General features: G+C 63.9%; 109 protein-coding genes, 2 tRNA genes and 1 pseudogene (1 of these 112 cut by a window edge). 35 read left to right on the top strand and 77 right to left on the bottom strand.

The features are described from left to right. The 6 genes in view from ABD928_RS12370 to ABD928_RS12345 are tightly spaced (at most 55 nt apart) and all read left to right on the top strand, a layout consistent with a single transcriptional unit that may run on beyond the window. Positions 1-813 carry the 3' portion of an RNA degradosome polyphosphate kinase gene (locus ABD928_RS12370; RefSeq protein WP_345169209.1) on the top strand. It extends 1,356 nt beyond the left edge of the window, so 813 of the gene's 2,169 nt are visible here — the last part of the coding sequence; its start codon lies off the left edge, out of view; the stop codon is at positions 811-813. 9 nt (positions 814-822) lie between these two features. Beyond that, the gene (locus ABD928_RS12365) at positions 823-2,268 is read left to right on the top strand and encodes a Ppx/GppA phosphatase family protein (RefSeq protein ID WP_345169206.1); all 1,446 of its coding nucleotides are present in this window, start codon (positions 823-825) and stop codon (positions 2,266-2,268) included. A gap of 43 nt (positions 2,269-2,311) precedes the next feature. After that, positions 2,312-3,334 (top strand): potassium channel family protein, encoded by a 1,023-nt coding sequence (locus ABD928_RS12360; RefSeq protein WP_187714989.1) that lies wholly within the window; start codon positions 2,312-2,314, stop codon positions 3,332-3,334. Between the two features lie 55 nt (positions 3,335-3,389). Continuing rightward, positions 3,390-4,595: a hydrolase gene (locus tag ABD928_RS12355; RefSeq protein WP_187714990.1), complete on the top strand. Its 1,206-nt coding sequence runs from the start codon at positions 3,390-3,392 to the stop codon at positions 4,593-4,595. Continuing rightward, positions 4,592-5,608, top strand: a complete 1,017-nt coding sequence (locus tag ABD928_RS12350; protein WP_187714991.1) for an arginine N-succinyltransferase — start codon at positions 4,592-4,594, stop codon at positions 5,606-5,608. The genes ABD928_RS12355 and ABD928_RS12350 overlap by 4 nt, the downstream gene beginning before the upstream one ends. Beyond that, positions 5,608-6,861, top strand: a complete 1,254-nt coding sequence (locus ABD928_RS12345) for an N-succinylarginine dihydrolase (protein ID WP_345169200.1) — start codon at positions 5,608-5,610, stop codon at positions 6,859-6,861. The genes ABD928_RS12350 and ABD928_RS12345 overlap by 1 nt, the downstream gene beginning before the upstream one ends. A 371-nt stretch (positions 6,862-7,232) precedes the next feature. On the opposite strand, the gene ABD928_RS12340 is transcribed toward ABD928_RS12345, so the two are convergent. Together ABD928_RS12340 and ABD928_RS12335 are read right to left on the bottom strand one after the other, a co-directional pair. Further along, the gene (locus tag ABD928_RS12340) at positions 7,233-7,577 is read right to left on the bottom strand and encodes a hypothetical protein (RefSeq protein WP_345169197.1); all 345 of its coding nucleotides are present in this window, start codon (positions 7,575-7,577) and stop codon (positions 7,233-7,235) included. A gap of 44 nt (positions 7,578-7,621) precedes the next feature. After that, the gene (locus tag ABD928_RS12335; RefSeq protein ID WP_187714993.1) at positions 7,622-7,876 is read right to left on the bottom strand and encodes a hypothetical protein; all 255 of its coding nucleotides are present in this window, start codon (positions 7,874-7,876) and stop codon (positions 7,622-7,624) included. A gap of 220 nt (positions 7,877-8,096) precedes the next feature. On the opposite strand from ABD928_RS12335, the gene ABD928_RS12330 reads away from it, so the two are divergent. Next, complete coding sequence (locus ABD928_RS12330) at positions 8,097-8,249, top strand: hypothetical protein (protein ID WP_187714994.1); 153 nt, start codon at positions 8,097-8,099, stop codon at positions 8,247-8,249. Between the two features lie 21 nt (positions 8,250-8,270). Here the strand turns inward: ABD928_RS12330 and ABD928_RS12325 are convergent, their stop codons facing one another. Together ABD928_RS12325 and ABD928_RS12320 are read right to left on the bottom strand one after the other, a co-directional pair. After that, entirely contained in the window at positions 8,271-9,635 is a 1,365-nt protein-coding gene (locus tag ABD928_RS12325) for a PQQ-dependent sugar dehydrogenase (protein WP_187714995.1), read from the bottom strand. Beyond that, positions 9,632-10,075 carry a DUF2231 domain-containing protein gene (locus ABD928_RS12320; RefSeq protein ID WP_187714996.1) on the bottom strand — a complete coding sequence of 148 codons (444 nt, stop codon included), beginning with the start codon at positions 10,073-10,075 and terminating at the stop codon, positions 9,632-9,634. Before ABD928_RS12320 ends, ABD928_RS12325 begins: the two co-directional genes overlap by 4 nt. 125 nt (positions 10,076-10,200) lie before the next feature. On the opposite strand from ABD928_RS12320, the gene ABD928_RS12315 reads away from it, so the two are divergent. Beyond that, the gene (locus tag ABD928_RS12315) at positions 10,201-11,403 is read left to right on the top strand and encodes an alpha/beta fold hydrolase (protein WP_345169193.1); all 1,203 of its coding nucleotides are present in this window, start codon (positions 10,201-10,203) and stop codon (positions 11,401-11,403) included. 6 nt (positions 11,404-11,409) lie between these two features. Here ABD928_RS12315 and ABD928_RS12310 read toward each other — a convergent pair. Next, positions 11,410-11,486, bottom strand: a tRNA-Arg gene (locus tag ABD928_RS12310). Positions 11,487-11,584: 98 nt separating this feature from the next. Between ABD928_RS12310 and ABD928_RS12305 the strand changes: the two genes are divergently transcribed. Next, the gene (locus tag ABD928_RS12305) at positions 11,585-12,091 is read left to right on the top strand and encodes a hypothetical protein (protein ID WP_187714999.1); all 507 of its coding nucleotides are present in this window, start codon (positions 11,585-11,587) and stop codon (positions 12,089-12,091) included. Here ABD928_RS12305 and ABD928_RS12300 read toward each other — a convergent pair. From ABD928_RS12300 to hemB, 3 genes are read right to left on the bottom strand one after another with little or no spacing between them, the layout of a single operon-like run. Next, positions 12,088-12,660: a GNAT family N-acetyltransferase gene (locus ABD928_RS12300; RefSeq protein WP_187715000.1), complete on the bottom strand. Its 573-nt coding sequence runs from the start codon at positions 12,658-12,660 to the stop codon at positions 12,088-12,090. The genes ABD928_RS12305 and ABD928_RS12300 overlap by 4 nt on opposite strands. Beyond that, positions 12,653-14,092 (bottom strand): pyridoxal phosphate-dependent decarboxylase family protein, encoded by a 1,440-nt coding sequence (locus tag ABD928_RS12295; RefSeq protein ID WP_187715001.1) that lies wholly within the window; start codon positions 14,090-14,092, stop codon positions 12,653-12,655. Before ABD928_RS12295 ends, ABD928_RS12300 begins: the two co-directional genes overlap by 8 nt. Continuing rightward, positions 14,092-15,081 (bottom strand): porphobilinogen synthase, encoded by a 990-nt coding sequence (gene hemB / locus ABD928_RS12290; RefSeq protein ID WP_187715002.1) that lies wholly within the window; start codon positions 15,079-15,081, stop codon positions 14,092-14,094. The genes ABD928_RS12295 and hemB overlap by 1 nt, the downstream gene beginning before the upstream one ends. A 62-nt stretch (positions 15,082-15,143) precedes the next feature. Here hemB and ABD928_RS12285 point away from each other — a divergent pair, with 62 nt between their 5' ends. Beyond that, a complete protein-coding gene (locus tag ABD928_RS12285; RefSeq protein ID WP_345169187.1) occupies positions 15,144-16,031 on the top strand; it encodes a diacylglycerol/lipid kinase family protein in 888 nt (295 codons plus the stop codon). Here ABD928_RS12285 and ABD928_RS12280 read toward each other — a convergent pair. The 10 genes from ABD928_RS12280 to ABD928_RS12235 form a co-directional block, all read right to left on the bottom strand. Further along, positions 16,028-17,482 carry an MATE family efflux transporter gene (locus ABD928_RS12280; protein WP_187715003.1) on the bottom strand — a complete coding sequence of 485 codons (1,455 nt, stop codon included), beginning with the start codon at positions 17,480-17,482 and terminating at the stop codon, positions 16,028-16,030. The two genes, ABD928_RS12285 and ABD928_RS12280, sit on opposite strands and share 4 nt — an antisense overlap. Before the next feature lie 25 nt (positions 17,483-17,507). Then, complete coding sequence (locus ABD928_RS12275) at positions 17,508-20,351, bottom strand: valine--tRNA ligase (protein WP_345169182.1); 2,844 nt, start codon at positions 20,349-20,351, stop codon at positions 17,508-17,510. A 36-nt stretch (positions 20,352-20,387) separates the two neighbouring features. Then, on the bottom strand, positions 20,388-22,442 hold the full coding sequence (locus ABD928_RS12270; RefSeq protein ID WP_187715004.1) for a S9 family peptidase: 2,055 nt from the start codon (positions 22,440-22,442) through the stop codon (positions 20,388-20,390). 93 nt (positions 22,443-22,535) lie between these two features. Further along, on the bottom strand, positions 22,536-22,922 hold the full coding sequence (locus ABD928_RS12265; protein WP_187715753.1) for a DUF2497 domain-containing protein: 387 nt from the start codon (positions 22,920-22,922) through the stop codon (positions 22,536-22,538). Positions 22,923-22,964: 42 nt separating this feature from the next. Beyond that, a complete protein-coding gene (locus ABD928_RS12260) occupies positions 22,965-24,482 on the bottom strand; it encodes a TolC family outer membrane protein (RefSeq protein ID WP_223276431.1) in 1,518 nt (505 codons plus the stop codon). Positions 24,483-24,502: 20 nt separating this feature from the next. After that, a complete protein-coding gene (locus tag ABD928_RS12255) occupies positions 24,503-25,153 on the bottom strand; it encodes a protein-L-isoaspartate O-methyltransferase family protein (protein ID WP_187715005.1) in 651 nt (216 codons plus the stop codon). 130 nt (positions 25,154-25,283) lie between these two features. Continuing rightward, complete coding sequence (locus ABD928_RS12250) at positions 25,284-26,771, bottom strand: tryptophan halogenase family protein (RefSeq protein WP_187715006.1); 1,488 nt, start codon at positions 26,769-26,771, stop codon at positions 25,284-25,286. 1 nt (position 26,772) lies between these two features. Then, positions 26,773-27,792 carry a cupin-like domain-containing protein gene (locus tag ABD928_RS12245; protein ID WP_345169175.1) on the bottom strand — a complete coding sequence of 340 codons (1,020 nt, stop codon included), beginning with the start codon at positions 27,790-27,792 and terminating at the stop codon, positions 26,773-26,775. Beyond that, positions 27,789-28,523, bottom strand: a complete 735-nt coding sequence (locus tag ABD928_RS12240) for a SapC family protein (RefSeq protein WP_345169172.1) — start codon at positions 28,521-28,523, stop codon at positions 27,789-27,791. Before ABD928_RS12240 ends, ABD928_RS12245 begins: the two co-directional genes overlap by 4 nt. Before the next feature lie 93 nt (positions 28,524-28,616). Further along, positions 28,617-32,021 (bottom strand): TonB-dependent receptor, encoded by a 3,405-nt coding sequence (locus tag ABD928_RS12235; protein WP_345169169.1) that lies wholly within the window; start codon positions 32,019-32,021, stop codon positions 28,617-28,619. Between the two features lie 411 nt (positions 32,022-32,432). Between ABD928_RS12235 and ABD928_RS12230 the strand changes: the two genes are divergently transcribed. Further along, positions 32,433-32,506 (top strand) — tRNA-Cys (locus ABD928_RS12230). 266 nt (positions 32,507-32,772) lie between these two features. On the opposite strand, the gene ABD928_RS12225 is transcribed toward ABD928_RS12230, so the two are convergent. Then, entirely contained in the window at positions 32,773-35,436 is a 2,664-nt protein-coding gene (locus ABD928_RS12225; protein ID WP_345169167.1) for a TonB-dependent receptor, read from the bottom strand. Between the two features lie 169 nt (positions 35,437-35,605). Next, the gene (locus tag ABD928_RS12220; RefSeq protein ID WP_345169164.1) at positions 35,606-36,277 is read right to left on the bottom strand and encodes a queuosine precursor transporter; all 672 of its coding nucleotides are present in this window, start codon (positions 36,275-36,277) and stop codon (positions 35,606-35,608) included. Positions 36,278-36,359: 82 nt separating this feature from the next. Between ABD928_RS12220 and ABD928_RS12215 the strand changes: the two genes are divergently transcribed. The 5 genes from ABD928_RS12215 (at position 36,360) to ABD928_RS12195 (ending at position 40,818) form a co-directional block, all read left to right on the top strand. Beyond that, positions 36,360-37,346: an adenosine kinase gene (locus ABD928_RS12215; protein WP_345169161.1), complete on the top strand. Its 987-nt coding sequence runs from the start codon at positions 36,360-36,362 to the stop codon at positions 37,344-37,346. After that, a complete protein-coding gene (locus tag ABD928_RS12210) occupies positions 37,343-37,921 on the top strand; it encodes an LOG family protein (RefSeq protein WP_345169158.1) in 579 nt (192 codons plus the stop codon). Before ABD928_RS12215 ends, ABD928_RS12210 begins: the two co-directional genes overlap by 4 nt. 37 nt (positions 37,922-37,958) lie before the next feature. Next, positions 37,959-39,185 (top strand): NupC/NupG family nucleoside CNT transporter, encoded by a 1,227-nt coding sequence (locus tag ABD928_RS12205; RefSeq protein ID WP_345169156.1) that lies wholly within the window; start codon positions 37,959-37,961, stop codon positions 39,183-39,185. A gap of 86 nt (positions 39,186-39,271) precedes the next feature. After that, positions 39,272-40,219: an isopenicillin N synthase family dioxygenase gene (locus ABD928_RS12200; protein WP_187715007.1), complete on the top strand. Its 948-nt coding sequence runs from the start codon at positions 39,272-39,274 to the stop codon at positions 40,217-40,219. Between the two features lie 113 nt (positions 40,220-40,332). Then, positions 40,333-40,818, top strand: a complete 486-nt coding sequence (locus ABD928_RS12195; protein ID WP_345169153.1) for a D-Ala-D-Ala carboxypeptidase family metallohydrolase — start codon at positions 40,333-40,335, stop codon at positions 40,816-40,818. Here ABD928_RS12195 and ABD928_RS12190 read toward each other — a convergent pair. The 3 genes from ABD928_RS12190 to ABD928_RS12180 form a co-directional block, all read right to left on the bottom strand. Next, positions 40,815-42,881, bottom strand: coding sequence for an alkaline phosphatase D family protein (locus ABD928_RS12190; protein WP_187715008.1), 2,067 nt, complete (start codon positions 42,879-42,881; stop codon positions 40,815-40,817). The genes ABD928_RS12195 and ABD928_RS12190 overlap by 4 nt on opposite strands. Before the next feature lie 85 nt (positions 42,882-42,966). Then, complete coding sequence (locus ABD928_RS12185; protein WP_187715009.1) at positions 42,967-43,473, bottom strand: hypothetical protein; 507 nt, start codon at positions 43,471-43,473, stop codon at positions 42,967-42,969. Between the two features lie 48 nt (positions 43,474-43,521). Continuing rightward, positions 43,522-43,965 (bottom strand): cytidine deaminase, encoded by a 444-nt coding sequence (locus ABD928_RS12180; RefSeq protein WP_187715010.1) that lies wholly within the window; start codon positions 43,963-43,965, stop codon positions 43,522-43,524. Between the two features lie 64 nt (positions 43,966-44,029). Between ABD928_RS12180 and ABD928_RS12175 the strand changes: the two genes are divergently transcribed. Continuing rightward, on the top strand, positions 44,030-44,866 hold the full coding sequence (locus ABD928_RS12175) for a S1/P1 nuclease (protein ID WP_345169147.1): 837 nt from the start codon (positions 44,030-44,032) through the stop codon (positions 44,864-44,866). Beyond that, complete coding sequence (locus ABD928_RS12170; RefSeq protein WP_345169145.1) at positions 44,866-46,548, top strand: bifunctional metallophosphatase/5'-nucleotidase; 1,683 nt, start codon at positions 44,866-44,868, stop codon at positions 46,546-46,548. The genes ABD928_RS12175 and ABD928_RS12170 overlap by 1 nt, the downstream gene beginning before the upstream one ends. Here ABD928_RS12170 and ABD928_RS12165 read toward each other — a convergent pair. The 5 genes from ABD928_RS12165 to cyoA all read right to left on the bottom strand — a co-directional run bounded on the left by ABD928_RS12165 (position 46,545) and on the right by cyoA (position 51,924). Continuing rightward, positions 46,545-47,993: an AMP nucleosidase gene (locus ABD928_RS12165; RefSeq protein WP_345169142.1), complete on the bottom strand. Its 1,449-nt coding sequence runs from the start codon at positions 47,991-47,993 to the stop codon at positions 46,545-46,547. The genes ABD928_RS12170 and ABD928_RS12165 overlap by 4 nt on opposite strands. Positions 47,994-48,057: 64 nt before the next feature. Further along, the gene (cyoD, locus tag ABD928_RS12160) at positions 48,058-48,444 is read right to left on the bottom strand and encodes a cytochrome o ubiquinol oxidase subunit IV (protein WP_187715011.1); all 387 of its coding nucleotides are present in this window, start codon (positions 48,442-48,444) and stop codon (positions 48,058-48,060) included. Further along, the gene (gene cyoC / locus ABD928_RS12155; RefSeq protein ID WP_345169138.1) at positions 48,441-49,079 is read right to left on the bottom strand and encodes a cytochrome o ubiquinol oxidase subunit III; all 639 of its coding nucleotides are present in this window, start codon (positions 49,077-49,079) and stop codon (positions 48,441-48,443) included. The genes cyoD and cyoC overlap by 4 nt, the downstream gene beginning before the upstream one ends. After that, positions 49,076-51,091 (bottom strand): cytochrome o ubiquinol oxidase subunit I, encoded by a 2,016-nt coding sequence (gene cyoB / locus ABD928_RS12150; protein ID WP_345169135.1) that lies wholly within the window; start codon positions 51,089-51,091, stop codon positions 49,076-49,078. The genes cyoC and cyoB overlap by 4 nt, the downstream gene beginning before the upstream one ends. After that, entirely contained in the window at positions 51,088-51,924 is an 837-nt protein-coding gene (cyoA, locus tag ABD928_RS12145; RefSeq protein WP_345169132.1) for a ubiquinol oxidase subunit II, read from the bottom strand. Before cyoA ends, cyoB begins: the two co-directional genes overlap by 4 nt. A gap of 255 nt (positions 51,925-52,179) precedes the next feature. Here cyoA and ABD928_RS12140 point away from each other — a divergent pair, with 255 nt between their 5' ends. Further along, complete coding sequence (locus tag ABD928_RS12140; protein WP_345169129.1) at positions 52,180-54,612, top strand: glycoside hydrolase family 31 protein; 2,433 nt, start codon at positions 52,180-52,182, stop codon at positions 54,610-54,612. Further along, positions 54,612-55,940, top strand: a complete 1,329-nt coding sequence (locus ABD928_RS12135) for an MFS transporter (protein ID WP_345169126.1) — start codon at positions 54,612-54,614, stop codon at positions 55,938-55,940. The genes ABD928_RS12140 and ABD928_RS12135 overlap by 1 nt, the downstream gene beginning before the upstream one ends. Here the strand turns inward: ABD928_RS12135 and ABD928_RS12130 are convergent. Beyond that, positions 55,937-58,222, bottom strand: a complete 2,286-nt coding sequence (locus ABD928_RS12130; protein ID WP_345169123.1) for a glycoside hydrolase family 3 N-terminal domain-containing protein — start codon at positions 58,220-58,222, stop codon at positions 55,937-55,939. The genes ABD928_RS12135 and ABD928_RS12130 overlap by 4 nt on opposite strands. Before the next feature lie 155 nt (positions 58,223-58,377). On the opposite strand from ABD928_RS12130, the gene ABD928_RS12125 reads away from it, so the two are divergent. Together ABD928_RS12125 and ABD928_RS12120 are read left to right on the top strand one after the other, a co-directional pair. Next, positions 58,378-59,376, top strand: a complete 999-nt coding sequence (locus tag ABD928_RS12125) for a LacI family DNA-binding transcriptional regulator (RefSeq protein ID WP_187715013.1) — start codon at positions 58,378-58,380, stop codon at positions 59,374-59,376. Then, entirely contained in the window at positions 59,376-60,803 is a 1,428-nt protein-coding gene (locus tag ABD928_RS12120) for a glucoamylase family protein (RefSeq protein WP_345169117.1), read from the top strand. The genes ABD928_RS12125 and ABD928_RS12120 overlap by 1 nt, the downstream gene beginning before the upstream one ends. 80 nt (positions 60,804-60,883) lie before the next feature. Here ABD928_RS12120 and ABD928_RS12115 read toward each other — a convergent pair whose 3' ends face one another. The 4 genes from ABD928_RS12115 to ABD928_RS12100 all read right to left on the bottom strand — a co-directional run bounded on the left by ABD928_RS12115 (position 60,884) and on the right by ABD928_RS12100 (position 68,265). Then, positions 60,884-62,713, bottom strand: coding sequence for a family 43 glycosylhydrolase (locus ABD928_RS12115; RefSeq protein ID WP_345169114.1), 1,830 nt, complete (start codon positions 62,711-62,713; stop codon positions 60,884-60,886). Between the two features lie 11 nt (positions 62,714-62,724). After that, entirely contained in the window at positions 62,725-63,414 is a 690-nt protein-coding gene (locus ABD928_RS12110) for a DUF6445 family protein (protein ID WP_187715014.1), read from the bottom strand. Between the two features lie 66 nt (positions 63,415-63,480). After that, positions 63,481-66,519, bottom strand: coding sequence for a TonB-dependent receptor (locus ABD928_RS12105; RefSeq protein ID WP_345169111.1), 3,039 nt, complete (start codon positions 66,517-66,519; stop codon positions 63,481-63,483). A 168-nt stretch (positions 66,520-66,687) separates the two neighbouring features. Beyond that, the gene (locus ABD928_RS12100) at positions 66,688-68,265 is read right to left on the bottom strand and encodes a tryptophan halogenase family protein (RefSeq protein ID WP_345169108.1); all 1,578 of its coding nucleotides are present in this window, start codon (positions 68,263-68,265) and stop codon (positions 66,688-66,690) included. A gap of 79 nt (positions 68,266-68,344) precedes the next feature. On the opposite strand from ABD928_RS12100, the gene ABD928_RS12095 reads away from it, so the two are divergent. From ABD928_RS12095 to ABD928_RS12085, 3 genes are read left to right on the top strand one after another with little or no spacing between them, the layout of a single operon-like run. Continuing rightward, the gene (locus ABD928_RS12095) at positions 68,345-68,722 is read left to right on the top strand and encodes a hypothetical protein (RefSeq protein WP_187715017.1); all 378 of its coding nucleotides are present in this window, start codon (positions 68,345-68,347) and stop codon (positions 68,720-68,722) included. Positions 68,723-68,758: 36 nt separating this feature from the next. Continuing rightward, entirely contained in the window at positions 68,759-69,193 is a 435-nt protein-coding gene (locus ABD928_RS12090) for a copper chaperone PCu(A)C (protein WP_187715018.1), read from the top strand. Then, positions 69,190-69,783: an SCO family protein gene (locus tag ABD928_RS12085; protein WP_345169104.1), complete on the top strand. Its 594-nt coding sequence runs from the start codon at positions 69,190-69,192 to the stop codon at positions 69,781-69,783. Before ABD928_RS12090 ends, ABD928_RS12085 begins: the two co-directional genes overlap by 4 nt. Here ABD928_RS12085 and ABD928_RS12080 read toward each other — a convergent pair. Then, the gene (locus ABD928_RS12080; protein ID WP_345169101.1) at positions 69,773-70,654 is read right to left on the bottom strand and encodes an alpha/beta fold hydrolase; all 882 of its coding nucleotides are present in this window, start codon (positions 70,652-70,654) and stop codon (positions 69,773-69,775) included. The two genes, ABD928_RS12085 and ABD928_RS12080, sit on opposite strands and share 11 nt — an antisense overlap. Positions 70,655-70,674: 20 nt before the next feature. On the opposite strand from ABD928_RS12080, the gene ABD928_RS12075 reads away from it, so the two are divergent. Together ABD928_RS12075 and astD are read left to right on the top strand one after the other, a co-directional pair. Continuing rightward, the gene (locus ABD928_RS12075) at positions 70,675-72,051 is read left to right on the top strand and encodes a protein adenylyltransferase SelO family protein (RefSeq protein WP_187715020.1); all 1,377 of its coding nucleotides are present in this window, start codon (positions 70,675-70,677) and stop codon (positions 72,049-72,051) included. A gap of 46 nt (positions 72,052-72,097) precedes the next feature. Further along, positions 72,098-73,525 carry a succinylglutamate-semialdehyde dehydrogenase gene (gene astD, locus ABD928_RS12070; protein WP_187715021.1) on the top strand — a complete coding sequence of 476 codons (1,428 nt, stop codon included), beginning with the start codon at positions 72,098-72,100 and terminating at the stop codon, positions 73,523-73,525. Here astD and ABD928_RS12065 read toward each other — a convergent pair whose 3' ends face one another. Next, the gene (locus tag ABD928_RS12065; protein ID WP_187715022.1) at positions 73,526-75,016 is read right to left on the bottom strand and encodes a replicative DNA helicase; all 1,491 of its coding nucleotides are present in this window, start codon (positions 75,014-75,016) and stop codon (positions 73,526-73,528) included. 195 nt (positions 75,017-75,211) lie between these two features. On the opposite strand from ABD928_RS12065, the gene dcd reads away from it, so the two are divergent. Next, complete coding sequence (gene dcd / locus ABD928_RS12060) at positions 75,212-75,766, top strand: dCTP deaminase (RefSeq protein ID WP_345169096.1); 555 nt, start codon at positions 75,212-75,214, stop codon at positions 75,764-75,766. Positions 75,767-75,772: 6 nt separating this feature from the next. Here the strand turns inward: dcd and ABD928_RS12055 are convergent, their stop codons facing one another. Beyond that, positions 75,773-75,949 carry a YegP family protein gene (locus tag ABD928_RS12055; RefSeq protein WP_187715023.1) on the bottom strand — a complete coding sequence of 59 codons (177 nt, stop codon included), beginning with the start codon at positions 75,947-75,949 and terminating at the stop codon, positions 75,773-75,775. An 86-nt stretch (positions 75,950-76,035) separates the two neighbouring features. Between ABD928_RS12055 and kynU the strand changes: the two genes are divergently transcribed. Both kynU and ABD928_RS12045 read left to right on the top strand, forming a co-directional pair. After that, positions 76,036-77,262 carry a kynureninase gene (kynU, locus tag ABD928_RS12050; RefSeq protein ID WP_345169091.1) on the top strand — a complete coding sequence of 409 codons (1,227 nt, stop codon included), beginning with the start codon at positions 76,036-76,038 and terminating at the stop codon, positions 77,260-77,262. Positions 77,263-77,417: 155 nt separating this feature from the next. Then, positions 77,418-78,068 carry a PEPxxWA-CTERM sorting domain-containing protein gene (locus tag ABD928_RS12045; protein ID WP_345169088.1) on the top strand — a complete coding sequence of 217 codons (651 nt, stop codon included), beginning with the start codon at positions 77,418-77,420 and terminating at the stop codon, positions 78,066-78,068. A gap of 64 nt (positions 78,069-78,132) precedes the next feature. Here the strand turns inward: ABD928_RS12045 and ABD928_RS12040 are convergent, their stop codons facing one another. From ABD928_RS12040 to ABD928_RS12020, 5 genes are all read right to left on the bottom strand, one after another. After that, positions 78,133-78,762 (bottom strand): NADPH-dependent FMN reductase, encoded by a 630-nt coding sequence (locus ABD928_RS12040; RefSeq protein ID WP_187715025.1) that lies wholly within the window; start codon positions 78,760-78,762, stop codon positions 78,133-78,135. 61 nt (positions 78,763-78,823) lie between these two features. Next, positions 78,824-79,681 (bottom strand): cytochrome c, encoded by an 858-nt coding sequence (locus ABD928_RS12035; RefSeq protein ID WP_345169085.1) that lies wholly within the window; start codon positions 79,679-79,681, stop codon positions 78,824-78,826. 38 nt (positions 79,682-79,719) lie between these two features. Next, positions 79,720-82,002: a ribonuclease R gene (gene rnr, locus ABD928_RS12030; RefSeq protein WP_345169082.1), complete on the bottom strand. Its 2,283-nt coding sequence runs from the start codon at positions 82,000-82,002 to the stop codon at positions 79,720-79,722. A 95-nt stretch (positions 82,003-82,097) separates the two neighbouring features. Beyond that, positions 82,098-82,361 carry a DksA/TraR family C4-type zinc finger protein gene (locus ABD928_RS12025; protein ID WP_345169079.1) on the bottom strand — a complete coding sequence of 88 codons (264 nt, stop codon included), beginning with the start codon at positions 82,359-82,361 and terminating at the stop codon, positions 82,098-82,100. A 40-nt stretch (positions 82,362-82,401) separates the two neighbouring features. Continuing rightward, positions 82,402-83,823 (bottom strand): M28 family peptidase, encoded by a 1,422-nt coding sequence (locus tag ABD928_RS12020; RefSeq protein ID WP_345169076.1) that lies wholly within the window; start codon positions 83,821-83,823, stop codon positions 82,402-82,404. 99 nt (positions 83,824-83,922) lie between these two features. Here ABD928_RS12020 and ABD928_RS12015 point away from each other — a divergent pair, with 99 nt between their 5' ends. Continuing rightward, a complete protein-coding gene (locus tag ABD928_RS12015) occupies positions 83,923-85,419 on the top strand; it encodes a CoA-acylating methylmalonate-semialdehyde dehydrogenase (RefSeq protein WP_187715756.1) in 1,497 nt (498 codons plus the stop codon). Between the two features lie 58 nt (positions 85,420-85,477). Beyond that, the gene (locus ABD928_RS12010; protein ID WP_223276446.1) at positions 85,478-85,993 is read left to right on the top strand and encodes a hypothetical protein; all 516 of its coding nucleotides are present in this window, start codon (positions 85,478-85,480) and stop codon (positions 85,991-85,993) included. 3 nt (positions 85,994-85,996) lie between these two features. Here ABD928_RS12010 and ABD928_RS12005 read toward each other — a convergent pair whose 3' ends face one another. Beyond that, the gene (locus ABD928_RS12005) at positions 85,997-87,388 is read right to left on the bottom strand and encodes an FAD-binding oxidoreductase (RefSeq protein WP_345169071.1); all 1,392 of its coding nucleotides are present in this window, start codon (positions 87,386-87,388) and stop codon (positions 85,997-85,999) included. 44 nt (positions 87,389-87,432) lie between these two features. Between ABD928_RS12005 and ABD928_RS12000 the strand changes: the two genes are divergently transcribed. Continuing rightward, positions 87,433-87,927: a dihydrofolate reductase gene (locus tag ABD928_RS12000; protein ID WP_187715028.1), complete on the top strand. Its 495-nt coding sequence runs from the start codon at positions 87,433-87,435 to the stop codon at positions 87,925-87,927. On the opposite strand, the gene ABD928_RS11995 is transcribed toward ABD928_RS12000, so the two are convergent. The 30 genes and pseudogenes from ABD928_RS11995 to ABD928_RS11850 form a co-directional block, all read right to left on the bottom strand. Beyond that, complete coding sequence (locus tag ABD928_RS11995) at positions 87,924-88,472, bottom strand: SRPBCC family protein (RefSeq protein ID WP_187715029.1); 549 nt, start codon at positions 88,470-88,472, stop codon at positions 87,924-87,926. The genes ABD928_RS12000 and ABD928_RS11995 overlap by 4 nt on opposite strands. A 74-nt stretch (positions 88,473-88,546) precedes the next feature. Continuing rightward, positions 88,547-89,191: an adenylate kinase gene (locus ABD928_RS11990; protein ID WP_345170205.1), complete on the bottom strand. Its 645-nt coding sequence runs from the start codon at positions 89,189-89,191 to the stop codon at positions 88,547-88,549. A gap of 30 nt (positions 89,192-89,221) precedes the next feature. Beyond that, positions 89,222-90,583 carry a preprotein translocase subunit SecY gene (gene secY / locus ABD928_RS11985; protein ID WP_187715030.1) on the bottom strand — a complete coding sequence of 454 codons (1,362 nt, stop codon included), beginning with the start codon at positions 90,581-90,583 and terminating at the stop codon, positions 89,222-89,224. Between the two features lie 103 nt (positions 90,584-90,686). Next, positions 90,687-91,214: a 50S ribosomal protein L15 gene (gene rplO / locus ABD928_RS11980; protein ID WP_187715031.1), complete on the bottom strand. Its 528-nt coding sequence runs from the start codon at positions 91,212-91,214 to the stop codon at positions 90,687-90,689. Between the two features lie 63 nt (positions 91,215-91,277). Then, positions 91,278-91,457, bottom strand: coding sequence for a 50S ribosomal protein L30 (gene rpmD / locus ABD928_RS11975; RefSeq protein WP_345169061.1), 180 nt, complete (start codon positions 91,455-91,457; stop codon positions 91,278-91,280). A 5-nt stretch (positions 91,458-91,462) separates the two neighbouring features. Next, positions 91,463-92,230 (bottom strand): 30S ribosomal protein S5, encoded by a 768-nt coding sequence (gene rpsE / locus ABD928_RS11970; protein ID WP_187715032.1) that lies wholly within the window; start codon positions 92,228-92,230, stop codon positions 91,463-91,465. Continuing rightward, positions 92,230-92,583, bottom strand: coding sequence for a 50S ribosomal protein L18 (gene rplR / locus ABD928_RS11965; protein WP_187715033.1), 354 nt, complete (start codon positions 92,581-92,583; stop codon positions 92,230-92,232). Before rplR ends, rpsE begins: the two co-directional genes overlap by 1 nt. 3 nt (positions 92,584-92,586) lie before the next feature. Further along, a complete protein-coding gene (rplF, locus tag ABD928_RS11960) occupies positions 92,587-93,123 on the bottom strand; it encodes a 50S ribosomal protein L6 (protein ID WP_187715034.1) in 537 nt (178 codons plus the stop codon). Between the two features lies 1 nt (position 93,124). Further along, a complete protein-coding gene (gene rpsH, locus ABD928_RS11955) occupies positions 93,125-93,520 on the bottom strand; it encodes a 30S ribosomal protein S8 (RefSeq protein WP_187715035.1) in 396 nt (131 codons plus the stop codon). A 10-nt stretch (positions 93,521-93,530) separates the two neighbouring features. Further along, complete coding sequence (gene rpsN, locus ABD928_RS11950) at positions 93,531-93,836, bottom strand: 30S ribosomal protein S14 (protein WP_187715036.1); 306 nt, start codon at positions 93,834-93,836, stop codon at positions 93,531-93,533. 39 nt (positions 93,837-93,875) lie between these two features. Beyond that, positions 93,876-94,550: a 50S ribosomal protein L5 gene (gene rplE, locus ABD928_RS11945; RefSeq protein WP_187715037.1), complete on the bottom strand. Its 675-nt coding sequence runs from the start codon at positions 94,548-94,550 to the stop codon at positions 93,876-93,878. Next, entirely contained in the window at positions 94,543-94,863 is a 321-nt protein-coding gene (rplX, locus tag ABD928_RS11940) for a 50S ribosomal protein L24 (protein ID WP_187715038.1), read from the bottom strand. The genes rplE and rplX overlap by 8 nt, the downstream gene beginning before the upstream one ends. Positions 94,864-94,865: 2 nt before the next feature. Continuing rightward, positions 94,866-95,234, bottom strand: coding sequence for a 50S ribosomal protein L14 (rplN, locus tag ABD928_RS11935; protein ID WP_119531594.1), 369 nt, complete (start codon positions 95,232-95,234; stop codon positions 94,866-94,868). Positions 95,235-95,390: 156 nt separating this feature from the next. Next, a pseudogene (rpsQ, locus tag ABD928_RS11930) lies at positions 95,391-95,639 on the bottom strand (30S ribosomal protein S17); the annotation flags it as partial. A gap of 12 nt (positions 95,640-95,651) precedes the next feature. Then, a complete protein-coding gene (gene rpmC / locus ABD928_RS11925; RefSeq protein WP_187715040.1) occupies positions 95,652-95,879 on the bottom strand; it encodes a 50S ribosomal protein L29 in 228 nt (75 codons plus the stop codon). 1 nt (position 95,880) lies between these two features. Beyond that, entirely contained in the window at positions 95,881-96,315 is a 435-nt protein-coding gene (rplP, locus tag ABD928_RS11920) for a 50S ribosomal protein L16 (protein WP_187715041.1), read from the bottom strand. Positions 96,316-96,336: 21 nt separating this feature from the next. Continuing rightward, positions 96,337-97,050, bottom strand: coding sequence for a 30S ribosomal protein S3 (gene rpsC / locus ABD928_RS11915; RefSeq protein ID WP_187715042.1), 714 nt, complete (start codon positions 97,048-97,050; stop codon positions 96,337-96,339). A 3-nt stretch (positions 97,051-97,053) separates the two neighbouring features. Continuing rightward, complete coding sequence (gene rplV / locus ABD928_RS11910; protein WP_187707965.1) at positions 97,054-97,431, bottom strand: 50S ribosomal protein L22; 378 nt, start codon at positions 97,429-97,431, stop codon at positions 97,054-97,056. After that, the gene (gene rpsS, locus ABD928_RS11905; RefSeq protein WP_187707966.1) at positions 97,431-97,706 is read right to left on the bottom strand and encodes a 30S ribosomal protein S19; all 276 of its coding nucleotides are present in this window, start codon (positions 97,704-97,706) and stop codon (positions 97,431-97,433) included. Before rpsS ends, rplV begins: the two co-directional genes overlap by 1 nt. A gap of 3 nt (positions 97,707-97,709) precedes the next feature. Next, positions 97,710-98,546 carry a 50S ribosomal protein L2 gene (rplB, locus tag ABD928_RS11900; RefSeq protein ID WP_345169044.1) on the bottom strand — a complete coding sequence of 279 codons (837 nt, stop codon included), beginning with the start codon at positions 98,544-98,546 and terminating at the stop codon, positions 97,710-97,712. Beyond that, positions 98,546-98,869 (bottom strand): 50S ribosomal protein L23, encoded by a 324-nt coding sequence (locus ABD928_RS11895; RefSeq protein ID WP_187715043.1) that lies wholly within the window; start codon positions 98,867-98,869, stop codon positions 98,546-98,548. The genes rplB and ABD928_RS11895 overlap by 1 nt, the downstream gene beginning before the upstream one ends. Further along, positions 98,862-99,488, bottom strand: coding sequence for a 50S ribosomal protein L4 (gene rplD / locus ABD928_RS11890; RefSeq protein WP_345169040.1), 627 nt, complete (start codon positions 99,486-99,488; stop codon positions 98,862-98,864). Before rplD ends, ABD928_RS11895 begins: the two co-directional genes overlap by 8 nt. A gap of 3 nt (positions 99,489-99,491) precedes the next feature. Next, positions 99,492-100,415 carry a 50S ribosomal protein L3 gene (rplC, locus tag ABD928_RS11885; RefSeq protein WP_187715044.1) on the bottom strand — a complete coding sequence of 308 codons (924 nt, stop codon included), beginning with the start codon at positions 100,413-100,415 and terminating at the stop codon, positions 99,492-99,494. A 208-nt stretch (positions 100,416-100,623) separates the two neighbouring features. Continuing rightward, positions 100,624-100,935 carry a 30S ribosomal protein S10 gene (rpsJ, locus tag ABD928_RS11880; protein ID WP_028969184.1) on the bottom strand — a complete coding sequence of 104 codons (312 nt, stop codon included), beginning with the start codon at positions 100,933-100,935 and terminating at the stop codon, positions 100,624-100,626. Positions 100,936-101,173: 238 nt separating this feature from the next. After that, positions 101,174-101,833 carry a PEPxxWA-CTERM sorting domain-containing protein gene (locus tag ABD928_RS11875; protein ID WP_223276448.1) on the bottom strand — a complete coding sequence of 220 codons (660 nt, stop codon included), beginning with the start codon at positions 101,831-101,833 and terminating at the stop codon, positions 101,174-101,176. Between the two features lie 326 nt (positions 101,834-102,159). Then, positions 102,160-103,350, bottom strand: coding sequence for an elongation factor Tu (gene tuf / locus ABD928_RS11870; RefSeq protein WP_187715046.1), 1,191 nt, complete (start codon positions 103,348-103,350; stop codon positions 102,160-102,162). A 74-nt stretch (positions 103,351-103,424) separates the two neighbouring features. After that, positions 103,425-105,518: an elongation factor G gene (gene fusA / locus ABD928_RS11865; protein ID WP_345169034.1), complete on the bottom strand. Its 2,094-nt coding sequence runs from the start codon at positions 105,516-105,518 to the stop codon at positions 103,425-103,427. Between the two features lie 105 nt (positions 105,519-105,623). After that, positions 105,624-106,094 carry a 30S ribosomal protein S7 gene (rpsG, locus tag ABD928_RS11860; RefSeq protein ID WP_187715047.1) on the bottom strand — a complete coding sequence of 157 codons (471 nt, stop codon included), beginning with the start codon at positions 106,092-106,094 and terminating at the stop codon, positions 105,624-105,626. A 59-nt stretch (positions 106,095-106,153) separates the two neighbouring features. After that, the gene (rpsL, locus tag ABD928_RS11855) at positions 106,154-106,525 is read right to left on the bottom strand and encodes a 30S ribosomal protein S12 (RefSeq protein WP_147044308.1); all 372 of its coding nucleotides are present in this window, start codon (positions 106,523-106,525) and stop codon (positions 106,154-106,156) included. 216 nt (positions 106,526-106,741) lie between these two features. Beyond that, positions 106,742-107,428, bottom strand: a complete 687-nt coding sequence (locus tag ABD928_RS11850; protein WP_187715048.1) for a hypothetical protein — start codon at positions 107,426-107,428, stop codon at positions 106,742-106,744. A gap of 160 nt (positions 107,429-107,588) precedes the next feature. Here ABD928_RS11850 and ABD928_RS11845 point away from each other — a divergent pair, with 160 nt between their 5' ends. Then, complete coding sequence (locus tag ABD928_RS11845) at positions 107,589-107,837, top strand: hypothetical protein (protein WP_187715049.1); 249 nt, start codon at positions 107,589-107,591, stop codon at positions 107,835-107,837. Positions 107,838-107,840: 3 nt separating this feature from the next. Here ABD928_RS11845 and ABD928_RS11840 read toward each other — a convergent pair whose 3' ends face one another. Then, positions 107,841-108,569, bottom strand: coding sequence for a sulfotransferase (locus ABD928_RS11840; protein ID WP_223276449.1), 729 nt, complete (start codon positions 108,567-108,569; stop codon positions 107,841-107,843). After that, the gene (locus ABD928_RS11835) at positions 108,566-109,483 is read right to left on the bottom strand and encodes an aminotransferase class IV (protein ID WP_345169012.1); all 918 of its coding nucleotides are present in this window, start codon (positions 109,481-109,483) and stop codon (positions 108,566-108,568) included. The genes ABD928_RS11840 and ABD928_RS11835 overlap by 4 nt, the downstream gene beginning before the upstream one ends. A gap of 170 nt (positions 109,484-109,653) precedes the next feature. On the opposite strand from ABD928_RS11835, the gene ABD928_RS11830 reads away from it, so the two are divergent. Then, on the top strand, positions 109,654-109,884 hold the full coding sequence (locus tag ABD928_RS11830) for a hypothetical protein (protein ID WP_187715050.1): 231 nt from the start codon (positions 109,654-109,656) through the stop codon (positions 109,882-109,884). A gap of 43 nt (positions 109,885-109,927) precedes the next feature. On the opposite strand, the gene ABD928_RS11825 is transcribed toward ABD928_RS11830, so the two are convergent. From ABD928_RS11825 to ABD928_RS11815, 3 genes are all read right to left on the bottom strand, one after another. Beyond that, on the bottom strand, positions 109,928-111,220 hold the full coding sequence (locus ABD928_RS11825) for an amidohydrolase family protein (RefSeq protein WP_187715051.1): 1,293 nt from the start codon (positions 111,218-111,220) through the stop codon (positions 109,928-109,930). 44 nt (positions 111,221-111,264) lie between these two features. Further along, on the bottom strand, positions 111,265-111,669 hold the full coding sequence (locus tag ABD928_RS11820) for a cupin domain-containing protein (RefSeq protein WP_187715052.1): 405 nt from the start codon (positions 111,667-111,669) through the stop codon (positions 111,265-111,267). A gap of 74 nt (positions 111,670-111,743) precedes the next feature. Next, complete coding sequence (locus ABD928_RS11815; RefSeq protein ID WP_187715053.1) at positions 111,744-112,088, bottom strand: DUF3140 domain-containing protein; 345 nt, start codon at positions 112,086-112,088, stop codon at positions 111,744-111,746. Between the last annotated feature and the right edge of the window lie 46 nt (positions 112,089-112,134).

Below are 112,134 nucleotides of genomic sequence, written 5' to 3'. Positions count from 1 at the left end.
ATTCGCCGCGAGGCCAAGGGCTATCGCACCTACTGCCACTTCGGCACCGGCAATTACCACCCGGTCACGGCGCGCATCTACACCGACGTCAGCTACTTCACCGCGGACCCGCGCATCGGCCGCGACGTCGCCAAGCTGTTCAATTACATCACCGGTTATCTGGAGCCGAAGAACCTTCGCCAGCTGGTCATCTCGCCGGCCGGGATGCGCGCCGAGCTTCTCCGGCTGATGGACGCGGAGATTGCGGCGGCGAAGGCGGGCAAGCCGTCGGGCCTGTGGGCGAAGCTCAATTCGCTGGTCGACCCGATGATCATCGACAAGCTCTACGAGGCGAGCCAGGCGGGCGTGCCGATCGACCTTGTCGTGCGCGGCATCTGCTGCCTTCGGCCGGGCATCCCCGGCATGTCGGAGAACATCTCGGTCAAGTCGATCGTCGGGCGGTTCCTGGAACATGCGCGCATGTGGTGCTTTGCCAACGGGCATGCGCTGCCGCATCCACAGGCCAAGGTGTACATCAGCTCGGCCGACTGGATGCCGCGCAACCTGGACCGACGGATCGAATATATGCTGCCCATCGAAAACCCGACGGTCCACGCCCAGCTTCTCGACCAGGTGATGGTCGCCAACCTGATCGACAATGAGCAGAGCTGGCGGCTGCTGCCCGACGGCACCTACGAGCGGCTGACGCCAAAGCCGAACGACGCCTTCAATCTGCACGAATATTTCATGAGCAACCCGTCGCTGTCCGGCCGCGGGCAGTCGCTCAAGAAGGGCCGCAGGGTGCCGAAGCTGCGCTTCCAGCGCGGGCGTTAGGAGACGGCGTTGGCGCGAAAGCCCGTTGCGGTCGTCGATATCGGGTCCAACTCCGTCCGGCTCGTGGTCTATTCCGGCCGCCAGCGCGCGCCCTCGCCGATCTTCAACGAAAAGGTGATGGCGGGGCTTGGCGCCGGGCTTCGCGGCAACGGGCAAATGTCGCCGGAGAGCGAGCAGAAGGCTCTGTCGGCGCTGTGCCGGTACAAGCTGCTGCTTCGCCACATGGGCGTGCGCGAGGCGAAGGTGGTCGCAACGGCGGCTGTCCGCGACGCTGCCAATGCGGACGACTTCATCGCCTCGGTAAAGGCCATCGGCCTGCCCTGCGAAGTGGTGAGCGCCGAGGATGAAGCGCGCTTCTCGGGGCTTGGTGTTCTATCCGCGTTTCCCGGAGCCTCCGGCATCGTAGGCGATCTCGGCGGCGGCAGCCTGGAACTGATCGAGATCGGCAATGACGGCCCCCGCCCGGGCCTTTCGCTTCCGCTTGGAGTGCTGCGCGTCGAACGCAGCAAAGCGGGCGAGAAGCTGGTCCGAGACATCCTCAAGAAAGAGGTAAAGAAGACCGGCCTCGACAAGTCCGGCCGCGGCCAGCCGTTCTACATGGTGGGCGGGTCTTGGCGTGCGCTCGCCAAGATCGACATGATCGCAACCGACTTCCCGCTCCCCGCAACGCACCATTACCGGATCAAGCCGGAGCGCGTCGCCGAACTGCGCAAGATCGCGGAGAATCCTGCCACGTTCGAGGGCCTGCTCTCGTCTGCCCGCCTCGCCAGCGCCCCTGTCGCCGCAATGGTCCTCGAACGGGTCGTCGACGAACTTCAGCCGAGCGAGCTGATCGTCTCGGCCTTCGGGCTTCGCGAGGGCCTGCTTTACGCCGACCTGGACGCGCGTGCGCGAAAGCTCGACCCATTGATCGAGGCGGCCCGCGACGCCGGCGGCGCGGAGCATCGCTTCGGACAGCACGGCGACCTGCTCCACGACTGGATTGCGCCGCTTTTCGAGGACGGACCGAAGATGGAGCGGCTGCGGCGCGCATCCTGCCTGCTCGCGGACGTCGCCTGGCAGGCAGCTCCCCCGTTCCGGGCCGATCGCGGCGTCGAGATGGCGCTGCACGGAGACTGGACCGCCGTCGATGCCGCCGGCCGCGTGATCATGGCCCAGGCGCTCACGTCCAATTTCGGGCGCGACACGCTTCCCGACTGGCGCCTGACGCAATTGGTGAAGCCGGAGCTGCTGCTCCGCGCCCATTGCTGGGGCCTCGCGATGCGCCTCGGCCAGCGACTCAGCGGCGGCGTTGCCTCGGTGCTGGAACGGACTCACCTCAATCTCAGCCGCACGTCGGTAACGCTTTGCGTTCCGCATCGGAACGAGGCGCTGGCCGGCGACGCGGTCCGCCGCCGGCTGCAGCGGCTCGCCGAAGCGTTCGGCCGCAAGGCGGAAGTCGCAACCTTCGTCTAGCCTGGCGTGTACTTGCCCACGGAAGTCGGTCTAGGCACGAACAATGGCGGCAAGCGACACCAACGATCTGCTCGTCCTCCGGCGCAAGCCGCGCATCTCCGGCTGGCTGAGCCTTGGCTGGCGACTGGCGATCATGGCCGGGCTGCTCGGTGCCCTGATCCTCATCCACTGGATCGAGCGTGACGGCCTGAAAGACAGCAAGGACGGCGTCGTCAGCTTCCTCGACGTCATTTATTTCACCATGATTAGCGCGACGACGACGGGATACGGCGACATCGTTCCCGTTACCGACCGGACCCGGATGTTCGATGCGCTGGTCGTCACGCCGATCCGCATCCTCTTCATCCTGATCCTCGCGGGCTCCGCTTATTCGTTCGTGGCCCGGCGTTCCTGGGAAAGATTCGTCATGAAACGCATCCAGCAATCGCTGAAGAACCACATCATCGTCGCCGGATACGGCACGAAGAACCGCCGGGCGGTGCAGGAGCTGATCGACCTCGGCGCAGCGCCGGGCTCGATCGTCGTGATCGACACCAACGAGGCCCGGCTCGCACTCGCCAAGGAGCTTGGCTGCATCGTGTTCAACGCCGATGCGGCACGCGACGAGACCCTGCGCGCCGTGCACGTCGAGCGCGCGAAGCTGGTCATCATTTCGGCGGGCCGCGACGACACATCGATCCTGATCTGCCTCACCGCACGCCACCTCGCGCCGGACGTGCGCATCAGCATTGCCGTCAACGAGGAAGACAATGAGCAGCCGGCAAGGCGCGCCGGCGCGGATGTCGTGGTCAATCCGCTCGACTTCGCCGGGCTGTTGCTGGCGACGACCCACGCGGGCCACCACATCGCCGACTATCTCGCCGACCTCGCATCGATGAAGGGCAAGGTCCGCATCGTCGAGCGCGATGTCCGGCCGGAGGAGATCGGCAAGGCGTTGAAAGATATCACCAACGGCCTTGGCCTCCGGATCATTCGCGACGAAACACCCTATGGCTTCTGGCGGCCGCAGGTTCAGAGCCTGGAAGCCGGAGACGTGATCATGGAGATTTGCCCGACCGGGAAATAGGTGCCGACAGCCGTGGTGTGGCCTTCGCGCCTGCCTCCGGCTAGGAGCCTGCCGCATGGGGGCCCTGTCTTCACAAGAACAGATCGTCGTAGAACGCGCCGCAGCCGAGCCGATGCTAGACCAGGTCCTCGCCTGGGCTGCGGTCAATAGTGGGTCGCGCAATCTCGACGGGCTGGCGCGAATGGCCGGGCTGCTCGGCGACGCCTTCTCCAAGCTTCCGGGCAGTGTCGTCCTGGTCGACGCGGCGCCAGTCGACGCAGTCGATGCTGCGGGCAAGACGATCGGAATTGCGCACGGGCAGAATCTGCACCTGAAAGTCCGGCCGGAAGCGCCGGTGCAGCTGCTCTTCACCGGCCATATGGATACGGTCTTCGCGATCGACCACCCGTTCCAGGAAACGCGCTGGCTGGATGACGAGGTGATCAACGGGCCCGGCACCGCCGACATGAAGGGCGGCATCGCGGTCATGCTTGCGGCACTGAAGGCCGTCGAGGCGAGCGGCGTTACGAACCTCGGCTACGAAGTGATCATCAACAGCGATGAGGAAGTCGGTTCGCTCGGCTCCGCTCCGCTGATTGCGGAAACCGCGCGGGGCAAGAAGGCCGCTCTGACTTATGAACCCTCGGCACTCCCGGATGGAACGCTTGCGGGTGCACGGCCCGGCAGCGGCAACTTCGCGATCACCATTCGCGGGCGCTCGGCGCATGCCGGCCGAAATCCGGATGATGGCCGCAACGCCGTCCTTGCCGCGTCCGATCTTGCCCTTCGGTTCGAGAAAATGCGCAGGGCCGGACTGACGGTGAATCCCGCCAAGATCGACGGCGGATCGCCGACCAATGTCGTTCCCGACCTCGCCATCCTGCGCGTGAACCTGCGACCGGCAACGCCCGAGCTCGAAGCCGAAGCCAACGACATGATCGCCGCCGCCATTGCTGCCGTCGCTGCCGAGCGCGACGTGCACATCGACATTCACGGCGGCTTTGCCCGCCCGCCGAAGCCTATGACCCCTGCCGCAGAAGCCTTGTTCGGACTGGTGAAGCAGGCCGGTGCAGATCTCGGCCAGTCGATCGGCTGGCAACCGAGCGGCGGCGTCTGCGATGGCAACAACATCGCCGCCTGCGGCGTGCCCGTCGTCGACACGATGGGCGTGCGCGGCGGCAAGATCCACAGCACGGAGGAATTTCTGATCGTCGAAAGCTTGAAAGAGCGCGCGGCCTTGTCGGCGCTCACCATCCTTCGCCTGGCCGGTGGTGCGGCATGACATTCCGTGTCCGTCCCGCGACTCCTGACGATTTTGCGGCCATCTACGAAATGGCCAAGCTGACCGGCGGCGGCTTCACCAACCTCCCGCCCGACCGCGCGACGCTGGTGCAGAAGCTGGCACGTTCCGAGGACAGCTTTTCGCGGACGGAGGACAGCCAGTCCGACGACCTCTACGTCTTTGTCCTCGAGGACCCGAAGGCCGGGATCATCCGCGGCACCTGCCAGGTGTTCGGCCAGGTCGGCGTCCGCCAGGCGTTCTACTCCTATCACGTCAGCACGCTGACCCAGACCAGCCCCGAGCTCGGAAAGACGTTCCGTAACCAGATGCTGACGCTGACGACGGACCTCGAAGGTTCGTCGGAAGTCGGCGGCCTGTTCCTGCATCCGCAGGCGCGCGCCGGCGGATGGGGCTCGCTGATCGCGCGCAGCCGCTATCTCTTCATCAAGCAGCATCGCGCCCGCTTCGGCGACCGCGTCCTCGCCGAGCTGCGCGGAGTGATGGACGAAGCCGGCAACTCGCCCTTCTGGGACGGTCTCGCCGGCCGTTTCTTCGACATGACTTTCCCGGAGGCCGACGAGTTCAACGCGGTTCACGGAACGCAATTCATCGCCGACCTGATGCCGAAGACACCGATCTACGTCTCGCTGCTGAGCGAGCAGGCGCGCGCCGTCATGGGCCTGCCCCATCCGACCGGCCGAGCGGCGCTGCGAATGCTGGAGGAAGAGAATTTCGTCTTCGACCGCTACATCGACATCTTCGACGGCGGCCCGACGGTCACCGCGCACACCGACGATATCCGGACAATCGACGAATCCGACGAGGAACTGATCGAGGAGATAGCGCCCGGCGGAAAGACCAGGATGCTGCTGGCATGCGGCCGCCTGAAGGATTTCAAGGCCTGCCTCGCATCGACGCGGCGCGCCGGCCGCAAGGGCCTGTGCATCGACCCGGAAGCGGCAGAATTGCTCGGCGTGAAAAAGGGCGACACCGTTCTCGCCGTGAAGCGCTGATGGCTCTTCGTGAAATCAACTTCGACGGGATCATCGGGCCGTCGCACAATTACGCGGGGCTGAGCTTCGGCAATCTCGCCTCTACGCGGAACGCGGGGCAGGTCTCGCAGCCCCGCGCGGCCGCCCTCCAGGGCCTCGACAAGATGCGCGCGAACTTGGCGCTCGGCCTCGTGCAGGGGGTTTTCGTGCCCTTGTCCCGTCCGAACCGGGACTGGCTTGCGTCGCTTGGGACGACGTATGAGGAATGCGAGCAACCGCTCGCCGCGGCGGCCATGTCGGCCTCGGCCATGTGGGCGGCCAATGCCGCAACGGTTTCGCCCGCTCCCGACACGCGGGACGGCCGCACGCATCTAACCGTCGCCAATCTCCGCACCATGCCGCATCGCAGCCACGAATGGCCCGGCACGCTGGCACAGCTACGGGTCGCGTTCGGCAACGATCGTCATTTCGCCGTCCACGATCCGGTCCCGCCGGCGTTCGGCGACGAAGGTGCCGCCAACCACATGCGGATCGCCTCGAAGCATGACGAGCCGGGCCTCGAGCTGTTCGTCTACGGGGTAGCGGGCGGCGCCTTCCCCGCACGCCAGCACCTGCAGGCGTCGAAGGCCATCGCAAGGCTTCACGGACTCGATCCCGAGCGCGCATTGTTCGTCGAGCAATCGGAAGCGGCCATCGCCGCTGGCGCGTTCCATAACGACGTCGTCGCGGTCGCCAACGAGAACGTCCTGTTCGCGCACGAACTGGCCTTCGCGGATCGCAGCAAGGTCGTCGCGTTCTGCGAAGAGCGACTGTCCAGCTTCGAACTGGTCGAAGTCCCGGCGGCGGAGGTGCCGATCGGCGACGCGATCGCCTCCTATCTGTTCAACGCGCAGCTGGTTACGCCGCCCGACGGCGAAATGACCCTGGTCGCCCCCAGCGAAGCGCGCGAGACGCCGACCGTCTGGTCGTGGATCGAACGCCACATCGCAGGCAACGGACCGATCCGTCGCGTCGAGGTCGTCGACGTGCGCCAGTCGATGGCCAATGGCGGCGGCCCGGCCTGCCTTCGCCTTCGGGTGGTCGCCGACCCCGAGACCGTCGATCCCCGCTTCATCGTCGACGACGCCAAGCTCGATCGGCTGAGTGAAGTCGTCCGGCAGGACTGGCCGGTCGAAATCGACAATGCCGACCTCCAGAGACCGGCGCTGGTCAGCGACGTCGAGCGGGCCCGGAGCGCGCTGCTGGAAGAGCTCGATCTGACCGACCTCAGCTGAATCCCGAAAAGAGACAAATTCGCCCCTTAACCGTATCGTAACCCTGTTCTTTAGCGCGGGAACGGCTCAAAACCGTGACTGACTCGTTCAGGTGTTAATGATTGCGATGCTGAAAAAAGTCGGTCGACTCTTTACCATCAAAACCCGGACGGAAGCCTGGCTGGTGACCTACGCGATCGCGGTCGGTGCCGTCGAACGAGCCCGCCACTACCTTGAACTTTATCCCGGCAATTCCGGCGTCCTGCTGGCCATCGCCTGCACCGGCGTCGTGTTCATTGCGGGCGCCAAGTTGTTGGACTCGGTGCGGCCTGTTCCAGCGGTTGCCAGGGTCGCACGCATTACGCCGCCGCTGCGACGCCAGCGCTATGAAGCTATTCGTAATCGACCCAGATTGCGCCCGACGCGTTCCGGTTCAGGATTACGGTCTTCACTTCACACAGATTGACGCCGTTCCAGACGACTGTGCCGACGCCCTCCAGCGTGGCCTGGATGTCAAATGCGCAGTCGGGATCCGAAAACTGAACGCTTCCGCGTCCGCCCGGTGAGGGCGCATTCCCCAGCGCCTTCCAGCCTTGCGTGCCGAAACGGCGGATCGTGAGGTTGGTCATGTTGAGCCCGGTCTGGTTGACGACCGAGAAGCCCGATGCACCCTGTGCCGCCGCGGGCGAAGGCACCGCAACGGCCACAAGGGCAATCAGGAAAGCAAACTTGATCATGCGGGCAATATAAACGCGCTCGCGTTAACGCGAAATACCGGACGTCAGGCCGCCTGCAGCTCCTGGTAGCTGTTGCGCGAGCTCCAGCCGACGACGCTTGGCGAATTGCCGCGCATGTAGGCTTCCTGGAGCGGGAGCGCCGTCCCGCAGAATGCGCACTCGGCCAGCATGCGGCCGATGTGCCAGTGGGTTCGCCCGCAACCCGGGCAGTGGTTTACTTCATTGTCCCGGTAAACCGCATGGTATCCGCGGTTCGCCGGATTGAACGGATCGCGGCGGGACTCGATCGAATTCAGCATCGTCTTTCCTTCCTGCCTCTCCCCAAACCAACGACGGTGAGTCGTTATGTTTCCGCGATAATCCGCGATTGCGGCGAAATTGTCGCGTGCCTGCAACAACTTGTGTCAGTGCGGGACAGATTCGAAGGTGAGTGAACGGCCCTGTGGATATTAACTAAACTTTAGGGATCGACACGCATCGTGCGCTTGTGGGGAGGGAGCCTGCGGGGAGGCGTGGACGATGGAGTCGAACGAGCGTTATTACCGGCGTCGGGCCGTTGAAGAGCGAATGGCCGCGCAAAGGGCGATCACCGAACAGGCCCGCGAATGGCACGCCAAGCTGGCGGCCGATTTCGCCGAACGAGCGCAAGGCGTGATTGCCGCGAGCGCCTAGACGCTCCGGAAGATCCGACAACTATCGAGATGCCTCGCCGCTCGGTGAGGCATTTTTTTCGCCCGCAGCACCAGGCCGCCAGCCGGCGGGCGTCACCCGCCAGACCGCATTGCCGACGTCGTCGGCAATCAGCAGCGCTCCGAACCGTTCGACGGCAACTCCGACCGGGCGGCCCAGCGTCTTCTTGTTCTTCGCATCGAGGAAGCCGGTGACGACGTCGACGGCCTTGCCTGACGGCTTGCCGCCCGCGAACGGCACGTAGACGACCTTGTATCCGTAGAACTTGCGGCGGTCCCAGCTGCCATGCTCACCGATGAAAGCCCCTCCCTTGAACTGCGGCAGGAGGTCACCAGTATAAAATGTCAGCCCCAGCGGCGCGACGTGCGAGCCCAGAGCATAATCCGGCACGATGGCGCTCGCGACCTTGGCCGGGTTTTGCGGACGCACGCGCGGGTCGAGGTGGCGGCCGTAATAGGAATAGGGCCAACCGTAGAAGCCGCCGTCGCGAACCGACGTCAGATAATCGGGCACCAAATGAGCACCAAGCTCGTCGCGTTCATTGACGACGACGTAAAAGGTGTTCGTCCCTGGGTAGAAGGACGGGCTGTTGGGATTGCGGAGCCCAGTCGCGAACTCTCGCGCGAGGCCGGTCTTGCGATCGATCTCCCACACCGCGGCCCGGCCAAGCTCGGCGTCGAAACCATTCTCCACGATATTGCTGTTCGAGCCGACCGTTGCGTAGAGCTTCGAACCGTCCGGGCTCGCCACCAGGCTTTTCGTCCAGTGATGATTGATCACGCCGGCCGGGAGCGGCGTCAGCATCCGACCCGGACCCGAGACCTTCGTCTGCCCGGGCGCAAAGGGATAGGCCACCACGCCGTCCGTGTTCGCGACATACAGCGTCCCGTCGACCCAAGTGACGCCGAACGGCGCATTGAGGTTGTCGAGCAATGTCGTCTGCAGCTCCGGCTTTCCGTCGCCATTCGCGTCGCGGATGAGGCTGATCTCGCTCTTCGGCGAGGGACCGCCGAGATTGTCGGCCTTGCCGATGACGAAGCCGAAGATCAGGTCCTTGGGCCGCTTCACGGGTTCACCCGGCGGCGCCGACTGGACGGCCAGGATATCGCCGTTCGGAAGGACGTAGACGAAGCGCGGATGGTGCAAACCGGTAGCCAGCGGCTGAATCTTTAGACCGTTGGCGACAGTCGGCTTTTGCCCCGCCGACCAGCCGGTTCCCGCAGCGACGTTCATCGGCGGGATCAGGAACTGGGTCGGCTTCGGCAGCACCGGATTCGGCCCGATCTGCGTATTGTCGTCGAAATCGGGGTCGCTGCAGCCGGCGAGAGAGGCCGCAAGGAGGCCAGCGATCAAGAGCCGGTTGGTCATGCGGTCCTCCGCGACGCAGCGCCGAAGAAGACGGCGACGATCATCAGCACAGTGGTGACGCCGGACAGGATGATCCCCTCCGGAACGACCGACGTCCAGCCGTCGCGGCTGTGAACGAAGGCGTTGATCAGGCCGAGCACCAGCGCGACGATGGTAACGATCCCGTGCCAGCGGACGCTGCGCCTCGCGCGATCGCGGCGATGCGCGAACCATTCAATCAGACCCAGCAGCACCGCAAAACCGCCCGCCACAAGACCGGCGGTGATCAGCCAGACCGAGAAGAACGGCCACAGAAAGTAGGTCGAGCGGACGTATGCAATGTCGAACAGGAAGGCGAGAAGGAAGTAGGCGACAGGCATCGAGCCTAACAGCGCATGGAGGGTTTCCATTGCGCCCGGGCGCGCTCGAGCAGTGCTTTCCTCGGGGATACGATCGGCCATAGGTTCGCCTTCGCAACTGACGCGCGCACTACGACCGGACGGCAGAACAAGTTCCATCAACAACATTTGTTGAGACGCAGTCGAACCCTGTTAGCATCGGCCATCACGGGTGTCGGAGAATCGCCATGCGAACGTTTCCCTTCTGCCTCTTGGCCTTTGTCGTCCTGTCGCTCAGCGCTTGCGCCCCCGTTGGGCCGCCCCCCGCATTCTACGATTATTCGGGCCCGCCGCCCGCCGGCCGCCACGGCGATCTCATCCGTTACAAGGCGCTTCCGAACGCTCCTGTCGGCAGCCGCGCCTATCGCGTTTTGTACAAGACGACGGCGGAAGACGGGACGGTGATCCCGGTGTCCGGGATGGTCGTCATTCCCAACACGGCGGCACCCGCAGGCGGGCGGCCGGTCGTCGCCTGGGCCCATCCGACCACCGGGGTCATCCCCCAGTGCGCGCCGTCGATATCGACTCTCCGCTACCTGATGATTCCGGGCCTCGATGCGATGCTGAAGGCCGGATACGCCGTTGCTGCGACGGATTATCCGGGTCTCGGCGCCGGAAGCGTCCATCCGTTTCTCGACGGAGTGAGCGAGGCGCGCGCAGTCCTCGACTCCGTGCGCGCAATCGGCGCAATCCCCGGCGCCGCAACCAACGACCGCTTTGCTCTGTGGGGCCATTCGCAGGGCGGCCAGGCGGTGATGTTCGCGGCGCAATTGGCGTCCAGCTACACGCCGGAGCTCAAGCTGGCAGGCGCCGCCGCCGCGGCCCCGGCCACGGACCTGGCCCAGCTGTTTCGAGACGATCTTGGGACGACCGGCGGCAATAATCTGGCGGCGCTGACCTTGTGGTCGTGGAGCCGCGTCTACGGCGCCTCCTTCTCGAACGTCGTCGTTCCGTCCGCCGTCCCAGCGATCGACACCATCGCCGCCCGTTGCCTGGACACCGTCTTTTCGAGCTCGGCCAAGAAGAAGGCGGACGTGTCTCTGTCGCAGGCTTACTTCACGGTCCCCGACATCACGCGCGTAGAGCCGTGGAAGTCGATCATTCTTCGTAACACGCCGGGCGTGCTGCCAAGGTCGGTCCCGCTATTCCTGTCGCAAAGCACGACGGACGAGGTCGTCCGGCCATCGGTGACCTTCGCCTTTGCTCGGAAGCAGTGTGAGGCGGGACGCACGGTAGACCTCGACGTGATCACCGGCGTCACTCATGAGTGGACGGCGATCAAAACGGCGGATGCTGCCTTTCGATGGCTCCAGGACCGGATGAATGGAGTGCCGCCGCTGAGCGATTGCGGGCGTTTGCCCTCGATCGAAGCCGACCCGGCAAAGGCATAGGGAAAATGGCGCGCCCGGAACGATTCGAACGTCCGACCCTCAGATTCGTAGTCTGATGCTCTATCCAGCTGAGCTACGGGCGCGCGGCCGAGTGAACGGCAGGGGCGCGACATAGGGGGCTGTTGGCGGAGTGGCAACCCCACGATTGCTAGTCCGCGGCAGCGTCCCTAGAGCTTCGCCGATGCGGACCCGCATTCTCCTTGCGCTCGGCCTTCTCGGCGCAGCCAGCGCCTGTTCGACTCCGGATGCGACCTATCCCTCGCTGGCCCCGCGTCCGCAGGAAGCGATCGATCCGCGCGTGCCCATTCCCAACGTGGTTCGAGTCGATCCAGCCGACCCGAGCCTGTCGGCGCACCTAGCGGGGCTGATCGACCAGGCGCAGTCCGGCGACCAGGCGTTCCAGGCCGCCGCCGCCAATGCCGAGCGGCTGGCAAGCAGCGCCGGGCCGCAGCCAAGCGAGAGCTGGGTCGCCGCACAGCAGGCTCTCTCGGCAGCCCAGGAGGCGCGCGGCCCGACAGTCCAGGCGCTCGGCGATATCGACGGCATCGCCGCCGCCGCGCTTCAGAAGCAGGGCGGGATTCCGGCCGGCAACCTCGCAGCCATCCAGGCGGCTGCCGACAAGGTCGCGGCAATCGACGATGCCGAAGCGAGCCGCATCGACGCGATCGAGAAGCGCCTAGGGCTTTAGGCGAGCGCGGCAGCCCTCGCGGCTGGCCATTCCGAAGCGCCGATCGCATAGACGATTACCGGATTGAGCTCGGGCGGGACATCGGCGCTCTGGAAATCCATGTCCTTTCGCCTCGTCATCCGCAGCCGCTTCATCAGGCCCTGGCTGGCTTCGTTCTGCTCGACAGTCAGCGCGACGACATGCGGAGCGCCAAACGTGTCGAAGGCGAGGTCGAGGCTCGCGATGGCCGCTTCCTTGGCGTAGCCCTGCCCCCACGCGTCCTCGCGCAAACGCCAGCCGACCTCGAAGTCGCCCGGATTAGGCGCGCCTTCGCTGTTGACGCGCTTCAGGCCGCAAAAGCCAAGCAGCGCCCCGTCCGCCTTGCGTTCGACGATCCAGAAGGTGTGGCCGAACTCGCGCTGGTACCGCTCGATGCGGCCGAAGGCGGCCTCGTGCCAATCGCGCGTGCGAACCCCGCCAAGCCAACGCATCACCGGTTCGGTGTTGGTGTGCAGCATGAACGCGTCGAGATCCTGCAGGTCCCAGGTCCTCAGGCGGAGGCGCTCGGTTTCAATCGCGGTTTCAGTCATTTAGCGCCCTCACGCCGTCGACGATTGCCTCGATCGCTTCGTCGACATGCTCGACGTGGGTACGGAAGCAAAGAATTGCACAGCGGATCAGGAAGGTGCCGTCGATCCGCGTCCCGCTCATCATCACGCGCCCTTCCTGTTGGAGATGCTTGAGCAAGCGCTCGGTGAATTCGTTCGCATCGCCGGTTTTCGGCAGATAGCGGAAGGCGACGACGGAGAGGTCGGGCGGTGGTCCGGGGTCGAAGCCTTCGATCTCGGACAGGCGCCGGTGGAAGTAGCGGGCGAGCGCCAGCTTTTCCGACTGGGCCGCGCGGAATGCTGCCACGCCTGCGATCTGCAACGGCAACCACAGGCGCATCGCCCGGAAGTGGCGGGTCAGCTCCGGCGACAAATCGGCAGGCGACGGCCCAACCTCGGACTCGCCGAGTGGGCGGATATATTCTCCCGACGCACTGAAGGCGTCGGTCAGGTGGCGTCCATCGCGGACCAGCGCCGCGCCGGTGCCGTAGGGCAGGAACAAGGTCTTGTGCGGATCGAGCGCCACGCTGTCCGCCTGCTCGATCCCGCGCAGCAATTCGCGGCCCTCGTCACAGAGCGCAAACAGGCCGCCATAGGCCCCGTCGACGTGCATCCAGGCGCCATACTTCCGGCAGAGTTCGGCAATCTGGGGAAGCGGATCGACCGCGCCGGTGTCGACGGTGCCGCCTGATGCGACGACCAGCCAGGGCCGGATGCCATCGCGGACGTCTTTCGCCAGCGCTTCCTCCAGCGCCGCCGCCGACATGCGAAGCGCTGCGTCCGTCGCAACCTGCCGGCGCGGGGAGCGACCCCTGCCCGCAATGTGCAGCGCCTTGTCGACGCAATAATGCGCGAACCGGGTGGTGTAGACCGCCCCGCCGCCATCCGGATCGCGCGCTTCGCGGGCGGCGACGATGGCCGTCAGGTTGGCGATGCTCCCGCCCGACGTCAGGGTCCCGGCGGCGGTGTCGGGAAAGCCAACGACGCTCGTCAGCCATTGCGTGCAGGCATTCTCGATGCGGACCGCCCCGGGGCTGGCCGACGCGAAACCGGCATATTTGTTCGAGGCCGCCGCGATCATGTCGCCGAGGGCGGAATGGAACAGCCCGCCGCCGGGAATGTAGGCCATGAATCGCGGCGATGTGGTCGCGAAGCCGGGACGGTCAACACATTCGGCGATGTAGTCGAGCACCCGCGCCGGATCGCGGCCCTGCTCGGTGAATTCCGGGTCCAGCCTCTGCGCAAAGACCTCGGACCAGGGCCTATTGGTCGAGGCCGTCCCAATCTGATCGTGATAGGCGAGGATGTGCTCCAACGCCTGGGTTCCGAGCTGGCCGCGCGCGTCGGCGTCCGGCTCCAGCGGTGCTGCCGCCGTCCGCAGTCGTTCGAGCTCGACGCGGAGCTCGTCCGGCATCAGCCCTGAATCAGCCGCGCAACGTCGAGCGCGTGGTAGGTGAGGACGCCGCTGGCCCCTGCCCGCTTGAAGGCCATCAAGGTCTCGAGGATCAGCGCATCGCGGTCGCCCCCACCCGCCGCCGCCGTGTTCTCGATCATCGCATACTCGCCGCTCACCTGGTAAGCGAAGGTCGGCACGCCGAACGTGTCCTTCACTCGGGCGACGACGTCGAGATAGGGCAGTCCTGGCTTCACCATCACGAAGTCAGCACCCTCGGCCAGGTCGAGCTCGACCTCCCGCAGTGCTTCCTCGATGTTCGCGGGGTTCATCTGGTAGCCGCGCTTGTCGCCTTTCAGTCGGCCGAGCGAGCCGACCGCCTCGCGGAACGGACCGTAGAAGGCGGACGCATATTTCGCGGCATAGGCCATGATCGCGACGTTCTGGTGCCCGCCGTCCTCCAGCGCGGCGCGGATCGCGGCGACGCGGCCGTCCATCATGTCCGACGGGGCGATGATGTCCGCGCCCGCTTCAGCCTGAACGACCGCCTGGTCGACGAGGATTGAGACGGTATCGTCGTTGATGACCCAGCCTGACGCGTCGATCATGCCGTCGTGGCCGTGCGAGGTGTACGGATCGAGCGCGACGTCGGTCAGCACCCCGATCTCCGGCACCGCATCCTTGATCGCCTTGGTCGCGCGGCAAATGAGGTTGTCTTGGTTCAGCGCCTCGCGGGCATCATCGGTGCGCAGCTCGTTCGGCGTATTCGGAAAGAGCGCGATGCACGGAATGCCGAGGCTCGCCGCTTCCTTCGCCTTGGCGGTGATGCGATCGATGCTCCAGCGGCTGACGCCCGGCAGCGACCCGATCGGCTCCTCGCAGCCACTGCCCTCGCAGATGAAGAGCGGCAGGATGAAGTCGCTCGGATGCAGCCGGTTCTCGGCGAGCATGTCGCGCATCCACGGGCTCGACCGGCCCCGGCGCATGCGAAGTGCTGGGAAGGAAGACATGGCGCGCAGATAGACTGGGAGCGCGGGGGAAAGAAAGGGCGCGCCGAACATTGAGCCTCGCAATGACCAAAACGCTTCCGAAACAAGCCATTCTGATCGTCAATGCCGGCAGCCGCCGCGGTGCTGACCTGTTCGAGGAGGCGCGCGACAAGCTGACGGCGGTGGGGATCGAGCTGCTCGACGCCAAGAAGTGCAAGACCGCCGCGACGATGGACAAGGCGGTGAAGGCCGCGCTGAAGAAAGCGCCGATGGTCATCGTCGGCGGCGGCGACGGTTCGCTGTCGTCCTTCGTCGACCATTTCATCGGCACGAACGTCGTCTTCGCATTGCTGCCGCTGGGGACCGCCAACAGCTTCGCGCGAACACTTGGCATCCCCCTCGACCTGGACGGCGCGATTGGCGTGATCGCCAAGGGCGAAGCGCGGAAGATCGACGTCGGCTGCATCAACGGCGACTATTTCCTCAACGCCGCAGCGATGGGCCTCGCCCCGAAGGTCGCGGAAAGCGTCCCGCACGGGTTGAAGCGCAAGCTCGGACGCCTGGGCTATCTCGTTTGGGCGGGCTGGTCGGCGGCCAACTTTCGTGCCTTCCGCGTCAAGCTGGAGGACGGGAAGCGAGCTTTTCGCATGTGGGCGACCGAGGTCCGCATCGCCAACGGCCGCTACCACGGCGGGATCGAGCTGATCGAGAACGCCGACCTCAAGAGCGGCGAGATCGTGGTGCAGGTCGTAACTGGGCGAAGCGTTGCCAAGCTCGGCTGGAGCTATCTCGCCTCGGCAACCAAGATGAAGGCACGGCACCAGACGGTGCGGGAGTTCGTGGCCGAGAGCTTCACACTCAGTACCAGGCCGCGGATGAAGGTCTCCATCGACGGAGAAATCGGCGAGGAAACTCCGTTGGAGATCAGCGCCTTGCCAGATGGCGTGATCATCGCGGCGCCACGCGACTAGCCGGCGGGCGTGAGCGCCCCGCCCGGCTCGCGAACTGCATGCGCATGTTCGACGCCCTCTTCCGCATCCGGCTGGACGTCCATCCGCGCCTTTCGCCAGCCCCCCTTGAAGTAATATGCAACCGCCAGGAGCATGTTAACCGTCGATGCCACCGGGAAACTGGTCCACAGGGCATCGGCGCCAAGCCAGCCGTAGGTGGCGAAGATCCAGCCGAAGCGGACGCCGACCAAACCCACGGCAAGGATGATCAGAGGCGCCCACACCGCGCCGTTGGCTCGAACGGTGCCGAACAGCACCATCGTCACCCCGAACAGAACGAAGTTCCATGTCGCGAGCATGTGAATGTGCCGTGCAATCGGCAGCGCCGGGCTGTCGGTGCCCATGAACAGCGCGAGCACCACGCGATCCGCCAGCGTCAGCGCGACGATAAGCCCGGCGGTGATTAGCACGGTGTAGATGATCCCGGAGCGGGTGATGGCGTTGACCCGGTCCCATCGGCCGGCACCGATATTCTGCGCGGTCATAGCGCTGACCGCCGCGCCAAGCGCCATCGCCGGCATCTGGACATATGTCCAAAGCTGCATCGCCACGCCGAACGCGGCGGTGGTGTCCACGCCCTCGCGGTTGACGAGGCTGACCAGGGCGAGTGCGGACATCGAGATGACGACCATCTGGATGCCCATCGGCAGGCCTTTAGTGACGATCGTCCGCAGGATCGTGAAATTGGGCCAGAGGTAGCAAAGCTCCCGCCCGCGCAGGCGCAGCGGCAAGTCTTTGACGTACATGTAGGCCAGCAGGCCGATCAGCGCTGCATAGTTGGCGATCAGTGTCGCGGTCGCGGCGCCGGAAATGCCCATCTCGGGCGCGGGACCGAGCCCGAGAATGAAGACGGGGTTCAGCCCGCTGTCGAGGATGACCGCGACGATCATGAACCACAGCGGCGTGAGACTGTCCCCCGCCCCGCGCAAGGCCATCATCAGCAGGGTCAGTAGCAGCAGCGCCGGCATGGCGAGGAAGATCACGCGCAGATATTCGAGCGCGAGCTGCTCCGCATCACCCGGCGTTCCGAGTGCGTGAAGGATGGCCGGAGCAAGCAGCCAGCCGGCAATCGCGATCACGATGGTAATCATCCCGAACGCGCCGGCGGCAGTTCCGAAGATCCGCCGCGCCTCGTCGACGTCCTTTCGGCCCCAGTACTGACCGATGAGGATGGTCGAGGCCATGCCGAAGCCGAACACGAAGGCCGTCAGCAGGAACATGACCATGTTGGCGTTGGACGTCGCCGCAAGCGCGTGCTCGCCGAGGAAGCGGCCGACCCAGATCGCGTTGATTGTGCCGTTGAGCGACTGAAGGATCGAGGACGCCAGGGTCGGAAGAGCGAACTTGAGCAGGGTCGGCCCGATGCTCCCCTGCGTCAGGTCGCCGCGCTCTGCCGATGCTGCGTCCGCCATCAACCCTCCACGCGTCCCTGCGAAGCTAACCCAGTCTCTCCAACGCAGCGCGGTAGCGTTCCGCTTCCGCCGACTTCTCCGCATGATCCGCGCGCGCCTTTTCCACCGCTTCAGGCTTGGCGCGTTCGGCGAATTGCGGATTGGAAAGACGGGCAGCCAGGCTGTCGCGCTCCTTCTCGGCAGCCGCGACGGCCTTGGTAAGACGACCGCGCTCCGACTCGAAGTCGACGACGCCTTCAAGTGGGAGTGCAATTGTCCACCCTCGGACTACAATTTGGACTGAGTTAGGCGGTGCAGACTCGGCCAGCGATGGCTCGGCGATTTTCGCCAATCGAGCGACTGACTTGTCCTCCTCCAGCAGCTCAAGGAGCGTGGTATCGTAGTGCTCGGACATGACCACGACCGGCTTCAACGTGACCGACCACGGAATTGACAGTTCAGACCGTGCAGCCCTGATTTCACGGATGACATCGATGGTCGTTTCGACGAACCATTTATTCAGTTCGTCCAAGTTTCGATGAACTTCTCGCCCGGTTTGCTCGGACATGTGCTGCATCGCCACATCGAGCTCGGCTTGCTGCGGATGCAGCCCGACTTGAGGGTTCGGCCATTTGGCGACGATCAAATCGTACGAGCGCTCATTCGCGTTCCACAGCTCTTCGGTGACGAAGGGCATGAACGGGTGGAGCATGACGAGAATCTGGTCGAACGCCCAGGCGGCGACGGCCTTCGTCTCCTGGTCGAACGCGCCCTTCACTAGTTCCACGTACCAGTCGCAGAACGTGCCCCAGACGAAGTGGTAGATGGCGTCGGCCATTTCGTCGAAGCGCAGCTCGTCGAAGGCAGTGTCGAGCTTCGCGAGCGTCTCGACGACCTCGCCGATGATCCAGCGGTTGACGGGTAGCTCGGCGGCAGGCGCGGCGATGCTTTGCGATGCGCCGACGCCGTTCATTTGCAGGAAGCGCGCGGCGTTCCACAGCTTGGTCGCGAAGTTGCGGTATCCCTCGACGCGCTTCTCATCGAGCTTGATGTCGCGGCCCTGACTTTCCATCGCCGCCAGCGTGAAGCGCAAGGCATCCGCGCCATATTTGTCGATCAGGCCGAGCGGGTCGACCGTATTGCCCTTCGACTTGGACATCTTCTGGCCCTTGGCGTCGCGGACCAGGCCGTGGAGGTAGAGCGTCTTCCACGGGCGCTCGCCCATGAACTCGAAGCCCTGCATCGCCATGCGGGCGTCCCAGAAGAAGATGATGTCGAAGCCGGAGATGAGCACGTCGTTCGGGTAGTGCCGCTTGAGGTCGTGCGTCTCCTCAGGCCAGCCGAGCGTGGCGAACGGCCACAGGGCAGACGAGAACCAGGTGTCGAGCACATCCTCGTCCTGGCGCAGCTCCACGCCTCCGCCAGCCTGCTGTTGTGCTTCTTCAAAAGTTTCCGCGACGAAAACGTTGCCCGATGGATCGAACCACGCCGGGATGCGGTGGCCCCACCACAGCTGGCGGGAAACGCACCAGGGTTGGATGTTTTCGAGCCAGTTGAACCAGGTCTTCTTCCAGGTCTCCGGAACGACCGCGATGTCGCCGGAGCGCACGGCCTCGATCGCCGGCTTGGCGAGCGTTTCCGCGTCGACGTACCACTGGTCGGTCAGCATCGGCTCGATCACCAGCCCCGAGCGGTCGCCGAAGGGCTGCATGATCAGCTTGTCCTCGACCTTGACCATCAGGCCCTCGGCGTCGATGTCGGCGACGACAGCTTTGCGGGCGTCGTAGCGGTCGAGGCCGCGATATTCCTCCGGAACGAGATTGAGCGCGTCTACCTCTTCCGCGCTCGCCATCGCGCCCCTAGCGATTTCGACGGCGCGTTTCGCAGACTCCTCGTACGACGGCCCGTCGGCGCGCATGTGCGCGGTGCCGTCCATCAGGCGGTACATCGGGATGCCGTTGCGCTGGGCGACGCCATAGTCGTTGAGGTCGTGCGCGCCGGTGATCTTCACCGCGCCGGAGCCGAAGTTCGGGTCCGGATAATCGTCGGTGATGATCGGGATCAGGCGGCGATGCTCCTTCGGCCCGACCGGGATCTCGCAGAGCTTGCCAACGATGGGCCGGTAGCGCTCGTCGCCCGGGTGCACCGCGACGGCGCCGTCTCCGAGCATCGTCTCCGGCCGGGTGGTCGCGATCGAGATATAGTCGCGTTCTTCCTGGAGAGTGACGTTCCCGTCCTCGTCCTTCTCGACGTAGGTGTAGGTCTCACCGCCCGCGAGCGGATATTTGAAGTGCCACATGTGGCCCTGCACTTCGCGGTTCTCGACTTCGAGATCGCTGATCGCGGTCTGGAACTTGGGGTCCCAATTCACGAGACGCTTGGCGCGATAGATGAGCTTGCGGTTGTAGAGCTCGACGAAGACCTTGATGACGGCCTTCGAAAAGCCCTCGTCCATGGTGAAGCGTTCGTTCGACCAGTCGCACGACGCGCCGAGGCGCCGAAGCTGGCGGGTGATCGCGCCGCCCGACTGCGCCTTCCACTCCCACACGTGCTCAAGAAACGCCTCGCGGCCGATCTCGGCGCGCTTGACGCGCTGGCTTTCGAGATTGCGCTCGACGACCATCTGCGTGGCGATGCCGGCGTGGTCGGTGCCGACCACCCACAGAGCGTCCTTGCCGCGCATGCGCTCGCGGCGGGTCAGGACGTCCTGCAACGTATTGTCGAGCGCATGGCCGATGTGCAGCGAGCCCGTGACGTTGGGCGGCGGCATGACGATTGTCCACGGTTCCTCATCTGGCCGTTCGGGCCGGAAGAGCCCCTCGGACTCCCAATGCTCGTACCAGCGCTGCTCGATCGCGGACGGATCGAAGGTCTTCGGCAATTCGCTCATGCGCGGCGGTTAGCGATGCCGCGCTGCAGCATCAACCTACTGAGGGCCGTTGAGATACTTCCCCAGCCAGCTGAACACCTCATCGTACCACTGAACCGAGTTCTTCGGCTTCAAAACCCAGTGGTTCTCGTCAGGGAAGATCAGCAGGCGCGAAGGAATGTCGCGCCGCTGGAGTGCCGTGAACGCCGCGATTCCCTGCGTGTAGGGAATGCGAAAGTCGTTCTCGCTGGTGATGACCAGTTGCGGCGTCTTCCACGCGGTCACGTAATTCGCCGGATTCCACTGCTCGAACGCCTGCGGGTCCTCGTAATAGGGCTTTCCGCCATGCTCCCACTCGTCGAACCACAGCTCTTCGGTTTCGTAAGCCATGGCACGGGCATCGAAGACGCCATCGTGCTGGACCAGGCACTTGAACCGATCGGGCCAGCGGCCTTCGATCCAGTTCATCATGTAGCCGCCGTAAGAGCCGCCAGCCGCGCAGGCCTTGTCGACGTCGAGCTGGGCATCGTTCGCGGTCGCGAACGCCAGGCCCTTTTGCAGATCCTCTAGCGGCCAGCCGCCCCAATTCTTGTTGATCGCGTCGGTGAAGGCCTGTCCGTATCCCGTGGAGCCGTGGAAATCGACGGACACCGCCGCATAGCCGGGACCAGTGAAAACGCGCGGATTCCAGCGGAACGACCAACTGTTCGCGAACGTGCCCTGCGGGCCGCCGTGGACAAGCAGCAGGACGGGGAGCTTGGCGGCCGCGGCGTATTGCGGGCCACCGGGCTTCAGCGTCCATCCCCAGACGACGTCGTTGTTGGCGCCCTTGAAGCTGAACTTCTTGAGGGTGACCGGGTCGAGCTTAGCGAGAAGCTCGCGGTTTGCGTACGTGAGTTGCCTGGTCTTCCCGCTACGGTTGAGGAGGTAAATGTCGTCCGGCGCCATGATGCTGTTCATGGTCGCGACCGCGCCTCCGTTCGGGAGAGCGCGGACATTGCCATAGTGACCGTCCTTGGTGAGGCGCGTGACCTTGCCGGTAAGCGCGTCGACGCGGAACACCGGCTGCTCCAGCGTATCTTCGGCGGTGACGAGCAAGCTCTTGCCGTCGCGGGCCCATTCGATCGAGCCGACGCTACGATCCCAGCCCTGCGTCAAGGCGCGGGTTTGGCCCGTCGCGAGGTCGCGAAGCTGGAGGACCTGGCGGTCGGCCTCATACCCAGCGCGCGCCATCGCGAAGTAAGCGAGCGTCCGGCCGTCGGGCGACACCGCCGGCAGGTTGTCGGTGCCGTCGTTGGCGTCGGTCAGGTTGACCGGCGGAGTGCTGCCGTCCGCGGGGCTCGCAAAGATGTCGAGGTTGGTCGAGAGCGGCTCGATCCGCCCCGCCTCACGAAGCGCGAAGAAGACGGTCTTGCCGTCCGGCGCGAAAGCGATCTCCTCGCCGCCGCCCATTGGTTTCGATGGCGTGTCGCCCTCCAACTGGCCGGTAAGGCGAACGCCACCGCCGGTCAGCTTCCCGCCTTCGATCGGGAAGGCATAGATGCGCGAACGCGTGCCCGGCTCAGCCCAGCTGTCCCAGTGACGAACGAATAGCTTGTCGTAGGTCCGGCCACTGCCCGCCGGCTTCGCTGGAAACGTCGTCGCGGCGCAGGCAAGGTCCGGGCAGTCCTTCTGATCGGCCCAGACGACGACGCGATCGCCGGCCGGCGAAAGCTTGAAGCCGGAAACGTCCGCGCCGAAATCGCTGATCTGTTGCGAAGCCCCGCCGACCGGCATGCGGAAGAGCTGGTCGCGGTCGCCTGACTTCATCAGGAAGTAGAGCGCGCCGTCACTGCCGAACACCGCGTCATGGCCCTTCTCCGCTCCGGCCACGCGCTGCGGAGTCGCACCAGGTCGGGTCAGGTCGAGGAGGTAGAGCGTATTGTTTCGCTTGTTCGCGTCGAAGTCGGTGTCGGAGATGGTGAACACCGCCCACTTGCCGTCCGGCGAGATTTCCGGCGCACCGACGCGATGCATCGACTGCATGTCGGTCGCGGTCATCGGGCGAGCAACGACTGGGGAAGCGGAAACGAACGCGGCAACCAACGCAGCCGCACGCAACGATTTTACCATGCAGGCGACCTAGCGGGGCGCGCGCCGCCGTTCAATATCCCGATGCTGACCTAAAATGCCGGGCCCTGGATCAATTTCAGGGTGACGTCAGTGCTAGACCGGCCGTCCCGTAATCCGCGAGATTTCGCGCTTCACATGCTCATCGACGAGGCGCGGAAGATTGTCGTCGAGCCATTGCTTCAGCATCGGCCGAAGCATTTCGCGGATCATGTCCTCCAGCGGATTGCCCTGCGGAGGAGGCGGGGCGCTTGCGGCGACGGTGCTGAGCTGGTCGAGCGCGCTTCGCGTGGCGCCGGCTGTCGCGGCGTCGATGAGGGGCGGGCCGGCGTCAGCCTTCAGCGCGACTTCTTCCTCCAGTTCGAGGACATCGTCGTCGGCGCTGTCCTGATAATCCTGCTGGACCTCATTGCTGGGCTGCGCGGTCCGTGCATCCTTGTCCTCCGCGATCACTTTCTTGATCGAGGCAAGGATGTCTTCCATCGAAGGTTCGCGGCCGGAAGCAATCATTTACGGCGATATCGCTTATTGCGGCGGCTGAGTCACGCCTGTCGTAGCGGGGGCGGTCACCGGTATTCCGGTCGTCGGCGGGGCGAACGGAGCCGGGACGACATCCGGAGTGACGATCGGGCTCGCCGGCATCTCGCTGGAGTCGACGGTCCGGGTTGCGACCGGCACATATTTCGGATCACGCGCCCAGTCGCTCCAATTGCCGGCGACACGGCGGTAATTGCCGAGCGGATCGTAGAGCGGTCCGCCATCGAGGCCGAGGTCCTGCGCTTCCGCCTGTCCCATCGCGTTCAGCAGCTGGAAGCCGGCGACGTACGCGTCGCGGCGCGCCGTCACGAGCAGCACCTGCGAATTCAGAAGCTCCTGTTCGGCATCGAGGACGTCGAGAACAGTTCGGGTACCGACGCTTTGCTCCGCGCGAACGCCTTCGAGGGCAAGTTCGTTGGCCTTCACGGCCACCGTTTGAGATTCGATCGCCTTTTGAGCCGCATGGTAGTTGGCGAAGGCGGCGCGGGTCGTCGAAACCACCGCGCGCTCAGTGCCGACCACCTGCTCCTGAAGCTGGCCACGGAGCGCCTCCGACTGGCGGATGCGCGCTGCGGGAAGACCGCCCTGGAACAGGGGCAGGCTGACGTTGACGCCAGCGGTCGTCTGAGTGCCGGTGTTCGGCGCAGGCCCGTTGTTGCCGTTGAGGTTGTTGAGATACGTGCCGCTGATACCTGCCGAGACACTCGGCAGGCGCGTGCCCTCTGCGACGCGGATGTCATAGCCGGCAGCCACCGTCTGACGCTGGACGGAGAGCAGATCGGGATTGTCCGCAAGCGCTATCTGAACGGCCTCGGCTTCGGTATTCGGCAGTGGCGGAAGCGGTGGCGGCGGCGCCAGCGTCCCCGGCGGATGCCCCATCACTTCGCGATAGCGCGCTTCGCTCGCGGTCTGCTGCCCGATCGCGAGCGCCAGGCGCGAGCGACCCAGCTGGAGCCGCGCCTCGGACTGAGCCACGTCGGTGCGGGTGAGATCGCCGATCTCGAAGCGGTCGTTGGTGGCCTGGAGGTTGGTCTCCAGCACCTTCACGTTGTTGGCGTTGAGCTCGACGGTGGCGCGGTCGCGAATGACGTCCATGTAGGACGCAACAGCCTGGGTGAAGACGTCACCTTCAACCGCGCGCAACGTTGCACGGCCAGCTTCAACGCGCTTCTCCGCAGCCTTGACCGAGTTTTTGACCCGACCGCCGCTGAACAACGGATAGCTGAGATCGGCGCCGACCGAGAGGGTCGGACCGCTGCCGCCAGTGTCGAGGATGCCGCTGCGCGACAGATCCTTATTGATGCCGGCGGTCGCGCTCAGCGTGGGGCGTCCGGCAGCCTTGGCGATTGCCACGTTGGCGTCGGTCGCCCGCAAGGACTCGCGCTGTCCCGTCAGTGTCGGGTTCGTCTGGTAAGCAGACACGAGCGCCTCGCGCAGCGTGTCGGCCGAAGCCGTTCCAGCCAGCAGCACTGCGGCGATGGTGGCAATGGCGGTGTTGCGGATCACGACCTACGAACTCCGGATAATCAGAAAGTGAACACTCGCGGACGCTCGAAGCCGGGCAGTGCCGGCGTCGCCATGTCCGCGATCGAGATTTGCCCGAAACCGCCTCCAACCTTGCGGCCGACGAACAGGCGCGTGATCCCCTTGTCGACGATCGCCCCGCCGAGCCGTCCGCCGTCCACAAGCTGGTCGATAAGCGCGTCGGGAACATACTCGACCGCGCCGTCGATCAGGATCAGGTCATAAGGCGCCTTGGCCGGATAGCCCTCCTGGAGCGGCCCTTCGATGGGCTTGGCGCGGTTCTTGCGGGCGATCGCAGCCAATTCCGTAGAGGACTCAAGAGCAACCACCTCAAGGCCCAGCTCGGCCATCACGGCGGCCGAATAGCCGGTTGCGGCGCCAACAATCAGCGCACGTTCGCCGCGCAAGGGCGTGAGCGCGGTCAACAGCAGGCCAAGGACGGCGGATGAGGTCAGCGCCCTGCCCTCACCGAGCGGGATCGATCGGTCGATATAGGCGAGCGGCTTCAGCTCATCGGGCACGAACTTCTCGCGCGGGACGACCGACATCGCCTCGATCACCGAGGGGTCGTTCACGCCTTGCGGGCGAAGCTGGGAATCGACCATCGCCTGGCGCGCGGCCGCATAGTCCGGAACGGGTGCGTGTGCGGTCATGACTGTTATATGCTGCTAATACACCTAGGATGCAAGGGCGGTCTTATCCGCCGACGCCGCATCCGCCAAGGGCAAGCAGTGCCCGTTGGTCGAAACTGATGGCCCGTCGGCCCGAAACCCACTCGTGCCCCTAGCCCGCCGGACTGGCGAAGGAGCGGAGCGCATCTTCGTGCGCAGGCAGCGACGCCACAGCCCTCGCGATGTTCCCCTGAAGGTTCGCGAGAGCCTCCTTCATTTGCGTTTCCGGCATCAGGCGAGCGGCAGGATGGTAACTCAACGGCTGGAGCCGCTGCCCGAGCATGACCTGGACCCAGCTGTCGATCCGGAACAGGTCGTGCGTGTCCTGGTAGACGTGCGCGGCGTCGCGGAAGAGCGCAATGCGCTGCTTCAGCGTATCGGGAATGTCGAGGTCGCGGCAGTCGCGCCAGAAGTCCGACCCTTCGCGTTCGTTCAAATGATAGTGGAGAACGATGAAGTCGCGGATGGCTTCGATCTCGCGATTGGCCTGTTCGTTGAAGCGCTCCGAGATCGCCGGGCTGACACCGCGCGATGGGAAAACCTGGAGAAGCCGCGTCACCGCAATCATGATCAGGTGGATGCTGGTCGATTCCAGCGGCTCGATAAAGCCGCTCGATAGGCCGAGCGCGATGCAGTTCTTCACCCAGACCTGGGGGCGCTGGCCCGCCTTGAAGCGGATCAGCCGCGGCTCGATCAACACATCGCCTTCGAGCTTTTCATTCAGCAATTCGCGCGCTCGTTCGTCGCTCATGTGAGCGCTCGAATAGACCAGCCCATTGCCGACGCGGTGCTGGAGCGGGATCTTCCAGCGCCAGCCCGCCTCATGCGCCATCGCCCGCGTGTACGGCCGCGGCGATTCGACCTGCCTCGTCTGCACCGCGAGCGCGCTGTCGGTCGGAAGCCACTTCGACCAGTCCTCGAACTTGCAGCCGAGCGCCTTGTCGATCAGCAGTGCGCGGAAGCCCGTGCAGTCGATGAACAGGTCGCCCTCGACGACTTGCCCGTCCTCCAGCACGAGCGCTTCGATGTCGCCGGTTTCGCCATTCTGGCGAACCTCGCCAATCTTTCCCTCGACCCGGCGAACGCCGGCAGCCTCGGCGAGCCCGCGCAGGTAGCGGCCATAGAGGCCGGCATCGAGGTGATAGGCGTAGTTGAGCGGCACGTTGCCGGACGCCGCGAAACGCCCCTGAGCAGCTGCTTCATGCTCCAGGCAATAGGGCCCAATGTCCTGCGCGATCCCGAGTTCGTGCGCGCGGAGCCAAAAGTGGTGGAAATCGACCATCCAGGTCGACCGGCCGATCGCACCGAACGAATGAATGTAGCGGTCGCCTTCCCGCGCCCAGTCCTCGAACGAAATGCCGAGCTTGAAGGTCGAGCCGGTCGCGCGCACGAAGTCCGCTTCGTCGATGCCCATATATTCGTGGAACGTCCGCGCCGTCGGGATGGTCGATTCGCCGACTCCGACCGTCCCGATCTCGTCGGATTCGACGAGGGTGATGTCGAGCAGGCCGCCGAGCTGATTCACCAACGCATAGGCTGCGATCCAGCCGGCAGTCCCGCCGCCCGCGATCACGATGCGCTTGATCTTCTGTCCATCCATCTTAGCGATTGAGCCTTTGCAGGAGGTCGGCGCGCAAGCGGCGCGCCATCGTATCGTCGAGCGGCGAGAGGACGCCGCGCGCATGCTCCGGAAGATGCGCGCCCGCTCGCGCACCGTCTCCGAACACGTAATAGTCGAACAGGGTCTTCCAGGCCGCCTTCTCCGCTTCGGGGCGGTCGCGGAGGCTGAGGATCGCGTGCAGCAAGGTCGTCATCGGGCTGTCGACGAAGCGCGGCGTCGCGTTCCACCAGTAGTTGATCATCACGTTGAAGGGGTCGAGCGCCTCGACATTGTGCCACCACATTGCAGGGTAGATCAGCAAGTCCCCCGGTTCGAGTTCCGCCACCTGGGCCGCTTCCAGAGCTTCGCGAAACGACGGGAAGCGCTCGAAGTCCGGATCGCGCAGGTCGACCATGCTGACGACCTGGCCGCCAGGTGTCGGCTCCAGCGGTCCCGGGTGCAGGTTCGCGATCTGGTCCGGCGGGAAGAGCGTGAAGCGACGATGCCCGACGAGGTTGCACGCGATGTTGTTCGAGAAATCGTAATGCGTGCTGGCAATCGTCCGGTTGCCGATCCAGATGCTGGCGATCGGCGGATGCGTGTCGAAGGGCGCGAGGGTCGCAGGTAGCCGGTTCTCGCTTGCCAGCTCGGGCAGGAAGAACTCGAGGTCGGTCGAGCCAATGTAAAACGATGGCGCGTCAGGATCGTCGAGGTGATCGGCGATACGCTGGAGAAAATCCTTTAGCGGCACGCGCCTGGCGTCGAAGTTCAGGCCGCTGACGTCCTCATTGTAGAAGAACCGGCCGCCAATCTCGGGCGCGCCGGTGTAGCCGACAACGGGCCGGCCGGCGTCGAAGCCTGAAAGATAGTCGATGGCCGCTCGCGGGCCTTGCAGCCCCCGCTGCACCAACGGCCAGTCCTTCACGACGCCTTTCAGGATTGCGGGCTCGCCGTGGTCAATCAGGGCTTGGATGGGCAGCGCATCGGCCCGCAACCCTTCGATGATGCGGGCGCTCTTCATCCCGCCAGGACCGGCGCGCCTTCAATCTTGCGCCGCTTGCGTTCGACGAGCCGGTTCATATTCGGAAGCGAAGAGCGAATGAAGATCGCCGGGGCGAGAAAGCCCTCGCGATGGAGCCGCTCGAGCTGGTCGCTTGCCAGCGCCTGAAATTGCTCCATGCCGATCGTGAACATCTCGCCGAGGCGATAGTGCGTCCCGTCTCCGAGCTGAACGTCGATGTCGAGCGGCTGGATAAGACCCAGTTCCTCGAACAACGCGAACATCAGGGGTGACGCCACAAGGCCTTCATGGATCAGGCCCAGCCTGCTGGTCACCATGTCGAGATAGGCGCTGTTGCCTCCGTGCTCCCTGAATAACGGCTCGCCGCTCTCCGACCCCACGCGTGGGTCGTCCATATCGATATGCACGGCCAGTGCTGGTTCGGCCCCGTCGATGCCTTCGCGAATACCGAGGAAGAAGGGGCCGCGAGCAATCGTGGCTGGGATGTAGCGGGCGTCCCATCGGTCGCCGTCGAGGAAAAGATTCTCACCCTTGTCGAGGCCGAGCAGCGCAACGGCGACGTACCGGCCATCCTGGTCCTTGCGAATGAAGATCGGATATTCCCGCTGAACCTCCTCGAACTCGCCGGGGACGACGAGCGCCTGGTTCACAAGGTCGCGGTCTGCGCTGGCGATGGTCGCGACACGCAGCGACTGGTGCTCGACATTGTCCAGCGGAACCCGGTTCGACAAAACCCACCCCTACAAACGGAATGATGCCGCTGCCCTGGGGCAGCGGCATCACACTTACTGCTTACTAACAGACCTTATCCAGTGCGAAGCTTCCTAGCCACGCTCCGGTGCCGGCGGCGGCGGCGGAGGCGGAGGCGGCGGAACCGGGCACGCGTCGGTCGCCAGGATCACCGATCCGTCGGAGCAGGTCTGCGTCGCCGGAGGTGGCGGCGGAGGCGGAGGCGGCGGCGGGGGCGGAGGCGGCGGCGGTGCAACCGTATCTCCACCGAACCGGTACCGGGCGCCGAGGTAGTAGCGAGCATGCCCTTCCTGAGCGAAGAACAGCTGCTTCTTGCTGCGGCCGTAGACCCGGAGATCCTCACCAAGGACGTTCACGCCTTCGAATGACACCGAGAAGTGATTGTTGAGCTCATATCCCAGTGAGAAATCGAGGGTTCCGTAAGGCTCGAAGTACCGCGGATTGCGGCTGCCGCCGTTGTTCACGGAAGCCAGGAACGTCCCGCGCCAATTGTATGCAACGCGGGCCGAGAAACCCCACTTTTCGAAGATACCGGTGATGTTTGCGCTGTCGCTAAGACCGGTCAGCGCGAACACGTTGGTCCCCGGCGGAGAGCCGCGGTCGAAGTCCACGTCGCCGAACACCTTGGTCAGAGAGCCGGCGATACCGAAGCCGCTGTCCCCGAAGAAGTGCTGACCCTGGAGCTCGAAGCCGTAGATCTTGCCAGTCCGGTTGTTGATCGGCCGGGTGACCGCGAACGTGAAGAACGGATCGTTGGCATCCGGAACGACGTTCACCGCCGCGAGGACCTGGTCCACGAAGGCCTGGTTCAGTTGCTGCGTGGCCACGTTGTAGTTGGCCATGAACTGAGCGTCGGCCGCTGCAGTGCTGCCGCCGTTCTGGATCAGCAACGCAGTGTACGTGAACATGCTCACGTCGCTGACCGGCACGCCGAGCGAGCCGAGCTGACTGACGGCCAGTCCGGACCGGCTTCCCGCTGCGCCGGAGCTCGGGTCCCTAAGTCCGAACAGCTGTTCGTCGAAGGTGCCCTGCCCAACAAAGTTCTTCACGCTCTTGGCGAAGAAGCCTGCCGAGACATAGCTGGAGGGCGCGTAGTACCACTCGAGGCTGATATCGAGGTTGCTCGAAACCAGCGGCTTCAGGTCGGGATCACCGCCGTTGCCGGTTGCAACACCGCCAAGGAACGTCGGACGGTTCGGAGCATTGGCTGAAACCGACGCGAACAGGTTCCCGTAGTCAGGCCGTGCGAGCGTCTTGCTGAGCGAGACACGCGCGACGACCTTGTCCATCGGTTCGATCCGGAAATCGATCGACGGCAGGAAGTTCGTGTACTGTCCCTTCGACGTCAAACCGCTGACGCTGGAGCTGACGACGCGGCTGAAGTCGTTGTCGCTGTCCCACTGGATGTACGCCGGGATGGCCTGGAGCGTGAAGGAATTGACCTTCGTGGTTTCCCACCTGACGCCGCCGACGACGCTTGCCGGCCGACCGACAAAATCACCCTTCCAGCTAAGCTGGGCGTAGAGTGACGTGACCTTCTCCGTGACGCGATCGTAGTCATTGGCAGTGATGCCCACCGCGTTACCGGGTTGCGTCCCCGGGGTCAGCGGCTGGCCGTCCGCTGCATATGCTGGCGACAGGATCTCGTACATTTCGACGGCATTGCCGCGGAACGCGACGTCTGCGCTCGTCGGGTTGAAGTGATCGAACTGGCAAGCGAGACAGAACTGGTGAACCAGGTTGCCGGTCAGCTGCTGGATGTCGCCGACTTGTCCGATACCCCAGTCACCGAGCTGCTGCTGGGTCTGGATACGAGTGCTCGTCATCCTCGAATTGATGCGAGCTCCGCCGACATCGAAGCGAGCGCCGCCTCCGAAGTCCCACCCGAGATCGGCGCGGAACTGGTTGACGCGGTGGGTCTGGCTCGTCGTCGCGGTACGCGCGATCTGCGTGCCCAAGTCGCCGATATCCAGGATACCATTGTTATTGCCGCGGTCGTCCGGCGTACCGGCGATGCCGTCGACACCAAGGCCGCTATCGTTCAGCGTCCAATCCTGAAGCGGGATGTCGCCGCTGTAGTCGACCGAGTGAGCGTCGACGACCGGGGCGCCCATGCCAACCAAAGTCGAGCTGGTCCCATTGGGAGCGTCCGGCGTTGTGCGGGACTTGGACGTATTGCCGTCCAGGTTAAGCGTCAGCCCATCGACGATTTCCCAGTTGGCATTCACGCCATAGCTGGTGAGCTTGGTCTTTAGCGCACGATAAACCTGTTCGAAGCCAATGTCCTTCGTCCCGTAGCCGACGCCTTCGTCGAGATAGATCGCGGTCGCTACCACCGGGTCGTTGTCGAAGGTCACATTGTCGAACGGCCGGTTGAACCAGTTCGTCTGCTCGGCCCGTTCCTCACGCACTTTGTTCTGAGCGAACAGTGCATCTCCAGTGATGGTCAGAGTCTCGATCGGCTTGAACTGGACAACGCCGCTGACATTGATGCGCTCGCGGTTGAACTTCGAATAATCGTACCGGCTGTCGTTCGGGATGGCGACGAGCTGGTTCGGATCCGACGGCGCATTCTGGATCACCGTGCTCGGTCCGCGGCCCGGCATCGAGCTGAACGGAGCGATATTCCAGTCGTTGGAGATGGCGCCCGCCGCCTCATTCTTGCGCTTCTGATAGGCGCCGAAAATGCTGAAGCCGACCGTATCGGCATCGTTGGACCAGCCGATCACACCAGACGCTTCAGGCGTGACCTTAAAGCTCGAGAGACTGGTGTCCCACAGCGCCTTGCCGCCGACATTGCCCCACAGGCCCGTCCTTCCATCTTCGAGCGGACGTTGCGTGACGATGTCGATCGTGGCGCCGATGCCGCCCGACGGAATCGCCGCACGTCCGGTCTTGAAGACCTCGAGGCGAGACACGCCTTCGGAGGCGAGGTTCGAGAAGTCGAAGGAGCGGCTGGTCGCGCGACCGAAGTCACCGCCGTCCGTTCCGACCAGGTCGACCTGCGAGGTCGCCAGCTGGCGGCCGTTGACCGTCACCAGGTTGAACTGGGGACCGAAGCCGCGAACGGTGACAGTGGAGCCTTCGCCACCGCGACGCTCAATGGAGACGCCCGGAATGCGCTGGAGCGATTCGGCGAGGTTTGTATCCGGGAACTTGCCGATTTCTTCGGCAGAAACGGCATCGACGACGCCGGTCGCGTTGCGCTTGATGTCGCGGGCGCGCTCGTACGAGGCGCGGACACCGGTAACGACGATCTCGTTCGTTGCCGCATCGTCATCACCCGGCGGCGTGCCGGCTTCGGCCGGGTTGGCGGCACTATCAGCCGGAGGCGCTTCAGGGGTGGAAGGTTGTGTCTGGGCGTAGGCCGGAAATGCTACGGTGCACGTTGCGATGATCGATGCGCCAATCAGCAAGGAGCGGCGAACCGCCGAAACGCCCTGCTCGTCGGACGGAATCCGACCCCCAGTAACTGCCATGTGTCTCTCCCCTGTATAGTCCGTTTCGCACCGCTAAGCCCCATTTGTTAGCGGTAACATCTCTCCACCTTATGTCGGCGCCTCAGAATCACGTTAGCGCTAACAGAAGAGCCGGAGTTGTTTCACTTAAGTTAGAGTATTTCAAGAGGGGGCTTCGAGCCGTGACAACTTCTCACCGGAAGTGAACAAGTCGGGGCGTTGCGGTCCTGGCGACAATCCGTTGCTTTGGAGCGACAGGATGCTGTTTCGCCCGCTGCCGTTGGCGGCATGATTCGCGGTTGCCTTCCAAATCTTGAGATGCCATCAGCACTCGCGCCTGGCGTGCTCGCCAGGACATTGCCGCGATCGGATCATTCTTGCTTCGGACGCGGTTCGCCTCAACAGAATTGTTCGACGATTCTGGTCGGTTAAGGCCCGATGGCGGAGTGGTTACGCAGAGGACTGCAAATCCTTGCACGCCGGTTCGATTCCGGCTCGGGCCTCCATCCTCATTCCCTTAATTCGGTTCGTCCGCCGTTGCGGCGATCATGCGATGGCGAACGCAAGCAGCAGGAACAGGATGATGCCGATCGCGATGGCGGGGCCCGGTCGGAGACCCGCAAGGCCAAGTCGAGATTCGCGCCAGCCGTGGCGGTAAAGCAACACTAGCCCCACATTAGCAGCGCGGCTGCAACCGGCAACGTCACGTCAAAAGGAAACGGCGCCCCATCCGGAAGATGGGACGCCGTCCTTAACTGCCGTGAGGCGTTCCTTAGAAAGCCAGGCTGAGCGTTCCCGAAATCGTGCGCGGAGCGCCGATCTGGACAAAGTTCGGGTTGCCGTAGCTGGTGCCGCTGAACGCCTGGTTCAGGCCACCGTTGAAACCGCCGACATAGAATTCGTCGAACAGGTTGTAGACGTTGAGCTGGAAGTAGCTCTTTTCCAGGCCCTTGAGCATCGTCAGCTTCACGCGAGCGTCCAGGTTGACGAGCGTGTAGGCCGGCGCCTTGGACGGGAAGATCTCGACCGCCGAAGGGCTGCCGATCGTTCCCGAATAAGTCGGCAGGTTCGTGTCGAACACGTAGCGCGGACCGGTCCGCTTCACGGTCGCGCCCAGCTCGAAGATGCTGAAGCGGCCGACCGCCGATCCACCGAAGGAGTACTTTGGCGAACCCGATTCGTACTTGCCCTTGGTGAAGGCGCAGCTGCGAATAATGTCGGCTTGGGTCGCACCCGCCGGAACGTTGTCGCAGTCCGTCACCTGGTTCACGCCAGTGCCGAAGCGGCCAATCTGGATATTGTCCTGGATCTTCGAGCGCATCCACGAACCGAACGCATAAAGCGTCAGCTCCTTCATCGGCTCGTAGGCGACAGAGCCGTCGATACCCCACTTATTCACGCGGCCGAGGTTTCGGTACACGGTCTTGTCCAGTTCAGGATCGTAGGCGGAGGCCAGTCGATCGTTGAACTTCGTGTACCAGCCAGCGACCTGCGCCTGGATCTTGGAGCTCGAGTAGCGAAGACCCGTGTCGAACGAGTCCGTCGTTTCCGGCGTCGGCTTGGCCTGTGCCGTGCCTTCGGGGAAGTAGAACGCGTTGTACAGATTGTCCGTGCTCGGGACCGAGATGTTCTTCGTGTAGTTCGCGAAGGCCGAAATCGCGTTCGTGAAGTTGTACACGAGGCCCAGGTCTGGAAGGAACTTGTGATACTTCAGGACCCGGTGACCCGGAGGCGAGAAGCCGGTGATGGCGCCCGTCGTCGGGTTGAAGGTGTACGGGTTGTTCGCCGCGATGACGGCGTCGAGGGCCGCATCCTGGCCGCTGCATTCCACGAAGCCGCTAGCCGACGAGGTGAAGCAGAAGTTCTCCAGGTCACGTTTGAAGTACGGCATGCTCGCGCCGAGCACTACCCGCAGCGGGCCGAACTGGCCGCGATACTGTGCCGCGAACTTGTTCAGGATGGCGTAGGACTGACGGTCACGCTTCTGGAGGTCGAAGCCTGACTTCACAGCGATCGGGTCGTTGACGGGAAATACGTCCACAGGCTCGCCATTCGACTTCACATATCCGACCTGACCGGTCTGGCGGTGGTTCGAATAGTCATGCGTGTATGTCGCGCGAACGATGTGATCCGGGTTGATCTCGTAGGCGAGGCCCGCAACCACCGCGTAACGCCGCGTGCGGGTCTGGCTTGGCGCGAGGACCGTCACCTGGTCGAGCACGTCGCCATCGCCGTTCAGGTCGACACCGTTCAGGTACGGGCTTCCGCCGAAGTAGCCGCCGACGCAGGTGATGTTCACGTTCGGAGCCGCCGTCGAGCAGTTCGCACGGCCACCGGTCGGGTTGATGTCGTAACCAAATTCACGGGCGGTCGCCGTGCCGCCGCCATTGGCCTTGGTGTACTGGTAGCTCGGGTCGACCGTGAGGGTCAGCGCGTCGGTCAGCGAGAAACGCGAGTTGCCGCGGATGTTGACGCTGTTCGACGGGTTGTAGCGCCGATCGAACTCGGTGCCGCAAGTGTTCGCCAGATCGGCGAGACCCGGGCGCGCGACGGCGGTCTGGCACGGGAAGTTGATGTCGTACTCGCGCTCGTCGTTGTTGCGCGGGAAGCGATTTCCGGTGCCCGAGCCAACCGTTCGGTTGGCGTCCCAGCGAAGCGGAAGCGAGCCGAAAAAGTTGTTGCGGTCCTGATTGTAGCGGCCAGCGATCGAGATGAAGTCGCCGTTGCTGCCGATCGGCTGATAGATTTTGGCGTTATACTGCTGGCGCTTCAGTTTGCCGTAGTTGTTGAAGGGGTTGTCGTAGCCCGACATGCTGGCGGCGACGAACGCGCGCGTGCCCCACTTGGTGAACTCACCCGTGTCGAACATGCCGAAGAAGCGGCGATAATCATATTCACCGAGCGAGATGTTCACCAGGCCGCCCGGCGTCGTCGAAGGCGTGCGCGTGCGCTGGTTGATCGTGCCACCGACAGCAGAGGCCGTCGGAGAGTCGACGTCGGTCGAGCCGAGGTTGACGTTGACCTGCTCGATCAGCTCCGGATCGATCGAGAAGTTCGAGTAGATGTTATAGTTGCCGCTGTCGTTCAGCTGGATTCCGTCAAGCGTGTAGCTAACGCGCGTCGAATCGAAGCCCCGCATGGTGAGCGTGCCGCCCGCGTTGCCGTAGGCATCGTTGTTCTGGAAGCTGACGCCCGGAACGATGTTGATCGTGTCGAGGACCGTCTGGCCGGGGCCGCTGCGGCTGATCATTTCCTGCGTGACGACGGCCTTGGCCTTGGTCGCGTCGGGAGTCTGGATGCCTCCGACGTCCTTGGTCCGGCTTCCGGTGACGACGATCGCTTCCTTGTCGAATTCGACCGAGCCGGTGGACTGGGCGTAGGCGGTGGCAGGCATGAACAATGCCGCCGTGGTGCACAGCAGAAACGCTCTTTTCACGTAAAACCCCGATGGTTGATTTAGATAACCCGGGGAGAATCCCCGAGTGCGACCCCCGCCGCTAAGGGGCCTTTAAGACGAGTCCGTGACAGCCGGAACCGCAAGAGTCCGGAATCCTGCGGACTGTGGCAGTTGCGCAACGAAACTGATCGAAAATTGATGAGAATGACTAGTTTGCTGCGTCGAGCTTACGTCCCAGCGACACAAACAGATACACCGCTGGTGGGACCAGGACGGCGGACAGGACGACCTTCGCCACCATCTGTCCCAGCAACAGCTCCGTGATCGGGAAGACTCCGTAAAACGCGACCGTGATGAATATCAGGGTGTCGACGATCTGACTGAGCACACTTGCGATCCCGGCGCGAAGCCAGAGCAGGCCCTTGCCTTCCCGCGCCTTGAGCCGGCTGAAGATGGTGACATTGAGGAGCGTCGAGATTCCGTAGGCAAGGATCCCACCGAGCCATATCCGCGGGGTTCCGCCCATCACCGTTTCGAAAGCCGAAAGCCGGGCGGGGTCCATCTCGGGCGAGGCCGGGACCCGAAGCACGATGATGCTGAGCGCGAGCGACACTAGCAGCGGAATAAAACCAATCAGCACCAGGCGGTTCGCTGTCTCCCGCCCGTGCAGCTCGGCGACCGCGCTAGAGGTGACGACCAGCAGCAGGAAGGCAAAGATTCCTGCTTCGACGGCAAGCGGACCGAGTGCGACCTGCTTGTTGCCGAGGACGCCGGCGATACAGACCATGCCGCCATAGAAGATGGCATAGGCAAACAGCGACATTGGCATGGATCGGGCGGATTGCGGCGCGTCTGAGGCCGCCTGGACTTCGGTCGTCATGGCCGCTGGCCTAGCTGCTTTGCGGCGAACTTCAAGAACGCCAATTGACCGAGCGGCTTAGCCCCCGCTACCCGACGCCCCCGTGATTCCCGGAGCCCTGGACATTGTCGCGATCGGCGACGCGATCGTCGACGTGATCGCGACAGCGGAAGATTCGTTTCTGCAAGCGCACGGCTTGACCAAGGGATCGATGCAATTGCTGACGCCCGAGCAAGCGGATGCGCTGTACGCCGCAATGGGCCCGGCTCGCGAGATCAGCGGCGGCTCGGCGGCGAACAGCATGGCCGGTGTTGCGGCGCTGGGATTGAACGCCGGGTTCATCGGGCAGGTGGCTGACGACCAGCTCGGCGACATCTTCGCGCACGACATGAAGTCGCTGGGCGTGCGGTTCGAAACTCCGCCGATCGGCTATGGCCCGCCGACCGGCCGCTGCCTGATTATCGTCACGCCCGACGCGCAGCGGACGATGAACACATGCCCGGGAGCGAGTCATGAACTGACCCCCCAGAGGCTGGACGAGCAAATGATCCGCTCGGCCTCGATCACCTTCCTGGAGGGATATCTTTGGGGTCCGGAGCGCCCGCGCCACGCGATGCTCCGCGCCGCCCAGATGGCGCACGAAGCGGAGCGCACCGTCGCCTTCACATTGTCGGAAAGCCTGTGCATTCCGGGCCGCAAGGAAGGCGTGCTTGGAATGATCGAGGGCGGGATGATCGACGTGCTCTTCGCCAACGAGGACGAAGCTCTTCTGCTAGCGGGTGCGGGTGACCTCGACAGCGCGATCGCGAAGCTGTCGCCGCTGGTTTCGACCTTGATCGTGACGCGCGGACCCGCCGGCGCGCTCGGAATGGAAGCCGGCCGTCGCGTCGAAGTCCCAGCGGCGCATGTCGAGAAGGTCGTTGACACGACCGGCGCTGGCGATCTCTTTGCCGCCGGTTTCCTTGCCGCTCGCTGCCGCGCCCGCCCGCTCCAGCGCTGCCTCGAAGCCGGTTCCCAGGCTGCCGCCGAGGTCATTTCGCACTTCGGCGCGCGTCCCGAAGCAAACCTCAAGGACTTGGTCCGGCTGTGAACAATCTGAAGCGCCTCGCCGTCTACTGCGGTTCTGCCCCGGGTACCGACCCCGACTTCGCGGACGCGACGCGGGCAACGGCGGCGGCGATGGTCAGCAACGGTGTCGAGCTCGTTTACGGGGGCGGCCGCCTTGGCCTCATGGGCCTTGTCGCAGACTCCGTGCTCGAGCTTGGCGGCAAGGTGTACGGCGTCATTCCCGATGCGCTGGTCGACCTGGAGGTCGCCCACACGGGGGTGACCGAGCTCTATCGCGTGCCCAACATGCATGAGCGCAAGGCGAAGATGACCGACCTCGCCGACGCGTTCGTCGCCTTGCCGGGCGGGATCGGCACCTTCGACGAATTGTTCGAAGCGTGGAGCTGGAATGCGCTCGGCTATCACGCCAAGCCCTTCTGCCTGCTCAATGTCGCCGGCTTCTGGGACGGCATGATCCACTTCATTGACCATGCGACGGACAGCGGCTTCCTCTCGCAATCGCGTCGAAAGCAGCTTCTCGTCGCGCAGACGCCGGACGAGGCGCTCAATCTGCTGGACGAAGCCGCCGGACGCGCTACGCAAGGCATGGTCTGGTAAGCCCGGGGGAGGGGCTACTTTGTTGAATCCGAAACTGATGAGCGTTGTCGGGATCCTTGCGATCCTTGCCATCGCGTTCCTGCTCTCGACCAACCGCAAGGCGATCAAGATTCGAATCGTTGGCGCAGCGTTCGCGCTGCAGGCGGCGATTGCCTGGCTCGTCTTGTGGACGAGCTGGGGCCGCGCCGGAATCCAGTCACTGTCGAACGGCGTCGCCAACCTGCTCGGGTACGCCAACAAGGGCACCGAGTTCCTGTTCGGGCCGAGCGACCAGAACCCGCTCGCCCACACTTTCGCGATTGCGGCCCTCCCCGTGATCATCTTCTTCGCGAGCCTTGTCGCTATCCTCTACTATCTCGGCATCATGCAGCGGATCGTGCGCTGGGTCGGCGGAGCGATCGGCTGGGTCACCGGCATCAGCCGCGTCGAGTCCTTAAGCGCCGCGGCGAATATCTTCGTCGGCCAGTCGGAATCGCCGCTGGTGGTTCGACCCTACCTCGCTGCCTTGCCGCCATCGCGCTTGTTCACGGTCATGTGCGTAGGCATGGCCGGCGTCGCAGGCACGATCCTCGCCGCTTACGCAAGCCTGCTCGGGCAAAGCTATCTGCCTTACCTTCTTGCCGCGGCCTTCATGTCGGCACCGGGCGGAATCCTGATGGCCAAGATGGTCATGCCGGACGATCCGAATGACCCGTCCGAAGATGCCGATGTGGACGTCTCGGAAACGTTTGAGGAAGGCGTAAAGCCCGCCAACATCATCATGGCAGCAGCCCAAGGCGCGCAGACCGGCGTGAAGCTGGCCGTCGCGGTTGGTGCGATGGTGCTTGCGTTCGTCGCTCTCGTCGCGCTTGCCAACGGTCTGCTTGGCGGGCTCGGCAACATGGTCGGCATTCCCGATCTCAGCTTCCAGCGGCTAGTGGGCTATATCTTCCAGCCGATCATGTTCCTGATCGGCGTGCCGTGGGATCAGGCCAATGCCGCCGGAGGCCTGTTCGGCACCAAGCTGGTGCTGAACGAATTCGTCGCTTTCATCGATCTCGGGCAAATGGGCGCTGAAGTGCTGAACGATCGCAGCCGGGCCATCGTGACGTTTGCGCTGTGCGGCTTTGCCAATTTCAGCTCGATTGCCATCCAGATGGCGGTGACGGGCGGCCTCGCCCCCAACCAACGTCCGGTGATCGCCAAGCTCGGGATTCGCGCCCTGTTGGCCGGTTCGCTCGCCAACCTTATGAGCGCGGCGCTTGCCAGCCTGATGCTTCCTTAAGTCCCTGTCATTGCGAGGAGCCGCAGGCGACGCGGCAATCCATGGATTGCTTCGCTTCGCTCGCAATGACGAGTAGAGAGTAAGAAATGGCCACAATTACTGCCGACCACATTGCGTCCGTGTCACTGAAGGACGCCGACTCCAATCCTGACGAGTTTGCCGAAAAGCTGGGCCGAAGCTTCGAGGATTACGGGTTCGCGATCATCGCCGACCACGACATTCCCGACGAGCTGATCCACCGCGCCGAGGAGAAGGCGAAGGCTTTCTTCGCGCTGCCTGAGGCGGTTAAGAAAACATACTTCCTCGCCAACGGCGGCGGACAGCGGGGCTACACGCCTTTCGGGATCGAGACCGCCAAGGGTGCCAAGGCGCACGATCTCAAGGAATTCTGGCACGTCGGCCGCGACCTGCCCGCAGGACACCCGTTCCGCTCGCACATGCCGGACAATGTCTGGCCGTCGGAAGTGCCGAGCTTCAAGGACACGTTCACCGAACTGTTTGCGACCTTCGATCGGACCGGCCTCAAGGTCCTGCGCGCAATCGCCCGCTACCTGAAGATCGACGAGGATTATTTCGCAGACACGGTCCGCGACGGAAACTCAATCCTGCGCGCACTCCACTACCCGCCGCAAAGCGAGCCGACCGGCCAGCACATCCGCGCCGGCGCGCATGAGGACATCAACACGATCACGCTTTTGCTTGGCGCTGAGGAAGCGGGACTCGAGCTTCTGACCAAGGACGGCCGCTGGATCCCGGTGTCACCCAAGCCGGGCGAACTGGTAATCAACATCGGCGACATGCTGCAGCGGCTGACCAACGGCCGCCTCCGCTCGACCTCGCACCGCGTCGTCAATCCGCGGCCGGACCGCGCCAGCCACGCGCGCTACTCGATGCCTTTCTTCCTGCACTTCCGCTCGGACTATCTGATCGAAGCGCTGCCAGGCACCGTGGCAGCCGGCGAAGAGCCGAAGTGGCCGCCGATCACCGCACACGATTACCTCCAGGAGCGGCTGCGCGAGATCAAGCTCGTCTGAATTCCAATGGCTCCTGTCCCGTTCCGGGACAGGTCGTTGAACAAGTCCATGGACTCAGCGCCCCGTGAGAGTCATCCGCCTCACTCTGTTTGAGCAATGCGGTGAGTTTTCGAATGAAATTGCCCGCTTGCGTGTTGGTCCTCGCGGCCGTCGCAACCACCCCAGCCATCGCCCAACGGGCGGAGGGGCCGTCAGCCGCGGCGCGCCAGGTCTATGGCGCCGCCGCGGTTGCAGCCAACTATGGCTCGATCACCAGCATCTACCGCTCCGTCGCCCACAATCGCGCGGTGGGCGGAGTCTCCAACAGCTATCACCTGCAGGGCCGAGCGATCGACGTCGCACGCCGCCCCGGCGTTACGCACGCCATGATCGCGACTGCACTGACCCGCGCCGGGTACAGGATGGTCGAGTCCCTGGACGAGGGCGATCACAGTCACTTCGCCTTCGCCGGCCCAGGGACGACGGTCGCGCCGGAGCAAGTCGCCGTGGCCTACCCACCTCCGCCAGATCCGACGGCGCCGAAGCCGCAAGCGGTGCGAGCCGACGATCACGGAACGCTTCGCATCGACCTTCCGCCCGCGCAGCTGGCGTCACGCTAGACCGACAGCTTCGGGTCGCCTTCAAGCACTTCCTGCTTGAGGCGGGGCCGCTCCCCGCCTTCCCACAAGCTCGCTGTATGCCGCACGCGATACCGTAAGGGCCCGCCATCGGGCGTCGTCGCGCGCGTGACTGGCCGCGGAATGCAAACGAACTCGGTCTGCACGGTCTCCAGAGTCGCAGTCACCACCGAATAACCGTGGCCGCCCATGTCGATGAATTCGAGATGCGGCGCATTGTCGGGATTCGTCAGTCGGCGCGCGGCCTCGATGTCGCCCGACTTCGCATATTCAAGCGCGCTGCGGACGCCGCGCTTCAGGGACAGGTTGCAGGTCGCCTCAAACTTGCCGTTTCCGCGATCGGCGGTGAACAGAGGCCGCAGCGGGTGCTTCTTGAGGTTGTACTCCATCGCCTCGGCCATGCCCGGCGCGGAGATGGAGCCGGTGACGAATGCGATGCCAACCGGATCGAACGACTGCGGCGGTAGCGCCTTGGCCGAATAGCCTGCCCAGAAGCTGTGGCGATCGCCCGACACGGTGACCAGCCCACCGATCTTCCGGTCGCGGACGAAATCGTACAGCTCCGCCCTCTCGTGGTAGCTGCCGCTCATGTCGCCGCCGCCGGTGCAAGCATAGCCCGCAACCGGCCACGGCTTCGCCGCTAGCCCTAGCGGAAGATTCTGGGGGTCGAAGCGCCAGTCAAGCGTCGGGTTTGTGGCCGCCCATACCTTCCAGGTGGCCTTGGACTCGGCGAGCTTACTCTTGAACCATGCCTTCTGCTGCCGCCCGAGCAAGGTCATCGGCGCCTCGCCCTTGCGGAAGTTGGGGACCGCCTTGTCACCTACCATGATGACTTCGGGCGGATTGCCGCCGTTGTATGCCCGTCCGCCGTCCAGCACCTCGGTCCATTCTTGCGGAAACATGTTCGGGAAGTCGCCGGGGTCGAGCGCAGCGACCTCCGGCCGCGAAGTCGGGTCCTGCATCATGTAGGCGTGCATGTCGGTGATGATCAGCTCGACGTTCCGGCCGTACCGCAGCGCGCGATAGGCGGTCATGCTTCCGATCGCTGTCCGATTGTTGGGCTCATCGCCGAAGCCGTCGTCGTCGACTTTGGTGATCGGCGTGTTCTTGACCGTGGGCCCTTCAAACGACTGGAGCCCGGGTCCCGACGCCTTGCGGACGCGCGAGGGGATATATTCCCACCAGGCCTGGTTTGCCGCGACCCTGAGTTCCTGCGCCGGCTCGGGCTCACCGTCGTACTGGATCGTGCTCTGCCAGCCTTTCCACGAGAATTCGTGATTGTCGCCCATGCAGATGAACGGGAAATGCGCGCGAGCGTCCTGGATATCGGGATCGCGAACATGGCCCTGGTAGACGACACGGTATCCGGCGAGATCGGTGGGAACGTGGAAGTTGTAGACCTTCCGCGAATTCGGAATCTTGCCGATGTCGTAGACGGTGCGGCCGTAGCGGTGCGCGACCTCCTCCGGGTATTCGACGACCTCGTAAATGAAATCGCCGAGGTGGAGCACGAAGCCGAGACGCTCCTCCGCAGGCTTCCGCTCGTCTTCCCAGATCAGCCGGCGGTAGGCGTTCTGGGCGCCTTCGTTGACGCTCTGGCAGGATACGAAGGCGAAGCTGACGAGCCGCGAATCCTCGTCCGATGGCGCGGTAATCGTGCGGCCCACCCGGCTTCCGGCGCCGGTCGCATCCGTGAAGCGGTACCAGTAAACGGTCGCGGGCCTCAGGCCGCCCGCGAATACCCGGCAGGTCCAGTCGGATTCCGCAAGCACCGGCACCCGGGTTGTCGAAACCACGCGTCTGAACTCCGGGTCCAGCGCCACTTCGACTGTTAGCGCGTGCCGATCGCCGCTATCGAAGGGGCGCCGTGTCCACAGGATCACGCTGTTCGAATCCGGATCGCCCGAGGCTACTCCATCCGGATAAAGGTCGCGCCGCTCGACCCATTTTACGCGAGACTTCGAAACCGCGGCGCTCGGCCATGCGAGCGCTGCGCCAAGCGCCGTGGCGGACGCGATGAATGAACGTCGATCGAGCTTCGTCATGTCGTGACGCTAACGAAACGCCGACAAACCCAACGCCCTATTCAGCAAGCCGGAGCGCCCGTTCGACGAACCGCCGATCGATGCGTCAGGCCGGTGTCACCTCATAGGACCGGGTCCAGGTGATCCCGTCCTCGCTTTCCTCCAGCGTCCCGCCACTCGGCCAGCGCACGTAGAGGTTGCGGTTGCGGTCGATGCCGTTGGTCATCAAGTCCGTTCGCGCGAGCTGTTCATATTTGGTGACGATCTCGTCTTCGGTTCCCTCGGCAGTCACTTCGACCCAAATGCCGTTGCGCCATTCCAGCGTGACATCCTGGCCTTTCCAAGTTCCCGTATATTTGCTGGGAAGCGCGTCGGCTGCGGGTGTCTCCGCAACGGCTTGCGGCTCGTCAGTGGCCTGCGTTTCCTGGGTCGCCGCCGCCGCCTGCTCGGCTTGAGCGGGCTCGGCCGGCCCAAACAGGTCGAGCTGGCCCGCGGCGGCTTTCAGACCTGCCAGTGCGAGCACCACGGCCGTCAAGCCACCAATCCATCCGGTGACGTTATTGAAGAACTTCGGGCGTTCGCCGCCCGCTTCCGGTTGAGGTTCGTCAGTCATCCCGCCCCCTGTTGGCCGATGTCGAACGGCGCCGATATGCCATGAAATTCAATCAGCGTCGCGTAGGTTTGCTGGTCCAAATCCATGCGGGAGCAACTCGCCGATACGATGCCGATCGACCGCCGATCCTTCACCATTCGAGCACAGGATTTCGACGTCCCGCCCGGACAGCTGCGCCGCTTCGAAAATCGCCTGCCGGCAGCCTCCGCACGGCGTGCAGACGATCTGGCCGTTCAAGTCGCCATTCTCCGCTCCGCCTCCCGCGATGGCGATCCGTGCAACCTTGCCGAGGCCAAACTGGTGCTGTGCGGCGGTCAAGGCGCTCTGCTCCGCGCAGATGCCGAGACGGTAGCAGGCGTTTTCCATGTTCGCGCCCGTCACGATCTCCCCGTCGACCGATTCCACCGCGCAGCCGACGTGGAACCCCGAATAGGGCGCGTAGGCCTTCAATGCGGCGGATCGCGCCAAAGCGAGCAGGTCTTCTTCCGTCATGCTCTTGTCCTTAAGGCCGTGCACGGGGCATGCGCTAGTCTTCCGAATCTGTGAGTCTGAGTTGATGAAAGCACGGTTGTTCCTGATCGCCGCAACGGTTTGCGTGCTGATCCCCTCGCCGGCCTTTGCTTGGGGGAAGACCGGGCATCGCGTCGTGGCGGCGCTTGCGGATGCGCAACTGAGCGGGCTAGCCCGGGCGCATATCAAGGAAATCCTCGGCGGTGCGGAAAGCCTGGACGAGGCTGCGACTTGGCCCGACGAAATGCGGTCAGACCCCGCTCCCTTCTGGCAGAAGAAGTCGGGCCCGTATCACTACGTCACGTTGAACGGGGTGGTCTACGACCATGCTCCGCCCGAAGGCGACGCGCTCGAAGCGCTGAACCGGTACAGCGCGACCCTGCGCGATCCGAACGCCAGCCTCGCTGACAAGCAGCTTGCACTACGTTTCATCGTTCACCTGGTCGGCGACCTTCACCAGCCTCTCCACGTCGGCAAATGCTGCGACAAGGGCGGCAATGAGGTGAAGGTGAAGTGGTTCGGGCGCGACCTGAACCTGCATTCGGTTTGGGATTCAGCGCTGGTCGACGACGAGCAATTGAGCTTCACCGAGTTGGCCGCCAAGCTGCAGCGCCATACCAGCAACGAGGACGTCATCCGCTGGTGGGACATCAACCCGCGCGACTGGATCAGCGAAAGCGGCCAGATCCGCGAGACGCTCTATCCCGAAATGCCGCCCAAGGGTGCGAAGGACAAGAAGGGGCAACCCGCGGTGCCCGAGCTATCCTACGCCTACGTCTACAAGCTCACGCCGGTCATGGAGCAGCGCCTGAAACAGGCGGGCGTCCGCCTCGCTGCCTACCTCAACGCCATCTACGCGCAGCCGCAGCCGGCCGCCCGCTGATGTCCCGCAAGTTCGTCGTCGTCGCGCTTCTGGCGCTGGCCGGTTGCGCGGGCCAGCCTGTCGTATTCGACCCGAACGCGCCGCCGCACCCGATCGAAGTTCAGATCCTTGCGTTCAACGACTTCCACGGCAATCTCGAGCCGCCCGCTCCGGTCGAGATCGCTGAGCCCGACGGAACCAAGCGCAAGATCCAGACCGGTGGAGTCGCGCACCTGGCGGCAGCGCTGACCCAGCTCCGTTCCGGGCACTATAACGGCGTCACCGTATCAGCGGGCGATACGATCGGCGCTTCGCCTTTGATCTCCGCCAATTACCTCGATGAGCCGACGATCGAGGCGATGAACTTGCTCGGGCTCGAGTTCAATTCGGTCGGCAACCACGAATTCGATCGCGGCTCGGAGGAGCTGAAGCGAATGCAATCCGGTGGGTGCGCGAAGTTCACCCGACGCGCACCGTGCGCCGTCGAGCCGTTCATCGGCGCACGGTTCCAGTACCTCGCCGCCAACGTCGTTCAGGCGGACGGCTCTACCGTCTTTCCATCGACCGGAATCAAGCGCTTCGGGCCGGTGACGATCGGCTTCATCGGAATGACGCTCAAAGGAACAGCCAACATCGTGACGCCCTCGGGAGTCAAAGGACTGACCTTCGTCGACGAGGCGGCGACTGCAAACGCCCTGGTTCCTGCGCTGAAAGCGCAAGGGGCGGACGCGATCGTCCTGCTCATCCACCAGGGTGGGAAGACGGCTCAGTTCACTGCCGGCAATTCCTGCGACGGCCTCAGCGGCGACATCCTCCCGATCCTGTCGAAACTCGATCCCGCGATCACCACCGTCGTGTCCGGCCACACGCACTGGGCCTACATCTGCAACGGAACTGCGGAGACCGGGGCCGGCCGGCTGATGACCAGCGCCGGCAAGAACGGCTATTTCGTTACCGACATCCGCCTGAACTTCGACCGTTCGAGCCACCAGCTGATCCGCCAGGGCGCCAGCAATGTCGTCGTCGGCAATGGCGAGCACGGGACCGACGCCGCCGCTCAGGCGCTGGTGAGCCGCTATGCGGAGGCCGTGGCTCCGATCGCGTCCAAGGTCGTCGGCCATTTGACCGAGAAAGCCGGTACCGACGCGGACGACGGCGAAAGCGCAGCGGCCGACCTCATCGCCGACGCCCTGCTCGGCTCGACACGCGCTCCGGAGAATGGCGGCGCCCAGCTCGCGCTCGTCAATGCGACGGGCGTGCGCATCGCGCTGCCGGCGGGGGACGTGCTCTACAAGGACGCGTTCGCGATGATGCCGTTCGGGAACAATCTCGTCGTAATGACCCTGACTGGCGCGCAGCTGAAAGCCGCGCTGGAGCAACAGTACGCAATTCCACTCGAGGCGGGCCGCACGCGACCTGCGGCGCTCGCGCCCTCGGAGGGGTTCGCCTACGCCGTTGACATGTCCAGGCCTGAGGGAAGCCGCGTGACCGACATGCGGCTGAATGGAAAGCCTGTCAGCCCTTCAGGCCGCTACCGGGTCGTCGTGAACAATTATCTCGCATCGGGCGGGGACAGCCTGACGGCATTCACCAAAGGAACCGAGCTGACCGACAAGGGCGTCGTCGATCTCGACGCATTCGTCGCCTGGATCGCACCGGGGAGGTCACCGCCGAGGCCTGATCGCGTGCGCTTTCTCCCCTAGCGCAGCGGCGGTTCGTCGAAACTGCGCAGCTTGCGCGAATGCAGGCCCTCGCCTTCCTTCAACAGCAAGCCCAACGTCTGGATGCCGATCCGGAGGTGCTGGCCGATCGACGTTTCGTAGAAGTCGTTCGCCTGACCTGGAAGCTTGAGCTCGCCATGAATCGGCTTGTCCGAGACGCACAGCAATGTTCCGTAGGGCACCCGGAAACGGTAACCCTGCGCAGCCACCGTCGCCGATTCCATGTCGATCGCCACGGCTCGGCTCTGGTTGAAGCGCTTCGCAGACTGGGTGAAGCGAAGCTCCCAGTTGCGGTCGTCGGTGGTGACGACGGTGCCCGTCCGCAGCCGGGTCTTGACGCTGTCCTCGTCCCCACCGGTGACCTGCACTGTCGCCTCGAACAATGCCCGCTGGACCTCGGCGATCGCCGGCAATGGGATTTCCACCGGAAGTACATCGTCGAGAACATGATCGTCGCGAAGGTAAGCGTGAGCGAGGACATAGTCGCCGATCCGCTGGGTCGGGCGAAGGCCGCCGCAATGGCCGATCATCAGCCACACCTCGGGCCGAAGCACGGCGATGTGATCGCAAATCGTCTTCGCATTCGAAGGGCCGACGCCAATATTCACGAGCGTGATGCCCCCGCCTCCCTCGGCGATGAGGTGGTAGGCCGGCATCTGGTGCCGCCGCCATGTGCCCGCTGCGATCTGCGCTTCGGCATCGGTCAGGTGACTGCGATCATAGAATCCCCCAGGCACCGACAGGCCGGTGTAGGGACTGCCCTCCCGCCGAAGCTCATCGATCGCAAAGCGGACGAACTCGTCGACGTAGCGGACGTAGTTGGTGAACAGGACGAAGTGCTGGAAGTGGCCGCTGTCGGTGCCAGTGTAATGCTTCAGCCTCGCCAGGCTGAAGTCGGTCCGGGGGCCGTCGAACAGGGCCAGCGGCCGTGCGTCTCGCATCGAGTAATCCCAGTCGCCGTCCGCGATCTCATCGCCGATGTGGGACAGCTCGTTCGACGGGAACCATCGCGATAGCTCGGCGGCAGTCACCCGGTCGACATTGATCCCGCTTCCGTCGAGCACGTAGGGATACGGGATCTCGCTCTCGCTGCGTCCCACCTCGACGACGACGCCATAGTCGGCGACGAGATATTCGAGCTGCGTCTTGAGATAGTCGCGGAACATCGCGGGCCGGGCGATGCTGCAGGCGTAGGTTCCGGGCTGCGTCAGGCGGGCGAAGGCCCGGGTCAGGCGTCCGGCGGTCTGGTCGCCGCGATAGGTGACGCGAAGTTCGGGATAGGCAAATGCGCGGTCCGCCCTCAGCGCTGGATCCGGTTGTGTTCCGTTTTCACAATAAGCGGCAAGCGCTTCACGAAGACTGGCGACCGACTGGTCGTAGATGGAACAGAGCTGGTCGAGGATTGCCGCGATGTCGTTGGATGCCATGAGCCGGCACGCTTGGCCTCAACGACCCCCGCAGACAAGGATTTTGTTGTGACAGTCCCGTGGATCAGTGCTGCATCTGCAGGTTCGTCATCTCCGGCCCCGGCATCACATTGTGGTTCATATGGGACATGATCCAGATCGTCCCGATCATCACCAGGAAGACGATCAGCACGCCGAACGCGAGCGCGAGGACGTTGTTGGTATTGTCCGGCCCGCTGGTGATGTGGAGGAAGAAGACGAGGTGAACGCCCATTTGCGCGATGGCGAGCACCACCAGGCCCACGGCAACGCCCGGACCCCACAGGGCACCCGTCGAGGCAACCCAGAACGAAATGCCGGTTAGCAGCAGGGCCAGGCCGAGGCCGATGACATAGGCCCAGGTTTCGCTGACGATATTGCTGTGCGGCTGGCCCGGCGCGACGTCGAGCAGATGGTCCTCGTTCTGGCTCATGGCAGCGTCCCGATCAGATAGACGATGGTGAAGATGGCCACCCAGATGATATCGAGGGCGTGCCAGAAGATGCTGAGGCAGAGCAGTCGGCGGACGATGTGCTCCCTGAAACCCTTCGCCCAGATCTGCGCCATCATCGTCCCGATCCACAGCAGGCCGGCCGTGACGTGGGCGCCGTGGCAGCCGACGAGTGTGAAGAAGGATGAGAGGAAGGCGCTCCGCTGCGGCCCCGCGCCCTCGCCGATCATGTAGGTGAACTCGTAGACCTCGATAAACAGGAAGATCGCGCCGAGCACACCGGTCACGAGCAGCCAGATCTGCGTCCAGGCCATGTTCTTCCGCCTCGCCGCGATCATCGCCAGCCCGCAGGTGAAGCTGGACAGCAGCAATGCGACGGTTTCGATCGCAACCAGTCTGCGGTCGAACAGCTGGTTGGTCGTCGGCCCGCCATCCGTCGCATTGACCAACGAGGCGTAGGTGGCGAACAGGGCCGAGAAGAGGATCATGTCCGAAAGGACGAACAGCCAGAAGCCGTACGGGACGACGATGCTCTTCGATTCCGGACCGCGGTGGCCGAGGCCCGTGTCTTCCGAGCCTCCGTGCGTCAGTCCGACGGCTGCAGCTTCAGTGGTCATGTGGACTGACTCAGATTGTGCAGATGTTCCATGCGAATTCGGCGCCGCTCACGAGCGTTCTTCCGCACCTCGTCGACGGGGATGATGTGCTCATGCTCGTCCTGCCAGGCGTACCAGACGAAGACCGCGAAGGCGCCGATCAGGCCGAGGATGGCGAGCCACCAGATGTGCCAGATCACTGCGAAGCCGCAGACGGAAGCGAAGAAGGCGCAGATCACGCCGACCGGAGTGCTCACCGGCATTTCGATCGGCTGGTAGTCGGGCTCCTTGATCAGGGCATCCTGCTTGATGGCGGTCTGCTTGCGGGTCCAGTAGGCCTCTTCGCCGTGAACGTCGGGAAGCACTGCGAAATTGTAGTGTGGCGGCGGCGAGAGCGTCAGCCATTCCAGCGTACGGCCGTCCCACGGGTCGCCGGTGACGTCCATGCGCTGGTCGCGCGTCTTGATCGAATACCACAGCTGCACGACGGTCAGGACGATCCCGACGCCGATGATCACCGCGCCTAGCAACGCAACGTGCAGCCACGGAGCGAAGCTGGGGTCGGAGATGTGCTGCATGCGCCGCGTGCCGCCCCAGAAGCCGAGCACATAGAGCGGCATGAAGGCGAGGTGGAAGCCGATGAACCAGCACCAGAAGACCGCTTTGCCCAGCCCCTCGTGAAGCATGAAGCCGAACGCCTTCGGGAACCAGTAAGTGTAACCGGCCATCAAGGCGAAAACGACGCCGCCGATGATCACCTGGTGGAAGTGGGCGACCAGGAACAGGCTGTTGTGGACGATGAAATCGACCGGCGGAATGGCGAGGAGAACGCCAGTGAGGCCGCCGATCACGAAGGTCAGCATGAAGCCGATCAGATAGTACATCGGTACCGTGAAGCGGACGCGGCCGCCGTACATCGTGAACAGCCAGTTGTAGATCTTCACGCCGGTCGGAATGCCGATGATCATGCTGGCGATGCCGAAGATCGCGTTGATGTTCGCGCCCGCTCCCATCGTGAAGAAGTGGTGCAGCCAGACCATGAAGGAGATGATGCAGATGGCGAGGGTCGCGAAGACCATCGAGCGATAGCCGAACAGCGGCTTGCCCGAGAACGTCGCGGCGACTTCCGAGTAGATTCCGAAGGCGGGCAGGATGAGGATGTAGACTTCCGGATGCCCCCAAACCCAAATCAGGTTCATGTAGAGCATCGAGTTGCCGCCGCCGTCGTTCGTGAAGAAGTGGAAGTCGAGGTAGCGGTCGAGCATCAGCATCGCCAAGGTCGCGGTGAGGACCGGGAAAGCGGCAAGGATCAGCAGGTTCGAGGCCAGCGAAGTCCAGCAGAACACCGGCATGCGCAGGTAGCTCATGCCCGGCGCGCGGATCTTCAGGATCGTCGTCACGAAATTGACGGCGGTCAGGACGGTTCCGACGCCGGATATCTGCAGCGCGACAAGGTAGTAATCGACCCCGACACCGGGGGAGAATTCCTTCTCGCTGAGCGGCGGGAAGGCGAGCCAGCCGGTCCGCGCGAACTCGCCGATGAACAGGCTGAGATTGATCAGCAGCGCGCCCGATGCGGTCAGCCAGAAGCTGACGTTGTTCATCGTCGGGAAGGCCACGTCGCGAACGCCGAGCTGCAGCGGCACGACGAAATTCATGAATCCGATGACAAATGGCATCGCCACGAAGAAGATCATGATCGTGCCGTGAGCGGAGAAGATCTGGTTGTAATGCTCGGGCGGCAAATACCCCTGCGAAGCGCCGATCGCCATCGACTGCTGCGCGCGCATCATGATCGCGTCCGCGAAGCCTCGCACCAGCATTAGCAGCGCCAGGACGATATACATGATGCCGATGCGCTTGTGGTCGGTGGAGGTGATGTATTCGTCGCGAAGATAAGGCCACCAACCCTTGCGCCAGACGAGGATGGCGACAGCCGCGACCGTCACGAGGACCACGGCCGACGTGATCAGCGGGATCGGATCGTGGAACGGAATGGCGTCCCAGGTCAGCTTGCCGAAAATGACACTCATCCCGCGGGACTTTCAGCTTGTGGGTTGTGCGGCAGCTGCTGCGGAGGCGGCGCCTTGTTCGCGACGATGGCGTCGAACAGTCCCGGCGCAACCGCGCCGTAGGTCATCGGCTTCACATAGCTGCTCGGCTTGGAAAGCTCGGCAAAACCCTTGGCGTCGAGCGCAGCCCCCTGCCCGCGCGCGCCCTGGGCCCACATCGCGAACTGGTCGGGCGGCAGGACCTCGGCCTTGAACTCCATCCCGGGAAAGCCGTCGCCGCTGAAATGGGCCGACAATCCGCCATAGGTGCCGGGGCGATCGGCCTGAAGGTTCAGGCGCGTCTGCATCCGCGGCATGGTGTAGATCATCGTCCCGAATTGCGGGACGAAGAAGACGTTCCAGACGGTGCCCGATGTTAAGCGGAAGCTGACCGGCGTGCCTTGGGGGACGACCAGCCGATTGACGGTGGCAATACCTTGATCGGGGTAGATGAAGAGCCACTTCCAATCGAGCGAAACGACTTCGACGTTCAGCGCCGGCTTGTCAGAGACCAGCGGCTTGCTCGGCTCCAGGTCGTGGCTCCCGATCCAGGTGATGCCGCCCAGCAGCATGATCGTCAGCGCCGGGATCGACCAGACGACGAGCTCGACGGCGCCCGAATATTCCCAGTCCGGAAGGTAGGTCGCCTTCTTGTTGCCGCGGCGGAACCACCAGGCGAATGCGACCGTCGCGATCATCGTCGGGATGATGATCGCCAGCATGATCGCGGTCGAATTGATGAGGATCGTTTTCTCGGCCTGGCCGACCGGCCCGACCGGGTCGAGGATGCCCCGATCGCATGCAGACCCCAGCAAAATTAGGCCGGAGAGCGCGCCAAGCCGGACTGCCAGTCTCAGCTGACAACCTTCATTTCGATCTTGACGCGCGAATGAATTCACGGTCCCCCACCGACTTGAAACTGGGTCGAAGCCCAGACGAATGCGAACTGGTCGGGGTTCCCTTAGGCCCGGCCATTTCCCGGGGCAATAAGGCGAAAGGCGGCCCACGAAATAGTGGAAACTACGTAGGCATTGCAGACATCCATGGCTCGGCTAGGGTCGGAAAGAGCTATGAAACGCATTGCCATTCCTCTCACCGCTACGCTCACGGTGCTCGCCTCGCCCGCTATCGCCCAAGCTCCCGCGCAGGCCGTCGCGGCCACTGCACTGCCGAATGGAGTCGAAATTTCCAACGGCGCCGCGACCATCCGTGTCCAGGCGCTGACCGACTCCATTATCCGAGTGCGGATCGCCCGAGGCGGAGCGTTCCCCGAGGACGCCAGCTGGGCCGTTTCGGCGGCTACTCGACACGAAGGTGTGCCCGTCCAATCCCTTGCCGACGGCTTCCAGACCCATGCCCTGCAGGTTCACGTCTCGCCAAAGTCACTCGGATTGACGATCACCGACCGGCAGGGCCTGGTCGTCGTTCGCGATAACGAAGCGCGACCGCTCCAGTTCGACGGCAACGGCTTCACACTTCGCAAGTCCACTCCCGCCGCCGAGCAATTCTACGGATTCGGCGACAAGACCGGGCCCTTCAATCGGCGCGGCGCGAGCTACGTCAACTGGACGACAGACGCATGGGGTTTCGATCGCGGAACCGACCCCATCTACAAGTCGATCCCCTTCTATATCGCCACCGGCGACAAGGCCGGCGCCTACGGCCTGTTCCTCGATAACACGTTCCGCAGCGGCTTCGATTTTGCCCATCGCGACCCGGAAACTGTGGCCATCTCCGCCGACGGCGGCCCGATCGATTATTACATCATCGCCGGTCCAACCGTTCCGGACGTCGTCCGCCGCTACACCGATCTGACGGGCAAGGCGCCGCTGCCGCCGCGCTGGGGCATGGGCTACCAGCAGTCTCGCTACAGCTACATGACCGCGACCGAGGTCCGCGATATCGCCGCTCGGCTCCGATCCGAACGAATCCCGTCCGACGTCATCTGGCTCGACATCGACTTTCAGGACCGCAACCGCCCCTTCTCGACCAACGCCGAGACCTTCCCCGACCTGAAGGGCCTCGCCCATGACGTCGGCGAAAGGGGCTTCAGGCTTGTCGCCATCACCGACCTGCACGTCGCGGCTGCCGCTAACCAAGGCTATGCTCCCTACGACAGCGGGATCGCCGGCGATCATTTCCTGAAGAATGCGGACCGCAGCCTGTACGTCGCGCCGGTCTGGCCCGGTCCGTCGGTCTTCCCGGATTTCACGCGCAAGTCGAGCCGCGACTGGTGGGGCAACCTCTACAAGCCCTTCGTTGCCGATGGCATCGCCGGCTTCTGGAACGACATGAACGAGCCGGCGATTTTCGAGACGCCGACCAAGACCATGCCGCTGTCGACCACGCATCGCGTCGATAGCGACGACTTCGCCACGCGCACCGCTACGCATGCCGAGCTTCACAACGTCTACGGAATGGAAAACAGCCGGGCGACTTACGACGGATTGCTGAAACTGCGCCCAAATGTCCGCCCGTTCGTAATGACTCGGGCAACATTTGCGGGCGGGCAAAAGTTTGCGGTGACCTGGACTGGCGACAACAACTCCACCTGGGATCACCTGAAGCTCGCGGTCCAGCAGATGCTCAACCTCGGCTTGTCAGGCATCTCCTGGTCGGGCGCGGACATCCCGGGCTTCATCGGCGGCGCAAGTCCGGAACTTGCCACCCGCTGGTATGAGATCGCCGCCTTCACACCGGTCTTCCGCGGCCATGCTGCCAACAACGCCCCCCGGGCCGAGCCGTGGGTTGACGGTCCGGATCACCTCGCCATCCGCCGCCGCTTCATCGAGGAGCGCTATCGCCTGCTCCCTTACTTCTACGAGGTCGCCGAGCAGAACACGCGCACTGGCGACCCGATCATGCGGCCGACCTTCTACGATTATCCGGAGCTCGCGAAATCGCCCTGCGATCAGGCCATGGCCTTCACGCTGGGGCGCGACGTCCTGGTCGCACCCTCGCCCAAACCGGAATCGACGCATCCCTACGATGCCTGCATGCCCGCCCCCGGATGGTACGATTACTGGTCCGGCCTCCCGGTCTCCGGCGAGCGCAAGGACGGTACGCCGTTCGAAGTCGTCCGCGAAACGCCAAGGCTCGACCGGCTGCCCGTCTTTGTTCGGCCCGGGGCGATCATCGCGAAGCAGTCGCTGATCCAGAGCACCTCCGAAACGCCTCAAGGCCCGCTCGAGATTCACGTCTATCCGGGGCACGATTGCAGCGGTAAACTCTACTGGGATGACGGCGTGAGCATTCGTGGCGCGACGCTTCGCCAAACCGTCCGCTGCACGCTCGGCAAGGACGGCATCATGCTGCACTTCGACAAGCGCGAAGGCGGGTTCAAGCCGTGGTGGAAGCAGATTGCGGTCACGATCCACGGGTGGAGCGGCCCAGCCCGCGTTCGCGGCGTGAGGGATGTCGAAGCCGATGCCGCCTCACGGACGGTTCGCTTCACGATCCCGGACCAGAAGGCAGCAGCGGACTTCGTGCTCAGCCGCTTCTGATGGAGTTCGCGCGCCCGTCGAAGCCAAGGCTGGTCCTGTTCGCATTCGGGGACTTTGCCTTCAACATCTACTGGCAGAGCGTGATGCTCTTCCTGTTGTTCTACTACACGGACGCGTTGGACATCCCGATCGCGGTCGCGGCAACCACCTACATGGTCGCCTCCGTTTGGGACGGGATCGCGAATTTTGCGGCTGGAGTGCTCGTCGACCGCCGCCACGGCTCCTTGCGCTATGGTGCGATCCTGACCGCCGGAGCGATCCCGCTCGGGGTCTGCTTCATCCTGATTTACATGCCGCCAATCGGCAGCGGTGCGGTCATGGTCGCCGGAGTGCTTGGTGCCCATCTGCTGTTCCGGACTGCCTACGCAGCGGTCAACGTTCCCTATCTCGCCATGACGGCGCGGATCAGCGCGGACCCTGGCGATCGCGCCTTCGTTGCCGGAATGCGGATGCTGTTCGGCACCGCCGCGGCAGTGATGATCGCGCTGTGCACCGTCCCCCTCGGCCGGTGGCTCACCGGATCGAGCGCATCCGAAGCCTATTTCGCGGCTGCCATGCTGTTCGCAACGATCGGGGCGATCATCCTCGTGATCGTCGGCGTCACTTATCGTGAGAGCGCTCCAATCGAACGCCCGCTCCCGGCAAGCGTGCGCGATGCCCTCGCCAGCCTGGCGCACAACCGCGCATTCATCACCCTGAGCGCAGCGATGACGGCGATGATCGTCGGCATCACCATCCTCAACAAGTCGGTGCTCTACTATTTCAAGTATCTTCTCGACGATCCCGAAGCCGGCCAACTGGCGTTGGCGTCGATGGGAATCGTCAGCGGCGCCGCGATTCCATTCTGGATGCTGCTCGGCCGGGCGGTCGGACTGCGCGCCCTATGGATGATCGCTGCAGGCGTCGGCATTGCGGCGCTCGTGTTCTTTGCCGTGGCCGACATTCACCAGTCAGGGCTGATGCAGCTGTTCCTGATCGCAATGCAGGTGATGATCGTCGGGCTGAACTTCATCTTCTGGGCCATGCTGCCCAACACGATCGAATATGGCGAGCAGGCGACGGGCGTGCACGTGGAAGGCACGGTTTTCGGAGTCGCGGCACTGCTGCAGCGCATCGCCATCGGCATCGCCACCGCGATTCTCGGCTGGAGCTTTGCCTCGGCCGGCTACATCGCCAACATCCACCAGAGCAGCGCGACACTCAGCGGGATGCGAACGACGATCATCTTCGCGCCGATGCTGTTCCTGGCGCTTTCCTGCGTGGCGATGCTGCTCAACCCGCTCGGGCGCGAGAGGGCGCCCAAGCGGACCCGGCCCGAGCCCGCTTAGGCGGTCAGCTGGAACGTGCCGTGGACGCCCTCGGCCTCGGCCGATGGAGCGATCCACACATCGAAGGTCCCGGGCTCGACCGTCGGCGTGTTGGCAACGCCATAGAACAGCAGGTCATCGCGCTTGAGCGTGAAGCGCACGACTTCCGACTGGCCTGGCTCCAGCTTCACCTTGCGGAAGGCCTTCAGCTCACGGACCGGCCGCGTGACGCTGCCTACACGGTCGTGGATATAAAGCTGGACCACCTCTTCGGCGGCGCGCTTGCCACTGTTGGTGACCCGCGCCGACACCGAGATTTCGCCGGTCATCGGCAGGCTCGGCCCGCTGATTGCGAAGTCGCTGTAGGCGATCTTGCCGTAGGTGAGGCCGTGCCCGAACGGGTACAGGGCCGTGTTGGTGATCCCCCGGAACCGTGCCTTGTAATCATCGAGTTTGGGGTCGGGGTTCGGACGGCCGGTCGTCTTGTGCGCGTAGAAATAAGGCTGCTGACCCGACAGATGCGGAAAGCTCGCCGGCAAGCGGCCGGACGGGCTGTATGCGCCGAACAGTACGTCCGCGATCGAATTGCCGGTCTCCGTCCCGAGGAACCAGGTCGCGAGGATCGCCGGCGCATCCTTGACGGCACCTTCGAGCGCCAGGGCGCGACCGTGCTTGAGGACCACGACGATCGGCTTGCCCGTCTTTGCCACCGCCTCCGCAAGGTCCTGCTGCGGCTTCGGCAGCACAATGTCGGCGCGCGACTGAGCCTCGCCCGACATCCCCTGGGATTCGCCGATGGCAAGGACCACGATGTCTGCTGCCTGCGCAGCGGCGACCGCCTGATCAATGCCCCCGGGAATCGGCTGCTCGACCTTAGAGCCTTCAACGGCGACGATCGAATTCTTGTCGGCGACGGCAGCACGGACGCCCGTTTCGAGAGACACCGCATTGGCGTCCGAGCCATAGACCACCCATGGTCCGACCAGGTCGTGCTGGCCGCTCGCGAACGGCCCGATCAGCGCGATCTTCTTGCCCGAGCGCGGCAGCGGAAGCAGGTCGCCTTCGTTTTTCAAAAGGACGATCGACTTGCGCCCGGATTCCCGAGCCACAGCCCGGCTGCGCGGGAGCATCGAGCGCGACTTCTCGCGCTTCTCGTCGATCCGGCGGAACGGATCCTCGAACAGGCCGAGCATGTGCTTCGCTGCAAGCACTCGCCGGACAGATGTGTTCAGCGTTGCCTCGGGGACCTCGCCGCTGCGGACCAGGTCGGGAAGGTACATGCGGTAGAGACCGCTCTGCATGCTCATGTCGACGCCGGCCAAGAAGGCGATCCTCGCGGCGTCGCGCCCATCCTTGGCGTAGCCGTGTTTGATCATCTCCTCGTCGCCCGTGTAGTCGGACACGACGAAACCCTGGAAGCCCCACTCGCCGCGCAGCAGGTCGGTCAGCAGCCAGTGGTTGCCGGTCGCCGGAATCCCGGAGATTTCGTTGAACGAGGCCATGGCGGACAACGCGCCGGCATCGAAGCCAGCCTTGTATGGTCGAAGATAGACCTCGCGCAGCGTGCGCTCCGAAATGTCGACCGTATTATAGTCGAGTCCCGCCTCCGCCGCGCCATAGGCAGCGAAGTGCTTCACGCAGGCGAGGAAGTGCTCGTTGGACTTGAAGTCGCTGCCCTGGAAGCCGTGCACGCGAGCCGCCGCGAACAGGCTGCCGAGCAGCGGGTCCTCGCCGCCGCCCTCAACGCCGCGGCCCCAGCGCTGGTCGCGGGCCACGTCGCACATGGGGGCGAAGTTCCAGTCGATGCCCGCCCCGGCCGCTTCGAAAGCGGCGACTTCGGCGGTCCGCCGTGCAAGCTCCGGCTCAAAACTCGACACTTCGGCAAGGGGAACCGGAAAGATCGTGCGGTGGCCGTGAATGATATCGGCCGCGAAGATGAGCGGGATCTTGAGGCGCGATTCCTTGACGGCGGCAGTCTGCATGATGCGCGCCATGCGGGCGCCATTGCCGTTGAAGACGCCGGTCAGCTGTCCCTGGCGCGTTTCCTCGAGCTGCTTGGGGAAGTTGCTGTCGCTCGGCGGGTTCAAAGCAGCCGCCGCGCCTCCGCCCCAGGCGGAGGCCATCAGGCTCAGCTGACCTGCCTTCTCTTCGAGCGTCATGCGTCCGACGAGATCGTTGACGAAGCCCGGAACCTCCATCCGCCCCGCGGCCTGCAGCAGCGCTCGCGCCGGGCTTGCCAGCCAGGCTGCTGCGGCGCCTGCGCCCATGAGCGCGGCCCTGCGCGAAATGCGCGTATCGAGCATTCTATCTCCCCTTCACTCGCTCTGCGTGGCGCTTCCGAGCTAACCGCCGGATCAGAGTCTTGACGCATGTTGTAACCGGTTACATGACCTAGCCGGTAACGGATTGCAATTACCCATCGGGTGACTTTTGCTGCAATTGGCTTTCAAAGGACCCCATGGCCGACGCGACCATTCGTGATGTTGCTCGCCGAGCGCAAGTCTCGGTTGCCTCGGTGTCGCGCGTCCTCAACCGGCTGGACAATGTCAGCGAGGAGACCCGCGCACGCGTTACGGAGGCGGTCCGCGAACTCGGTTACGTGCCGCACGCCGGGGCACGTAGCCTGAGCCTCGCGCGGACCAATGCGATCGGTGTCGTCCTCCCGGATTTCCACGGCGAGTTCTTTTCCGAGATCGTGCGCGGGATGGACCGGGAGGCGAGCCGGCGCGGCTACATGCTCCTGCTCTCAAACGTCCATGCGGGAAGCGAGCAGTCGGCAAACGCGATGCGCGCCATGCGTGGACGTGTCGACGGACTGGTCATCCTTGCACCGCATTTGTCGGAGGACGAGCTTGCCGATGCCGTTCCTCGCGGTACGCCGGCCGTGCTCATCAACACCCGCGGCGATGCTGGCGGACATCCCGGCGTCCGCCTCGACAATGCCGCCGGGGCCGAGGCGGTCGCGGACCATCTCGCCTCGCTTGGCCGGACGAGGATCGTCCACATCGCTGGCGCGGCTGGGAACATCGACGCGCAGCAGCGCGCGGACGCTTTCCTCGCGGCGCTGCAACGGCGCGGAATCGCCGTCCAGGTCATCGAAGGCGACTTCCTTGAGGAATCCGGCGAGGCCGCCATCGAAGCTTTGCTCAAGGCCGGCGAGAGCTTCGACGGTGTCTTCGCCGCCAACGACATGATGGCCAGCGGCGCACTGCAGGCGCTGAACCGCGCTGGACTCCGTGTGCCGGAGGACGTCGCCGTGGTCGGCTTCGACGACGTGCCGCTCGCACGGCACATCGGTCTTACTACTGTGCAGGTCCACATCGCCGAGCTCGGAGCTCGCGCGCTCGACCGCCTCATTTCGATCCTCGAGGGCAAGGAGGATCCCGGCGGCCAGGAGTTGCACAAGCCTGAGCTCGTCATTCGTTCAACGACCGATCCGAAAGCCAATCCCCGATAATGCTCCTCAACCGTCGCACGCTTCTCAAGAGTTCTTCACTTCTCGTCGCCGGCAGCGCGCTACCGGCCTGCACGTCGATCACCTACGGTTCGTCCGGCCGAACTCTGCCCGCCTTCTACGAGGACATCGAAAAGCGGACCTTCCGCTTCTTCTGGAAAACCGTGAACCGGAAAAACGGCCTCGTTCCCGACCGCTGGCCGACGCCGTCGTTCAGCAGCATAGCCGCGGTCGGTTTCGCGCTTCCGGCCTACGCTGTCGGAGTCGAGCGCGGCTGGTGTACCAGGGCGGAGGCGCGCGACCTGACCCTGACGACACTGCGCTTCTTCTGGAACGCGCCGCAGGGCCCGGAGCCCACCGGCGTTTCTGGCCACAAAGGCTTTTTCTACCATTTCCTCAACATGGAGACGGGGCTTCGTCACAGGACGAACGAACTTTCCAGCGTCGACACCACGATCCTCCTGATGGGCGTGCTGTTCTCCGCCCAATATTACGACCGCGACGATCCCGCCGAGCGTGAGATCCGCCAGCTTGCCAACGCCATTTATGCCCGCGCCGACTGGAAATTCTTCCGTTATGACGGCCGTCCGCAAATCTCGATGGGGTGGCAGCCGGAAAGCGGCCTCATCGAGCGCAACTGGGACGGCTACAACGAGGGGATGTTCGTCTACATCCTCGCGCTCGGCGCCCCGGTCCACGCCGTGCCGCCGAACAGCTGGGACTATTGGACCGCGCCCTATCCGAACTTCTGGCGTGGCGAGGGTCCGACCCGGAGAATCGCCTTCGCACCCCTGTTTGGGCACCAGTACAGCCACCTCTTCATCGACTTCCGCGGCATTTACGACGCGCCGATGCGCGCTGCCGGGTTCGACTATTTCGAGAACAGCCGCCGCGCGACCTATGGCAACCGCGCCTATTGCATCGCCAACCCGATGCGGTGGGATGGCTATTCCGATCGCATCTGGGGCCTCACCGCATGCGACGGCCCGGGCAACTTCGAGCTGCCGTTCAAGGGCGAGACACGGACCTTCTACGGCTATTCCGCCCGAGGACCGATCGGCGAGCCCGATGGTCGTGACGACGGCACGCTCGCTCCTACGGCCGCGCTTTCGTCCCTTCCGTTCGCTCCGGAAATCGTGATCCCGGCGGCGGAGGCCATGCTCAACTATCCCGGGCTCTACTGCGACTACGGCTTTCGCGATTCCTTCAATCCGAGCTTCCGATTTTCGGATCGCAAGCTGGAGACCGGCTCAATCGATCCGAACAGCGGCTGGGTCGCGACCGATTACCTCGGCATCGACCAGGGCCCGATCCTTCTCCAGGCCGCCAACTACCGCGACGATTTCGTCTGGCGCTACACGCGTCAGGTCCCCGCGATCCGGCTCGGGCTGAAGCGAGCAGGGTTCACCGGGGGTTGGCTTTCATCCTAGTCGTCATTGCGAGGAGCAAAGCGACGACGCAATCTAGCTGCGCGATAGCCTGGATTGCTTCGATGCGCTCGCAATGACGATTATTTGAGGCGTACGACCCGGCTGAGCTTCGACACGCCAGTCTCGTTGAACGCCTCGATCGCCACCCAGTAGGGCACGCCCACGTTCAGTGAGCGCAAGTCCTTCTGCAGCGTCGCTCCGCTGCCAAGATCGTCGGCCCATAGCTGATAGGTGTGGGTCAGCCGGTCGGCCCGCGTGCCGAAGCGGATGTTGTAGCCGACCGCGCCGGGCACCCGTGCCCAGCGAATCGTGGCATCGCGCTGATCCCGGTGACGCTGGCCAACGACGCTCGACGGCTGCGAAGGAGCGCGTCCATCGGCGTTTCCGAACACACGCAAATCGCTGATCGCCAGGTTCGCTCCACCGACATGGCCGTGGACGTAGCGCACGAAGCGCGCGCGCACCGGCTGCGGCAGCTCGATGTAGGCATTGGGCCGATCGCGCCGCGGGCCGTCGGGCTTCGCCAGAGGCTGCCAGGTCCGGCCATCGACCGAATGCTGAAGCTCGAACTCGGTGTAGATGTCCGGCGCATCCGCAAAGCGCCCCGACTTGTAGTCCGTGTAGTTGACCTGCACCGCGCGCACCGTGTCGACCGCCCCGAGGTCGACGGTCAGCGTTTCGCCGGCCTTGTTGGCGGCTGCGACCCAGAAGGTGCGCGGATTTTCGTCGGTGACCTGTTCGGCCACGAACTCGCCGAGGGTCGAAGAGGCCGCAGCCGGCTTGCGGTAGGACAGCAGCATCCAGCCGGTGAACAGGCTGTTCGGGTCGTTGACCTTCGTCGTCGGCATGTACTGCGGGAAGTCCTGGAAGCGCGAGGACGCCCACATCTGACCGTCCGCCTCGAACTTGGTCGGGAACATGTTGATCCGCCGCTCGAACGTCCAATTGTAGCCGATCCACGGCGTGCCGGTGTTCCACCAGTTCCCGTAATTGTCCTCGAAGGTAGAGCCGTGGCCGGCCCCCTGGACGAAACCGCCCGGCTTGTAGGCGATGGGATTGTACTCAGCGTAGGTGAACGGCCCCAACGGCTTGTCGGACACGTAGGTACCGTTTCCGTAAACGTTGAACTCCGTTCCCGGCGCTCCGTACTGCAGGTAATATTTGCCGTTGTGCTTGGTCACCCACGCGCCCTCGACATAGGGCCGCGTCGGCTGGCCGTTGGCGAGCAGGCCGTTGTGGTCCTGTCCGAACCGCTCCCAGCCATGCTTTTCCGGCTGAAGGTTGAACAAGGTGGTCGGCTTGCCCTTGTAGATTAGCTTGCCGTCCTCGAACGCGATCTCGATGCCGTAGATCGGAAAAACATTGCTGCTGTTCCAATAGAGGTACCAGCGGCCGTCATCGTCCTTCAGCAAGCCCGGATCCCACGGCCCCGGCGGGATTTCGCCGGGTTTCATCTTCTCTAGATATTTGTCATCCACCGCGCCCGGCAGGTCGGGCATCGAGCGGGCCAGGAAGTCGAGCTTGCCGGTTTCGGGCGCGGTCGTGACCAGGATCGAGCCGGGGCGGGTGAATGACATCGACGGCCAGATGATCAGCCGGTCACCGTCCGAGGCCACCGCGGGCGCGACGATGCCGCCGAAGGGCCAGCGCGACGGGGTGATGAACGTCCAGTCGATGAGGTTGGTTGAGCGCCAATATCCATCGGCCAAGGTCTGGAAGAGATAATAGGCACCCTTGTGCCGGACGATCGCGGGGTCGGCGCCGGTGCGGTAGCTGATGCCGTTGTTCGTCTGCTCCCAATTGTATCGGTAATCCACGTCGACCGGATTGATGTATGTCCGCTTCTCCGCGTTTGCCGATGACCCAAGCAGTGCAACGCAACACCCTGCCAATACCCCAAACGAACGCATTCTCATGTTCCTCAATGTCCACGCACAAAGATGTTCGCCGTCAGCCGGCCTTCTCGCGGATCGGCGCTGAAGGTCATGCCCGGCGGGATGATGCCCGAATGGAGCAGGCTTCCCTGATAGATGACGAGCCGATCCGCGATCCCCTCCACCGCGCCGATTTGCTCGAAATAGGGATCTGATCCGTGAATGTAGCCGGAGCCGGCGGGAAGCATGGCGGCCTCCCTCTCCGCGGTCGTCACGAACCGCGAGATGTTGGCTTCGGTGACTTGCTCGATGCCAGTCGCGCGCTGGCGATAGAATGCGGTGCCCGTACCCTGCGGGACCCGCAGGTAATGCAGGACCGCGAGATACTTCGGATCGGTCGAATCGAAGTGCGGCGCGCGCTGCGCCGGGCGTAGCTGATCGGGCCTTGCCGAAACCATAGAGAAGCTTGCCTCGAGCAGGTCGAACCCGTCCACGTCGAACGCGCCAGCGATGAACTGCGCCGCGTCTTCGCAGAGTCGCTCGACATAGGCGTTCGCGGCCTCGTCGGAGCGCTCGATGATCCGCCGGACACCGGGGTAATAACTGTCGCGACCGATCGGCGGGAAAGGCGCAAGCGAGTCGGCGAGCAAGGCCGCCTCCTCCGCGGCCCCACTGAAATCGTCGATCACTACGACCGGGCTCTGCAGGGAGCCGACGCGGCGAAGTTCGGGCTTCAACGAAACCTCTCAAGCCCCCGCGTTGGTGAAAGAGGCGGGGCCGAAGCCCCGCCTACGTCATTCAGATCAGAACTTGTACCTCAGGCCAGCCTGGAACGCGCGAGCGTCGGCGCCGACCTGGCTGTTCTCGGTCCGCGGCGCCGGATTGCCGCCGCCCGCACCCCACGAAGAGTAGCTGCGGTTCAGCCAGTTGAAGACGTTGAAGACTTCGAAGTCCGCCGTGAACTCGTGGCCCCAAGGCAGCTTGAACGTCTTGGCGACGCGAATGTCGAGCCGCTTGTACCCGATGTCCTTCTTCGGGAAGTACACGCCGCCCATGTTCGCGTAGCAGCAGGCGCCGTTTGGAACCGGCGTCGTCAGGCCGTTCCACGGCGCGACGATGTTGCCGAAGGCCGGGCCGCTGTTCAGCGTCAGGATACCCGACAGAACGATGTCGAACGGCGCGCGATAGTTGGCCGAAGACACCCAGTTCCACTTGGTCAGACCGTTGACGCGATTCCAGCCGTACGTGTTGAGGTAGGGACCATTGTAGAACTCGTCGCTGTTGAGTTCCTGCGCCACATTGCTGCGAGCCTTGCCGAGCGTGAGCGCGGTGGTGAAGCCCCAGGTGGAAAGGTCGGTAAACGGCTTCTCGGCGTAGATGTAGATGGCGTTGTAGTTCGCCTTCCCGTTGCTCATGCCGCGGTTCAGCTTGCCGTTGAAGCCGGTCAGCTGACCGTTGGTCGCACCCGGGCAACCTGCAACGGTGTCCGGCGTGAAGTCGATGATCCACTGGTCGCCACCGTCTGCGCAGGTCGGAAGCGCCGTGAACCAGCCATTCGCGTAGAAGTTCGCACGGGTGAACATCTGAATGTTGTGCGAACGGATGTGCGAGAAGGTCAGCGACGTCTGGATGTCGCCGAACCGCTTGCGCACGCCGATGTCGAACTGGTCGGAGAACGGCATCCGCGTCTTGTTGTTGAGGACGAAGACCGAACCTCCGCTCAGGCCTGCCGCGTTGGCGGAGTTCGCCGCAAACGCGCGCAGGTTATGCGGATCGCGATAGGCGTCGTTCCATTGCGCGCAGTCCGCTGCGCTCGTTCCGAGGCCATTGCCCTGGGCAGCTCCGCCGTTCGGGCAGAAGAATAGCGAGACCTCGCGGTTGGAGTTGGTCAGCGTTTCGATCACGCCCTGGATGAACAGATTGCGATCGTAGTACCGGCCGGCACCGCCGAAGAAGACGATGTCGCGATCGCCGTGGACGTCATACGAAACGCCGAGCCTCGGCTGGAATGCGCCCCAATACTCCTTCCGGTTCTTTCCGTTGGAGATGTAGTCTTCCGGATCGATGCCGCGTGCGGCCCAGCCCGGATAATTGCGCAGCGCCGTCGCGATCGCGGTTGGGGTGATGTACTTGTTGTTGTTCGCGTTGGATTCGAAATCCCAGCGCAAGCCAGCGTTGATCGTCCAATGGTTGTCGGGCTTCCATTCGTCCTGGACGTACAGGCCAACCTGAAGATCTTTGGCATTCAGCGTCGGCGTCGGCTGAACGTTGATCTTCGTCTGGATCGGCTGCGCCGTCGCAAAGTCGAAGGTCGTGACCGGGCAAACCGGCGTCACCGAACCCGTGCACGGGTTTGAATAGTAGTAGCGCCCGTTGAACGCATTGATGACGGACCGGCTAAGGTCGAGCTGGGCGAGCTGGCCACCGAACTTTAGCGTATGCTGGCCCATGCGATAGGTGCTGTCGTTCTTGATTGTCCACGACTTCTGGACGTCGCCCTGTTCGAAGAAGTGTGCACCGGCGAGAATGCCCTCACTGAAAGCGGGGTCGCCCGGATTGAGCATCACGAATTCGGGGCCGGATCCGACACTGGGCGTGTCCTGCCGCGCCTTGTCGAACGCGATGTTGAACTGGTTGAGGAAGTCCCCGGCGTTATGGCGCCATTGCAGCTGGACGCGGTCCTGGTTCGTCCGGATTCGGCGACCATGGGTGTCCGTCGCATTGCCGGCGATGTCGCCCAGGTTATCCTCGCGGCGCAGATAGCCGATGAGGTTCACCGTATCTTCGTCGGTGACGTAGCCCGTCAGCTTTCCGAAATAGAGACCCTGCTTGAAGTCCTGGTTATGCGAGACGTTCGTCTGCGAAACGAGGCTCTGAGGGAAATCTGACGCCGGTACGTTTCCGGTCGTGCTGGGGCGGAGCTGGTTGGTGCGCTCGGCCGCGACATAGAAATGCAGCTTTCCCGGAATGATCGGACCGCCGAGTTCGCCGCCGTACTGCTTACGGTTATAGTCCGGCTTCGGAACATTGTTCTTCTTGTCGAAGTACGGCTGCGTGATCCACGCCTTGGGCTGGAATTCGATGAAGGCCGAGCCGTGGAATTCGTTGCCACCGGTCTTGGTGATCGCCGTAATCAGGGCCGAACCGGCCTGGCCGCTTTCCGCACCGAAATTTTGGGTCTCGATCGAATATTCCTGGATCGCGATCTGCGGGAAGGGGTTACCGAGGCCGAAATTCTGTCCGAACACACCCCCGTGGTTGATCGGATTCTTGAGGCTCATGCCGTCGATGAAGACGTTGACGTTCTGTGAAGAGGTCGCGCCGGCCTGCACCTGCGCATTCTCACCGGCGGTCACGGACACGCCAGGAGCCAAGGCGGCAAAGCTGAGGAAGTTGCGCTTGCTCTGGGGAAGGTTCTCGATCTGCGCGGGCGTGATGTTGGTCGAGACCGTCTGAGTCCGGACCTCGCGAACGCGGCGGCCGGTAACGACGATTCCGGCAGGCGCGCCTTCAGCGGCCGCGACGAAATCGACAACGGCGGTCTGTCCAACCAGCAAGGTCGTGGTCTGCGCGTCCTTGCCGTCCGTAGCGACCGTGTAGGTGCCCGGGACGAGGCCGAGAATGGTGTAGTTGCCCGTCTCATCGACCGTGCCGACGACCTTCCGGCCGGTGTTCGTATCCGTAGCCGTAACCTGCGCGCCCGCGGCCGCACCGTCGACGTGACCTTGCAGGGTCGCGGTTTCGCTTTGAGCGTAGGCTGGCGTTGCGACGACGAGCGCTGCTGCGACTGCGAATGCGGAAATTCCGTTTGCAAGCTGACGCTTGCTCTTGATCGTGCTCACTAGCGCCTCTCCCCAGGTGCCGATTATGTAACCGGTTACAAAACTGCATCAGCCCACAGGCCGAACACCCCGATGAAATAGATTCATTCATACTGAGTCAATGTGGCTCGCGGCTGTTGCGCAACACTGCGCCCGCGCTGTGCTTTTCAGGACACGATGCGCGTTAGTTCAGCGGTGCGCTTCCGCGAGGTTGTGCATCAACGTGGGGGTTGGCGCGGCCTGTTGGGCGGCGGGCGTGCTAGGCGGCAAGCGGCTGACGAATTCCCCATGATCGGGCATGTCTTCCGCAACGGCCGCGACGGTTTCCTCGATGTCCGCCAGGAAGCCGACGATCTCCTCGGTCGGCACGAACTGCGTCACTGGATCGGGCTCCGCCCGGAATCCCTGGCCCAGCAGGACCTGGACCCAGCTTTCCTCAGCGAACAGTTCCGCCGCCCCGCGCTTGAAGAAGCGGCCGGACGAGCGGAACAGGTCGTATCGCTCCTTCAGGCTGTCCGGGACATCCATAGTGCGGACGTAATCCCAGAACTCCTCCCCGGAGCGGCGGGTCACGTTGTAGTGAGCGATGATGAAATCACGCACGTCCTCGAACTCGAAGCGTGCCTGGCGATTATATTCGTTGATGTCGGCCTGTGCGAAGCCGGTCGTCGGGAACAGCGCCAGAAGCTTGTGAATGCCGGTCTGGATCAGGTGGATGCTCGTCGATTCCAACGGTTCGAGGAAGCCCGACGACAGACCGATCGAGACAACGTTTTTTTCCCACGCCCTCGAGCGCAATCCCGGTGCAAAACGAACCGGCCGCGGATCGGCTTGCGGCGCTCCATCCAGAGTCGACATCAGGGTGAGAGCAGCGTCGTCGTCGCTGATCAGGTTCGAAGAGTAGACGTATCCGTTGCCAATCCTGTGCTGCAGCGGAATGCGCCACTGCCAACCGGCCGAACGGGTCGTGCAGCGAACGTAGGGCGTGACCGGCGTCACGCTCTCACATGGAACCGCCAGCGCCCGGTCGCAGAGCAGCCACTTGTTCCAATGCTCGTAGCCGACACCCATCGCGTCGCCGATCAAGAGGGCCCGCATGCCCGAGCAATCGACGAACAGGTCGGCTTCGACGGTCCGTCCGTCGGTCAGCTTCACGGCCGTGACGAATCCGCTTTCCGGATCCTGGACGACTTCGACGATGCGACCCTCCGTCCGTGTCACCCCGCGAGCTTCGCTCTCCGCACGCAGGAAGCGCGCAAACAAGGACGCGTCGAAATGATAGGCATATTCAATGTCTGCAGCGGGCGAGTTCGGATTGCGCTTGTCGGGGAAGCTGAAGCGGTTCCGAAGCGAAGCCGCACCCGCGATGGAATAATTATCGAAATGCTTTACCGAACCCGGTGCTCGCGCATAGGCGGCCATCCACAACTGGTGCGGATGCAGCCACAGCATGTCGCGGCCGATCTTGCCGAATCCGTGGATGTAGGATTCCCCCGGGGCGCCCCAATCGACAAATTGGATGCCGAGCTTGAAGGTCGCCTTCGTCTCGCTGATCATCTTCAGTGGGTCGATCCCGGCCAGCGCCAGATAATTGCGGATGTGCGGGATCGTCGCTTCGCCGACGCCGACGGTTCCGATCTCCTCCGACTCGACCAGAGTTACGTCGACCTGGCTCAGCCATTGCGACACCACGGCGGCAGTCATCCATCCAGCGGTACCGCCGCCGACGATGCAGATCTTGCGTACCGGCTGATCGCCCCTTGCCATAAGTGCTGACCTCTTCGATTCTCAGCGACGGTTAATCGGCGTTTCCGTACCCGGCAATCTGCCCCAGGAGGATGAGGCCATGCGAATCTTCGTTGTTGCCCTTGGCGCTATTCTTGCGGGCTGCTCCGCCCCGCCGCCCAACCCGGCCAACGATGCCCCGATCGCGGAGATTGCTGGACGGATTGCCGGCCCGCCGAAGAATTGCGTGCTAATCGAACAGGGCGTCGGTCTCAATATCGTCAACCGGAACACTCTCACCTTGCACTCCGGCAGGACGATGTACGTCAACCAGGTCCAGGGAAACTGCGGCGGTTTCAGGAAATGGGATGTCCTGGTCGTCGAGCCGATCGGGACTCAATATTGCAAGGGCGACCTCGTTCGCTCGTTCGATCCCGTCAGCAAGATCCCCGGCCCCACATGCCGCCTGGGCGACTTCATTCCCTACACCAAGGGCTGATTGCCGTGCACGGATGCGCGCTCTACTGAGCGGCGCGTGAAACGCGTCCTCCTGGCAGCGGTCCTGCTCGCTTCGTGCAGCAAGGGCGGACCGGCCGACATCGAGATTTCGAACGCCTGGGCTCGCGAGACTGTCGCGGGCCAGACGAGCACGGCGGCCTACATGACCCTGGCCAACAATGGCTCCGGCGATGACCGGCTGCTGAGCGTCGCCGCCGAGGCGCCGGCGATGGCGATGCTGCACTCGTCGGAAAGCGCCGACGGCGTCGCGAGGATGCGGGCCATGACCTCGGGATTGGCGATCCCGGCCGGAACACGGATCGAGCTCAAGCCTGGCGGAAGCCACGTGATGGTCAGCGGACTTCCCGCCCCGCTTCGGGTCGGACAGACGCTGAACCTGACACTAACCTTCGAAGGCTCCGGAAAACGCTCGGTGCCTTTGAAGATCGTTGCAGCGAACGAGGCGAGATGAAGCGTCTACGAATGGTGCTCTGGGTCATCGTGGCGCTCGCGGCCGCGGGGCTGGTCTTCCTGCACTTCAGGCCAGCCGACGATCGACAGACCAAAGAGCCGGTGACGATGGTCAGCTTCGGCGGCCCGTTCACGCTGACCGGCGCCGACGGCAAGCCCTTCTCGAGCGCACGGTTGAACGGCAAGCCCTATGCGATCTTCTTCGGCTTCACGAACTGCCCCGACGTCTGCCCGACGACGCTTGCGCGGCTCATCCGGTTGCGGCAGCAGATCGGGAAAGGTGACGATGCATTCGAGATCGTCTTCGTCACCGTCGATCCCGAACGCGATGGCCCGGCCGAGGTCGGCAGATATGCCGATATGCTCGGAAGCCCGGTCATCGGCCTCACCGGCTCACCGACGCAGATCGAGCAGGTGAAGAAGCAATTCGGAATCTACTCGAAGAAGGTGCCCGATGAGCATGGCGGCTATTCCGTCGACCACACGGCAACCGTCCTCCTGTTCGATCGCAACGGCCAGTTCTCGAGCACGATCGCGCTGGAGGAGCAGGACGCCCCTGCCCTCGCCAAGTTGAAGCGGATTACGACTTAAGAACGCGCTCCAGCAGGCGGTCGATCGCGCTGACTGCTTCCGGCTCGTCGAGGTCCGGGGCATGGCCGACGCCAGCCACGGTGACCGCCTCAACGTCCGGAATTTCCTTGGCCATGCGCTGCAGCGCCGAGTCCGTCAGCAGGTCGCTATGCTCTCCGCGAAGAACTAGCACCGGGCGACCGGCCAGCGCACGATAGAACGGCCAAATGTCCGGCGTCTCACCTGAATTCGCCGCCTCGAACGGCTCAGCGATGCGCATGTCATAGTCGAACTCAATTCCGCGATCGGTCTTTCGCAAGACCCGGCGCGAATATCTGTCCCACTGCTCGTCGGTGTAGCCCGGCAGAACGCTCTGATGCCGGCTTCGCAACTCGGCCACCGCATCTGCCCATTCCGCAAAGACGACGGGCTTGCCCACATAGGATTTGATGCGGTCGATGCCGGTCAGGTTCAGCTCGGGTCCTACGTCGTTGAGGAGTACGCCAGCCATGCGCTGCGGCGCGATGGTGGCGATGATCATCGTCACCAATCCGCCGAGCGAAGTCCCCATGAAGACCGCGCGGTCGATGCCCAGCTCATCCAGCAGCTGCAGGATGTCCATGGCGTAAACGGGGGGATGATAGTTGGCGGAGTTCGGGTCGTAAGCGCTCCGCCCCCGGCCGCGGAAATCGACGGCAATCACGCGCCAGTCCCCGGCATAACGCTCGGCCAGATCCTCGAAATCCCGCGAGTTCCGGGTGAGGCCATGGAGCATCAACAAGGGCGGCCGATCCGCTGGGCCGTCATAATCGCGATAATGAAGCTTCAGTCCGTCGCGGCTGGTCCAGAACTTGTCCGTCCAGCGTTGAGTTTGCTGTTTCGCCATATCCATCCGGCTCGTATCGCGGCCTTGTGACGCTTGCGCAATCCTATCGGCCCGATCCTGCAATCCTCAGCCTGGGCGACGCCTTCTACGACCCGGTCGAGTCGGCGAAGTTCCCCAAGTGCATCCCTCGCTTCCTCAACCAGCGGTGGGCTGAGCGCGCCGGGCTTGGCGGCCTGACGCCGGAGGAATGGGCTGCGCACTTCTGCCGGTTCGAGCCCCTTTCGGACAACCTGCCGTCACCTTTGGCCCTCCGCTACCACGGGCATCAGTTCCGCGTTTACAACCCGGACATCGGCGACGGGCGCGGCTTCACTTTCGCCCAGCTACGCGACGATCGCGGCCGGCAGCTTGACCTAGGCACCAAGGGTTCCGGGCAAACCCCGTACAGCCGGACGGCCGACGGCCGACTAACTCTGAAAGGCGGCGTTCGCGAGGCCCTCGCGACCGAGATGCTCGAAGCACTTGGCGTCAACACGTCCAAGACGTTCGCCCTCTTCGAGACCGGCGAGGAGCTTGTGCGAGGCGACGAGCCGTCGCCAACCCGATCCGCTGTCCTCACCCGGCTGAGCCACGGCCACATCCGCATCGGCACGTTCCAGCGCCTCGCCTTCTACGGAGAGGTCGAGAACATCAACGCACTCGTCCGGTACTGCCTCGCCAATCTGTACGGCGAGCCGGTGGTCACGGACGCGTCCAAGAATGCTTTGCGCTTATTCGACCTGGTCACTGCGGCGACCGCGCGCCTTGCTGCAAGCTATCTCGCGTCCGGCTTCGTCCATGGCGTGCTCAACAGCGACAACATCAACATCACCGGCGAGAGCTTCGACTACGGTCCGTGGCGGTTCGCTCCGACATGGGACCCAGACTTCACGGCGGCCTACTTCGACCATTACGGACTCTATTCCTTCAGCCGCCAGCCGGAAGCTATTCAATGGGACCTGGCGCAGCTCGCCGGATCGCTCTCGCTGGTGACCGAAGCGCCGCCGTTGTCGGACCTGCTCGCAGGCTGGTCCAATCGCTTCGAGGAGGAACTGATCGCGGCAATTTTCTGGCGCCTGGGCCTTCAGCGATCCGGCGAACAGCGCGACCGGGAACTGACGGCAGCCGTCGTCCGCGCGCTGGAGACGGGCCGGGTCTCGCTCGACAAGTTCTACTTCGACTGGTTCGGCGGCTCCGTTCCCCAGGGCTACGGTTCGGACTTCGAAACCGTGGCCGCGTTGGTTGCGACCTTCCAGCCGCGGAAGGACCGCCAGCACTCATACTGGTCCGATCCTGAGCCCTGTTCGATGCTGATCGACGAGGTCGAATCGATCTGGGCCGCGATCGCCGATGGAGACGACTGGCAGCCCTTCGAGGCGAAGGTCGCCGCCATCCGCCGCATGGGCGTCGCCCTACGCGACTGATGCGTGCGGCTTGACCGTTTCACCGCAATTTGGTGAGGCACGGTTAATGGCTGACAAATTGGTGTCGACGGAGCCGGCGACCGGCGTTGAACTTTGGTCGGGCGAGGTAGGCGACGCAGCCGCCGAGGTCGCAGCCGCGCGCGCCGCCTGGCCGGCATGGGCCGCACACTCCGTCGCTTTCCGCATCGAGACTTTGCGCCGCTTCGCCAATGTCGTGCGCACCCAGACCAACAATTTCGCAGGCCTCATCTCGCGCGAAACCGGCAAGCCCTTGTGGGAAACCAAGACCGAGGTCGGCGCGGTCATCAACAAGGTCGAGATTTCCATCGCCGCGTACGCTGATCGCACGCCGCAGAAGAAGCTCGAAGCCGCGCTGGGCAGCAAGGTCGCCGTCCGCCACAAGCCGCATGGCGTGCTGGCGGTGCTCGGTCCGTTCAACTTCCCGGCGCACTTGCCCAACGGTCACATCGTCCCGGCGCTGATCGCCGGCAATGCTGTGGTGTTCAAGCCGTCCGAGAAGACCCCGGCGAGCGGAGCTTTCCTGGTCGACTGCTACCGCGAAGCCGGTGTTCCCGAAGGCGCGATCCGCCTGCTGATCGGCGGGCCGGAGCAGGGCAAGGCGCTGGCCGCCCAGCCCGGAATCGACGGCCTGCTGTTCACCGGTTCCGTGCGCGGCGGCGCGGCTCTGCACAGGCAGTTCGCCGATACGCCGAACAAGATCCTCGCTCTGGAGCTGGGCGGAAACAACCCGATCGTCGCCTGGAACGTGAAGGACCTCGATGCCGCTGCAGCGGTCATCGTCCAATCGGCGTTCCTGTCGGCCGGGCAGCGCTGCACCTGCGCCCGTCGCCTGATCGTGGAGGACGGCCAGGAGGGCTCGCTGATCGAGAAGGTCACCAAACTGATGGACCGCATCCTCTACGGCGATCCATTTGCCGAGCCGCAGCCGTTCATGGGACCGGTCATCGACAATGCCGCGGCGGACCACTTGCAGGAGCAGTGGGTGACCCTGATGATGAAGGGAGGTCGCCCGATCCGCAGGCTCGAACGGCCGGTCGAGGACAAGCCTTATCTGACGCCCGCGTTGATCGACGTTACCGACGCAAAGGACTTGCCGGACGAGGAGATGTTCGGCCCCGCGCTGCAGCTGATCCGGGTCAAGGACTTCGATGCTGCGATCGAGGAAGCGAACAACACCCGCTACGGACTCGCCGCCAGCCTGCTCGGTGGAAACCCGGAGCAGTACGACAAGTTCTGGGCCAATGTGAAAGCGGGCGTCATCAACTGGAACAAGCCCACCAACGGCGCGCCGTCATCCGCACCGTTCGGCGGTGTCGGCATGTCGGGCAATCACCGGCCGAGCGCCTTCTATGCGGCCGACTATTGCGCCTATCCGGTGACGAGCAGCGAAGCCGAGACCCTTCGCGGAAGCATCGGCGAGGGCCTCCGCGACCCCAATCTCCAGGAAGACTGATTAGCTGCGCATTTCCGGCAGGTAGGCGTCCTCGGCGGCGTCGCTGAACTTGGTGATTCGGCTGTCGAACTTCATGCGGACCGTCCCGGTGGCGCCGTGGCGCTGCTTGGCGACGATGAGGTCGGCGCGACCGTAAATACGGTTCATCTCCTCATGCCAGGCGGCGAAATCCGGATGGTCGTCGTCGGGCTTCTTCGCTGCGAGATAATAGTCGCCGCGATAGACGAACCAGACCATGTCGGCGTCCTGCTCGATCGAGCCCGATTCACGAAGGTCGGAAAGCTGCGGCCGCTTGTCCTCGCGTTGCTCGACGGCGCGGCTGAGCTGGGACAGTGCCAGTACGGGCAGCTCCAGTTCCTTGGCGAGTTGCTTCAGGCCTCGGCTGATTTCCGAGATTTCCTGAACGCGGTTGTCGTTTCCGCCGCGGCCGGTGCCCTGGAGCAGCTGAAGGTAGTCGACGACGACGCAGCCGATGCCCTTCTGGCGCTTAAGGCGGCGCGCCCGGGTGCGCAGCGCTGCGATCGTCAGGCCCGGGGTGTCGTCGATGTAGAGCGGGAGGCTCTCGAGCTCGGCGGCGGCGCGGGCAAGCTGGCGAAACTCCTGCTGGCTGATCTTGCCCATGCGCAGGTTCTCAGAGCTGATGCCCGATTCCTCGGCGAGGATACGCGTCGCCAGCTGATCGGCCGACATTTCCAGGCTGAAGAAAGCGACCGGCGCACCCGCGGACTTGGCCGGCTCAATCCCATCCTCGACATCGCGGGCGAAACGCTGCGCGGCGGCGAAGGCGATATTGGTCGCGAGCGACGTCTTGCCCATGCCCGGACGCCCGGCGAGGATCACCAAGTCGGACTTGTGCAGGCCGCCGACCTTGGAGTTGATGCCTTCGAGGCCCGTGGTGATGCCCGATAGGTGGCCGCCGCTGTTGAGCGCCTTCTCCGCCATCTGCACGGCGAGCTTGGTCGCATCGCCGAAGCTCTTCGCCTTGCCCTCGGCCCCGCCCTCTTCGGCGACCTTATAGAGTTCGGTCTCGGCCCGCTCGATCTGCTCGAGAGGCGCGACGTCCTCACTGGTATCGAGCGCGCCCTCCACCAGATCGCGCCCGACACCAATGAGTGCGCGGAGCAGCGCAAGGTCGTAGACCTGCGCCGCGAAATCCTTGGCGCCGATGATCGCCGCGCCGGAGCCGGTCAGGGTCGCCAGATAGGCGGGCCCGCCAAGCTCCTTCATCGACTCGTCCGCCTCAAACGACGGCCGAAGAGTCACCGGATTCGCAACCATGTTGCGGTCGGTGAGCTTAAGGATCGATTCGTAGATCCGGCCATGCAGCGGCTCGAAGAAATGGTGCGGCTTCAGCTTGAGCTGAACGTCCTCGACAAGGCGGTTGTCGATCATCAGCGCGCCCAGAAGCGCGGCCTCCGCCTCGACGTTCTGCGGCAGTGCTGCGGTCGCCGCCGGCTCGGCGGGTTCGGATATACGGATAACTTCGGCCATGACTCTTCTTGGCCGCTAAGCGACCACCCTCCAACGAGAACGAAAGTAGCACAACGGGTCGCGGCTGTGGATAGAATGTGAGCCGATTGGCCGCTCGGTCCGGGGGAAGGGTCGATTCTGATCGGAACGGGGCATCCACAGAAAAAAGATACGGCTGATTGAAGGCCGAAATGGTGACCGTTACGCCACTCGCCCATGTCCATTCTTTCCGACCGTTGGATTCGCGAACAAGCCCAAGATCACGGCATGATCGAGCCGTTCGTGGAGGCGCAGCGGCGCGAGGGGTGCATCAGCTACGGCCTCAGCTCATACGGCTACGACGCCCGTGTCGCTGATGAATTCAAGATCTTCACCAATGTGGATTCGGCGACGGTCGACCCGAAGGACTTCGCGTCCAACAGCTTCGTCGATCGCAAGACCGACGTCTGTATCATCCCGCCCAACAGCTTTGCGCTTGCGCGTACGGTCGAATACTTCCGGGTGCCGCGCGATGTGCTGGTGATCTGCCTCGGCAAGTCGACCTATGCGCGCTGCGGGATCATCGTGAACGTCACGCCACTCGAGCCCGGCTGGGAAGGCCACGTGACGCTCGAATTCTCGAACACCACGCCGCTTCCGGCCAAGGTCTACGCCAACGAGGGCGCGTGCCAGTTCCTGTTCCTGCAGGGGAACGAACCGTGCGAGGTGAGCTACGCCGACCGCGCCGGCAAATACATGGGCCAGCGCGGGGTGACGTTGCCGAAACTCTAGCCGGGATCAGCTTTCGTCGGCGGTTTTGGCGCCAGGGCCGTTCTTCTTGATGGAGTCGATCGCATTCTGCGCGCCCGACTTGCTCGAATAGCCCTCGGTCCAGAAGATCTTCTCGCTATTGTATTCGAAATACGCCCGATATTCCCCGCCGGAGGTTTTGCGGATGACGAACTTGTGAGCCATTCGACTCTCCTAACCTGTGTTAGAGGAGAAGCGGGAATGGCGCGTCTGCGTTGCAGATTCAATACGCGCAATCCCGCCGTCGAGCCGTGACCCTCGAACGGGCCCGACAGCTGGACGCCACCGATCCGCTCCGCTTCGCGCGTGAGAGGTTCGCTCTGCCCGAGGGCATGATCTATCTGGACGGCAATTCGCTCGGCGCGCTTCCGAAGGCGACACCCCACCACCTTGCCGATGTCGTCGAGCGACAATGGGGTCAGGACCTCATCAACAGCTGGAACCGACACGGCTGGATCGAATGGCCGATGCGGATCGCAGCGAAGCTTGCGCCCATCGTTGGAGCCCGGCCGAGCGAGCTGCTCATCGCGGATTCAACCACCGTCAATCTATTCAAGCTGTTGGCAGCGGCGATGAAAGCGCGACCGGATCGCCGGGTCATTCTCACCGAGGAAGGGAACTTCCCGACCGACGCGTACGCGGCCGAGGCGGTGGCAAGCTTAATGCCGGGCATCCGGGTGGACACCCGGCCTAAGAACGAGCTGCTGGACGTCCTCGACGCAGAAGTCGGCGTCCTGTTCCTGACCCACGTCAATTATCGCACCGGCGCTCGTCACGACATGGTGGAGCTCAACCGGGCAGCCCACGACGCCGGGGCCCTCACTCTGTGGGACCTCTCTCACACTGCCGGGGCGTTGGCCGTCGACCTCAACGCGTCCGAGGCCGACCTCGCTGTCGGCTGTGGCTATAAATATCTGAACGGCGGTCCCGGCGCCCCGGCCTTCCTCTTTGTGGCGGATCACCTTCAACCAGTGCTCGAGTCGCCGATCCCCGGGTGGATGGGCGATCGCAACCCGTTCGCATTCGCCCATTTGCACACGCCCGCAGACGGCATCCGCCGGTTTCTGACAGGAACGCCGTCAATCCTCGCGCTGGCCGCTCTGGACGCCGGGCTGGATACCTTCGATGGCGTTCGCATCGCAGACGTCGAACGCAAGGCGGAGAGCCTGACGGACTTCTTCCTGGAGAGTGTTCAGGCGCTTTGCGGATCGCAGCTGATGCTTCCCGCGCCGTGTCCGTTCAGCGATCGGGGAAGTCACGTCTCTGTCGGGCACCCTGAAGGATATGCAGTGATGCAGGCGCTGATCGCGGAGGGAATCATCGGGGATTTCCGCCCGCCGGACCTGATGCGCTTTGGCTTCGCGCCCCTGTACAACAGCCATCTCGACGCTTGGTCGGCAGCCACGGCGCTGTCACAGATTCTGGCTACCCGAGCCTGGGACAAGGGCCACTTCCGGCAGCGGCAAACCGTTACCTGATTGTCTTTGCTCCGCTTTGTTTCGAAACGGGACAACCAATCGTTAAAAAAACGTTACTCCGAGAGGAGCAATGTGGGTTAATAAAGCGTATACGCACGACTCGAAGGGCGAGTCGCAACAAGGGGCGTGCATCCCCTTTCTAGGAGGTGTCGAAGATGCGTAAGCTGGCATTGGGACTTATGGGCGCGGCAGCGCTGGCGTTCGGTTCGAACGCGAATGCGTCGGTCGTGACGATTACTCCGGGCACTGGTACGGGCGCACCGACCGGTATCTCCGGGTTCAATGATTTCTTGACCCAACTCAACGGGCTGGGCCTGACGTCCATCACGACGACGGGCGCGACGATCACGCTCGATGAGAATTCGATCCTGACGTTCGAATTCCTGGGTAGCGAGAGCGGCTTCAGCGACAACATCACCGCTGGGTCTGTCAATTTCACCGAGAACAGCTGGTTCACGGCGTGGACCTCGGTTCTGCTGGGTTCTGACCTGTTCACCGCCGGTTCGCTTGCCGGTCTGATCAATTTCTCGTCGGTTGGCGGCGCGAACGCGACGGTTGGTGACGACGGCTTCGGCATCTTCCTGACCGACCAGCAACTCGCGGGTTACACGGGCAACGTGTTCTACATCGGCTATGACGATCAGATCACGAACGTCGACGACAACCACGATGACATGATCATTCGCGTCACCGTGTCGCCGGCGGTTCCGGAACCGGCCACCTGGGCGATGATGCTCCTGGGCTTCGGTGCAGCGGGCTTCGTGCTCCGCCGCCGCCGTCGTCCGGTGCTTGCACAGGCAGCTTAGGCTTCCTGCCTACACAAGGAGAAGGGCGGCTCTCGGGCCGCCCTTTTTCTTTGGCCTCAGCACATCAGCTGCTGGCGAGCGCAGGCTTGGCTTCTTTCGCTTTGGCGGCATGCGCCGAATCCTCCGCCAACGCAGCACGCGAGCGGTGGATCATGTCGACCCAGTTCGCGAACGCGTGAGCGAGCACCGAAACCAGGTCCTTCAACGGACCATCCTTGAGGCAGCCATCAGCGTCAAAGCTGTCGTCGGTGACATGGCCGAGATACGCCTCAGGCTGTTGCATGATCGGCATGTTCAGGAACACCGCCGCTTGCCGGATCTGATGGTTGGCGCCGAATCCGCCGAGCGAGCCCGGTGAAACCGTGACGATCGCGCCCGGCTTCTTGTCGAAGACGCTCTGTCCATAGGGACGGGAGCCGACATCGATGGCGTTCTTCAGCGCGCCCGGAATTCCGCGGTTATACTCGGGCGAAACGAACAGCACGCCATCGGCCGCGCCGACCTCCTGCCGGAAGCGGGCCCATTGCTCCGGCGGGTTGCCGTCGAGATCCTGATTGTAGAGCGGCAGATCGCCGATTTCGACCATCGAGCAGTCGAGATTGTCGTTGCGGATGGCGCAGATCGACCGCGCGACCTTCCGGTTGAGGCTGTCCTTGCGCAGGCTGCCGACGATGATCGCGATCTTGTAGGCCATTCGGTCGCTCCTTGTTCCGCTACTGCCAATACTCTCTCGGAAGAAAGGTTGCGATGGCCGTTCAGCGCGCTTTTTGCGCCCGCTCGACGAGATAGGCGTGAAGCGCGGCAATCTCCGCATCGTCGAAGTGACGAAAGGCTTTCTGCGATACGCCGGTCATCATTTTCAGCTGGCGGCCGTCCGGCGGCAGTCCGGTTCGCATCAGCCTCGTGAAAGTCGGCAGGTCGTAGCTGCCGGTGACGCTGAGGTCCGGCGCGACCGTTCCCGGCTCAGGCTCCTTGCCGGACAAGGTCGGGCCGTGGCAGCCGCTGCAGACGGTCACCGCAATGTGGCGCCCCTCAGCGAACTTCGGCCCGAAGTCTGCCGCCTGCGCAGCCGCGTATTCTTCGATGACCTCCGGCGCGAACTTCACTGCTCCATTGACGACACCGATCCGGCCGAGAGGTCCGACCGTTCTCGCGGGCGTCGCGGATCCGCCGGCCGGTGTGGCGCGGATCGCCTTGATGAGCGCCGAAACCTCTGCGTCCGTCAGATTCTGATAGCTCTCCGAGGGCATGACCAGCAGCGGCTCCCCCTTGTGGCCGATGCCCTGACGGATGGCCTGGGCAAGTTGCTGGTCACTCGCGCGCTTTGCCACCCAGGTCAGATTGGGAGCGTAGAGAGTGACGACGTTCGGGATTTCGAGGAATTTGCGGCCCTGGACGTTATCGCCGTGGCACTCGACGCAGGCGTGGGTCAGAAGGAGATGCTGCCCCTGTTCCAGACTGGCCTGCTCCATCGGAATGAGCTGCTCGGGCTTCGCCTCAGCCTTCGCATTCAGCGTCCTGGATGAGGCAAACCAGATGTAGGCCGCCGCAAGCAGGACCAGCAGCAGCAGAACGCCAAGGACGTACCCCGTCCAACGCAACACTTTCGCCATGTTCGAAACCCCCGTTTCCAAGGGCCGCATAGCGAAATTCAGCGACGGCGGGAATCGTGGCGGATGTTGGCCGGCCGCCCGCGCCGTGAGGTCGTTCGCACGCGGTCGCGGCGCTGCTGACTTGGTCGCGGACTGCCGTAGCTGCCCTCCGGAAGCTCAAAGCGGAGGGAACCGCTGACGGGGTTAGCGTCGGCGAGGCGGAGCGTCAGGCGCTGGCCGACGCGATAGGTCTCGCCGGTTTCCTCGCCGACGAGCTGGCGGGCCGCTTCGTCGTAACGGAAATATTCCTGGCCGAGAGTCTGGGCGAGGACGAGGCCGTCGCCGCCGAGATCCTCGACCGTGGCGAAGAAGCCGAACGGCTGGACGCCGGTGATGCGACACTGGACGAGCTGACCGACCTGGTCGGCGAGAAAGGCCGCGACATAGCGGTCGATCGTCTCGCGCTCCGCTTCCATCGCGCGGCGTTCAAGCATCGAGATCTTCTCGCCGATCTCGACGAAGCGCTCTTCTTCGCCCGACGGGAGACCGCCATCGCCAAGCCTGTAGGCGCTGACCAGAGCGCGGTGGACGAGCAAATCGGCATAGCGCCGGATCGGTGAGGTGAAGTGGGCGTAGGTCGCCAGCGCCAGGCCGAAGTGGCCGAGCCGCTCCGGTCCGTAGCGCGCCTGCATCTGGGTGCGGAGCAATTGCTCCATGAGTTCCTCGCGGCCGCTGGAATCGCCGACGCGCTCGATGATGCGGTTGAAAGTGCCCGGCTTGACCACCTGGCCGAGCGCGAACTCCAGATCGAACGTTGCAAGATAGTCCTTCAGCGCGACCAGCTTCTCGCGGCTCGGCGCCTCGTGGACGCGGTACATGACCGGCGCCTTCTTCGCCTCCAGCGCTTTGGCCACAGCGACGTTGGCGGCGATCATGAAATCCTCGACCAGCCGGTGCGCATCGAGCCGGTCGCGCGGTGCGATCGATGTGATCCGGCCCTTCTCGTCGAGCATCACCCGGCGTTCGGGGATGTCGAGCTCCAGCGGTTCGCGCTTGTTGCGGGCGGCGAGCAAGGCACGCCATGCGCCCCACAATGGCTGGAGCGCGGTGCGCACCAGTTCGGCGGGGACGGCGCCTTCGACTTCCGGCATGAAGCAGGTTGGAGAGGAAACATCGCCCCTTTCCTCTCCTGCAGCGTCGATCGCAGCCTGTGCATCCTCGTAGGCAATATTTGCAGCGACGCAAACCTTCGCGCGCGTAAAACGCCAGCTTCTGAGAGAGCCGTCCTTGGCGATCTTCATGTGGCAGGCCATCGCCGCCCGGACCTGCCCTTCTTTCAGCGAGCAGATGTCGGCGGACAATTCCTCCGGAAGCATCGGCACGACGCGGTCGGGGAAGTAGACGCTGTTGCCGCGTGCCCTCGCCTCTCGGTCAAGCTCGGAGCCGGGGCGGACGTAGAAGCTGACATCGGCAATCGCGACGATCGCCTTCCAGCCGCCCTTGTTGTTTTCGTCATCGTCAGGTGCGGCCCAGATAGCGTCGTCATGGTCGCGGGCGTCCGCGGGATCGATGGCAACGATCGGCAGGTGAGTCAGGTCTTCGCGCTCTCCGAGCTTCTGCCTGGCGACGTCGTGCGCCTCATCGATCGCCTCCTGCCGGAATTCGTGACGAAGGCCGTGCTTGTGGATGGCGATCAGGCTGAAGCTGCGCGGCGCGAACGGGTCGCCGAGTACGGCATCGACGCGGGCCTGTACGCGCGGCGGCCGGCCGGAGAGTTCGCACAGGACGAGATCGCCGGGCTCGGCATCCTTCAGGTCGGCAATTGCCAGCTCGCGGCGTTCCTTCTTCTCGACCGGAGTCAGCCAGAAGCGCTCGCCCTCCTCGCGCACCACGCCGAGTACCAGCTCGGCCGTGCGCATGAGCTTCTTCATCGGATGCGCGGCGTATCCTTGCCCGCGCTCCTCGGTCCGGGCGAGGATGCGGTCGCCGATACCAAGCGCACCGCGCCGGCCGCGCTCCAGCACTCGAACGCGCGGCGGCGGGCCGTCGGCGTGCCATTGTTCGGGCACGGCGAAGATGTTGCCGCTGTCGTCCGCCTCGACGACCCGCAACACGGTGACCTTCGGCACGCCGCCCATCTTGTGGAAGGCACGACCGGGGGCGCTGTCGATCATCCCCTCGTCGGCCATGTCCTTGAGCAGCGCCTTGAGCAGGATCTTGTCCTGACCCGACAGGCCGAACGCGCGCGCAATCTCGCGCTTGCCCGCCGGTTGGTCGGACGTCGCGATGAAGTCGAGGATTTGCTTGCGGGTCGGAAGCCCGGCCGAACGTTTCTTTGTCATCTCAGGTCGTCATTGCGAGGAGCATGACGACGAAGCAATCCACTAGCGCCTAGGTTCCGCTGGATTGCTTCGCGCTGCTCGCAATGACGGAAGCGTCAACGAAGCTGGCTATCCTTGCTGCCGCGCCGATTGATGGTCGAGTGGACGACCGCCTTGTCGCGTTCCGACTGGCAGGCGATGCAGGTGCGGACGCCGGGAAGCGCTTCGCGGCGCCGCTTCGGGATGGGCTCGCCGCAATCGTCGCATTCCTCCGCGCTTTCGCCCTGGGGCGTGAGGGCACGGGCGCGAAGGATCGCGTCCTTCACGGTGTCGTCGATCTGGTCCTGTACCGCGCCATCGCGCGTCCATCCGCCGGCCATCAGCCTTCCTTTCCTCCTTCAATATAGGAAGAAAGCGCCTCTATTTCACCGGTTCCGGCGGGGGAGCGACGTAAGGCTTGAACGCGCCGCCGGGGACTGCGGAGGCGACGGGGCTTTCGAAGCCGTCTTTGCTGACGGAAGACACTCCGAAGACCCAATCGTCGACCCGGACATGCGGCAGGACAACTCGCCAACCGCATGCACCCGCTTTTTCCCCCGCGGTGACCGGATAGAGACAATTCATGCTTTTGCTTGGCTGCCCACTGGGTGAGACCGGTGCGTCCCAAGCGGGTACCGTTTCCCATTGGCTGGAATCAGTTCGGCGGAGCCGGATCACGTATCCCTCCGCTCCCGACACAGGAGCCCACGTAACGAGAGTATCCGTGCTAACTCCACCCTCGACTTTCGCCTCCGGCGGCGGAGGTGCACTGGCGATCGAAGCGAGCGCCGCGACATTCAGCTTCGTGACCTTCTCAAGATACGGAAAATCCATGTGGTCGATGGTGTCGCCGTAGGCCTTGCCGTTCTCGGTCCTGAGGTCCTGGTGCTGCCAGTCGTAATTCTCGACCGCGACGCTGATACGCGCCGCCGGATAGCCCATCTCAAGGAACGGAATATGGTCGCCGCCGCGGCTGAAGCGGTCGGTGCGCCAGATCTGCGTGACGTCGAGGCCGATGTTCAGCCGGTCGGCGAGGCTGTCGAGATAGCGCGAGATGTTGCGCGATGGCGCGTCATTCTCTCCGCCGAGACTGTGCGTCTGCGCCGCCAGTTCGGCCTGCCCCTGTGAACGCGGGCCTTCCGACAGCACGCGGACATGCTTGTCGTCGCAGAAGCCATCCGACGAGCAGCTGTTGCCGATGATGTCGTTGTTGAAGACGGTGACGACGTTCCAGCCCTGCGCCTTGGCATATTGCGCGAGGATCTTGCCGCCGAGCAGGCCCTGCTCTTCGCCTGAGAGCGCCGCATAGACGATGGTGCCCGGGAACTTGCGCTTGGACAGCACCCGCGCCGCCTCGATCACGGCCGCCGTGCCCGATCCGTCGTCGTTGGCGCCAGGAGCGTCGGACGTGAAGTTCATCACGTCGGTGACTCGGCTGTCGATGTGGCCCTGGATGATGACGACGTCGTTCGGCCGCTCGGTGCCGCGCTGGATGGCGATCATGTCGCACACTCGCGTCGGGGTCGGCACGCGCTTGCCGGTGACCGTGTCGCAGGGCCGCTCGGTGGGAAGGCCGAAACTCTTGAACTGCCCCTCTGTCCAGGTCAGCGCCGCGCCGATGCCGCGCTCCGGATCGGCTTGCGAGGAAAGCGTGTGCCGCGTGCCGAAGCTCACCAGCTTCGTCACCGTTTGCTTCATCTGAGCGCCGCTGACCGGCGCGATGATCTCCTTCAGCCTCGCATCGGGTGAAGGCGACGCGGCGGCAACCAGCAGAAGGCAGGAAAACAGTCCAACTTTACGCACAACGCGTCTCCTCTCTCCGTCGCTGCAACTGGCATTTGCGGGGCCGCCGGTCTAGGGGAGCGGCAACCCCGGAACAGCATTCTCAAGGACCTATCCATGTTGCGCGAGATCGACCATTTCATCGCCGGCGAAAGCTACTCCTCCGGAGAACGCAGCGGCGACGTTTTCGACCCCAACCAGGGGCAGGTGCAGGCGAAGGTCCGGCTCGGCACCGCCGCCGATCTGGAGCGCGCTATCGACGCCGCCAAGGCTGCCCAGCCGGCCTGGGCCGCGACCAACCCGCAGCGCCGCGCCCGCGTCATGTTCAAGTTCAAGGAACTGGTCGAAGCGCACATGGACGAGCTCGCCCATGCGCTTTCGTCCGAGCATGGCAAGGTCATCGCCGACGCCAAGGGCGACGTCCAACGCGGCCTCGAGGTCATCGAGTTCGCGACTGGCATCCCACAGGCGCTGAAGGGCGAATATTCGATGGGCGCCGGCCCGGGTATCGACGTCTATTCGATGCGCCAGCCGCTTGGCATCGGCGCCGGCATCACGCCGTTCAACTTCCCCGCGATGATCCCGATGTGGATGTTCGGCATGGCGATCGCCTGCGGCAACGCCTTCATCCTCAAGCCGTCCGAGCGCGATCCGACCGTTCCCATTCGCCTGGCCGAGCTGATGAAGGAAGCGGGCCTGCCCGACGGCATCCTCAACGTCGTTCACGGCGACAAGGAAATGGTCGACGCGATCCTCGACCATCCGGACATCAAGGCGGTCAGCTTCGTCGGATCGTCCGACATCGCGCAGTACATCTATTCCCGCGGCACGGCGAACAACAAGCGCGTGCAGGCTTTCGGCGGCGCCAAGAACCACGGCATCGTCATGCCCGACGCCGACCTCGACCAAGTTGTCAACGACCTCACCGGCGCGGCCTTCGGCTCCGCGGGCGAGCGCTGCATGGCGCTTCCGGTCGTCGTTCCGGTCGGCGAGGAAACCGCCAATGCGCTGCGCGAGAAGCTGATTCCGGCAATCGAGAAGCTGCGCGTCGGTGTCTCCACCGATCCCGAGGCGCACTACGGCCCAGTCGTCACCCAGGCGCACAAGGAGAAGGTCGAGCGCTACATCCAGATGGCGATCGACGAGGGCTCGGAGCTGGTCGTCGACGGCCGCGGTTTCAAGCTGCAGGGGCATGAGGAAGGCTTCTTCATCGGCCCGACCTTCTTCGACCACGTGAAGCCCAACATGCAGACTTACAAGGAAGAGATCTTCGGTCCCGTCCTGCAGATGGTCCGCGCGAAGGATTTCGAAGAGGCGGTCCGCCTTCCGTCCGAGCACGAATATGGCAACGGCGTCGCCATCTTCACCCGCAACGGCCACGCCGCCCGCGAATTCACCGCCCGCGTCAACGTCGGAATGGTCGGCGTCAACGTGCCGATTCCGGTGCCGGTCAGCTACCATAGCTTCGGCGGCTGGAAGCGTTCGGGCTTCGGCGACACCAACCAGTACGGCATGGAAGGCATGAAGTTCTGGACGAAGAACAAGATCGTCACCCAGCGCTGGCCGGACGGGTCGGCGAGCGGCGAGAATGCCTTCGTCATCCCGACCTTCGCCTGAGCATCGTCCAACACTGGTACGGCTGAAACCGGAATCGTCTCGGCGGCGTTGAGGCGCCATGATCCGGTTCATCCTGCCGATCGTGGCAATCTCTTCGATTCTGAGCATGGTCGCGTGCAGCGGCCGTGATCCGGTCGACGACGGCGCCAATAACGCCGCTGCGGGACCGGCAGAGGTCGACGTGCTTCCGCCCGACGAAAGCGCAACCACGCCGACCAATGAACTCGAAAGCGGCGATGACGAGCCCTCGAATGCCAGTGCGGCGGTGGGAGGGAAGATCCCCGCTGCACTTCACGGCCGTTGGGGGCTAACGCCCACCGATTGCACGTCGACACGCGGCGATGCGAAGGGCCTCCTGATCGTGTCGGCGGACCAGCTGAAATTCTACGAGTCCACCGGGAAGCCCTCCGGCGAATTGAAGACCTCAGACGATTCGGCCAGCGGCGACTTCGCCTTCACCGGCGAGGGCATGACCTGGAAGCGCTACGAGGCGCTGGAAGTCCAGGCCGGGAAGCTCGTCCGTACCGAAAGCAGCCCGATGCGCAGCTTCACTTACGCGCGCTGCGAGGGCTGAGCCTCAGCGCACCAGCTTTCCGGGGTTCATGATGCCGAGCGGGTCTAGCGCCTGCTTGATCGCTTGCATGGCGTGAAGCTTTGCCGGCGGGGCCAGGCGCTCCAGCTCTTCGAGCTTCAGCTGGCCGATGCCGTGTTCCGCCGAGATGGAGCCGCCGGCGCGCGTGACCAGGTCGTAGACGAAGTGGGAGATGTCAGACTCCTGCCCGCGCATGGCGTCGCCGCGAACGTGGAAATGCACGTTGCCGTCGCCGAGGTGCCCGAACGCGCTTGCGTGCGTGCCGGCGAACTTCGCTTCGACGGCGGCGGCGGCATCGGCCATGAAGCGCGGCATGTCGGGGACGGGTACGGAAACGTCATGCGCGAGCGAGCCCCCGGTGGCTCTCTCCGCCTCGGCGATGGAATCGCGAATCCGCCAGAACGCTTCCGCCTGGGCGTCGTTCGCGGACAGCGTCGCGTCCTCGATGAGGTGGTGATCCAGCGCTTCGGCGAGCAGCGATTGAAGCAATGCCGCGGGGTCCTCGCCGGCGCGATCCGACGTCGCTTCGATCAGGACGTGCCACGGGTGCGCGCCGGCGAGCGGGTTGCGGGTGCCGGGGACGTGGCCGAGCACGAGGTCGAGGCAATCCTGAGGGACGATCTCGAAGCCTTCGATGCGGTCCGTCCGCGCCTGCATGAACTGGAGCAGCTCCAGCGCGCGCTGCGGATCGGACAAGCCGGCCCAGGCGACGGCGCGAGCCACGACGGCTGGAACCAGCCGCAGAGAGGCGGCGGTGACGACGCCGAGCGTGCCCTCCGCGCCGGTCAGCAGCTGGTCGAGATTGTACCCGCGATTGTCCTTCTTGAGGGCCGCAAGACCATCGTAGATCGATCCGTCCGGAAGGACCGCTTCAAGGCCAAGGACGAGCGAACGCATCGTGCCGAACTTCAGTACCTGCGTGCCGCCGGCGTTCGTGGAGACGAGGCCGCCAATAGTGCAGCTTCCGCGCGCGCCGAGGGTAAGCGGAAAGCGCTGGCCGGTTTCGGCGGCTCGCTCGTGCAGGTCGGCGAGGATCACCCCGGCTTCCGCCACGGCGACCCCCGCACCAATTGAGCGCAGCTTGTTCATGCGTCGAAGAGAGAGGATCAGCGCCGAGCCATCTGGTGGCGGAGTGGCTCCGCCAACCATGCCGGTATTCCCGCCCTGCGCGACCAACGCGACACGGTGGGCTGCAGCCATGCGGACGATATCGGCAACCTCCTCGGTCGAGGCTGGCGACAGGATCCCGGGCGTTTGCCCATGAAAGCGACCGCGCCAGTCGGTCAGCCAAGGCTCAATGTCCGAAGGCTCGGTTATCGCAGCCCTGTCACCGAAGCGGTTGCGGACGTTCTCGACGAGATTTTGAGCGTCGCTCATGATGCCCTGTTGGCATCTCGCCGCCATCGGGGCAAATCGCAGATATGACCCAGCGCCCGAAAGTCACCATTGTCGTCGCCCGTGCCACCAATGGCGTGATCGGCCGCGACGGCGGCCTGCCGTGGCGCATCTCCGCCGACCTCAAGCGCTTCAAGGCGCTGACGATGGGCACAGCGATGATCATGGGACGCCGGACGTTCGACAGCCTGCCCGGACGGCTTCCGGGACGGCGGCACATCGTCCTGACCCGCGATCTCGACTGGTCGGCTTCCGGAGCGGAGGTCGTGCACTCGGTCGAAGAGGCCTTGGCGGTGGCGGGTGCCGAGCCAGTCTCGATCATCGGCGGCGCAGAAATCTTCGCGCTGTTCCTGCCTCACGCCGACCGACTGGAGCTGACTGAAGTTCCCGGCGACGTGCAGGGCGACACCTTCATGGTCGACCCGCGATCAGGCGGCTCGTGGGTGGAGACCGCTCGCGAGGAGCATCCCGCGGAGGGCGAGACGCCCGCCTACCGCTTTGTTACGCTCGACCGCGCCTAGTTCTGCGGGCGTGGCTTCCGCGCATATTCGCGATAGCGCTTGAACTGCTCGGCCAAGACGGCGTCCACTGCCGCTGCCAGCTTTTCAGCTCCGCCATTTGCGAATCCAGAGACTTTGTAATCCATCATTACCTTGGTCCCGCCCGCGATTCGGTCGAACTTCATGTCGAGCACGCCGGTGGTCGCTTCATGGAGCAGCGGACCAAGTGAGCCGGTAAGAATCAGGCGCTTGCCGGGGTCCACGTATGTGACCCGCATATGCTCGATGCCGCCGCCGGTTGGGAACCGTTCGCAAAAGCAGCCGCCGGGCTGCAGCGACAGGCTCAGGCTCTCGGCCTTGCCGCCGTAGGTATGCTCGGGATTCCACCAGCTCGAGACCTGCCCGAACGTCGAAAAGGCAGCATCCTGCGGGATGACGATCTGGACGGATTGACGGACGTGAAAGCCGTTCGGGCCTGAGCTGACGACCTCGGCCTGAGCCGATTGGCCGTGAACGGCAGTGGCCAGAAAAATGGCAGCGGCAACGCGCATAATTTCCCCCGTCATTGCGAGGAGCCGAAAGGCTCCGTGGCAATCCATCTGGATTGCTTCGCTACGCTCGCAATGACGAAGGCGTTTGTCTAGCTGTCGAGAATAGCGTCGATCTCTGCCGCGACGGCGTCCGGCGTACCCATTCCGTCCACCCGGCGAACCAGCCCACGCTGCTCGTAGTAGGGCAGGATCGGCGCGGTCTTCGCTCGATATTCGGCGAGGCGGGTGCGGACCGTCTCTTCGTTGTCGTCGGGACGCCGCTTGAAGTCGTGTGAGCCGCAAACGTCGCAGGTGTTCTCGACCTTCGGCCGCTTGAACGTGTCGTGGTACCCTGCACCGCACTGCGCGCATGTGAAGCGGCCGGTGATCCGCTCGACCAGCGCATCCTCGTTGACGCAGAGCTCGACCACATAGTCCAGCTTGCGATGCCGTTCGGCGAGCAACAGGTCGAGCGCTTCGGCTTGCGCAAGGGTACGCGGATAGCCGTCGAAGATGGCTCCCGCCTCACCCATGTCGTCGAGGCGTTCGCCGATCAGGGCGCTGACGATCGCGTCGCTGACGAGCTCGCCAGCTTCCATCACCGCCTTGGCTTTCAGTCCAACCGGCGAGCCGCTGGCGACCGCCGCCCGCAACATGTCGCCGGTGGATAGTTGGATCATGCCGCGCTCGGCCTGGAGGCGTTGAGCCTGCGTCCCCTTGCCGGCGCCCGGAGGCCCAAGAAGAATGATGTTCAACATCGCGGCGCTCCCCCTCTTCGCCGTGGATCAGCGCTTGCGGTTGGTCTTCAGCTTGGCCTTCTTGATGAGGTCGCCATACTGGTGGGCGATCAAGTGGCTCTGGATCTGCGCGACCGTGTCCATCGTCACGTTGACAACGATGAGCAGGCTGGTGCCGCCGAGATAGAAAGGCACGCCGGCCTGGCTGAACAGGATCTCCGGAATGAGGCAGATCAGCACGAGATAGGCAGCGCCGATCACCGTCACGCGGCTAATCAGATAGTCGAAGTAGTTCTCGGTCGCCTTGCCCGGACGAATGCCGGGGATGAAGCCGCCGTGGCGCTTCAGATTTTCGGCGGTCTCCTCGCTGTTGAACTGCACGGCAGCGTAGAAGAAGCAGAAGAAGGCGATGCCCGCGCCGTACAGCAGCAGGTACAGCGGCGAGCCATGCTGCAGGTACGTGCTGACCGTGATCAGCCAGTCGCCCGATTCGGGATTGCTCCTGGCGCCCGCCATCTGGAGAATGGTGAGCGGCATTAGCAGCAACGACGAGGCAAAGATCGGCGGGATGACGCCGGCGATGTTGATCTTGATCGGCAGATGGCTGCGTTCAGCCTGCATCATTCCGCGCGCCGTTTGACGCTTGGGATACTGGATCGGAACGCGCCGCTGGGCCCGCTCCACAAAGCAGATGAACAGAACGAGGCCGACGCAGAGCGCGACGATGCCGAACACCATGATCGGATCCATGGTGCCCGTGCGACCGCCTTCGAACAGCTGCGCGATATGCACCGGTAGCGATGCGACGATGCCGGCCATGATGATGAGCGAGACGCCGTTACCGATGCCGCGGCTGGTGATCTGCTCACCGATCCACATCAGGAACAGCGTACCGCCCACAAGGCTGATCGTCGCAGAAACGCGGAACATCAGGCCTGGTTCGACGACCGCCTGAATTCCTTGTGCGGCGCCAAGACTCTCCAGCCCGACGGCAATCCAGTAGCCCTGCACCGAGGTGAGGAGCACCGTCAGGTAGCGGGTGTACTGGTTCATCTTCTTGCGGCCGGTCTCGCCTTCCTTCTTCAGCTGCTGCCACGGCCCGTAGAGGGTCGCGCCGAGCTGAACGACGATGGACGCGGTGATGTACGGCATCACGCCAAGCGCGATGATGCTCATGCGCGACAGCGAGCCGCCGGAGAATGTGTTGAAGAAATCGAGGACGCCGCCCTGCTGTGTGTTGAACAGGCTGGCCATTGCGGCCGGGTCGATGCCAGGCATCGGCACGTAGGACAGGAAGCGGAACAGTATCAAAGCGCCCAAAGTGAACCAGAGCCGCTTCTTGAGCTCGGTCGCCTTGGCGAAGTTCGCCAGGCTGATGTTGGACGCCATTTGTTCGGCTACGGATGCCATTCAATCTGTTCCCGGACTGCGCAGCGGCGGTGCTGCCATTGCTCCCCGCTGCCGGATATAGGGCGTCCGAGCGGCTAGTCTAAGCCCCTCGGACGTTTTTCCCTTAAGCCTCGGCTTTCGCGCGCTTCTTTGCCGTGCCCTTCTTGGCAGCAGCAAGCTCGGCCGGGTTCTTGCGCTCGATCAGCTCGATCGAACCGCCAGCCTTCTCGATCAACTCGCGAGCGCCCTTCGACACACCGGCAACCTTGAGCGCCAGCTTCGCCTTGAGTTCACCCTTGCCGAGAACGCGAACGCCGTCCTTGCCGCCGCGAGCAAGGCCAGCAGCCTTCAGCGAGTCATGGTCGAGCGTGCCCTTGGCATCGAGCTTGCCGGCATCGATCGCCTTCTGGATCGCGCCGATGTTCACTTCGGCATAGTCCTTGGCGAAGATGTTGTTGAAGCCGCGCTTCGGGATCCGCATGTGGAGCGGCATCTGACCGCCTTCGAAGCCGAAGATCGACACGCCCGAACGGCTGGTCTGACCCTTCTGGCCGCGGCCCGAAGTCTTGCCCTTGCCCGAACCGATACCACGGCCGACGCGGATGCGACCCTTGCGGGCGCCAAGATTGTCGCGGAGTTCGTTGAGTTTCATTTTCTCTGCACTCGCTTTCGCTTTTGTCGCGCATGACCCCGCCGAAGCGGAGCCAAATCGTTGTTAGGCGGCTTCGACGCTCACAAGGTGCTGCACCTTGCGGACCTGGCCGAGAACCTCGGGGGTCTCTTCCACTTCCACGGTGCGGTGCATCTTGTTGAGGCCGAGGCCGACGAGGGTCGCCCGCTGCGTCTTGTCGCGCCGGATCGGCGAACCGGTCTGGGTGATCTTGATCTTCGCCATCACTATTACTCCGTGATCGCTTCGGCCTGGGCCTCGGCTTCGGCAGCGCTTGCGCCGCCACGGCCGAGCAGGTCGGCAACCTTCTTGCCGCGACGCTGGGCAACCGAGCGCGGGCTCGTCTGCTCCTTGAGCGCCTCGAAGGTCGCGCGGATCATGTTGTAGGGGTTGGACGTGCCGACCGACTTGGTGACAACGTCGGCAACGCCGAGGCTTTCGAAAATGGCGCGCATCGGACCGCCGGCGATGATGCCGGTTCCCGCCGGAGCGGTACGGACCGTCACGCGGCCGGCGCCGAAGTGGCCAAGGCCGTCATGGTGCAGCGTGCGGCCATCGCGCAGCGGAACGCGAATCATCGCCTTCTTCGCAGCGGCAGTCGCCTTGCTGATCGCCTCGGGAACTTCGCGAGCCTTGCCATGACCGAAGCCGGCGCGGCCCTTGCCGTCGCCAACGACGACGAGCGCTGCGAAACCGAAGCGCTTACCGCCCTTCACGGTCTTGGAGACGCGGTTGATGTGGACGAGCTTTTCGATCAGTTCCTCACCACCGTCGTCGTCGCCGCCACGGCCGCCACGGCGGTCGTCACGACGGCCACGGCCGCCACCACGATCGTTGCCACGGCCACCGCCGCGTCCGCCGCGCGGACCACGCGGGCCACGGCCCTGCGGACGATCGCCCTCGGGACGCCCGGCGTCGCCTGCTACTTCCGCTGCCGGAGCAGCTTCAGCCGGCGCTTCGGTCGCTTCGACCTGCGGGGTTTCGTTTTCGTCAGCCATTAGAACTCCAATCCGCCTTCACGGGCGGCATCGGCCAGGGCCTTCACCCGGCCATGGAATAGGAAGCCGCCACGGTCGAACACGACCGTCGACACGCCAGCCTTCTTCGCGCGCTCGGCAAGGGTCTTGCCGACTGCAGCAGCCGCATCGCGGGTCGCGCCGGTCTTGCCCTTGACGTCCTTGTCGAGGGTCGAAGCAGACGCAATCGTCGTGCCGGCAGTGTCGTCGATGACCTGCGCGTAGATGTGGCGGCCCGAACGGTGGACCGAAAGACGCGGCTTGCCCGCGGAACGCGCGCGAAGCGACGTGCGGACACGGCGCCGGCGGCGATCGAAGAGAGAGAGTTTCGCCATGGCTTACTTCTTCTTGCCTTCTTTGCGGAAGATGAACTCACCGTCGTACTTGATGCCCTTGCCCTTGTACGGCTCCGGCTTGCGCCAACGGCGAATTTCGGCCGCGACCTGACCGACCTTCTGCTTGTCGATGCCGCTGATTTCCACGGTGTTCTGGTCCGGCGTCTTCACATCGACACCTTCCGGAACCGCGAAGTTCACGTCGTGGCTGTAGCCGAGCTGAAGCTTCAGGTTCTTGCCCTGGGCCTGCGCGCGGTAGCCGACGCCGCTGATCAGCAGCTTCTTCGAGAAGCCTTCGGTCACGCCGGTGACGAGGTTCTGCACGTTGGTCCGCTGCATACCCCACGCAGCGCGGTTACGCTGAGCCTGGGTGAGCGGAGTCACGCGGATCTCGTCCTCGGCGATCTCGTACTTAACGAGGTCGTCGAGCAGCTGCATCGCGAGGGTGCCCTTCGGGCCCTTCACGGTCAGCGTGCCGCTTTCCACGGTGGCAGTGACGCCAGCCGGGATCGCGATCGGTTTCTTGCCAATGCGGGACATCTTAGAACACCTCCGCCAGCACTTCGCCGCCGACGTTCTGGTCGCGCGCTTCAGCATCCGACAGCACGCCGCGCGGAGTCGACACGATAATCGTGCCGAGGCCGTTGCGGATGCGCGGAAGCTCGCGGGCGGCCGAGTAAACACGGCGTCCGGGCTTGGACACGCGGGCCAGATGCTGGATCGCCGGCTGGCCCTCGAAATACTTCAGCTCGATACGCAGGCCCTTGGCCGGGCCGACGGCTTCCTCGGAATAGCCACGGATGTAGCCTTCACGCTGGAGCACATCGAGCACCCGGGCACGAAGCTTCGACGCCGGAGTCACAATGGAATCCTTGCGTGCCTGCTGGCCGTTACGAATGCGGGTGAGCATATCACCCAAAGGATCGGTCATCGCCATGCGTTGGCCCTTACCAGCTCGACTTCGTGACGCCCGGGATCAGGCCCTTGTTGGCCAGTTCCCGAAGCATGATCCGCGACAGGCGGAACTTGCGATAATAGGCGCGCGAACGCCCGGTCAGCTCGCAGCGGTTGCGAATGCGCGTCGGGTTACCGTTGCGCGGAAGCTCCGCCATCTTGAGCCGTGCGATCAGACGCTCGGTCTCATCCAGCGACTTGTCAGCCGCCTTTTCCTTGAGACGAGCGTACTTCGCCTTGTTCTTCTCAACGAGCTTCTTCCGACGCTCGTTCTTGTTGATCGAACTCAGTTTCGCCATGACTTAAGTTCTTCTCCTTAAGAGAAGCAGGTCCTGCCCTTAGGCAGCCTGCTTCTGCTCCTCGTCACGCGGGAACGGGAAGTTGAACAGGCGCAGCAGCTCGCGCGCCTCTTCGTCCGTCTTCGCGGTGGTGGTTACGATGATGTCCATTCCCCGGACCTTGTCGATCTGGTCGTAGTTGATCTCGGGGAAAATGATCTGCTCCTTGAGGCCCATCGCATAATTGCCACGGCCGTCGAACGACTTGGGGTTGAGGCCCCGGAAGTCGCGGACGCGCGGAAGCGCGATGGTGACCAGGCGGTCCAGAAACTCGAACATGCGGTCGCGGCGCAAGGTGACCTTGCAACCGATCGGCATGCCTTCACGCAGCTTGAACTGCGCGATCGACTTCTTGGCCTTGGCAATGACCGGCTTTTGGCCGGCAATCGCCTGCATCTCGGCGGCAGCCGCCTCGACCTTCTTCTTGTCCTGCGTGGCCTCGCCGACGCCCATGTTGATGACGATCTTGTCGAGCTTCGGAACCTCGAGACGGTTCTTGTAGCCAAACTTCTCGATCATCGCCTTGACGATGCGGTCCTCGTAATCGGACTTCAGACGCGACGTGTAGGACTTGTCCTTCGACGCCTTCGCCGACTTTTCAGCCTTCGGCGCCTTCTCGGCGGCCGGGGCCGTCTCGACGGCTTCGTCCTGTGCGACGTTGTTTTCGTCAGCCATTGATAAGCTCCCCGGACTTGGCAGCGACACGAACCTTCTTGCCGTTGCGGTCCTCAAAACGAACTCTGGTGGCCTTGCCGCTCTTCGGGTCGGCAATCGCGACCTTCGACACGTGCAGCGGCGCTTCCTTGCGCTCGATCCCGCCCTGCGGGTTGACCTGGGACGGCTTGCGGTGACGAGCGGCGACATTCACGCCGGACACGACGACCTTGCTGTCCTTCGGCATCGAGCGGATGACCTCGCCGGTCTTGCCCTTGTCCTTGCCGGACAGGACAACGACCGTGTCACCCTTGCGGATCTTTGCAGCAGCCATGGTTACAGCACCTCCGGCGCAAGGCTGATGATCTTCATGTGCTTCTTCGCGCGAAGCTCACGGACGACCGGGCCGAAGATACGGGTGCCGATCGGCTCCTCGTTCTTGTTGACCAGCACGGCGGCATTCGTGTCGAAGCGGATCACCGAACCGTCGGGACGGCGGATGTCCTTGGCAGTGCGAACGATCACCGCACGGTGGACGTCGCCCTTCTTCACGCGGCCGCGCGGCGCCGCTTCCTTGACGGAAACGACGATGATGTCGCCGACGCCGGCAACGCGACGCTTCGATCCGCCCAGCACCTTGATGCACTGAACGCGCTTCGCGCCGCTGTTGTCCGCAACCTCAAGGTTGGACTGCATCTGGATCATTGTTCGACCCTACCTTCTCTCAAAATCCGCTCAGGCGTCCGCGTCGGCGTCGGCTTTCGCCTTCTTCGCCTTTGCGGCCGGCTTTTCGGCTTTCGCCTTGGCCGGGGCCTTTTCTTCTTCGACCGGGTTCGAAGCACCCTCGACGATCTCGACGGCGGCGGCCTTGGCGGCGCCGATCCGGTCCAGGACGGTCCAGGTCTTCAGCTTCGAAATCGGGGCGCACTCTTCGATGCGCACCTGCTCACCCGACTTGTAGGCATTTGCCTCGTCGTGAGCGTGGTACTTCTTCGAGAGCTTGATGATCTTGCCGTACAGCGGGTGCTTCACCCGCCGCTCGACACGAACCACCACGGTCTTGTCACCCTTGTCGGACACTACGGTGCCGGTCAGGACGCGCTTAGGCATTCGTCAGTCTCCTCAGGCCTGGGCCGCGTCAGCGGTGCGGGCGCGTTGGCTCTGCAGCGTCTTGATGCGAGCGATGGTGCGGCGCACCTCCTTCACCCGCGACGGCTTCTCGAGCTGATTGGTCGCCGCCTGGAAGCGCAGGTTGAACTGCTCGCGCTTCAGGTCCGACAGCTGCGTCTGCAATTGGTCGTCGGTCGCGACCTTCAGGTCGTCCTTCTTGTTGCCCTTCTTGGCGGCCATCTTACTTTTCCTCTCCGGCCAGGGTCTCGCCGAGGCGGGCCACGACCTTCGTCTTGATCGGCAGCTTCTCCGCCGCACGCTCGAAAGCGGTCTTGGCGAGGTAGCCAGGGACGCCGTCGAGCTCGAACAGGATCCGGCCCGGCTTGACGCGGGCGACCCAGAACTCGGGCGCGCCCTTACCGGAGCCCATGCGGACTTCGGCCGGCTTCGAGCTAACCGGAACGTCCGGGAAAATGCGGATCCAGAGACGGCCGCTACGCTTGATGTGACGCGTGATCGCGCGGCGGGCCGCTTCGATCTGGCGTGCGGTAATCCGCTCCGGCTCCATCGCCTTCAGGCCGAAGGCGCCGAAGTTGAGCTCAGTTCCACCCTTGGCATTGCCGTGGATGCGGCCCTTGAAGGCCTTGCGGAACTTGGTGCGCTTGGGTTGCAGCATGACTTACTCTTTCCTTCGCGCTTACCGGTTGCCGCGCTCTTCGCGGGCCGGCCGGACGCCGGAGGTCTGAGCCTCCATCATCAGCCGGTCCTGAGCCGTCGGATCGTGGCCGAGAATCTCGCCCTTGAAGATCCACACCTTCACGCCGCATACGCCGTAGGCGGTGTGGGCTTCGGCCTCCGCGTAATCGACGTTGCCGCGCAGCGTGTGCAGCGGAACGCGACCTTCACGGTACCATTCGGTGCGCGCGATCTCGGCGCCGCCGAGGCGGCCCGAGCAGGTGATACGAATGCCTTCGGCACCGAGACGCAGAGCGGACTGCACCGCGCGCTTCATGGCGCGGCGGAAGGCGATACGGCGCTCGAGCTGGTCGGCGACGCCCTGGGCAACGAGCTTGGCGTCGATTTCCGGCTTGCGGATCTCGACGATGTTCAGGCTCACTTCCGAGCTGGTCATCGCGCCGAGCTTCTTGCGAAGCTTCTCGATGTCCGCGCCCTTCTTGCCGATGATCACGCCCGGGCGAGCAGCGTAGATGCTGACGCGGCAGATCTTGGCCGGACGCTCGATCACCACCTTCGAAATCGCGGCCTGCGGCAGCGTCGAAAGGATGTGCTTCCGGATCTTCAGGTCTTCCAGCAGCAGACGACCGTAATCCTGGCCTTCCGCGAACCAGCGGCTGTCCCAGGTCCGGTTGATCTGCAGGCGGAGCCCGACGGGAGAGGTTTTCTGACCCATAAGTTACGCTTCTTCCTGCTCGCGAACGACGACGCGGATGCGGCTGAACGGCTTGACGATCCGGCTGGAGCGGCCGCGCGCACGGGTCGCGAAGCGCTTCATCGAGATCGACTTGCCCACGCTCGCTTCCGACACGACGAGCGCGTCGACGTCGAGATTGTGGTTGTTCTCGGCATTGGCGACTGCCGACGCGAGCACCTTGCGCACGTCGTCAGCCATCGCCTTGGGCGAGAACTGCAGAATGTTGAGGGCTTCCTCGACCTTGCGGCCGCGGATGAGACCCGCGACGAGGTTCAGCTTGCGAGCCGAACCACGGATCATGGTGCCGACGGCCAGCGCTTCCTTGTCGCCGACCTTGCGGGGGGCTGCCTGCTTGGACATTAGCGCTTGCCCTTCTTGTCCGAGGCGTGGCCGGGGAAGAAGCGGGTCGGCGCGAACTCGCCGAGCTTCATGCCCACCATGTCCTCATTGACCGACACCGGCACGAACTTGCGGCCGTTGTAGACATTGAAGGTGAGGCCGACGAACTGCGGCAGGATCGTCGAACGGCGCGACCAGGTCTTGATCGGCGCGCGGCCGCCCTTTTCCTGCGCAGCTTCCGCCTTCTTCAGCAGCGAAAGCTCGACGAACGGGCCTTTCCAGATGGAACGGGCCATTGCTTAACCCTTCTTCTTCGCGTGACGGCTACGGATGATGAACTTGTCCGTCGCCTTGTTGTGACGGGTGCGCGCACCCTTGGTCGGCTTGCCCCACGGGGTGACCGGATGGCGGCCGCCCGAGGTCCGGCCTTCACCACCGCCGTGCGGGTGGTCGACCGGGTTCTTGGCGACGCCGCGGGTCAGCGGACGCTTGCCCATCCAGCGGGTACGGCCTGCCTTGGCAAAGGTCTGGTTGCCGTTGTCCGGGTTGGACACCGCACCGACCGTCGCCATGCAGTCCGAGCGGATGTAGCGCTGCTCGCCTGAATTGAGCCTGACGATGACCATGCCCTTGTCGCGGCCGACGACCTGCACATAGGTGCCTGCGGCACGAGCGATCTGGCCGCCCTTGCCGGGCTTCAGCTCGACGTTGTGGACAATGGTGCCAACCGGCATCTGACCGATCTCCATCGCATTGCCCGGCTTCACGTCGACCTTCTTGCCGGCGATGACCTTGTCGCCCGGCGCGAGACGCTGCGGAGCGATGATGTAGGCCTGCTCGCCGCCCTCGTAGGTTACGAGCGCGATGAACGCCGAACGGTTCGGGTCGTACTCGAGACGCTCGACGGTCGCAGCGACGTCCCAGGTCCGGCGCTTGAAGTCAATGTAGCGGTACTTCTGCTTGTGACCGCCGGCGATTCCGCGCGAGGTCACGTGACCCTTGTTGTTGCGTCCGCCCGTCTTGCGCTTGCCTTCGGTCAGAGCCTTGACCGGCTTGCCCTTCCACAGCGCCGACTTGTCGACGAGGATGAGGCCGCGGCGCGCTGGCGACGTCGGCTTGTATTGCTTGAGTGCCATTAGCCCTGGACCCCTGAGGTAATGTCGATCGTCTCGCCTTCAGCGAGGGTCACGATGGCCTTCTTCGCGTCCGAACGCTGATAGGCCTGGCCTTTCCAGCGCTTGGACTTGCCCTTGGCGACCAGCGTGTTGACGCCCGTCACCTTGACGTTGAACAGCGCTTCGACCGCAGCCTTGATCTCCGGCTTCGACGCGTCCTTGGCGACCTTGAAGACGACTGCGTTCTGCTCGGAGAGCATGGTCGACTTCTCGGTGATGTGCGGAGCGACGATCACGTCATAGTGACGCGTATCGACAGCACCTTGCTGCTGCTTCTTAGCCATTGAAACGTGCCTCCAGGCGCTCGACCGCTGCCTTGGTCAGGACCAGGGTCTCGCAGCGCATGATGTCGTAGACGTTGGCGCCGACTGCCGGGAGCAGGTCGACATTGCCGAGGTTCGACGAAGCGCGGGCGAAACCGACGTTCAGCGCGTCACCGTCGATGACCAGTGCCGACTTGCCGAGGTTCAGGCCGCCCAGCTTCGCCTTCAGCTCCTTGGTCTTGCCGTCCTTGAGGTCGAGGTTGTCGACCACGATCAGCTGACCGCCGAGAGCCTTTGACGAAAGCGCCATCTTCAAGCCGAGCGCGCGAACCTTCTTGTTCAGCGAGGCGCTGAACACGCGGGCACGCGGACCGTGGGCCTTGCCGCCGCCGATGAAGATCGGGGCGCGGCGATCGCCGTGACGAGCCGTACCGCCGCCCTTCTGGCGACCGAACTTCTTGCCGGTGCGGGCAACGTCGCTGCGCTCACGCGCGGCGCGAGCCGGAGCGCGGCGATTGACGAGCTGCCACGTGACGACGCGATGCAGGATGTCGGCGCGCGGCTCGACACCGAAGATCTCGTCATTGAGCTCGAGGTCGCCCCCGCTCTTCGCGTCGAGGGTCTGTACCTTGACCTTCATCGCTTAGCCTTCCTTGCTTTCGTCGGCATTGCCGCTGTCCTCGGTCGAGCCTTCGCCCGCCTCGGCAGCCGGTGCCTCATTTGCTTCAGCCTCGGCAGCCTCTTCAGCGGCAGCTTCAGCAGCTGCGCCAGCTTCCTGCTCGGCCGCGATCGCCGCCACTTCCTCGTCGCTCGGGAGAGCCGGGATCTCGTGGACGGCGGCGTCGTCGACCAGGCCGGCTGCGGGCAGCGCGTCCTCGTCGATCTTCGCCTTCGTATCGAGGATGCCCGCCGGATACGGCGCGCTCTCGTGACGCGGCAGCTTGATTGCGTCGGCGACGGTCACCCATGCGCCCTTGTGGCCCGGAACCGAGCCCTTGATGAACAGCAGTCCGCGGATCGGGTCCGTGCGGACGACCTCGAGGTTCTGCTGCGTGCGGTTACGGGCACCCATGTGACCGGCCATCTTCTTGTTCTTGAAGACGCGGCCCGGATCCTGGCGGTTACCCGTCGAACCGTGCGAACGGTGCGAGACGGAAACGCCGTGGGTGGCGCGCAGACCGCCGAAGCCCCAGCGCTTCATGGCGCCGGCGAAGCCCTTGCCCTGCGTCACGCCGGAAATGTCGACCAGCTGACCGGCAACGAAGTGCTCGGCGCTGATGCGGGCACCGACGTCCAGGAGGGCGTCTTCGGCGACGCGGAATTCTACGACGCGAGCCTTGGGCTCGACTTCGGCCTTGCCGAACGCGACGCGCTGCGGCTTGGCGAGGTTCTTCGCCTTCGCAGTGCCCGCGCCGAGCTGAACGGCAGTATATCCGTCACGGTCCATCTCGCGGCGGCCGATGACCTGAAGCTCGTCCAGCTGCAGGACGGTAACCGGCACGTGCCGTCCGTCCGCCTGGAACAAGCGGGTCATTCCGACCTTCTTCGCGATCACGCCAGTGCGCATGATCAAATGCTCCTCACAGAGGCACCACGGGCCAATCCCGGGTGCGTGTAGCCCATTGAACTGATTGCGTGCCCCGCCTGGGCTAGTGCTCCGGAAATTCCGGAACGGCGGGGACGCAGCCGGAGCAAAAAGCTCCGCGGTATCACCCTATGTCCGAGCGGCCCGTGGGCCTCTCGATGCCGCTCCGGGTCGGAGCGACGGCCGGCTGTTAGGCCAGCTTGATCTCTACGTCCACACCGGCGGCCAGATCGAGCTTCATCAGCGCGTCGACCGTCTGCGGCGTCGGCTGAACGATGTCGAGCAGCCGCTTGTACGTCCTCACCTCGAACTGCTCGCGCGACTTCTTGTCGACGTGCGGCGAACGGTTGACGGTGAACTTCTCGATACGCGTCGGCAGGGGGATCGGACCGCGAATAAGAGCACCCGTACGGCGCGCCGTGTCGGCGATGTCGCCAGTGGCCTGATCCAGCACTCGATGATCGAAAGCCTTCAGACGAATACGGATATTCTGCGTTTCCATGTCCCTACCGATGCGAAAGAGCCAACGAGCTGTTGCCAACTCGAAAAACAAGAGGCCGCACCCGTTTGACCCTGGCGAGCCGGAACGGACGACCTCAACTGAATGTGTGGTGACGGTGACGAATCCCCGTCGGTGAAGGCGCCTCTACAGAGGACAGCCGGTCAGATCAACCCCTGTGCGGCAAGTTCGGGGTAAATGTCGGCTTTGGGTGGAAAGCTGACACCCCGTCGACCACAACTCAGGTGAAACGTGACGTTGGATTCCGAGCCAGCCTATCTTGACGTGGCAGCTGGCGCAGATCGAAACTCATGGTTCGCCCGCTGCGGCGCAGTAAGAAGCCCGACAGCGCAAATCCCAGCAGCATCATCGCCCAGGTCGATGGCTCGGGAACAGCACGAGTGAATTTCGCCCACACCCAGGGGTCTTCGCCGAGTTGTGAAAAATCCGGTACATCGGACAGAAGAAATGTGCCGTGAAATGAGCGGTCGACCTGTCCGGAGTACCAATTCTGGGCAACACCAACGTCGATGCTGAAGCCGCTAGTGTGATACGGCAACCATGCCGTGCAACGAAGCACATCGCTGCAACCAGAAGTTAGTGCCGGATCGTTGTCGAACAAACCCACGAAAACCTGATCTAGCAGCGCTTGAGCGGCAGAACTCGCTTCTTGCGAATTGCCAAATGCAAAGTCCTCTTGGTTGTCGCAACCACCGAAGACGGAGGCGCATGTTCCATCAATAAAGACCACATCATAAACCGTCCCGAGCACGTTCACACCAGTCGCGCCCGTCAGATTCCCCGATCCGTCAACGATGAGGATGGCTGAAATTGCCGGCGTCGCAGAAACTGCCGAAAGCAATCCTACTGACGCCAATAGTGCCCGGATAAAACGCTTCATAGCCGAGTGCTCCTCGCGACCCCGCTCCGCAAGTTCATGCGATCCTGCGCCCATAGCTTAGGATTCTTTGCGACTGCATACGTGCTTTTGCGTAGCTTCGAACGCGACCATGGGCGGTCGAATGTCCGCAATGGTTCGGAATCGGGGTCTACATCTAGCGGCAGGAATGGGCCGAAACCTGCCGCGGCGCTTCCGGCAGGTTTGGGTCGAAAGCACACTTTAGACGCTCCGCATTTTCAGGTCGCTCACGCGACCCAAAAGAAAAGGCCCGGCGCTTCGATTGAAGCACCGAGCCCTTCTTCATCCAGCGCCCGGAGGCGCGAGACTTACTTGGAGATCGTACCGACGACGCCGGCGCCGACCGTGCGGCCGCCTTCGCGAATTGCGAAGCGGAGACCCGGGTCCATGGCGATCGGAGCGATCAGCTTCACGCCCAGCGAAACGTTGTCGCCCGGCATGACCATCTCGGTGCCTTCCGGCAGCTGCACTTCGCCCGTCACGTCGGTCGTGCGGAAGTAGAACTGCGGACGGTAGTTCGCGAAGAACGGCGTGTGACGGCCGCCCTCGTCCTTCGACAGGACGTAAACTTCCGCCTGGAAGTCCGTGTGCGGCGTGATCGAGCCCGGCTTGCAGAGAACCTGCCCGCGCTCGACGTCTTCACGGCCGACGCCGCGGAGCAGCGCACCGATGTTGTCGCCGGCCTGACCCTGATCGAGCAGCTTGCGGAACATTTCGACGCCGGTGACGACGGTCTTCTGGGTGTCGCGGATGCCGACGATCTCGACTTCCTCGCCAACCTTGACGATGCCGGTCTCGACACGGCCGGTCACGACGGTGCCGCGGCCCGAGATCGAGAACACGTCTTCGATCGGCATCAGGAACGGCTTGTCGAGCGGACGCTCCGGCTGGGGAATCCAGTCGTCGACCGCCTTCATCAGCTCCATGATCTTCTCTTCGCCGATGTTGGCGTCACGGTCCTCGAGGACCGCGAGAGCCGAACCGGCAACGATCGGAATGTTGTCGCCGTCGAAGCCGCGCTTGGAAAGCTCCTCGCGGATTTCGAGCTCGACGAGCTCGAGCAGTTCGGGATCGTCAACCTGGTCTACCTTGTTCAGGAACACGACCATGGTCGGGACGCCGACCTGCGCTGCGAGCAGGATGTGCTCCTTGGTCTGCGGCATCGGGCCGTCAGCAGCCGACACGACCAGGATCGCGCCGTCCATCTGGGCGGCACCGGTGATCATGTTCTTCACGTAGTCGGCGTGACCCGGGCAATCGACGTGCGCGTAGTGGCGGGCGTCGGTCTCATATTCGACGTGGGCCGTCGAAATGGTGATGCCGCGCTCGCGCTCTTCCGGCGCCTTGTCGATGTTGGCGAAGTCGACGGCTTCACCGCCGCCGTGCTTGGCCAGCACCTTGGTGATTGCAGCCGTCAGCGACGTCTTGCCATGGTCGACGTGACCGATGGTGCCGATGTTGCAGTGCGGCTTGTTCCGCTCGAATTTAGCCTTCGCCATTTTACGCCTCTTCTTCTCTGAAATCCGGGCGGCCCGCCCGTATCGCGGACGCGCCCATAGCTAACAAAAAACGGTTACGCCAGCTTCGCCTTCACCTCGTCGGCGACGTTCTGCGGAACCTCGTCGTAGTGAGAGAACTGCATCGTGTACTGCGCGCGTCCCTGGGTGAAGGAACGCAGCTGGTTCACGTAGCCGAACATGTTCGCCAGCGGGACGATCGCTTCGACCGCCTGCGCGTTGCCGCGCGTGTCGGTACCCTGAATCTGACCACGGCGGCTGTTCAAGTCGCCGATGACGTCGCCGAGGTAATCCTCGGGAGTCACGACTTCGACCTTCATGATCGGCTCAAGCAGCTTGATTCCGGCCTTCTGAGCCACTTCGCGCATTGCGCCGCGGGCACAGATTTCGAACGCGAGCGCCGAAGAGTCGACGTCGTGGTACTTGCCGTCGACCAGGTGCACTTCGAAGTCGATGATCGGGAAGCCGATCAGCGAACCCGTCTCCGCCGTCTCGCGCAGGCCCTTCTCGACCGAGGGAATATATTCCTTCGGAACGTTGCCGCCCTTGATCTCGTCGAAGAACTGGAAGCCCGAACCGCGCTCGCCGGGAGCAACCGCGATCTTGATCTCGCCGAACTGGCCGGAGCCGCCCGACTGCTTCTTGTGGGTGTAGGTCAGCTCGACCGGCTTCGCGAGATATTCGCGATAGGCGACCTGCGGCGCGCCGACGTTGGCCTCGACCTTGAACTCGCGCTTCATGCGGTCGACGAGAATCTCGAGGTGGAGCTCGCCCATCCCCTTGATGATCGTCTGGCCCGACTCATGGTCGGTCGAAACGCGGAACGACGGGTCCTCGCGAGCCAGGCGATTGAGCGCGACGCCCATCTTCTCCTGGTCGGCCTTGGTCTTGGGTTCGACCGAAAGCTCGATGACGGGGTCCGGGAACTCCATCCGCTCGAGAATGATCGGCGCGGTCGTGGCGCACAGCGTATCGCCGGTGGTCGTGTCCTTGAGGCCCGCCAGAGCGACGATGTCGCCAGCGTACGCCACCTGGATGTCCTCGCGGTCGTTGGCATGCATCAGCAGCATGCGGCCGACCTTTTCCTTCTTGTCCTTGACGCTGTTCATGACCTGCGACGCGGTCTCGAGCTTGCCCGAGTAGATGCGAGCGAAGGTCAGCGTACCCACGAACGGATCGTTCATGATCTTGAAGGCCAGCGCGGCGAACGGCGCATTGTCGTCCGACGGACGCGAATCTTCGCCGCCATCGGGCAGGATGCCCTTGATCGCCGGAACGTCGAGCGGGCTCGGCAGATAGTCGACCACCGCGTCGAGCAGCGGCTGAACACCCTTGTTCTTGAAGGCGGAGCCACAGACAACCGGAACGAACGCCATGCCGAGCGTGCCCTTCCGGATCAGCTTCTTCAGCGTCGCGACGTCAGGCTCACTGCCTTCGAGATAAGCCTCCATAGCATCGTCGTCCTGTTCGACGGCGAGCTCGATGAGGTTGGTCCGCGCTTCGGCGGCCTTGTCCTTCAGATCGTCCGGAATTTCCTGATATTCGAACTTCGCGCCGAGGCTCTCGTCGAGCCAGATGATGGCGCGGTTCTCGACCAGATCGACGAGGCCCTTGAAGCCGCCTTCGATCCCGATCGGGAGATAGAGGACGGCCGGACGCGCGCCGAGGCGATCGATGATCGACTGGACGCAATAATAGAAGTCCGCACCGGTGCGATCGAGCTTGTTGACGAAGCACATGCGCGGCACGCCGTACTTGTCGGCCTGGCGCCAGACGGTCTCGGACTGCGGCTCAACGCCGGCAACGCCGTCGAAACAGGCGACCGCGCCGTCGAGCACGCGCAGCGAACGCTCGACTTCGATGGTGAAGTCGACGTGGCCCGGAGTGTCGATGATGTTGATGCGGTGCTCGGGGCCCTTGCCCTCCTCAGCCGACCAGAAACAGGTCGTCGCGGCCGACGTGATCGTAATCCCGCGCTCTTGCTCCTGCTCCATCCAGTCCATCGTGGCGGTGCCTTCGTGGACTTCACCGATCTTGTAGGACTTGCCGGTGTAATAAAGGATGCGCTCGGTCGTCGTCGTCTTGCCGGCGTCGATGTGCGCCATGATTCCGATGTTGCGATAGCGTTCGAGCGGATGGCTGCGGGCCATTTTCTGAAGTTCCTTAGCGATATGGGGAGCCGGCGGATCCGGCTTCCCCAAATATAGGTACGATTTCTACCAGCGCCACCCGGCGGCCTTGGCCACCGGAATGGACTACCAACGATAGTGGCTGAAGGCGCGGTTCGCTTCGGCCATGCGGTGCGTGTCTTCACGCTTCTTCACGGCATTGCCGCGGTTCTGCGACGCATCCATCAGCTCGCCCGACAGGCGGCCGGCCATCGTCTTTTCAGAACGGGCGCGAGCGGCCGAGATTAGCCAGCGGATGGCAAGCGCCTGAGCGCGCTCGACGCGAACCTCGACGGGGACCTGGTAGGTCGCACCGCCGACGCGGCGGCTGCGAACCTCGATGCCCGGCTTCACATTGTTGAGGGCGTCGTGGAAGACCTGGATCGGGTCCTTCTTGAGGCGAGCCTCGACATTGTCGAGAGCGCCATAAACGATGCCTTCAGCAACGGACTTCTTGCCGTCGAGCATGACCGAATTCATGAACTTCGACAGGACGATGTCCCCGAAACGGGGATCGGGAAGAATTTCGCGCTTCTCTGGGCGGCGACGACGGGACATTGGACTGTTCCTTTCTCTTCAGCCTAATCCGGAACCTGTCCGGGGCTTACTCGTGCGAGTTACTTGGGACGCTTGGCGCCGTACTTCGAACGGCTCTGCTTGCGGTCCTTGACACCCTGGGTGTCGAGAACGCCGCGAAGCACGTGGTAGCGGACACCCGGAAGGTCGCGCACACGGCCGCCACGGATCAGCACGACGCTGTGCTCCTGGAGGTTGTGGCCTTCGCCCGGGATGTAGCTGATGACTTCGCGCTGGTTCGTCAGGCGAACCTTGGCGACCTTGCGGAGAGCCGAGTTCGGCTTCTTCGGAGTGGTCGTGTAAACGCGAGTGCAAACGCCACGCTTCTGCGGGTTCTGTTCCATCGCAGGGACCTTAGACTTGGCCTTCTGCGGTTCGCGACCCTTGCGGATCAGCTGGTTAATCGTTGGCATGAAGCCCTTCACCTTTATGTTGCCGGAAGACCCGGCGGTTACTTTGCCCAAAGCAAAAGCGCGAAGTCCTGGCGGCCTATGGCCACCCGGCCTTCACGTCTTTGAGCAATGTTCAGCTCTGTCCGTCAGGGGAACGAGGTCGCAGCCCCGCGGACGAGCGGCCACATAGCGAGGGGGCCGCTCAGGGTCAACGGGTCGCGGACTCCAACCGTGTAGCTAAAGGCCCTTTCGCCCAAAAGCCGGCCGCGCCTGCATCGTCGAGGCGGCAGGTGCAGCAATCGGGCTGACTTCAGCCATCGGTCCCGGCTCGCCCTCCGCCTTCCGCGCCATATAGCGCGCCAGGGCCGCGTCAGGATCGAAGCCAGCCTGCTGCTCTGGAGTCGGCCGCGCCGGCGCCGCTCCCCAGCCATTCTCACCGGCGCCCTTCATCGCGACGCCCGTGACGCCTACCGCCGCGACATGCGCCGCCTGGAGCAAGGCGACAAGGGCAACCGCTCCGCCAGGGGGCAGCTCGATGGCATTGGCGGAAAGCCGGAGGCGCCTCGCTCCGAACAGCCCGCCGTCGATCTTGATGACGAGGTTTTCGTGCTTCGCGATCGGGATGATGCCCCAGTAGCGATAGGTGAAGACCTCGAGGCCGATATGCTGGACGTCCTTCCAGCCGGCCTGCTGCACGCCGGTCGCGGTGCGGACGCGGAGGCCTTCGTCGCCGAATGCCAAGGCCGGTTCGCTGCTCATGGCGTCCGTCGCACCCTTGGCCGCGCCAGCACCAAAGAGGAGAAATCCGGCAAGGCTGAAGACACCGCCGCTCCGCCACCAAAGCATTGCGCAGAAGATGGTCAAAGCGCCCATGAACAAGGCGGCCATGGCATTCTTGCCGGCGCGATAATGGAACTTCCGCATGGCTCTCCTCTCCGTGCCGGAAAGCATATCAAAAGCAGGTATACGGAAAGTTTAATTGACGTTCGCGGCTATCATTCGGCTCCGACGGTTGGTCGAAAGCGCCTCGCTTCCGCTCGCTTGGAGGAGTAAACCAAGGCGGCTGCCATCAAGGAGAAAATGCATGGCACATCGACTGATAATCGGCTTGGGACTGATCGCCGCCGCGACGCCGCTGTCAGCAACGATCCAGGAGCCCCAACGTCTCAGTGCTCCGGCCGGATCGCCTGAGACCAGATATTGCATGCATATCGAAGCAATCACCGGAAGCCGGCTGGAAAAAGTCCGCTGCTGGACGCGCGATGAATGGGCTGCTCGAGAGGTCGATGTCGATGCCGACTGGGCTACATCGGGAGTCCGCACGATCGGGTGACGGTCAGGCGCGGATGCGATGCTCCGCGAGTTGCTCGTAATAAGGACGGCAGGCATCCGCGACGCGCTGCGCCTCGCCGTCTAGGCGAGTGGGATGCTCGTCCGGCGCTCCGAAGCCGGTGCTTGCCGCAACCGCATCGTACCAATGCGATGCCCAAATCCCGTCTGTCTCGCGAATTCCCGGCTCCCACTTTAGCATGGCGGGATCCCAGGCAATGCCGAGGGCGCGGCACAGTCGCTCGAGCATGGCCGGCGGATCGCGAAGGATGTCTGCGCTATCGACGACCGGGGGCGCATGCCCGAGCCGATCGGCCTCGCGCTCAAAATACTCGACCTGGCGCTCGACGCCGAGATGCTCCGGCCGCACGGCCACACGCTTGCTCGCATAGCTGGCCACCACGCGCTCCGGATCGCGGATCAGGAACGCATGGCGCAGACCCGGCAAATCGTCGTGGGCAACGGGACCGACCATGTGATGGGCCATGTGCTTCTGGTACCAGATCGGAGCGGCGGTCGGGCACGGACCCGTCATAGTCCGCGCGACGTCTCGCCAATCGCAGTCCATCGAGGCGATGACCTCGTCCGCCATCGGCTGGGGATCGCCCGTCGCCTTGAGGTAAGCTCCGTAGAAGGGCTCGTCGGTGACGTATGTGTCAGCCCGGCTCCCGAAGCTTCGCATCATCGCCGTGGACAGGTTCCTTGGCCCCGACCACATGGCGACGCGAACCGTCACGGACGAACAGCCTCCCGGACGTCTTGCTCGACCCGGTCACGATAGAGGCCTTGCAGCCGCTCGACCATCGGCCCGCGACATTCGAGCTGGCGTCCGTCGACTTCGCGGACCGGGACGATGCCGGCGAACGTGCCGGTCACGAAGGCCTCGTCCGCACCATAGACGTCGGTGAGGGAGAAATCCTTCTCGACCGCCGGGATACCTGCTTCCCGTGCGACCTCGAGGGTGACGGCGCGCGTGACCCCGCCGAGGCAATACTTGCCGCTCGACGTCCAAACCTCGCCCTTGCGGACGATGAAGAAGTGGGTGGAATTGCAGGTCGCCACGAACCCGTGCGGATCGAGCATCAGCCCCTCGTCGGCGCCTGCCTGCGCGGCCTGGATGCAGGCCGTGATGCAATTGAGCTTCGACAGGGAATTGAGCTTCTGATCCTGGACCGCCGGGTCGCCGCGGCGCACGTGCACGGTGAACAGCTTGAGCCCGCGTTCGTGAATGCCTTCGGGCGGTTCCTTGTATTCGGGGATGATGACGATCGTCGAACCGCCCACGACGACGCGAGGATCCTGGTAGGGCGTCGAGCGAACCCCGCGCGAGACGATCAGCCGTGTATGGACGCCCTCATCCATGCCGTTCGCGTCGAGCGTTTCGTACAGTCGCTCGGTAAGCTCATCGAGCGTCAGGCCGACGTCCATGGCGATCGCCTTCGCGCCCTCGAACAGCCGGTCGAGGTGACGGTCGAGGAAGGCGAACCGCCCTTGGTGAACCCGCAAACCCTCCCAGACACCGTCGCCCAGCATGAAACCGGAATCGAAGACCGACACCACCGCCTGGTCGCGCGGCTTCAGTTCGCCGTTCACATTGATGAGGATCGACGCGTTCCGCGGATCCGAGACGTCATGCATCGACTGCGCCATCGGAGAAGCTTGGTGCCCGTCCGTCAGCTTGGCAAGGCGCGACAGGCGACGAATGTACGTCGCAGACCGACAAGCGGACTTGATCGACACCGACCCGCGCCCCGTCGAAACCGGCGGGCATTAGCACCGCTCCCGCGACATCCATGGGCCGTTCTAGAGGGAGCAAGAGCATGACCAACAAGCAGATTATCGTCGCACTGAGCGTCGCGCTGATCGCCGCTCCGGCCGCTGCCAAGGGCGAGCCGAAGTCGGGAAAAGAGGCCACGACAGCGGTCGATCAAAAGAAATACTGCATTTCCTACGACAACGTCGTCGGCAGCCGCGTCACTCGCACCCAGTGCCTCACCAAGGACGAATGGAAGAAGCAGCGAGTCGACGTCGACAAGATGCTTAACCAGTAAAGACTGTCAGGGTGGGCGCGGTTACGGGCCGCGCCCTCATGCCCTAGTCCTCGTTCTTCACCACCTCGCCGCGCGCCATCACGAAGGCAACTGTCTTCAGCACGCGCACATCGGTTAGCGGGTCCCCGGCGACGGCGATGATATCCGCAGCCTTGCCCACCTCGATCGTCCCAATCTCGTTCGACAGACCGAGCAGGTCCGCAGCGTTGACGGTGGCCGCCTTGAGCGCCTCGGCTGGCGGCATCCCGAACTTCACCATCAGCTCGAACTCTTCGGCATTCTTGCCGTGTTTCGAAACGCCGGCATCCGTGCCGAAAGCGATCTTCACGCCGGCCGGATAGGCCTTTTTCAATGACTGGCCCGTAATGCCGATGCGCCATTCGATCTGCTGCTTGACCGCGCCGGTGTAGGCGTTCGGGTCCTTCGCGAGCCGCTCGATATAGCCATTCACCGTGGACAAAGTTGGCACGTAATAGGCTCCGGTCTGCTTGAAGAGCTTGATGATCTCGTCGTCCATGACGGTGCCATGCTCGATCGAGTCCGCGCCGGATCGCAGCGCAAGCTTGATACCGTCGGCACCGTGCGCGTGAACCGCGACCTTGCGGCCGTACGCATGCGCAGTCTGCACCAGCGCCTTTGCCTCATCGTCGAACATGCGCGTCGCAAGGCCGGTGCCGCTGTTCACGCCGCCGGTGGCTGCAAACTTGATGACATCCGCACCGCGATCGATCTGGCGGCGCACGACACGGCGGCAGCTTTCGACGCTGTCGCAAAGGTTCTCCGGGTTTGGCATCCAATGCGCGACGAGATCGTCGTTGAGCGAACCGCGCCCGTCCATGTGCCCACCGGTGGTCGAAATCGCCCGGCCCGCGTCGACGATCCGCGGACCTTGCACCCAGCCCCGCTTCACCGCCTCCCGCAAGGCCAGGGTGTCGCCATAATCGTCACCAAGATTGCGAACGGTGGTGAAGCCCGCTCGTAGGGTCTTCATGCCGTTCATCTGCGTCTCGAGCGCATGCAGCGGCATGTCGTCGCGGATTTCGGCAAGAAGCGCCTGCTCCCCGCCACGGTCGCTGACGAGGTGCACGTGGCTATCGATCAGGCCGGGGAGCACCGTCTTGTCGCCAAGTTCGATCGTTGTGGCACCTGCCGGCGCGGCAACGTGACCGTCGCGGACTTCGACGATCCGGCCGTTGTCGACGATGATCGTCGACGGGCCGAGCGGAGTCTGTCCAGGGACGGCGATCACGCGTCCGGCATGGATGTAGGTCGGCGCGGCAAGCGCAGCGGGTGCACTCGAAGCGAGCGCGGCGGCGATGAGCAGTTTGCGGAGCATGCCCGAAGCTTACGGCAACTCCCGCCGAGCGCAACGGCTGTTGCCTAATCCGTCGTAGCGCCGTCCCATTCTTCCCGGGAATGCCGGGCTTCCGCATCGGCCTTGGTGGCCTGGACGATCTTGTCCTTGTGCTCCGGCGGACCGTAGATCGTATAGAGACGCAGCGGCTCGGTTCCCGTGTTGCGGACGTTGTGGCGCGCACCGGCCGGGACGATGACCGCGAAGTCGCCCTGGACGGGATTCTCGCGGCCGTCGATGTCGATCGATCCCTGCCCGTCCTCGATGCGGAAGAACTGGTCGCGGTCGGAATGGACTTCCTCGCCGATTTCCTCGCCCGGCTGAAGCGTCATCAGGACGAGCTGCAGATGTCCGCCGGTGTAGAGGACGCGTCGAAAGTCCTCATTGTCGATCGTCAGCCGCTCGATATCGTCGCAAAAGCCGCGCTTCATTCCATCAACCTTTCCGCTCGCCGAATTGCGTTTTCAGATGCTCAACTCGCGTCAACGGATGTTGTTCGCGCGGCCTAGCTTTTCAACGGATCGTTGCCCCAGTTCATGAGCGAGTAGCGCCAGCGCGATGTCGCAATGTTCGCCGGTTCCTGCGCCCGATGCCGGCGGACATATCCGACGACCTTGCGCATGTGGGCGTAGTCGTCGTCTGTCAGTTCCGCCTTTGCCTTACTTAGGATGTCAATGATGCGCCGTCCGCTGGCATGGCCGACACTCTCTCCGGAACCCTTGCCGTCCTTGCCTTTCCATCCGACGGCTCGGCTCTCCTTGGTGTCGAGCCATTTTTTCAACTCCGGAGCGGTCATGTTCACCGCTTCGTTGAAGTCCTTGCGGACTTTGTCGCGATCGATCTCTGGCATGGCCCCTCAACAGATGAGGGGCGCGTTCGGCTCAAGATGGTCGAAA

The organism is Sphingomonas daechungensis (assembly GCF_039543105.1).
GTDB classification, from domain to species: Bacteria; Pseudomonadota; Alphaproteobacteria; order Sphingomonadales; family Sphingomonadaceae; genus Sphingomicrobium; species Sphingomicrobium daechungense.
Note: the sequence above shows the minus strand (reverse complement) of the source record. Positions and strands in the feature narration are given on the sequence as shown.

Bases quoted from the DNA above. Each gene is read 5' to 3' on its own strand.
- ABD928_RS12360 (WP_187714989.1), top strand. From the start codon at position 2,312: ATGGCGGCAAGCGACACCAACGATCTGCTCGTCCTCCGGCGCAAGCCG.
- ABD928_RS12355 (WP_187714990.1), top strand. From the start codon at position 3,390: ATGGGGGCCCTGTCTTCACAAGAACAGATCGTCGTAGAACGCGCCGCA.
- ABD928_RS12350 (WP_187714991.1), top strand. From the start codon at position 4,592: ATGACATTCCGTGTCCGTCCCGCGACTCCTGACGATTTTGCGGCCATC.
- ABD928_RS12345 (WP_345169200.1), top strand. From the start codon at position 5,608: ATGGCTCTTCGTGAAATCAACTTCGACGGGATCATCGGGCCGTCGCAC.
- ABD928_RS12340 (WP_345169197.1), bottom strand. From the start codon at position 7,577: ATGATCAAGTTTGCTTTCCTGATTGCCCTTGTGGCCGTTGCGGTGCCT.
- ABD928_RS12335 (WP_187714993.1), bottom strand. From the start codon at position 7,876: ATGCTGAATTCGATCGAGTCCCGCCGCGATCCGTTCAATCCGGCGAAC.
- ABD928_RS12330 (WP_187714994.1), top strand. From the start codon at position 8,097: ATGGAGTCGAACGAGCGTTATTACCGGCGTCGGGCCGTTGAAGAGCGA.
- ABD928_RS12325 (WP_187714995.1), bottom strand. From the start codon at position 9,635: ATGACCAACCGGCTCTTGATCGCTGGCCTCCTTGCGGCCTCTCTCGCC.
- ABD928_RS12320 (WP_187714996.1), bottom strand. From the start codon at position 10,075: ATGGCCGATCGTATCCCCGAGGAAAGCACTGCTCGAGCGCGCCCGGGC.
- ABD928_RS12315 (WP_345169193.1), top strand. From the start codon at position 10,201: ATGCGAACGTTTCCCTTCTGCCTCTTGGCCTTTGTCGTCCTGTCGCTC.
- ABD928_RS12305 (WP_187714999.1), top strand. From the start codon at position 11,585: ATGCGGACCCGCATTCTCCTTGCGCTCGGCCTTCTCGGCGCAGCCAGC.
- ABD928_RS12300 (WP_187715000.1), bottom strand. From the start codon at position 12,660: ATGACTGAAACCGCGATTGAAACCGAGCGCCTCCGCCTGAGGACCTGG.
- ABD928_RS12295 (WP_187715001.1), bottom strand. From the start codon at position 14,092: ATGCCGGACGAGCTCCGCGTCGAGCTCGAACGACTGCGGACGGCGGCA.
- hemB (WP_187715002.1), bottom strand. From the start codon at position 15,081: ATGTCTTCCTTCCCAGCACTTCGCATGCGCCGGGGCCGGTCGAGCCCG.
- ABD928_RS12285 (WP_345169187.1), top strand. From the start codon at position 15,144: ATGACCAAAACGCTTCCGAAACAAGCCATTCTGATCGTCAATGCCGGC.
- ABD928_RS12280 (WP_187715003.1), bottom strand. From the start codon at position 17,482: ATGGCGGACGCAGCATCGGCAGAGCGCGGCGACCTGACGCAGGGGAGC.
- ABD928_RS12275 (WP_345169182.1), bottom strand. From the start codon at position 20,351: ATGAGCGAATTGCCGAAGACCTTCGATCCGTCCGCGATCGAGCAGCGC.
- ABD928_RS12270 (WP_187715004.1), bottom strand. From the start codon at position 22,442: ATGGTAAAATCGTTGCGTGCGGCTGCGTTGGTTGCCGCGTTCGTTTCC.
- ABD928_RS12265 (WP_187715753.1), bottom strand. From the start codon at position 22,922: ATGGAAGACATCCTTGCCTCGATCAAGAAAGTGATCGCGGAGGACAAG.
- ABD928_RS12255 (WP_187715005.1), bottom strand. From the start codon at position 25,153: ATGACCGCACACGCACCCGTTCCGGACTATGCGGCCGCGCGCCAGGCG.
- ABD928_RS12250 (WP_187715006.1), bottom strand. From the start codon at position 26,771: ATGGATGGACAGAAGATCAAGCGCATCGTGATCGCGGGCGGCGGGACT.
- ABD928_RS12245 (WP_345169175.1), bottom strand. From the start codon at position 27,792: ATGAAGAGCGCCCGCATCATCGAAGGGTTGCGGGCCGATGCGCTGCCC.
- ABD928_RS12235 (WP_345169169.1), bottom strand. From the start codon at position 32,021: ATGGCAGTTACTGGGGGTCGGATTCCGTCCGACGAGCAGGGCGTTTCG.
- ABD928_RS12220 (WP_345169164.1), bottom strand. From the start codon at position 36,277: ATGACGACCGAAGTCCAGGCGGCCTCAGACGCGCCGCAATCCGCCCGA.
- ABD928_RS12205 (WP_345169156.1), top strand. From the start codon at position 37,959: ATGAGCGTTGTCGGGATCCTTGCGATCCTTGCCATCGCGTTCCTGCTC.
- ABD928_RS12200 (WP_187715007.1), top strand. From the start codon at position 39,272: ATGGCCACAATTACTGCCGACCACATTGCGTCCGTGTCACTGAAGGAC.
- ABD928_RS12195 (WP_345169153.1), top strand. From the start codon at position 40,333: ATGAAATTGCCCGCTTGCGTGTTGGTCCTCGCGGCCGTCGCAACCACC.
- ABD928_RS12190 (WP_187715008.1), bottom strand. From the start codon at position 42,881: ATGACGAAGCTCGATCGACGTTCATTCATCGCGTCCGCCACGGCGCTT.
- ABD928_RS12185 (WP_187715009.1), bottom strand. From the start codon at position 43,473: ATGACTGACGAACCTCAACCGGAAGCGGGCGGCGAACGCCCGAAGTTC.
- ABD928_RS12180 (WP_187715010.1), bottom strand. From the start codon at position 43,965: ATGACGGAAGAAGACCTGCTCGCTTTGGCGCGATCCGCCGCATTGAAG.
- ABD928_RS12175 (WP_345169147.1), top strand. From the start codon at position 44,030: ATGAAAGCACGGTTGTTCCTGATCGCCGCAACGGTTTGCGTGCTGATC.
- ABD928_RS12170 (WP_345169145.1), top strand. From the start codon at position 44,866: ATGTCCCGCAAGTTCGTCGTCGTCGCGCTTCTGGCGCTGGCCGGTTGC.
- ABD928_RS12165 (WP_345169142.1), bottom strand. From the start codon at position 47,993: ATGGCATCCAACGACATCGCGGCAATCCTCGACCAGCTCTGTTCCATC.
- cyoD (WP_187715011.1), bottom strand. From the start codon at position 48,444: ATGAGCCAGAACGAGGACCATCTGCTCGACGTCGCGCCGGGCCAGCCG.
- cyoC (WP_345169138.1), bottom strand. From the start codon at position 49,079: ATGACCACTGAAGCTGCAGCCGTCGGACTGACGCACGGAGGCTCGGAA.
- cyoB (WP_345169135.1), bottom strand. From the start codon at position 51,091: ATGAGTGTCATTTTCGGCAAGCTGACCTGGGACGCCATTCCGTTCCAC.
- ABD928_RS12140 (WP_345169129.1), top strand. From the start codon at position 52,180: ATGAAACGCATTGCCATTCCTCTCACCGCTACGCTCACGGTGCTCGCC.
- ABD928_RS12135 (WP_345169126.1), top strand. From the start codon at position 54,612: ATGGAGTTCGCGCGCCCGTCGAAGCCAAGGCTGGTCCTGTTCGCATTC.
- ABD928_RS12130 (WP_345169123.1), bottom strand. From the start codon at position 58,222: ATGCTCGATACGCGCATTTCGCGCAGGGCCGCGCTCATGGGCGCAGGC.
- ABD928_RS12125 (WP_187715013.1), top strand. From the start codon at position 58,378: ATGGCCGACGCGACCATTCGTGATGTTGCTCGCCGAGCGCAAGTCTCG.
- ABD928_RS12120 (WP_345169117.1), top strand. From the start codon at position 59,376: ATGCTCCTCAACCGTCGCACGCTTCTCAAGAGTTCTTCACTTCTCGTC.
- ABD928_RS12115 (WP_345169114.1), bottom strand. From the start codon at position 62,713: ATGCGTTCGTTTGGGGTATTGGCAGGGTGTTGCGTTGCACTGCTTGGG.
- ABD928_RS12100 (WP_345169108.1), bottom strand. From the start codon at position 68,265: ATGGCAAGGGGCGATCAGCCGGTACGCAAGATCTGCATCGTCGGCGGC.
- ABD928_RS12095 (WP_187715017.1), top strand. From the start codon at position 68,345: ATGCGAATCTTCGTTGTTGCCCTTGGCGCTATTCTTGCGGGCTGCTCC.
- ABD928_RS12085 (WP_345169104.1), top strand. From the start codon at position 69,190: ATGAAGCGTCTACGAATGGTGCTCTGGGTCATCGTGGCGCTCGCGGCC.
- ABD928_RS12080 (WP_345169101.1), bottom strand. From the start codon at position 70,654: ATGGATATGGCGAAACAGCAAACTCAACGCTGGACGGACAAGTTCTGG.
- astD (WP_187715021.1), top strand. From the start codon at position 72,098: ATGGCTGACAAATTGGTGTCGACGGAGCCGGCGACCGGCGTTGAACTT.
- ABD928_RS12065 (WP_187715022.1), bottom strand. From the start codon at position 75,016: ATGGCCGAAGTTATCCGTATATCCGAACCCGCCGAGCCGGCGGCGACC.
- dcd (WP_345169096.1), top strand. From the start codon at position 75,212: ATGTCCATTCTTTCCGACCGTTGGATTCGCGAACAAGCCCAAGATCAC.
- ABD928_RS12055 (WP_187715023.1), bottom strand. From the start codon at position 75,949: ATGGCTCACAAGTTCGTCATCCGCAAAACCTCCGGCGGGGAATATCGG.
- ABD928_RS12045 (WP_345169088.1), top strand. From the start codon at position 77,418: ATGCGTAAGCTGGCATTGGGACTTATGGGCGCGGCAGCGCTGGCGTTC.
- ABD928_RS12040 (WP_187715025.1), bottom strand. From the start codon at position 78,762: ATGGCCTACAAGATCGCGATCATCGTCGGCAGCCTGCGCAAGGACAGC.
- ABD928_RS12035 (WP_345169085.1), bottom strand. From the start codon at position 79,681: ATGGCGAAAGTGTTGCGTTGGACGGGGTACGTCCTTGGCGTTCTGCTG.
- rnr (WP_345169082.1), bottom strand. From the start codon at position 82,002: ATGACAAAGAAACGTTCGGCCGGGCTTCCGACCCGCAAGCAAATCCTC.
- ABD928_RS12025 (WP_345169079.1), bottom strand. From the start codon at position 82,361: ATGGCCGGCGGATGGACGCGCGATGGCGCGGTACAGGACCAGATCGAC.
- ABD928_RS12010 (WP_223276446.1), top strand. From the start codon at position 85,478: ATGATCCGGTTCATCCTGCCGATCGTGGCAATCTCTTCGATTCTGAGC.
- ABD928_RS12005 (WP_345169071.1), bottom strand. From the start codon at position 87,388: ATGAGCGACGCTCAAAATCTCGTCGAGAACGTCCGCAACCGCTTCGGT.
- ABD928_RS12000 (WP_187715028.1), top strand. From the start codon at position 87,433: ATGACCCAGCGCCCGAAAGTCACCATTGTCGTCGCCCGTGCCACCAAT.
- ABD928_RS11995 (WP_187715029.1), bottom strand. From the start codon at position 88,472: ATGACGGGGGAAATTATGCGCGTTGCCGCTGCCATTTTTCTGGCCACT.
- secY (WP_187715030.1), bottom strand. From the start codon at position 90,583: ATGGCATCCGTAGCCGAACAAATGGCGTCCAACATCAGCCTGGCGAAC.
- rplO (WP_187715031.1), bottom strand. From the start codon at position 91,214: ATGAAACTCAACGAACTCCGCGACAATCTTGGCGCCCGCAAGGGTCGC.
- rpmD (WP_345169061.1), bottom strand. From the start codon at position 91,457: ATGGCGAAGATCAAGATCACCCAGACCGGTTCGCCGATCCGGCGCGAC.
- rpsE (WP_187715032.1), bottom strand. From the start codon at position 92,230: ATGGCTGACGAAAACGAAACCCCGCAGGTCGAAGCGACCGAAGCGCCG.
- rplR (WP_187715033.1), bottom strand. From the start codon at position 92,583: ATGGCGAAACTCTCTCTCTTCGATCGCCGCCGGCGCCGTGTCCGCACG.
- rplF (WP_187715034.1), bottom strand. From the start codon at position 93,123: ATGTCCCGCATTGGCAAGAAACCGATCGCGATCCCGGCTGGCGTCACT.
- rpsH (WP_187715035.1), bottom strand. From the start codon at position 93,520: ATGGCGATGACCGATCCTTTGGGTGATATGCTCACCCGCATTCGTAAC.
- rpsN (WP_187715036.1), bottom strand. From the start codon at position 93,836: ATGGCGAAACTGAGTTCGATCAACAAGAACGAGCGTCGGAAGAAGCTC.
- rplE (WP_187715037.1), bottom strand. From the start codon at position 94,550: ATGGCTGACGAAAACAACGTCGCACAGGACGAAGCCGTCGAGACGGCC.
- rplX (WP_187715038.1), bottom strand. From the start codon at position 94,863: ATGGCTGCTGCAAAGATCCGCAAGGGTGACACGGTCGTTGTCCTGTCC.
- rplN (WP_119531594.1), bottom strand. From the start codon at position 95,234: ATGATCCAGATGCAGTCCAACCTTGAGGTTGCGGACAACAGCGGCGCG.
- rpmC (WP_187715040.1), bottom strand. From the start codon at position 95,879: ATGGCCGCCAAGAAGGGCAACAAGAAGGACGACCTGAAGGTCGCGACC.
- rplP (WP_187715041.1), bottom strand. From the start codon at position 96,315: ATGCTGCAACCCAAGCGCACCAAGTTCCGCAAGGCCTTCAAGGGCCGC.
- rpsC (WP_187715042.1), bottom strand. From the start codon at position 97,050: ATGGGTCAGAAAACCTCTCCCGTCGGGCTCCGCCTGCAGATCAACCGG.
- rplV (WP_187707965.1), bottom strand. From the start codon at position 97,431: ATGTCCAAGCAGGCAGCCCCCCGCAAGGTCGGCGACAAGGAAGCGCTG.
- rpsS (WP_187707966.1), bottom strand. From the start codon at position 97,706: ATGGCCCGTTCCATCTGGAAAGGCCCGTTCGTCGAGCTTTCGCTGCTG.
- rplB (WP_345169044.1), bottom strand. From the start codon at position 98,546: ATGGCACTCAAGCAATACAAGCCGACGTCGCCAGCGCGCCGCGGCCTC.
- ABD928_RS11895 (WP_187715043.1), bottom strand. From the start codon at position 98,869: ATGGCTAAGAAGCAGCAGCAAGGTGCTGTCGATACGCGTCACTATGAC.
- rplD (WP_345169040.1), bottom strand. From the start codon at position 99,488: ATGAAGGTCAAGGTACAGACCCTCGACGCGAAGAGCGGGGGCGACCTC.
- rplC (WP_187715044.1), bottom strand. From the start codon at position 100,415: ATGCGCACTGGCGTGATCGCGAAGAAGGTCGGAATGACCCGCTTGTTC.
- rpsJ (WP_028969184.1), bottom strand. From the start codon at position 100,935: ATGGAAACGCAGAATATCCGTATTCGTCTGAAGGCTTTCGATCATCGA.
- ABD928_RS11875 (WP_223276448.1), bottom strand. From the start codon at position 101,833: ATGAAGCGTTTTATCCGGGCACTATTGGCGTCAGTAGGATTGCTTTCG.
- tuf (WP_187715046.1), bottom strand. From the start codon at position 103,350: ATGGCGAAGGCTAAATTCGAGCGGAACAAGCCGCACTGCAACATCGGC.
- fusA (WP_345169034.1), bottom strand. From the start codon at position 105,518: ATGGCCCGCAGCCATCCGCTCGAACGCTATCGCAACATCGGAATCATG.
- rpsG (WP_187715047.1), bottom strand. From the start codon at position 106,094: ATGTCCCGTCGTCGCCGCCCAGAGAAGCGCGAAATTCTTCCCGATCCC.
- rpsL (WP_147044308.1), bottom strand. From the start codon at position 106,525: ATGCCAACGATTAACCAGCTGATCCGCAAGGGTCGCGAACCGCAGAAG.
- ABD928_RS11850 (WP_187715048.1), bottom strand. From the start codon at position 107,428: ATGCGGAAGTTCCATTATCGCGCCGGCAAGAATGCCATGGCCGCCTTG.
- ABD928_RS11845 (WP_187715049.1), top strand. From the start codon at position 107,589: ATGGCACATCGACTGATAATCGGCTTGGGACTGATCGCCGCCGCGACG.
- ABD928_RS11835 (WP_345169012.1), bottom strand. From the start codon at position 109,483: ATGGCGCAGTCGATGCATGACGTCTCGGATCCGCGGAACGCGTCGATC.
- ABD928_RS11830 (WP_187715050.1), top strand. From the start codon at position 109,654: ATGACCAACAAGCAGATTATCGTCGCACTGAGCGTCGCGCTGATCGCC.
- ABD928_RS11825 (WP_187715051.1), bottom strand. From the start codon at position 111,220: ATGCTCCGCAAACTGCTCATCGCCGCCGCGCTCGCTTCGAGTGCACCC.
- ABD928_RS11820 (WP_187715052.1), bottom strand. From the start codon at position 111,669: ATGAAGCGCGGCTTTTGCGACGATATCGAGCGGCTGACGATCGACAAT.
- ABD928_RS11815 (WP_187715053.1), bottom strand. From the start codon at position 112,088: ATGCCAGAGATCGATCGCGACAAAGTCCGCAAGGACTTCAACGAAGCG.